This is a genomic window from Citrobacter sp. Cf116, from assembly GCF_030336505.1.
In the GTDB taxonomy this organism is placed as follows: Bacteria; Pseudomonadota; Gammaproteobacteria; order Enterobacterales; family Enterobacteriaceae; genus Citrobacter; species Citrobacter freundii.
On the sequence record NZ_JAOWEQ010000040.1, the window covers coordinates 749,474 to 864,816 of the forward strand.

Below are 115,343 nucleotides of genomic sequence, written 5' to 3' on the forward strand. Positions count from 1 at the left end.
TAACCTGCATCGGCCCACCGGTATGCACCGGATTAAGCGAACCAAATAACGTCTGCCCCATCGGTACCATATTGATAAAATCATCAAAGATCGCGCTAAGCTGTTTTTCGGTTTTCACCGTATCCAGCCGCTCGCTGTAGCTTTTCCCCGTTGGCGATTTAATCTTCAGCGCGGTATGCACCACAAATAGCGGGATGTGCATACGCTCGGCACGACGATCGATCTCTTTCCAGGCGATTTTACTTAAGTTCGGCACGGCTGGATCCGCCTGGTAATTTGACTCCTGTTGCGCGACCGCCAGCACCGAACAGATATTTTCAACCGTCGGCGCCAGCTTCTGGCTTTCAAAAGTCTTTGCCAAATCCTGCGCCCATGCGTCCCGGTCTTTCACGCTGGCGGGCATTTTCTGGCGCACCACGCTCGCCACATCGACGGCTTTCTCCCCCTTTTTTAGCGGCTGCGCGGGTTGGCTACTACATCCCACCAGCACCAGTGCTGCCAGACCAGACAAGGGGTAAAGACGGGAAACCGTCGACATAACATCTCCTTATTATTAACTCAGCGTATGGGTAACTTCCTGAATGTCCTGACCATCAAGCTCTCGTTCAAAGCTGCGCAGACGCTTATAAATAGACATCAGTTCCACTAACGTTGTCCAGGAGTTAATCAGATACTGGAACGAGCCGCGCACCTGGCCAAACACGTTGGTGATTTGCGTCATCAGGCCGAGCGTAATCGTACCGGCAACAATCGACGGAAACAGCAGGAACAAGCCGAAAACGTTATCAACCTGCAGGTAAAGAATACGGGCGATATTGAAGTACATATAGTGAAAATAGAGACGGAAGTAATTTTGGCGTACCGCATGAAACAGTTCACGCACCGTCGGTGGCGTCGCACGGTTGCCATCATCTTCGCCATAGACCAGTTCTTTACGATAGGCCGCTTCCACGCGCTGGTTTTTAAACTCCAGCCCAGGAAGTTTTATCCCGACCACGGCCAGCAAACCGGTTCCCATCAGCGACCAGACAATCGCGGCAATCACCAGGCCATAAGGCACATGTCCAACAATCGGCAGGTCAGGAACATGGGCAGAGAGCGTAACCAGTACAGGCAGGAAGGCAATCAGCGTCATAATCGCGTTGATAAAGCTGACGCCCATATCTTCCAGCGTAGAAGCAAAACGCATGGTGTCTTCCTGCACACGCTGCGCTGCGCCTTCGATGTGACGCAAATGCTGCCAGTGCGCCATATAGTGTTCGTTCATCGCGGTACGCCAGCGGAATACGTAGTGGCTGACGAAGAAGTTGTTCATCACGCCAATGACCACGGCTATCAGCGCAATGCCGAGAAAAATGCCAACTTCATGATAGAACTGCTCAATCTTCACCTTGTGTGGTGTGCTGAGCGCAGTTTGAATTAGGTCATAAAATGGCGCGTACCAGGCGTTGACAGCGACGCCGACTTCAACCAGAAACCAGGTCACAAAAATAATCAGCGATGTGCCCAGAATAGACCAGTACTGCCAGCGGTGTGGGCTGTAGAGAAACCAGAACAGCGCGAACACCCCGACACAAAGAATGTAGTACGCATAAAAAATCAGATAATCCAACGACCAGAAACGCGCTGCGCTAATAGGTACGTCTCCCGACGCGCCGGTAATATGTGCAACCCAGGCTCCCCCACCTGCTTGCCAGAATACAACGGCGACTAGTGCCCAAATAAATGCCGAAATAAAGAACGGCCCCGGCTTTGGGAAAAAAGACTTAAACATAGTGCTCTCCTGCTAACTTCTTATCGTTATGACGACTGCTGTGCATTTGCCACCGTGGAGTGCGGAGGCCAGACGGCTTACGCCCAAAAACACAAGCTGAAACCGACAATTGTGACCAAAACCGAGGCACTTAGTTCGCACCTCGGTTATGAAGAATTGTTTCTGTGGTTTTCACACTCGACAACGTTCCAGTATGTGCAGATTATCACAGCGTGAGATCACAAAAGCGAACATCCGCAATCCAGGAAACTCCTACGTTTACTCATCGTTACGTTTTTCCCACTATCATTGGTTGATAAGCGCTTTGCAATACGCCGATGAGTAGTATAAATACGCATACGCACGACATCCTTTTTCACTTTCTCTAACTCATGGACACCACCGTTGAAACGTAGTCTGCTTTTTTCTGCCGCGCTGTGTGCGGCGTCATTGACATCAGCCCAGGCGGCACAGCCTATAACCGATCCGGTTTTCGCCTCCGATATCGTCGATCGTTATGCCGACCATATATTTTACGGCAGTGGTGCTACGGGGATGGCGCTCGTGGTGATTGATGGTAATCAGCGCGTATTTCGCAGCTTTGGCGAAACGCGTCCCGGTAACAACGTCCATCCACAGCTTGATTCCGTGATTCGAATTGCCTCAATCACTAAATTAATGACCAGCGAAATGCTGGTGAAATTGCTCGATCAGGGCACGGTCAAACTCAACGATCCATTGAGTAAATATGCACCTCCAGGTGCACGCGTGCCGACTTATCAGGGCACGCCGATTACGCTGGTGAATCTGGCGACGCATACCAGCGCGCTGCCGCGCGAGCAGCCTGGCGGCGCGGCAAAGCGCCCGGTGTTTGTCTGGCCAACCCGCGAGCAGCGCTGGAGCTATCTCTCTACTGCCACGTTGAAAGCCGCACCGGGTTCACAGGCATCTTATTCCAACCTGGCATTTGACCTGCTGGCCGATGCGCTGGGAGCGGCCTCTGGTAAGCCTTATCCGCAGCTGTTTGAAGAAAAAATCACCCGTCCGCTGGGGATGAAAGACACCACCTTTACCCCGTCCCCCGATCAATGCCGACGCCTGATGGTCGCGGAAAAAGGTGCCAGCCCGTGCAATAATACGCTGGCGGCAATGGGCAGCGGCGGTGTCTATTCTACGCCCGGCGATATGATGCGCTGGATGCAGCAGTATCTCTCTTCTGACTTTTATCATCGTAGCCAGCAGGCCGACCGGATGCAGACGCTGATTTATCAGCGTACGCAGTTAACTAAAGTGGTGGGAATGGATGTTCCAGGCAGAGCCGATGCGCTTGGTTTGGGCTGGGTCTACATGGCGCCGAAGAATGGCCGACCGGGAATTATTCAAAAAACCGGCGGCGGTGGAGGTTTCATCACCTATATGGCGATGATCCCACAACAAAACGTCGGGGCGTTTATCGTGGTGACCCGTTCTCCGCTAACCCGTTTTACCAATATGAGTGACGGTATCAACGATCTGGTTGCAGAGTTGAGCGGGAACAAACCGCTGGTTATTCCCGCATCCTGAGTTAATACTCAAAAGGCAAACGGTTAATGCTCACCAGTTTGCCTTTATTCATTTCAATGTAACCACCTTTACGCAAAGCCGCGAGAACCTCAGCGACAACCGAGCGGGAAATTCGCGTGCGTTGGTGAATATAGTTCATGACGCCGATACGCGAACGCAGTACGTCGTCCCATTTCATCATGGATATCAGCGTCGCGCGAATCTGATCGTAGGAGTTATTGCCGATCAACTGCAGATCTCGCAATTCAAGCATGGAATTTTGCCATGCCAACCAACAAAAAGCTTCACGCCAAAGCTGGCACTCTTCAATTATATTAATTGTTTGTGAGGCAGGTAGATGGTATCCCGTACAATCGCTTTCCGTGATTAATCTGTATTGTATATCTGTTTTCATCACGCCATCTGAAAGCCCCATAATAAATGGCGCCTGTGCAATACCGACCAGCACATTCTCCCCTCGCCTCAGGGAAATTACACCATTTAAAATGATAAAGGTATCGTCACTGTTTATATCACTGGAATAAATTATTTCTTTATCGTTATCACACTCAAAGTGTTTGCCATATTTCGACAAACATTTATCAAGCTTACCAAATTCCACAAGCGGTTTATTTGCAGACAACATCTGGGCATTCCTTGCAATAAATGCCCGTCAAATCCGTGACGGGCATTTTTCTGAGTTAGATTATCTTTTCTTTAACAACGAGAGATGTCTTACCAGGTATATTTAACGCCAACATTTGCAGACCAGTCTTGATCTACATCACCACCACCGAGGTAGTTAGCATCGGTGTAGGCGCTGAAGTTTTTGGTAAAGCTGAACTGAGTACCCAGTCCAACACGTACCGCAGAACCTTCTACACCGTTGTCGATAGAATCGCCATTTACGTCAGAATCGTTGTTAGAGTCGTCGTAAACGTAGGCCAGTTTGAAGTACGGAGTCAGCGCCTGATCTTCGCTATAGGCGAAGGTATAACCTGCATCTACACCGAGTTCATAGCGCATGCTGTCATAAGACTGACCGTCAACTTTCATGTCATTGCTCAGCTTATAATCATCACCAGACTGGAACAGACCGGATACGCTGCCGTATGGCGTTACGTAGCCTGCGTCACCCAGCTTCAGGTCATAACCCAGTTTCAAGCCAAAGCCCCAGGCATCAGAAGAGGTGCTGCCATCAACATACTGACCGTTGCTCATGTTAGCAGACAGATCGTTGTTAAAGTGGGAGTAGCTTAAGTTACCGTCAACAAAGATGTTGTTGTCAAAGCGAGCAGAAGAGTAGATGTAGGCAGTCTGGCTATCCTGATCCACCTGACCGGTACGGTCGCTCATATCACCTTTCGCGAAGCCTGCTGCAGCACCGACAATCCACTTAGCGTTGTTACCATCAATTTTGGAATCAACACCAACCATGATGCCGTTAACATCCTGATCGTAGTTAATGGTGCCGTTATCTGCATCGAAGCTACCACCGAAGTAGCTTACCCATGCACCACCGTTATCAACCAGACCATGACGTGCGTTAGTCAGACGAGTACCAACGGTGTCTTGTTCCAGGTTCCAGATATTGGTGTTAGCAGACGGGATGCTCAGCGCCATGTTCGCGTAGTCTGTCAGTTCCATCTGCTGCAGAACAACGGTGTTACCCTGCTGCTGTGCCTGATAGGTGTAAGCACCGAGGTCAGCTTTGTTGGCTGCAGAGAAGGTCGCGTTGCTGTTCTTGTCGTTAACGTAGATCAGCTCGTTACCTTTGTAATCAGCAACAGAGCCTGCGCCAGTCGCGTTGTCGATACGCACTTTATAGTTACCGGTTGCTGCCGCGACATGGTCACCGTAGTTATCAACTTCAGACTGATCGCCTGAGGTGTCGGAATCGCCGTTACCGTTGATAGTCAGATGACCATCAGAGTTCATCGCGATCACGCCATAACCGTAGTTAGCCTGGGTCGTATCGTTGGTACGATCGTTGGTCAGGTCAGCATTCAGTACATAGTTAGTGCTGTTGATGTCGAAAACACCCGCATTAACATGGTTGTAAGCGTCGGTGTAGCTGGTCAGATTCAGCGTATCAACCTGCAGTGCATCACCTGTGCTGTTACCCACATCCAGAACACCGTTGTTGGTAACGTTGATGGTGTTGGCATACAGTGCAGCACTTCCTACACTCCAGCCAGCAGCAACATCATCAGCAATTGTGACGGTACTGTTATCAATAGACAGGGTATCAGTCGCAACATGACCATCTTCGTTGATGTTCAGTGCAGAACCACCGGTCAGGCCAATAGTGTCGGAGATCAGGGTAGAATCACCCACGTTGACGACGGAACCGCTGTTGATGCTCAGGGTATCAATCAGAGACGTTTTGGTGGTATCCCACTGTGAAGCGCCGTTCAGCGTGACGTTGAACAGACCGCTCTGGTAAACAGCGTTGCCAACCACATGACCATTTTCGTCATAAGAGGTCGTGTCGCTATCAATACCGTAGGTTGAATTTGGCCACAGGCTGTTGGCAGCGATGTCGATCAGCGTTGCAGTGGCTTCAGTACCTGCAGCATAGCTATCGTAAACGCCGTCACCATCAACATCAACCTGATGTACGGACATGGCCGCGCCAACCCACTTACTGCCGTTGTTCAGAGTCAGATCCAGACGGTCAGTACCATCCCATCCGTTGGTATCCAGATCGGCATCGGTATCACGGTAAGTATCTGCGCCGTTCGGGAAGAAGTTCTCGTCAAAGTTGCTGGAGAACAGCACATCGCCCATCAGCGTAGCGTTATCAAACGTGGCAGTGGTCTGCATCGCGTTATCAGCATTCGGATGAGCAATAACCGCTAATGCGACATCATTAGCGTTCCAGCCGTTACCGTTGTAGTCGCTCGCATTGCTGGTGTTGCCAAACCAACCGGAGGTACCTTCATCAGACCATGAGCCAGAGGTCAAGGTAGAATCGGTAACAACAATGGTGTTGTTAAACACTTCGCCGCTATTTACGCCAGTGCTGACGGTATTATCGTCAATATCTTCCCACTCATAACCCTGAGTCAGCGTAATACCCGCAACGTGAGAGTTGTTGGAGATAGACAGATCAACTTCTTGATCCAGCGTGATAGCCGTCCCCAGGTTATAAACGTCGACAACGTGCGTGTCAGCCGCGTCATTATACGTACCGTTGTAGGTATAATGTTCGTAGTTGTCATCAATCGTTGAGTTGATAACGTTCATCGCCAGGCGATCGTAGTAGTAGTCGGTACCTGTACGGTTAGAACAATCCGTGGTCATACATTCGGATGTCACCATACCATGAATGGTACTGTTTTTAATCGTCAGGCTGTTGTTATTGGTGTTAGTAGACAGCCCATCATCCAGATAATAAGTAGAAATAACGCCGTTGACAGTAGCGTTATTGATTACCGGATAAATATCACCGTTATAAATACTATCGGTGTCGTAATTGTTCCACCCGACATATCCATCGTAATAGACGCCATCAGCATAAGATACATCATTATAATGGGTAAACGTTGTGTAGGCGGTCCCAGAGATATCAGTAGAAGCATTCGCCTGAGAAGTGATTGCCAAAGTGCAGGCTAATGCTAATTGTGATACTACAAGTTTCTTTTTCCAAATGTGCATTTGTCATCCCTCCTCAGGGACGTAATATAGTTGATCCATCAATTATCAATGCAAAGAAAACATTTTATGTTTCGCAGGGACGATTATGCGGTTTCATTAAGGAAAGGTTCAATTATTCTTTGCCCATTGTCCGAAACCGGACAACATAATAAATTCAAGTCACGTCATTTAATAAATATAAAAACCAATAGTTTCAATCAATTAAAAGAGAGCCAACATTCAAAGCATATAATTCACTAATGAATCAGAACGCAAACAAATAAATAGACAATAAATAAACACAATCTATACACCACGCTATAAAAGCAAACGCATAGATATTTAAAATAATAAAAAAACAATAAACAAAATAATGAATATGAATAAATTGCTATGCTTGTGAATAAATTGCGCTAATGATTCATCCCTTCGTTACAGTAAATCCAGATATAACGCCAACTTTCGTAAACCACACGCCCTCAGGTTCGGGTATACTACGGCCTTCGATTCCACAAACATCAGGCATACCATGACAGACCTAATCCAACGCCCTCGCCGCCTGCGCAAATCTCCCGCGCTGCGCGCTATGTTTGAAGAGACAACACTCAGCTTAAATGACCTGGTGTTGCCGATCTTTGTTGAAGAAGAACTCGACGATTACAAAGCTATCGACGCCATGCCAGGCGTGATGCGTATTCCAGAGAAGCACCTGGCGCGCGAAATTGAACGCATTGCTAATGCTGGCATCCGCTCGGTGATGACTTTCGGCATTTCCCACCATACGGATGACACCGGTAGCGATGCCTGGAAAGAAGACGGCCTGGTGGCGCGCATGTCGCGTATCTGCAAACAGACCGTGCCGGAAATGATCGTCATGTCCGACACCTGCTTCTGCGAATACACCTCACACGGCCACTGCGGCGTGTTATGCGATCACGGCGTGGATAACGATTTAACCCTTACCAACCTCGGCAAGCAAGCGGTGGTTGCCGCCGCAGCGGGTGCGGACTTCATCGCGCCTTCCGCCGCAATGGATGGTCAGGTACAGGCGATTCGCCAGGCGCTGGACGCCGCGGGCTTCACCGATACCGCTATCATGTCCTACTCCACTAAGTTTGCCTCATCTTTTTACGGCCCATTCCGTGAAGCCGCGGGCACCGCGCTGAAAGGCGATCGTAAAACCTATCAGATGAACCCGATGAACCGTCGGGAAGCGATTCGCGAATCGCTGCTGGATGAAGCCCAGGGCGCAGACTGCCTGATGGTCAAACCGGCTGGCGCGTACCTCGATATTCTGCGCGATATCCGCGAACGCACCGAGCTGCCGATTGGCGCTTACCAGGTCAGCGGTGAATACGCGATGATCAAATTCGCGGCGCTGGCGGGGGCTATAGATGAAGAGAAAGTGGTGCTGGAAAGCTTAGGGTCGATCAAACGCGCTGGCGCGGATCTGATCTTCAGCTACTTCGCACTGGATCTGGCTGAGAAAAAAATTCTGCGTTAATAACGCCTAACCGGGCCTACAGGTCGTAGGCCCGGCAAGTGAAGCGTCTCCGGTAATCATCACGCCCGATAAAATGGCTTATCTCCCAGAATCGTTGCCCGATGCATAATGCGCCGCTGCGGCAGATAATCCGCATTCGCATAATGCTGCGTCACGCGATTATCCCAAATCGCCACATCGTTGGGCTGCCAGCGCCAGCGCACCTGAAACTCCGGTTTGGTGATATGCGCGAACAAAAAGCTCAGTAACGCCTCGCTCTCTTTTTCCGTGACATCAACAATTCGCGTGGTAAATCCTTCATTCACGAACAGCGCCTGCTTCCCGCTCACCGGATGCGTGCGCACCACCGGATGCAGCAACGGTGGATGTTTAGCGACGGCCTCCAGCCAGCGCAGGTGCTCCTCTGGGGTCTTGCGATATTTATATTCCTGAAATGATTTACGGAAATCATGCTCTGCCCGCAGGCCACTCAGCAACTGACGGAACGGCTCAGACAATGCTTCATAAGCGGCAATCCCACTGGTCCACAGAGTGTCGCCCCCGGTTGATGGCAGCTCTTTCGCCGCTAAAATCGCCCCGGCAGGCGGCGTGTCGATAAAGGTGACATCGGTGTGCCAGTTGTCGTTATCCGGCGGATTATCGTTATGGGTATCCAGCACGATAATTTCTTCTACTCCTTCGGCATGCGGATAGACCGGGTGAATATGCAGATCGCCAAAACGCAGCGCCAGCGCCCGCTGTTGTTGCGGCGTAATCACCTGCTCGCGCAGAAACACCACCTGGTGGCGCAATACCGCGTGATAAAGCTGTTCAAACTGATTATCGCTCAGCGGACGCGCCAAATCCGCACCAGAAATTTGTGCGCCAATATACGGCCCCAGCGGGGTTATGCTCAGACGTTCACTCATTGTACTTCTCCATGCCAGGGCGTCAGACGGCGCTGAAGCGCACGCAGACCCAGTTCTAAAATAAACGCGATAACGGCAATCACCGCGATCCCCGCCAGCACCACATCCGTTGCCAGAAACTCACCGGCAGACTGGACCATAAATCCTAAGCCTCGCGTGGCGGCAATCAGCTCTGCCGCCACCAGCGTCGACCAGCCCACCCCAAGTCCGATACGTAATCCGGTGAGGATCTCAGGTAATGCCCCCGGCAAAATAACAAACCACAGCACCTGCGCACGGCTGGCTCCCAGCGATTGCGCGGCGCGCACTCTCACCTGCTGCGCACTTTTCACTCCCGCCAGCGCCGACATCGCTACAGGGGCAAAAATCGCCAGATAGATAAGCAAGATCTTGGAGGTTTCACCGATGCCAAACCAAATGACCATCAGCGGTAGATAGGCCAGGGGCGGAACCGGACGATACAGCTCAATGATCGGATCGAGAATGCCGCGCATCGTCGGACTCAGCCCCATAGCGATTCCAACCGGAACGCCCAGCAGCACCGCCGCCAGCAGCGCGATAACAATACGTGTCAGACTCGCCGCCAGATGCTGCCACAGGGTGGCATCCATAAATCCCTGCGGACCGGCAATAACGATCAGCTTTTGTAAAACCTGTCCCGGTGGCGGTAAAAACAGCGGACTGATTAACTGCAGCGCCGCCACCGTCCACCACAACGCCAAAATGACGGCCAACGTACCAAGGCTTAAGGTAATCTGCCGCGAGAACGGCCAGCGCCAGTTGAGCGCGCGCTGGCGACGGGGTTTATCATTAATCACCACGCTCATGAAAATGCCTCCCGTTGTTCAAAGACTCGACCTAACACGTACTCGCGCATGGCGATAAACTGCGGATCGGACTTAATGCTGCGACTCGACTCTCCAGCCACAAAGCGACGGGCGAAATTCAGCGGCAGACGCTCCAGTACCCGGCCTGGGCCTGGCGACAGCAATACCAGCTCTGTCGCCATAAACACCGCTTCTTCAATATCGTGCGTAATCAACAGCACCTGTTTGCCAGTCTCATGCCACAGCTTCAGCAGCAGGGTTTGCATCTGCTCACGAGTAAAGGCGTCGAGCGCGCCAAAAGGTTCATCCAGCAACAACAACTGTGGATTGGCCGCCAGCGCCCGCGCAATGCCGACGCGCTGCCGCTGTCCACCGGAAAGCTGCCAGATAAAGCGTTTGCCCGCGTCCTCCAGCCCGACTTTCTGCAACATCTCCAGGGCAATACGCTGACGCTGTGGTTTATCCACCCCCGCCAGCTGCAGACCAAAAGCCACGTTGTCCTGCACGTTACGCCAGGGCAGCAGACCTTCATTCTGGAATACGACCCCGCGATCTGCCCCCGGACCGTCAACCCTGTTACCCGCCAGCGTGATGCTGCCATGCTGATACGGCACAAATCCGGCAATCAGATTTAACAATGTGGTTTTCCCGCAACCGGAAGGTCCGAGTACCACCAGCAGCTCACCGCTATCGAGCGTCAGGTTGATATCCTCCAGCGCCGGTTTTCCACCGTAGCTGGCGGCAAGATGAGAGATTTGCAGCATCAGCGCCTCCTTATTTATTGCACGAAGCGATCGGTCACGTACTGGCTGTAATCCGTCGCGACAGCGGGGACTTTGCCCTGCTCTTTGAGGAACTGCGCGGTGTCGATAATGGCTTTGTTCACCGGTCCGGTCAGTTCGGCAGTCTGCTGTTGCGGCGTCAGGTAAGTGTTACCTTTCACCAGTCCCGGCACATCCGCTTCCGGCACGCCGCTTAAACGCGACAATTTGCTGATATTCTCAGGCTGCTTCAGCCACTCATCGGGATTAGCGATATAAGGTTGCTGCGCATCGATAGCGCTTTTGGCAAAGGCTTTCACCACCTCAGGATGCTTCTCGGCAAAATCTTTGCGTACCACCCACACGTCCAGCGTCGGTGCGCCCCACTCACCAACCTGCGATGAGTCGGTTAACACCTTGCCGTCTTTTTCCAGCGCATTGACCGCAGGAGCCCAGACGTACGCGCCGTCAATATCCCCGCGCTGCCATGCGGCAATAATCGCAGGTGGTTGCAGGTTCACAATCTCCACCTGACCGGGTTTAATCCCCCAGTGTTTCAACGCCGCCAGCAGGCTGTAATGGGTGGTGGAGATAAACGGCACCGCAATGCGTTTGCCAATCAAATCTTCCGGTTTACTGATGTTTTTCTTCACCACTAGTGCCTCGGAGTTACCAAGCTTTGACGCCAGCAGAAAAACTTCAATGGGTACTTGCTGACTGGCGGCGACCGCCAGCGGGCTGGAGCCAAGATTACCGATCTGCACGTCGCCGGAGGCTAGCGCCCGGACGATGCTCGCGCCGCTGTCGAATTTGCGCCAGTCAACGGTAGCGCCGCTCTCTTTGGCAAAAGTATTATCCGCCTGCGCCACTTTGGCGGGTTCGGCGGAGGTCTGATAAGCGACGGTGACGTTCACCGCCTGCGCCTGAAATGCGATGAATGCCAGTGCACCGAGAAGTGCGTTACGCGATGAAATAGCCATGATTGTCTGCTCCCCTGTCTTGTTATGGAGGCAGTATTTCGTTGCGGCACAATTTGATAAAGGAATTAAAAATTCTGGCTAAGAACAAAGCGTTTTTAGAAAAAAAGCGGCAATAGTTAGCGATTTTGCTCATTACAGATGGAATTCGTAGGCCTGATAAGCGCAGCGCCATCAGGCACTGTTGCCGGATGGCGGCGCAAGCGCCTTATCCGGCCTACAACACCCGGCAAATTATTGCGATTTTGTTACATTCGTTACATAACTACACCTGGATGATTGCCAGCGCGGCGCTGACCGGCATCATAGACGCCATTATCAGGCAAGAGAGCAATATCATGATTCATGTTGTGCTGGTGGATGACCATGTGGTGGTGCGTTCCGGCTTTGCGCAATTACTCAGTCTCGAAGACGATCTCAACGTTACCGGTCAGTACAGCAGCGCAGCGGAGGCCTGGCCTGCACTTCTGCATGATGACGTCAACGTTGCGGTGATGGATATCGCCATGCCGGATGAAAATGGTCTGAGCCTGTTAAAACGACTGCGGGCACAGAAGCCCGGTTTTCGCGCCATCATTCTCAGCATCTATGACTCACCCACGTTTGTGCAAAGTGCGCTGGATGCCGGCGCCAGTGGCTACCTGACCAAACGCTGCGGACCAGAGGAGCTGGTGCAGGCGGTACGATCGGTCGGTATGGGCGGGCATTACCTGTGCGCCGATGCGCTGCGGGCGCTACGCGGCGGCGAACAGCCCGCGCAGGTACTGGAAGTACTGACCCCACGCGAGCGCGAAGTGTTTGAGCTGTTGGTCAAAGGCGACAGCGTAAAAGAGATCGCCTTCAAGCTCGACCTCAGCCACAAGACGGTACACGTTCATCGGGCGAACGTGCTGGGCAAACTGCAATGCCACAGCACCATCGATCTGGTGCATTTTGCCCTCGACCACCAGCTATTAACGGGGCATTAATGTCGCGTAGCCTTCGGCATTGGGTTATTTCTCTGTTTATTCTGCTGGCCTGGGGATCGGGCTGGTTGATGCTGTGGACGCTGGGGTTTTACCTGACCCACAACGGCCAGCAGGCGGCGCTGTTCCTGCCACACGGCGTCTATCTCGCGCTGCTCATCCTGCTTTCTCGCCGTTACTGGCCCGCGCTGGTATTGCCGCCGGTGCTGATGTTGTTCTGGCTGCACAGTGAGCAATTATTGAATGGCTATATCCTGCTGGCTGCGCCGTTAATTAGCCTGATTCCGGCGAGCATCGGCCAGTCATACTGGCACCGCTTCCCCCTTTACTGGCAGCGCTTAACGCTGCTGCTGGCCGGGGTGACGATCACCTCATTGCTCAATACCGCCCTGCTTTCACCGTTTATCCAAAGTCCGGCAACGTTAATTGGCCTGGCGTCGTTTACCGGCGGCGTGCTGCTGACGCCGTTTGTCTATCTGATCTATGAATTTTTGCGCCAGCAGCACCGCTATCATTTGCTCGGGCTGGATACCACCAATCCCCCGCTGCGCACCTCGCTTATCATCTGGTGCAGCCTGTTTTTTATTATTGGCATCGGCACCCAGATGGTGTTGTCGCCGGAGATCGAGCGCCTGTTGCTGATCGTGGTGTTTTTACCGAACGTGGTGATGGCGTGGAAATTTGGCTGGCAGGGCGGCGTGTTGTCCGGATTGCTCGGCAGTATGATGATCACCATCGCCCGGCAAATCGGCGTCGGGTTCAGTAATTTACTGGAGCTGGAGATTTTCCTCGCCACCCAGGCGCTGCTCGGCATAGGGCTGGGGATCGCCATCAGCCGCCAGCAGCATCTGGCGCAAAACCTGCACCATTATCGCCAGCGTCTGGAAACTGAACTGGCGGCGCGTCGCGCGCTGACCGAACAGCTGATCCGCACCGAAGAAAACACGCGCAAAAGCCTGGCGCGGGAACTGCACGACGAAATTGGTCAGAACATCACCGCCATTCAAATTCAATCACAACTGGTCAAACGCGCACCGGGTCGCGAACAAACGCTTGAAGCGGCAAATCAGATCAACGACCTGGCCCGGCGTATTCACCACTCCACCCGCCAGCTGCTGCGCCAGCTGCGTCCACCCGCGCTCGATGAACTGTCTTTTAAAGATGCACTACATCATCTGGTGAATGAATTTGCTTTTGCTGAACGGGGCATTCGCTGTCGCTTTGATTATCAGCTAGAGAATACGCCAGAAAACGAAACGGTGCGCTTCACGCTGTATCGCCTGTTGCAGGAGTTACTCAATAACGTCTGTAAACATGCCGATGCCAGCGATGTGTCGATTACGCTGCGCCAGCAGGAACATAGCTTGTTTCTGGACGTCGCTGACAATGGCGTGGGTATTCTGCCAGAAAAAATTCCCGGTTTCGGTATCCAGGGAATGCGTGAGCGGGTGAGCGCCCTTGGCGGTGAACTGACGCTCGAATCAAACAACGGCACACGGGTAATTGTTAACCTGCCCACAAATTTGCAACAAATCAGCCGCTAACCAGGAAAAAGTCTTAGCCACTCTGGACTTTCTCTCATCCTCTTTTGCTTTCACTTTCCTATAGTCAGCACAAACGGAGACTGCCATGCATACACGCTCAGCCAGCGAAACAGATCAACAATACCGGGCGCTACGCCCCCGACTGCTGATGTGTATGGTCATTGGCTATGCCGCGTTTTATCTGACGCGCAAAAGCGTTAACTACGTCCTCCCGGCGCTACAAACGGACCTGGGTCTGGATAAAGGCGATATCGGCCTGCTGGGGTCGCTGTTTTACCTGACCTATGGCCTGTCGAAATTTACCGCCGGGCTATGGCACGACAGCCACGGACAACGCGCATTTATGGGCATTGGCCTTTTCGCCACCGGTGTTTTGAATGTGCTGTTCGCCTTTGGTGAATCGCTGACGCTGCTGCTGGTGGTCTGGACGCTGAACGGTTTTTTCCAGGGGTGGGGCTGGCCGCCCTGCGCCCGACTACTGACCCACTGGTACTCGCGCAACGAACGCGGATTCTGGTGGGGCTGCTGGAATATGTCGATCAACATTGGTGGGGCAGTTATCCCGCTGATTAGCGCCTTTGCCGCCCACTGGTGGGGCTGGCAGGCAGCGATGCTGGCACCGGGGATTATCAGCATGGCGTTAGGCATTTGGCTCACTCTGCAACTGAAAGGCACGCCCCGGGAAGAGGGATTACCGACGGTTGGGGAATGGCGGCATGACCCGCTGGAGCTGCGTCAGGAACAGCAAAGTCCGCCGATGGGGCTGTGGCAAATGTTACGTACCACCATGCTGAAAAACCCGATGATCTGGCTGCTCGGCGTGTCGTATGTATTGGTCTATTTGATCCGCATTGCGCTCAACGACTGGGGCAACATCTGGCTGACGGAAAGCCACGGCGTGAATCTGCTCAGCGCCAATGCCACGGTGATGCTGTTTGAAGTTGGCGGTTTGCTGGGGGCGCTATTTGCCGGATGGGGATCGGATCTGCTGTTCAGCGGTCAGCGTGCGCCGATGATTTTGCTGTTCACGCTGGGGCTGATGGTATCCGTCGCCGCGCTGTGGCTGGCGCCGGTGCACCACTACGCGCTACTGGCAATGTGTTTCTTTACGGTGGGCTTTTTTGTGTTTGGCCCACAGATGCTGATTGGCCTCGCGGCAGTGGAGTGCGGACACAAAGCGGCAGCAGGTTCAATTACCGGTTTTCTCGGGCTGTTCGCCTATCTGGGGGCCGCGCTGGCGGGTTGGCCGCTGTCGCTGGTCATAGAACACTACGGCTGGTCGGGAATGTTCAGTTTGCTCTCGGTCGCCGCTGTCTTTATGGGTTTATTGCTGATGCCACTGCTCATTGCAGGCATTACCCCTTCTCTCAGTCAAAGGATAAAACAATGAAACTGACGCTTACCTCTACACTAATTGCCTCCGCTCTGACGCTGGCAGCCTTCAGCAATGCAGCTCAGGCGCAGGGCCGTCTGGTGGTGTATTGCAGCGCCACTAACGAGATGTGCGAAACCGAAACCAAAGCCTTCGGTGAAAAATATGATGTGAAAACCTCATTCATTCGCAACGGCTCGGGCAGTACGCTGGCGAAAGTGGATGCCGAGAAGAAAAATCCGCAGGCGGATGTCTGGTACGGCGGTACGCTGGATCCGCAGTCCCAGGCCGGGGAAATGGGCCTGCTGCAGCCGTATAAATCACCCAATCTCGAACAGATCATGGAGAAATTCCGCGATCCCGCGAAGGTGAAAGGCAACCTGTCCTCGGCGGTTTACGTCGGTATTCTGGGCTTTGGCGTCAATACCCAGCGCCTGAAAGAGAAAAACCTGCCGGTGCCAAAATGCTGGAAGGATCTGACCAAACCGGAATACAAAGGTGAAATCCAGATTGCTGACCCGCAAAGCTCCGGTACCGCCTATACCGCGCTGGCGACTTTTGCCCAGTTGTGGGGTGAAGATCAGGCCTTTGACTACCTGAAACAGCTCAACGCCAACGTCTCTCAATACACTAAATCAGGCATTGCCCCAGCGCGTAACGCCGCTCGTGGCGAAACGGCGATTGGCATTGGCTTCCTGCACGACTACTCGCTGGAAAAAGAACAGGGCGCACCGCTGGAGCTAATTTCACCGTGCGAAGGTACTGGCTATGAGATCGGCGGCGTTAGCATTCTGAAAGGCGCGCGCAACCTCGATAACGCCAAACTGTTCGTTGACTGGGTACTGTCAAAAGATGCCCAGGAACTGGCGTGGAAGAAAGGTAAGTCCTATCAGATCCTGACCAACACCACCGCCGAGACGTCTCCTAACTCGCTGAAGCTCGACGACCTGAAACTTATCAATTACGACATGGATAAGTACGGCTCGACCGACGTGCGTAAAGCGTTGATCAATAAGTGGGTCAGCGAAGTGAAGATGGGTAAATAAGCCTACATCGGCGATCATTTGCTGGGTGCGGCGTAAATACCGCATCCGGCCTGGAATACCGGAACCGCTATGTCACACACACTTGCACTCCATCCCGTGAAAAAACGGGATGCGATATTTCTTTGGGTTTTGCTTGGCTGGCTGGCGTTTACCCTGTTGCCAAGCTGGAGCCTGGACTATGGTCTGCTGGAGTCGACAGGCGAGGAAATACTCGCCGCCTACGGCTGGTCACAGTTCAATATCAGTTGGTTATGGTATCTGCTGCCGAGCCTGCTACTGGTGCGCCCGTTCCATGAGGCCAGGCGCGAACAGCGCGGCCGCCATTATCTTGATGCGGGCTGGGCTTTTTTCTGTATGGCGTTTATCGTCGCCAGCGCGACTCTTGAGGGGCGCGGCTTAGGCTATGCCACCATAGTGTTGTTTGTGGCACTTGGCGCGATCATGACCCTGGCGCTCACCCGTCTGGAATGGCTGGGCGGCGACCGTTTCGTCATCGGTTCGCTCACCGCGATTGTCGCCTTGATCGGTATTTTTATCGTCTGGCCAAGTATCGCTATTTTTATTCCGATGTTCACCAACGACGCCGGGGAATTTGCCCCGCTGGCGTTTATGAATGTGCTGTCGCAGGCACATATCATTCAGGTGATCCTCAACTCGATTATGCTGTCGATTGCCGTCGGCGTCGGCTGTACCTTCTTTGGTCTGGTACTGGCTATCTATACCACCCGTATCGCCAGACGCAGCGCTATTATCGGACGAATTTTCTCGATTCTGCCGATCGTCACCCCGCCGTTTGTCGTGGGTTTAGGCGTCACGCTGATGATGGGACGCTCCGGCTACATCACCGAATTTATGGTCGAATGGTTTGGCTTAACCAACACCAACTGGCTGTACGGTTTTACCGGCATCTGGCTGGCGCAGGTGCTGGCCTTCACTCCGATGGCGTTTATGATCCTCGACGGAGCAATCAAAACCATTCATCCATCGCTGGAAGAAGCGTCGTACACCCTGCGTGCCAGCCGCTGGCAGACCTTTAACGGCGTGTTTGTCCCGCTGCTGAAACCAGCGCTGGCGAACGCCTTTTTGATTGTGGTTGTGCAGTCGCTGGCTGACTTTAGTAACCCGCTGGTGCTCGGCGGTAACTTCGACGTGCTGGCAACGCAAATCTACTTCTACATCACCGGTTCGCAGCTCGACTACCAGGCCGCCAGTACGCTGGGTGCCTTCCTGCTGCTGTTCTCACTGCTGGTGTTCTGCGTGCAATATATGTGGATTGGTAAACGCTCATACGTCACCGTTTCCGGTAAATCCTACCGGGGCGACGTGCAACCGTTACCTGTGACGTTGGTATGGAGCGTGGTCGCGCTGCTGGCGGTGTGGATTGCCTTTAACGCCCTGTTGTACGGCAGCATTTTCTACGGCAGTTTCACCGTTAACTGGGGCGTGGACTACACCCTGACGTTAGCGAACTTTACCAAACTGTTCGGTCAGGGGATGAGCGACGGCGCATGGCCTTCACTGCTCGACACCCTGCTCTACGCCGGTATTGCCGCGCCGATCACCGCCATCTTCGGTCTGCTGATCGCCTGGGTAGTCGTGCGCCAACAGTTTAAGGGCAAGAAGACCATCGAGTTCACCACCATGCTGTGCTTTGCCGTTCCAGGCACCGTCGCGGGCGTATCGTACATTCTGGCCTTTAACAGCGCCCCGGTTTACCTCACTGGTACGGCGGCGATTGTCATTATCTCGATGGTAATGCGTAACGTCCCGGTCGGTATTCGGGCGGGTATCGCGGGCTTAGGCCAGATCGATAAATCACTGGATGAAGCCTCGCTCAGCCTGCGCGCCGGTTCGCTGCGTACCATTACGCATATCCTGCTGCCGCTGCTACGCCCGGCGATCCTTTCGGCGCTGATTTACAGCTTTGTGCGCGCCATTACCACCGTCAGCGCCATTGTGTTCCTCGTCACGCCGGATACCCGCGTAGCGACGGCCTACATCCTTAACCGAGTGGAAGACGGCGAATACGGTGTGGCGATTGCCTACGGTTCCATTCTGATCGTGGTGATGCTGGCGATTATTTTCATCTTTGACTGGCTGATCGGTGAATCACGTACCTCCCGTTCAAAAGCCAAAAACCAGGCGTAATGGAGCGCACTATGACTCAGAAAAATTTCGTTGAACTGCGCAACGTCACCAAACGATTTGGCAGTAATACGGTAATCGACAATATCAACCTCACCATCCCGCAGGGGCAAATGGTGACGCTGCTCGGCCCGTCCGGTTGTGGCAAAACCACCATTTTGCGCCTGGTCGCCGGGCTGGAAAAACCGAGCGAAGGGCAGATTTTCATTGATGGCGAAGACGTCACCCATCGCTCAATTCAGCAGCGTGATATCTGTATGGTGTTTCAGTCCTATGCCCTGTTCCCGCATATGTCGCTGGGAGAGAACGTTGGTTACGGCCTGAAGATGCTCGGCGTATCCCGCGCTGAGGTGAAAGCCCGTGTCAAAGAGGCACTGGCGATGGTCGATCTGGAAGGATTCGAAGAGCGCTATGTTGATCAGATCTCCGGCGGTCAGCAGCAGCGCGTAGCGCTGGCCCGCGCGTTGATCCTCAAGCCGAAAGTGCTGCTGTTTGATGAGCCGTTGAGTAACCTCGACGCCAACCTGCGTCGCAGCATGCGCGACAAGATCCGCGAACTGCAAAAGCAGTTTGATATCACCTCGCTGTACGTCACCCACGATCAGAGCGAAGCCTTTGCGGTTTCCGATACCGTGCTGGTGATGAACAAGGGGCACATCATGCAGATCGGTTCACCGCAGGATCTATACCGCCAGCCCGCCTCGCGCTTTATGGCAAGTTTTATGGGTGACGCCAACCTGTTCCCGGCCACCTTCGGTGACCAATACGTTGATATCTACGGCTACCACCTGCCGCGCCCGCTGCACTTTGATACGCAAGGCGAAGGCATGGTCGGCGTGCGCCCGGAAGCGATCACGCTTAGCGATCGCGGCGAAGAGAGTCAGCGCTGCGTGATCCGCCACGTGGCCTATATGGGCCCCCAGTATGAAGTCACGGTGGAATGGCACGGGCAGGAGATCTTATTGCAGGTCAACGCTACGCGTTTACAGCCGGACGTAGGCGAGCAGTATTATCTCGAAATCCATCCGTACGGCATGTTTGTTCTGGCGGATGCGGCATAACGTTTTGTGGCTTTGTAGGCCGGATAAGGCGCTTGTGCCACCATCCGGCAATGCCTGATGCGCTGCGCTTATCGGGCCTACATTGAACGATGTAAGCCCGATAAACTCTCAGCTTCGCGCTTTTAGCGCGGCAATATCCGCAGGCGTGGTGCGACAGCACCCGCCAATCAACCGTGCGCCAGTGGCCTGCCACTGCGGCAGATAATCCGCCAGATGCGCACAATGCTCACCGTGATGATGCCAGGTTTTGCTCACGGCATCATACTGCTCGCCCGAGTTCGGATACACTACCAGTGGCAGCGCCGTTAAACTGTGTAAATGCTGCAACGCAGCGGTGGTGTTTTCCAGCGCAATGCAGTTAATACCTAGCGCCACCACCTGCGGATAATCCGCCAGCAACGCAACCACGTCACGCAGCGGCGTACCGTCGCTCAGGTGCTCGCTGTCGCGCAGGGTAAATGAGAACCACGCCCGCGCACGCGGATATGCAGTCAATAACTCAGCCAGCGCGCTAATTTCGGCAAAATTTGGCAGGGTTTCACAGGCCAGCAGATCGGCCCCGGCATCCAGCAAGGCTTCCACGCGCGGGCGGTGAAACGCCTGAAACTCTTCAGCGCTACGTTGGTAATCACCACGGTATTCAGAACCATCCGCCAGATACGCGCCGTAAGGCCCGACCGATCCTGCTACCAGCAGCGTGCCCGCCTGCGGGTTCTCTGCCAGATACGCTTCACGGGCTTTACGCGCCAGCTCCACGCTTTTGCCAATCAGCGCTTTCGACTGCGCTTCATCCAGATCTCGCGCGGCAAAGCCCGCCGGCGTAGCCTGATAGCTAGCGGTGATCGCGCATTGCGCCCCCGCCCGGTAGTAATCGAGATGGACTTCGCGGATAAGCTCCGGATTTTCGACCAGCACTTTGGCTGACCACAGGCTATCGGCTAAGTTACAGCCACGCGCTTCCAGCTCCGTCGCCATCGCACCATCGAGCAGCAGGAAATCCTGTTTATCGAGGATGGCGCTTAACGGATTATTCTGCGACATGTTCGGGCTCCTGTTTGGCTTTACGCGGTTGAGTAAGGAAATAAGCACCATAACACACTGCCACAAACGGTAACCCGCACCACAGCGCAATTCTCTGCGCTGGATCGAATGCCAGCCCGACACAAGCCACCAGACACAGCACAAATCCCAGTACCGGCACCAGCGGATACCACGGCGCGCGATAATGCAATTCACTCAATGCCTTACCCTGCTGCAGATGACGGCGGCGAAAGACGAAGTGTGAAGCGCAAATGCTCAGCCACACCGCCACCACCGCAAATCCGGAGATTGCCGACAGCGCGACAAATACCGTATCCGGGGCCACCACGCTGGAAAACAGCGCCAGCACACCACCGAGCATACTGACCGACAGCGCCGTCAGCGGCACGCCATTTTTCGTTACTCGCGCAAAACAGGCCGGTAGCGTACGTTCATTTGACAGCGACCACAGCATGCGCCCGGAGGCATACAGCCCGGAGTTCGCCGCGGATAGAATAGCCGTCAGGATCACGAAGTTAAAAATATCGGCGGCGTAAGGAATCCCCACCTTCTCAAACACCAGCACAAACGGGCTTTTCTCCACGCCCGCCTGCTGCATCGGGATCAGCGCCGCCAGCACAAACACGGTGCCGATAAAGAAAATAATCAGTCGCGCGATAGTGGTACGAATCGCTACCGGAATGACCTTGCGCGGGTTTTCTGTTTCTCCGGCGGCAATACCGATAAGCTCGGTTCCCGAAAAAGCAAAATTCACCGCCACCATCGTCATCAGGATCGGTAAGCCACCGTGTGGGAACCAGCCTTCTGCCGTGATATTACTCAGTCCAGGCGCGGGTGAGCCATCCTGCATCGGGATAAAACCAAAAATCGCCGCCCCACCGAGGATGATAAAGGCGATGATAGTGACCACTTTTACCAGCGAGAACCAGAACTCCCCTTCGGCAAAAAAGCGCGTGGAGATGACGTTCAGGCCAAAAATAATCGCGCAGAACACCACACACCAGACCCAAACCGGCACCTGTGGAAACCAGTACTGCATACAGAATCCGGCGGCGGTAAAACTCGAACCCAGCGCTACAGTCCAGGTCAGCCAGTAGAGCCAGGCCACGGTATATCCCGTTGCGGGGCCGAGATAACGCGCAGCATAAACGTGAAACGCCCCGGTCTCCGGCATCGCGACCGACAGCTCGCCCAGACACTGCATAACCAACCAGACCACCAGCGCGCCAATCAGATAAGCCAGCAGCGTTCCCGCCGCCCCGGTAGTGGAGATGATGTACCCGGTATTGAAGAATAACCCTGTGCCAATCACGCCGCCTAAGGAGAGCATTATCAGGTGACGCGTTTTCATTGTGCGCTTCAGTGGCGCATTTTGTTGTGTTGTTTGCATATAACCTTCTAAACGTATGGACATCTAAACATCCAAAGAAGGTTTGTTATACCGCGTTTGTTAACAGAATGCAAAGTCAACCCTGCACCAGGCGCAGATGCCCGCGCCGGGCGCTTAATATCGGATGGGGATTAATAATCAAATACAAAAAGGGCCGCCAGCTCATAACGCCTCCGTTGCCAGGCTTTATGTAAACTCTGGCAACGTCCTCACCGACTGGCGTTCACCCGGAAGTGGGAACCGTATCTCCCAGCTCATACTACCGAATGAGCGCTTAAGCACCGCTGGCAGGGATCGGCATCTGCGATTTGCGGCTCATCAGAATAAATACCGCCAGCCCTGCCAGCAATATCCCCGGCGCAGAAGCCGCCATCACCCCTACCGTTCCGGTGCCGAGCGCTAACATTTTTCCTGCCAGCAACGGACCACTCATCGCGCCCAGACGACCGACGGCGACGGCGGTTCCCACGCCGGTGGCGCGGATCTGCGTGCTGTAAAACAACGGTGCCAGCGCATACAACACGCTTTGCCCACCGGTGGCAAACATCCCCGCCACAAATCCCGCCATCAGCATGCCGCTCAATGACGATACCGTGCCCAGCGCCAGCAGTGATGCCAGCATCCCGGTGTAGATCAAAAGTGACATCACCACCGGACGCAGTTTGTCCATCAACGCCCCGAGAATTAACGTCCCGCTGGCCGCGCCGATTTGCAGAGCAAACATCACTCCTGCTGCCTGCGAGGGCTGAAAGCCCTGCTCGACCAGCAGCATCGGCAGCCAGTTGATCAGCATATACACCACCAGCAGGGTGAAGAAATAGCACAGCCACAGCAGCAGCGTGGCTGTCGCGGTGGTTGGCGCAAACAGAGCGCGCAGCGGCGCGGCAGCCACCTGCGTTTGTTGGGTATAAACCTGTGATTCCGGCAGCCAGCGCATTAACAGCGGAACCAGCAGCAGCGGGATCACCCCGCCGACCCAGAACACGGTTTGCCAGGCAGAGGCCAGACCGCTAAACCCGAGCGCTGCCGCCAGCGCCGCGCCAATCGGCACACCGCAGTACATCAGGCTCACCGCCGTACCACGAAAACGCGTGCCCGCCGCCTCAGAAGTCAGCGCGATCAGATTCGGCAATGCCGCCCCCAACCCAACACCGGTCATCAGGCGAGCAAACACCAGCGATGAGAAATCCCAGGATATCGCTGTTGCCAGTGAGAACAGGCCGAACAGCGCCACGGAGGCAATAAGAATGCGTTTGCGGCCATAGCGATCGGCCAGCATGCCGCCCACCAGCGCGCCGGGCAGCAGCCCAAGAATGCCCGCGCTGAAGATCCAGCCCATCTGCATTTTATCCAATGCAAACGCATGGGCGATACCGACGGCAGCGATCCCGGCGGCCTGTAAATCCAGCCCTTCCATCAGGGCGACTAAAAAACACAGCCCGACGGTCAACGTCAGGCGGGATGAGGATGCGGGGGTACGGGTAGTCATAAGATGTACCTCTGAGGTCACGATGCAGGTGAATCGCGGCTGATACGTTGCCAGCCGCGTAATCATTTTTATTTTCTGTTGCGCAGATCCAACGCCACGTCGACGATCATATCTTCCTGGCCGCCCACCATCCGGCGTTTGCCCAGTTCAACCAGAATATCTACCGCGCTCAGGCCATAACGCGCCGCCGCCACTTCGCAGTGGCGCAGGAAGCTGGAGTACACGCCGGCATAGCCCAGCGCCAGCGTTTCGCGGTCCACCCTCACCGGGCGGTCCTGCAGCGGACGCACCAGATCGTCGGCGGCGTCCATCAGCGCATACAGATCGGTTCCGTGCTGCCAGCCAAGCTTATCCGCCGCGGCGATAAACACCTCCAGCGGCGCGTTGCCTGCGCCTGCGCCCATACCGGCCAGACTGGCATCGATACGATCACAACCCTCTTCTACCGCAGCAATCGAGTTCGCCACGCCAAGGCTCAGGTTGTGGTGGGCGTGCATCCCGGTTTCTGTTTCCGGCTTCAGCACCGCTTTCAGGGCGCGGAAGCGGTCACGGATATCAGACATGTTCATCGCCCCGCCTGAATCGACCACATAGATACAGGTCGCACCGTAGTTTTCCATCAGTTTCGCCTGCTGTGCGAGGTTTTCCGGCGTGGTCATATGACTCATCATCAGAAAGCCGACGGTGTCCATGCCCAGTTCACGCGCATACTGAATATGCTGGGCCGACACGTCCGCTTCGGTGCAGTGGGTCGCCACACGCACAACGCGCGCCCCAGCCTGATACGCATTTTTCAGGTCATGAATCGTGCCAATGCCCGGCAACAGCAGCGTGGCGATCTTGGCGTGCTTGACCACGTCCGCCGCCGCCTCAATCCACTCCAGGTCGCTGTGCGCACCAAAGCCATAGTTAAAACTGGAACCCTGCAGACCGTCGCCGTGCGCCACCTCAATGGAATCCACCCTCGCGTCGTCCAGCGCTTTGGCAATCTGGCGCACGTTTTCCAGCGAATATTGATGACGAATGGCGTGCATGCCGTCGCGCAGGGTCACGTCAGAGATATAGAGTTTTTTACCGTTCATGCTGCTTCTCCTGCCTGACGAGTGAGTGACTGCGCCATTTTCTCAGCGGTCGCCAGCGCGCTGGAGGTCATAATGTCGAGGTTGCCCGCATAGGCAGGTAAATAGTGCGCCGCGCCTTCCACTTCCAGATACACCGCGGTTTTCAGCCCGGAGAACTGACCGATGCCCGGCAGATTGACCGGTTTATCCTGCGGGATGACTTCAAACTGGACACGCTGTTTCAGACGATAGCCCGGCACGTAAGCCTGCACCGCCGCCGCCATCTCATTAATCGATGCTTCAACTTCAACCTCAGAGGCCGCTTCGCTCAGCACATACACCGTGTCGCGCATCATCAGCGGCGGCTCGGCCGGGTTAAGGACGATAATCGCTTTACCTTTTGCCGCCCCGCCAACCACTTCAATCGCCTTCGAGGTGGTTTCGGTAAACTCATCGATATTAGCGCGCGTGCCAGGACCCGCAGATTTACTGGCGATCGAGGCGATAATTTCGGCGTAATGGACTTTTGCCACGCGAGAAACTGCCGCCACCATCGGGATAGTCGCCTGCCCGCCGCAGGTCACCATATTAACGTTCTGCTGATCAACGTTGGCCTCCAGATTCACCACAGGCACGCAGTACGGGCCGATTGCCGCGGGGGTCAGGTCGATCAGGCGGATCGCTGGTTTAACGGCGCGCAGCGCGGCGTCGTTCTTCACATGCGCGCCTGCGCTGGTGGCATCAAAAACAATGTCGATGTCGGCGAATTCCGGCATGGCGATAAGCCCTGTCACCCCTTCATGGGTGGTGGCAACGCCCATGCGTCGGGCACGCGCCAGACCATCAGAATCTGGATCGATACCGACCATCACCGCCATTTCCAGATGTACGCCGTGACGCAGAATTTTTATCATCAAATCGGTACCGATGTTGCCGGAGCCGATAATGGCGACTTTACGCTTACTCATGACTGACTTCCTTTTGTAACCGCCGCTGAAAAGGTGGCGGCAACTGAACCAATACCATCGATATGGGCCTCGAAACGATCGCCCGCATTCACCGCCACCATCGGGCCTAACGCCCCGGTGAGAATGATATCTCCGGCACGTAGCGGCTCGCCGAGGCTGGCCATTTTGCGCGCCAGCCAGACGGCGGCGTTGATCGGATGTCCCAGGCATTCGCTGCCGCGTCCGCTGGAAACCTCTTCGTTGTTGCGCGTCATTTTCATCGCGCAGTTTTTCAGATCTAATCCTGCCGGACGCTGTGCCGGGCCGCCGACCACATACACCCCGCAGGAGGCGTTATCCGCCACGGTATCAACAAACTTGATTGACCAGTCACGGATACGGCTGCCGACCACTTCCAGCGCGGGCAGCACCCACTCGATGGCGTTATACAGCTCGTCAAAGGTAGTGTCGGCATTGGGCAGATCGCGGTTCAGCACCAGCGCGATTTCCGCTTCAATACGCGGTTGCAGCACGCGCTCAAACGCAATGTTGTCGTTATCGCCGTAGCACATGTCGGCAAACAGCGTACCGAAGTCCGGCTGATCGACGCCAAGCTGCTGCTGCACTTTCGGGTGTGTCAGCCCTACTTTGCGCCCGACCACGCGACGCCCGCGCGCCACTTCATACTGCACGTTGATGCGTTGAATGGCGTAGGCCGCTTCGCCGTTGTCCACACCAATCAATTCACGCAGTGGGGCGATAGCTTCCCCTTTTTCTTCAGCCTGACGTAAATCGGCGGCCAACTGCTCAAGATTATGATTCGTCATGTCCGTTCCTTAAGGGCGTGCGAGGAAGTTCAGCACCAGTTGGTTAAAGGCATCCGCATGCTCCCACTGCGCCCAGTGTCCGCAGTCGCGGTAGATATGCAGCTCAGAACCGGCAATTCCGGAGAGCAGGCGCAGACCGGCATCCATCGGCACAAAGCGGTCATTGCGTCCCCAGACAATCAGGGTCTGGGCTTTGATTTCACCCAGACGCGGGCTGAAATCCGGGAACTGTTTCGGGTTGGCCTCCAGACTCTGGACAAAGTTTTCCAGGTGATCGCGACGCGACAGCATGTTATTCAGGCGTGCCTCAAACAATGCCTCGGTCAGGTCGCTGGTGTCGAAGACAAAGATCTCCATCATCAGCTTCAGGTTCTCGATGGTCGGCTCGCGGTACAGCTGATTCAGGCGCTTGATACCTTCGGTCGGCATCGGGGTAAACAGACTCATGCCGCCCGTTCCGCCGCCCATTAACACCAGTTTGCCCACGCGCTCCGGCCAGCTCAGGGTAAACGCCACAGCACTGTGACCGCCCATCGAGTTACCCAGCAGGTGGACTGTTTGAATATCCAATTGATCGACCACGCTTTTCAGAATGCGAGCGTTGAGATCAGATCGCGAACCGCGGTTAACGATCCCATCGCTTTTGCCCCAGCCTGGACAATCCAGCAGGATCACCCGGTATCCGGCCTGTACCAGCGGATCAATATTGCGGCTGAAGTTTGCCCAGCCCGTCGCGCCAGGACCGGAGCCGTGCAGCAGCACGACGGTCTCTTCGCCCTGTCCACAGTCATTGAAATGCACGCGTAGTGTTTCGCCTGCTTCCTGCACCTCCAGAAAACGACTGGTAGCGGCTTCGGTTTGCGGTTGGTAAGTCATGATGTTCTCCTGCATATTCAGTTCTGTTTCAGTTCTGTGTGGTAGCGCTCAGGGAGCCGAATCCGGCGATCCACTCCGGGATCGGGCGGTAATAACGACCTTCGCTGCGCCAACTACCAAAGGCAGAAATGGCGGCAAAGGCGGCAACCCAGGTTTTCACTTCGTGCGTTGATTTGCCCGCCATCACGGACAGCTCTTCGTTACTGACCGCGTCCAACTCCTGCAAACGCCCCTGCTCAAGCAGGGTCATAAAGCGGTTATCCCAGACGGGGTTAAGCGGGTGCAGCGTGTTTTGATCGGCCACGAACTTCTCGGCGGCGCTGATCACCCGCTGCTGGCGCAGCTCGCGCTCGTTTTCAGGTAACTGTTTGCCGCTGCCGAGCAGGCGGTCACGCATATGGGCATCAGCCTTCGCCAGCTCCGGGACCGGCGGTTGATGCGATAGACCACCGGAGCCTAAAAACAGCACGCGCTTATTCAGCGAGCTGGCGAAACGGCCAATCGCTTCACCGAGCATGCGGGTACGCTGAAAGCCCGGCAGCGGCGTGGCGACGCCGTTAATAAACACCGGCAGCACCGGCACCTTATCCAGACCGCCGAGCAAAAACTCCAGCGGCTGCGCGAAGCCGTGATCGACCTGCATGTTGTAGGACACGGCAAGATCAATGCCGCTTTTCATCACCGCGTGGGCGCAGGCTTCAGCGAGATCTGTCGGCACTGGCAGTTCTCCCGCTGCGCTGCCGAAATCGCCGATCGCCGTAGCTCCCACGCCTAAGCAGAACGGCGGCATCACGTCGTAGAAAAAACCGTTGTAGTGATCGGGGGCAAACAGCACTACCAGTTCCGGGTCGAACGCCGCAATACGCGCCCGGGCGCTGGCGATCACGCCGTTAACCTCGTCGAGCACGGTCTGCGCCGGGTCGACATAGCCCACCAGCGGCGAGTGGGAAAGACAGTGAAGATAAGCGTGCATATCAGGCAACCTTTTCAACAGGAATATCGGCAGTAGCGCGGGTAAGTGTCATCACCGACGCCAGTTTATTCAGGGTGCTGCCCAGGGTTTGCGGAATGGCGATGGCGGCCACGAAGCGGTCCGGGCGCATTACCACCAGCGCGGCGTTGTGTTGGGCAAACCACGCGCGCAGGCGGTTTTGCGTATCACCAATGCGGGTAACGCCGTCGTGGTTATCCTGATCGGTATGTATCTGCGTATCCGGCACGACCTGGATAAAACGCGTCCCCAGCGCCTGCCACTGTTGGATCTGCGACTCGCTCATGCCCCATAGCGGGTTACAGCCCCAGCCAATCACCGCGAAATTCGGTCCAATAACGTTGTCGAGCAGCGTCACTTCGCCCGATTCCAGCGTCACCTTCGGCTGGATAAACATCTTGCCGACCGGAGACGTTCTCGCGTCACCCTCACGCACCAGTGCTCCAACATGGTATTGCGGCATCGGCTTAAAGCGCATTTCGAGGAAGTAGCGTTTGACCGGCGGAATATAATTCAGCAGCCAGGAAACCCCGTCGCGCACCGCGCCGTGCCAGCGTTTTGGCGGCGCCAGCACGTTGCCAGCGGTCACGGAGAGATCGATCATCGCTTTGGCGTGGTCGCGGCGTTCCTGCTGGTAGGTATCCAGCAGCTCATCACCGGCTTTGCCCTTAATGACCAGCGCCAGTTTCCACGCCAGATTGAAAGCATCGCGCATGCCGCTGTTGTACCCCTGCCCCTGCCAGACCGGCATAATGTGCGCCGCATCGCCCGCCAGCAGCACGCGGTCAATGCGAAAACGTTCGGCCAGACGGGCGTTATGGGTATACACGCGCTGGCGGATCAGTTCGACGTTGTCCGGGTTCGGCAGCACTTTGCTCAAGAGCTGACGCATATTCTGCGGTTCACTGAGCTGCGCTTCGGTTTCCCCCGGCATCACCATAAATTCGAAACGGCGCACTGCATGCGGCAGCGCGGCGGAGACGTATGGGCGCACCGGATCGCAGCACAGATACACATGCGGTGTGCTGAGCGGATCGTTGGCGATATCCACCACAACCCACTGATTCGGCGCGGTTTTGCCTTCAAACGGCACGTTCAGCGAGCGTCTGACGTTGCTGCCGCCGCCGTCGCAGGCCACCAGCCACTGGGCCTTCACCGTTTCACGTTGACCGTCCGGCGTTTTCAGATTCAGCGTCACTTCGCCGTTTTGCTGGCTGAGGGCCTCCAGTTCGCGGGAGAACAGGCAGCGCACATTGGGAAAACGCGACAGCCCTTCCAGCATCACTGCGTCCACCTGTGGCTGAATAAACGCGTTACGGCGCGACCAGCCAAATTCGTCAGTCATCGGCTGGATATCAGCAAAGCAGCGGCCTTTCGGCGTGAGAAAGCGCATCGCGTGCCACGGCGTGGTGTGCGGCAAAACGCGCTCGACCAGCCCCACAGACTGCATGGTGCGCAACGCTTCATCGTCAATGCCAATGGCTCGGGGATAGTCGATCAGCGTGTCGAGCTTCTCCACTACCAATACCTCAATGCCCATCTGGCCAAGATAGTTGGCCATCATTAGCCCCACCGGGCCGGCACCGGCAATCGCCACCTGCACGGTGTGCTGCACAGCGGGTTGGATATCCGGGTTTTTTGTTGTCATTTCAGAACCTCACGACTCGGACAAAACGCAATTGCGGACCCTGGTGAGGCGCAACTTGTTTTGTTAAAAATATGTGAATAATTTTTTGTTGTGCGGTCAGTATAGGAGTGAGTTTTTGCGCTACAATCAAAACATGCCTGGATGTGCACTAAGTGCACAACGTTGTTTTACCTGTAGATTTGTCAATGAATATGAAAAATGACGAGAGCACTGAGTACAAAACCGTACGCGGATTAACGCGCGGATTAATGTTATTAAATATGTTAAACCGGCTCGATGGTGGGGCCAGTGTTGGCTTACTTGCTGAGTTAAGCGGCCTGCATCGCACCACGGTCAGACGGCTGCTGGAAACCCTGCAAGATGAGGGTTACGTTCGGCGCAGCCTGTCCGATGACAGCTTTCGCTTAACCATTAAAGTCCGCCAGCTCAGCGAGGGGTTTCGTGACGAGCAGTGGATTTCCGCACTCGCCGCCCCGCTGCTGGGGGATTTGCTGCGCGAGGTCATCTGGCCGACCGACGTTTCCACGCTGGATGTGGACGCGATGGTGGTACGTGAAACAACCCACCGCTTCAGCCGCCTGTCGTTTCACCGGGCGATGATCGGGCGTCGTTTGCCATTGCTGAAAACCGCATCCGGCCTGACCTGGCTGGCATTCTGTCCGGAGAATGAACGTCAGGAACTGATTGAAATGCTGGCCTCCCGACCAGGAGAAGAGTTCCAGCTTGCGCGCGAACCGCTGAAGCTCAATGCCATTTTAACCCGCGCGCGAAAAGACGGTTTTGGCCAGAACTTTCGCGGCTGGGATCAGGAGGAGAAAATCGCTTCTATCGCCGTCCCCATCCGCAGCGAACAACGTGTCATCGGCTGCCTGAATCTGGTGTATATGGCCAGCGCCATGACCATCGAACAGGCCGCGGAAAAGCATCTTCCGGCCTTACAAAAGGTGGCGAAACAGATAGAGGACGGCGTCGAGTCGCAGGAGATTTTGGTGGCCGGGAGGTGAGATGGATCACAGTTGTTGGCGGTGAGAATCCGCGCAGGATATGGGTTGGTACGAAGATCAGCTTGAGGTCATTTCTGGTTCGTTTACGCTGCAATTGGTACATAAACGGCAATCATCGTTGAAACATTCGAGGATTGCCATTGGGATTAAAATCACAACGATACATTACACAGGCTGATTAAATTCGACATAAACCGTATAGTTTTCATCTTGCTCTCGATTGAGATCCACACTCGCGCCAGCTGAGCCTTTAAACCCATTCATGCCAAATCCTAAACGACTCTCTTTGTTTGAGGAAAATACACTCTTCTTTTTCAGTTCCAGTTCCGCACTTAAGCAGCCACCTATTTCTCTGGCAAATACAATGCTTTCCCATGATGGTTCATACGGTAACCAACTGAATTCTTTTCGTTCCAGAGTCATACCTTTTACCCATTCGCGCCCCGCTAAAGTAATTACTCGTTTATCACTACCGATATTCGTCGTAGCTGATTTTAAACTTATGTTAGCCTCAACTGAACTAACAGGAAGTTCCGCGTCTATTTCTGCTTTCGCAGCACTTAATAAATTCGACTTATTTTCCTTGCGAAACTCTATTTTCGTCGCCCCCAGATTTACAAAGACCCTGATCATCTCAGCTTCTCGTTCCTGAAGTAGGATATCATCTAAGCTATCACTGAGAATATAGAGATCCTTTTTAGACTCATTATCCTCTGACAGAGGGTGTCTGATGTAAGCCTGGTTTATCTGCGGATGGCCAGGTTGAAAACGATAATTTGCCCCGATGGCCGTTTCTATGGACATACTTATACGTTTTAAATATTTATCAAATGAACTCGCAGACTGTCTCAAGCTGGCAACGGAAACATCTTCTTCATCTTTTTTCGAAAATAATTGATATAAAGAATAGGCGGCAGGGGCTGCATTAACAAGAACTGCCACAGGCAAAGGCAGTAATCTTGCAGCCATCTCAAGAGCAATATTTGCCACCAGGGGATTTATCATTTTACGGTCACTATTTTCTGGTTCACCTCCACTCTTAGAAGACGAAAATGACTTACCCTTCTTCACTGTATTTTCAAGCGGTATTTCTTCCCCTTCGGAAATTAACGTCGTTATTATTTCCTCAGTCGAAGGTTCATCCTGAAGATCTTCATCCACAATAAATATTAAGTTTCCCATAATATCCCTAAGTATATAATCAGCTCTGGTTATATAGACAATCAAGCCTATATTCATGTCAAGTTTTTACAATAAATTTAATTATTTATATAATTTCTGCATTCATCAGATCTTGCAAACAAATCATCATCTCGACAAGCTATTCTAATAGCATCGACAAGATTATCATTACTGATGGGAGTCCAGAAATTATTAACAATTAGATATTTTTGACGTTTAACCCCATCTCTAACATTTAACTTTATTAATACAGATTCAAGCTTTTCCATATATTTATTATTTGATTTGGTTTTATATTCTGCAAATACCACAGCATATTCAGGTTCTGCATAATCTCTCGCTACCAATGGAGGAACAAGAAAATTCACTTCAGACCTGGCATCCAATATGTAGCCATTCATTTCCTTATACTCATATGCAGGCATAGAGGATGTATTTCCGCCGGGTATTGAAACACCATTTTTGGTGAACACTCCCGTGACGTCTTTAGTAATCCGATATATTACTTTTTGTGTCAGATCAGGGACTATTCTGAACTGTTCTATAACCTGATCGGTCGAACTTTTATTCGTTAAGTTAAATTCATAATTCCTACCCGAGGATTTAACATATTTAACTTGTACATCCCCTGTCAAAAAATCGAAAATATAGTTGCCAAGGAATGCAAGCAAACCAGTAGCTGCAAGCCATAAAATAAAACCATTAATTTTTTTGTGAAATGGTATACAAACAGTCTTATCCTTAGAATTCTTTTTGGATGTGTTGGAACGAGGAGGTCTTTGTTTGTTATTCCTTGCCATTTGTAATTATCACCCTAATATTCTGAACTTGATAGATGAATAGTTGTAATGTGAATTCTGTTTCAAGCTAAATATAACCATCCACGTAGATTGCTTCCTATGTTACTTTACTAGTATTTTTTTACAATAGCTTGTAGGGTCAAAGCGGCTATAAGTAACTACCAAATTTAGTTGATATTTGGAATTATTAAGAATTTTTAAGATGCTGAAGAAATTTTCTTACATATGTCGCAATGCATTCTTTCACACTTGCCAGACTATCTAAATCCTTAGGTGCTGGATGTCTATAGAGGGTTAAGAGGGAAGTTAAAGTAGCCGGATTTCAATGCCTCTTTCAGGAGCGCTGATGTTTAGCAGTGGGTTATCATAAGGCGCTATGTTAGTTTATACAGATTATTTTATCATTAAAGGAGATGTTATGGGTGTTGAGTTTCATATAACAAGAGCTGAATTTTGGGCAGATAATGATGATGCGCAGATAACATCTGATGAATGGCTTCACTACATTAATAGCGATAATGAATTAAGCAGATATATTATAAATGGCGATTATCACGCCTTGTGGTCAGGCCCCTCGTTATACGCAGAGCCATGGCTTGACTGGAGCGCAGGTAATATTTATACAAAATGGCCAGACACATATCTTTACAGAAAGATGTTGGGGATTGCAAAAAGTCTCAACGCCCAGGTAATGGATGATGATGGTACAATTTACAATGACGAATCACAGTGGGAATACGATCCTTTATCCTCGGGCTAATGACAGTTTAACAAAGAAGCCCAGACCAGCCGCATATCTACTCCAGACTCACAGCAATCACATACTGAATATAAAAAAACCGAAACCCCGTTCCTGAAAAGAGCAGCGTTCCGGTTTTTATTCAGTCTGAAGGGCTTCAGACCTTAAGCAGTTTCACCGTCTCGTCAATGTCGATTTCATCTTCAGAGAAAATCAGCGTCGTGCCCTGGAAGGTGGTGATAGCCAGCTTTTTCAGCGTGCGCATTTCACCAGGCTTCACGTCTGATTTTGGTCGGATGCTGTTCATCAGCACGCCGACAGACAGCACTGCATTTTCTTTGTCGATACGGGTCTCTACAGGGACTTCTTCACTGTAGACCAGGAATGACTTGATCGAGGTGAGCTTCAGACGCTCGCCTGCGATATAGATGTACTTGCTGTCTGGTATGACTTTTACCGCGTAGGCAGACAAGCCTTTGTTATTGGTGGTGGGCTCAAAAGTCACCGCCGCGTCTTTCTTGATCAGCTCAGGATTAGCAACCTTAATCACATGAAAATAGCGATTGTCGCCGTTTTCATCTTTGATAAATCCAAAGCCTTTATCTTTAAACCACGTTGTGATTGTTCCGTTCATTGCTGTTTCCGCCTGATTAAACCTATTACTCGTAGAGTATACCTACTCAATTTGCGCGCAGTGTAAAACACAGGCCATACCTTTGGCTACTCGTTACCCCAACGATTGAGGAACTCCGCGATATCATCGATACGCTGAGCGTCGACACCGGCCACGGTTGCCATCTCCTGCTGCGCTTCTTCGCTGATCTCTTCGTTGTTCATCAAACGGGTAATCAACTGCTGGAAGTAGTGCGCCAGCGCGTCACGTTCTGTGTCGCTCACCGGCTTTGCGGCCTCGGTCGCGTACTCGTCGGCAATATCATAATATTTAAGCGGAATGTCGTTGTTCATCAGTTGCTCCGGGGGGATATGCGTGTGCCAGCAGTTGCCTGCCGCGTCTGATGTGAATGATAGCATTCTTATTTCATGGTTCGCGATCTGTTTTATTGGTCACTATGCATTACATATATCAATAATGTTTTCTGGCACCACTTCGTATTTAATAAATTTTTCCGTATTTAAGTAACAGCACTCTTATTCATTTCGATATAATGGCTGCGAATTAAATAACGAGCTACAAAGGAAATATTAAATTACTTTAATTACATAATTGATATCTGTAATCCGCTATTGGCCCAATCCCATCGCTAGTCGCCCATTTGCCCACATTCATCTTCTGGACAACACTCTACGATGACACCACTGATCCAACACGTGGAGCAAACATCATGAACATCACGCAAATCCGTAACGCCACGCAGCACATCGCCTTTGGCGGTAAAACTTTTCTGATTGATCCGATGCTGGCGGATAAAGGTACTTATCCGGGCTTTGCCGGAACGGCTCGCGCCGAGATCCGCAACCCGACCGTTGATCTGCCTGTCGATATCGACACGCTGCTCAACGTTGATGCGCTGATCGTGACCCATCTGCATGAAGACCACTGGGATGAAGCAGCGGCTCGTGTCGTGCCGAAAGACAAACCGATTTATGTGCAAAACGATCGCGATGCGCAGGTACTGCGGGGACAAGGTTTCACGCAACTGACCGTACTGACGCAAAACACCGCGCTTGGTGATATCACCCTGCGTAAAACCGGCGGCCAGCACGGTTCGGATCGCGCTTACGCCATCCCGCAAATGGCTGAGCGTCTGGGTGATGCCTGCGGGGTTATCTTCCAGCATCCGGCGGAAAAAACACTGTATCTGGTCGGGGACACCATCTGGCGCGACGAGGTGGAAACCAACATGCGGACTTTTCAGCCAGGCGTGGTCATTCTGAATGCAGGCTTTGCCCACGTTATCGGGTTTGGCCCAATTATAATGGGCGCGGAAGATGTGCTAAAAACCCACTTCGTACTACCCGAGGCACAAATTTTGGCGACCCACATGGAGGCGATTAATCACTGTCTGTTGACCCGCGCGGCCTTGAAAGAGTACGCCCGCGACAACCAGATTGCGCAATTCGTTAACGTGCCGGAAGATGGCGAAACCCTGACGTTTTAAACTCCACAGAGGAATCGTATGCAACCGCTTAACGTCGCCATTGTTGCCGTGGAAGATTTCAGCCCGTTTCACTTCTCAGTGCCGTGCATTATTTTCAGTGACAAAGTGGCGGCGAAAAAGCGCTTTGAGGTGCAACTGTGCGCCGAACAGCCAGGCATCGTTTCCTCGCAGGATGGCTTCGCCATTACCGCAGCCTACGGCTATGAAGCGGTGGAGGCCGCCGACATCGTAGTGATCCCCTGGTGGGGCACCACGGCACATCGACCACCACAAAGCCTGCTTGATGCGCTCAACCGCGCACGACAAAACGGCGCGCAAATTGTTGGGTTATGTCTGGGCGCGTTTGTTCTCGGCTATGCCGGTCTGCTGGATGGCAAACGGGCGGCTACGCACTGGGAATTCGAACAGGATTTTCAGGCGCGCTTTCCGGCAGCCCATCTGGATATCAACGCGCTGTACGTGGATGACGACGGTATTATTACCTCGGCAGGGACCGCCGCCGCGCTGGATTGCTGCCTGTACGTCATCCGCCAGCGTTTTGGCAGCACGGTGGCGAATCAGATTGCCCGACGGATGATTGTGCCGCCACATCGCGAGGGCGGCCAGGCACAGTTTATCGAACAACCGGTAGCGAAAAATACCCAGGATCAGCGCATCAACGCCCTGCTCGACTATTTGCGCCAGCATCTCCACGAACCGCATAATCTCGACGAGCTGGCGCAGCGAGTGATGATGAGCCGTCGTACCCTCACTCGTCATTTTATGAAGGCCACCGGGTCAAGCGTAGCCGAATGGTTGATTGCCGAGCGCCTGCGCCGTAGCCAGACGTTGCTGGAGTCCAGCCAGTTACCCGTTGAACGCATTGCAGAACAGGTTGGTTTTCAGTCGCCCGTCACCTGGCGTCAGCATTTTAAATCCCACTTTGGTGTTAGCCCGGCTGAATGGCGTAAAACCTTTCGCGGCGATTAGCCTCTTTTTTGCGCCAGCCAGACGGTGTGCCCGGCGCAGTGCGGGTCTTCCATCACCATCTCGACTACCGCAAAACCATGCGCTGACAGCAATGCGCGGTATTCGTCCGGCGCGAGGCTGGCGTGAAACAGCGGCTCACCCTCAAATTGCCCCATCGCGATGCCATTGTCCGTACCGCTGGTAAACATCAGCGCGCTGCCGGGATGGCTGAGGCGGTCAAAAATCGGGAACATCTTTTGCTGGTCCTGCTGAGTTAAATGGAAAAAACTGTCCCAGGCGATCAGACCATCGAAAGTCTCATTGAGTGCCAGTTCGCGCATATCCTGCTCCAGCCAGCGCTGTACGGGAAAAGTGTTTCGGGCCCGCGCCAGCATCGCCGGGGAACCATCAACGCCGGTAAGCTGAAAACCTTGCTGGATAAAATAACCGGCAATCGGCTGACCGTTGCCGCAGCCAATATCCACAATGCTGCCCTGCCCGCCCATCACGGAAATGAATTTATCGAGCCAGCTTTTCTCGAACAAGGTGCGCGAGCGCTGGCTGGCAAAGGCATCCGCATGACGTCGGTAGATGGACAGAATATTATTTGCCGCAGAGTCGCTCACAATGTCCTCACTTTTTTCTTCTGTTAAGAAGAACGACGATAAATCCTCCAGCACACGATCCGCAACCCTGGAATGCGCCTCGCAGAACCTATGCGTAAATCCCCCAAAACCGTCCCGCTGTGGCATCATAGCGCGCAGATAACGTCATGACAGGGGTGAAAACGTGAAACCGGTAACGCTATACGATGTGGCAGACCATGCAGGTGTCTCTTACCAGACCGTCTCGCGCGTCGTTAATCAGGCCAGCCACGTTTCCGCAAAAACCCGACAAAAAGTTGAGGCCGCGATGGCGGAACTCAATTACATCCCTAACCGCGTCGCACAGCAGCTGGCGGGCAAACAGACGCCGCTGATTGGCGTTGTGACGGCGAACCTTGCCCTGCATGCCCCCTCACAAATCGTTGCCGCCATAAAATCCCGTGCCGACCAGTCCGGTGCCAGCGTGGTGATCGCCATGGTCGAGCGCAGCGGCGTTGAGGCATGTAAAGCCGCGGTCCACAACCTGCTTTCTCAGCGCGTAACCGGGCTTATCATCAACTATCCACTGGATGAAGAAGACGCCATTGCCGTGGCCGCCGCCTGCGGTACGGTGCCGGTGCTGTTTCTCGATGTCTCTGACCTGACGCCAATTAACAGCGTGATTTTCTCGCATGACGACGGCGCGCGCCTCGGCGTTGAACATCTGGTGCAGTACGGACATCAGCGTATCGCCCTGCTGAGCGGGCCGCACACTTCCGTTTCGGCAAGGCTTCGCCGTGCGGGCTGGCACAAGTATCTGGAACATTACCAGCTACAACCCGTTGTGGAGCTGGAAGGCGACTGGAGTGCGATGTCTGGTTTTCAGCAAACGATGCATATGCTGAATAACGGTAACCTCCCTACCGCCATGCTGGTCGCTAACGATCAAATGGCGCTGGGCGCGATGCGCGCAATCAGCGAGTTCGGTCTGCGGGTGGCGGTAGATATCTCGGTGATTGGCTACGATGATACCGAAGACAGCGCCTGCTACATTCCACCGCTGACCACCATCAGGCAAGATTTTCCGTTATTGGGTGAAACCAGCGTCGACAGGCTGCTGCAACTTCCCCGTGGCGAATCAACCGTGGGCAACCAACTGCTGCCCGTCACCCTGGTTAAGCGCAAAACGGTTCTGCCACCCAACACCCAAACCACCTCACCCCAGGCGCTGGCCGATTCATTGATCCAGCTCGCGCGGCAAGTTTCTCAGCTCGCACCCAAATTGTGAACGCACAACAATTGTGTGAGTCAGTTCACTCATTGAACGCCCCAGCCTTTACAGTTGGGATCGCTTATCCGTATTTTGATTGAAATTGTGAGCGTATAACAAATTCAAACAGGATACCGTTATGAACCTGAACACAGATTCACTCTCCGCTGTTCTGGCCCGCCGTGACTGGGAAAATCCCGGCGTCACGCAGCTCAACCGCCTGGAGGCGCATCCACCGTTCTGTAGCTGGCGTTCAGCAGATGACGCACGTACGAATCAGCGTTCGAGTCAGTTACGCTCGCTGAATGGCCAGTGGCAATTTGCCTGGTTTGCCGCGCCGGAGGCTGTGCCGGAAAGCTGGCTGACAAGCGATCTGCCACAAGCTGATACTGTCAACGTCCCCTCGAACTGGCAGATGGACGGTTACGATGCGCCAATTTATACCAACGTCACCTACCCAATCCCGGTTAACCCTCCGTACGTTCCGGCACAGAACCCGACAGGATGTTACTCGCTCACATTTTATATTGACGATATCTGGTTAGATGAGGGTCAGACGCGCATTATTTTTGACGGCGTGAACTCCGCATTTCATTTGTGGTGCAACGGCCGCTGGGTCGGCTACGGACAGGACAGCCGCCTGCCATCTGAATTCGATCTTAGCGATTATCTGCAGCACGGCGAAAACCGTCTGGCGGTGATGGTGCTGCGCTGGAGCGATGGTAGCTATCTGGAAGACCAGGATATGTGGCGCATGAGCGGTATTTTTCGCGACGTATCTTTGCTGCATAAGCCCACAACGCAAATTCGCGACCTGCGCATTAATACCCGGTTTAACGACGACTTCAGCCGCGCCACGCTGGCAGTGGAAATCAGAGTAGCGGGCAACGCGAGCGAAGATTTACGCGTAGCCCTGCAATTGTGGGAGGGGGAAACGCTCACAGCCGAAACGAATTCCCCACTCGGCAGTGAGATTATTGATGAACGCGGTGCTTATCATGACCGGGTGACTCTGTGTCTGAACGTCGAAAAACCGGCTCTGTGGAGTGCCGAAACGCCCAATCTGTACCGCGCCGTTGTGCAGTTACGCACCGCGGACGGAGCGCTGATAGAAGCGGAGGCCTGTGACGTCGGCTTTCGTCAGGTTTGCATTGAAAACGGACTGCTGTTACTCAATGGTAAGCCGCTGTTGATTCGCGGTACCAACCGCCATGAGCACCATCCGATTAACGGCCAGGTGATGGATGAGGCGACGATGGTACAAGACATCATCCTGATGAAGCAGAATAACTTCAACGCCGTGCGCTGCTCCCATTACCCAAATCACCCGCTGTGGTACACCCTGTGCGATCGCTACGGCTTGTATGTCGTCGACGAAGCCAACATTGAAACCCACGGCATGGTGCCGATGAATCGCCTCACCGACGATCCCGCATGGTTGCCTGCCATGAGCCAGCGCGTCACGCGCATGGTGCAGCGCGATCGCAACCATCCGAGCATTATCATCTGGTCTCTGGGCAATGAATCCGGCCATGGCGTCAATCACGACGCGCTCTACCGCTGGATAAAATCAGAAGACCCGTCACGCCCGGTACAATATGAAGGCGGCGGTGCAAATACCGCAGCGACCGATATTATTTGCCCGATGTACGCCCGCGTCGATCAGGATCAACCCTTCCCCGCCGTCCCCAAATGGTCGATTAAAAAGTGGCTGTCGATGCCCGGCGAGCAGCGTCCGCTGATCCTTTGTGAATATGCCCACGCCATGGGCAACAGTTTCGGTGGCTTTGCCAAATACTGGCAAGCGTTCCGTCAGTATCCGCGCCTGCAGGGCGGATTTGTCTGGGACTGGGTGGATCAGTCGCTGACCAAATATGATGAGAACGGTAAAGCATGGTCAGCCTACGGTGGCGATTTTGGCGACACACCTAACGATCGTCAGTTTTGCATGAACGGGCTGGTGTTCGCCGATCGCACCCCACACCCGGCGTTATACGAGGCCAAACATGAACAGCAGTTTTTCCAGTTCACGTTACTGCCGGGCGCTGAACGCCAGATTGAAGTGACCAGCGAATATCTGTTCCGCCGCAGCGATAACGAAGTTCTGCACTGGTCTATTGCCCAGGACGGCAACCCGCTGGCCGCCGGAGAAATCGTTCTGGATATCGCTCCACAGGGTCGCCAGGTGATTACCCTGCCAGATGTCCCGATGCCGGAAACCGCAGGTCAGCTGTGGCTGACGGTACGCGTAGAACAACCTCAGGCAACCGCGTGGTCAGACGCCGGGCACATCAGCGCCTGGCAGCAATGGAAGCTTCAAGAGAAGCTCAGCCTGACGCAACTGCCGTCTGCCCGCACCGCGCCACAGCTCAATGTGAGCGAAAACGTCTTTACTGTTGAGAACGACAACAAGCGCTGGCAATTCGACCGTCAGTCTGGCCTGCTGACACAGTACTGGATTGGCGATTCAGCCCAACTGTTAACTCCGCTTACTGACCAGTTCACCCGCGCCCCGCTGGACAACGACATCGGCGTGAGCGAGTCAACCCGCATCGACCCGAACGCCTGGGTCGAACGCTGGAAGGCCGCCGGTCACTATCAGGCTGAAGCAACGTTACTGCACTGTGCTGCCAATACGCTGAGCGATGCGGTACTGATCACCACTGAACATGCGTGGCAGTATCAGGGCGAAACGCTGTTCATCAGCCGAAAAAGCTACCGCATTGACGGCAAGGGTGAAATGCAGATAACGGTGGATGTCGACGTTGCCAGCGGTACGCCGCATCCGGCCCGCATCGGCCTGAGCTGTCAGTTAGTGCAGATCGCAGAGCGAGTGAACTGGTTAGGTCTCGGTCCACATGAGAACTACCCGGACCGTCTGGGCGCCGCCTGTTTTGATCGCTGGGATCTGTCGCTTGATGAGATGTACACCCCGTATGTTTTCCCAAGTGAAAACGGTCTGCGCTGCGGCACGCGCGAACTGCACTACGGCGCGCACCAGTGGCGTGGGGACTTCCTGTTCAACATCAGCCGCTTTAGCCAGCAGCAACTGATGGCAACCAGCCACCGCCATTTGCTGCAACCTGAGGCGGGCACCTGGCTCAATATTGATGGCTTCCATATGGGCATTGGCGGCGATGATTCGTGGAGCCCTTCCGTGTCGCCGGAATTTCTGCTGAGCGCCGGACGCTACCACTTCCAGTTCATCTGGGGCCAAAAATAATAATATAAGTTGGGCAGGCCCAAACCTGCCCGCATTTATAGGAAGTCTGTTATGTATTATTTAAAAAACACTAACTTTTGGATGTTCGGCTTTTTCTTCTTCTTTTACTTTTTTATTATGGGTGCGTATTTCCCCTTCTTCCCCATCTGGTTACACGAGGTAAACCATATCAGCAAAGGCGATACCGGCATCATCTTCGCCTGTATCTCACTGTTTTCTTTGTTATTCCAGCCAATTTTCGGACTGCTCTCCGACAAGCTTGGCCTGCGTAAACATCTGCTGTGGGTAATTACCGGCATGCTGGTAATGTTTGCCCCGTTCTTTATTTACGTTTTTGGTCCGTTATTACAAGTTAATATTTTACTGGGTTCAATTGTCGGTGGGATTTACCTTGGCTTTATTTACAATGCCGGCGCTCCGGCGATTGAAGCCTATATTGAAAAAGCCAGCCGCCGAAGCAACTTTGAATTTGGTCGCGCGCGCATGTTTGGGTGCGTGGGCTGGGCGCTGTGCGCCTCGATTGCCGGCATTATGTTCACCATCAATAACCAATTTGTCTTTTGGTTAGGCTCCGGCTGCGCGGTCATTTTGGCATTGCTGCTGTTATTTTCAAAATCAGATGCCCCCTCTTCTGCAAAAGTCGCGGATGCGGTAGGCGCCAATAACTCGGCATTCAGCCTGAAGCTGGCGCTGGAGTTATTTAAACAACCAAAACTTTGGTTCCTTTCCCTGTACGTAGTTGGCGTTTCCTGTACTTACGATGTGTTTGACCAGCAGTTCGCCAACTTCTTTACCTCGTTCTTTGCCACCGGCGAACAGGGCACCCGCGTGTTTGGCTACGTCACGACGATGGGAGAATTACTCAACGCCTCAATCATGTTCTTTGCGCCGCTGATTGTGAATCGCATCGGCGGGAAGAACGCCCTGCTGCTGGCAGGTACGATTATGTCGGTAAGGATTATTGGCTCCTCATTCGCCACTACTGCGCTGGAAGTCGTTATTCTCAAAACGTTGCATATGTTTGAGATACCGTTCCTGATCGTCGGTTGCTTCAAATACATCACCAGTCAGTTTGAAGTGCGTTTCTCGGCGACGATTTATCTGGTGTGTTTCTGCTTCTTCAAACAGTTAGCAATGATTTTCATGTCAGTTCTGGCCGGGAAAATGTATGAAAGTATTGGTTTCCAGGGAGCTTATCTGGTGCTGGGGATTATTGCGCTGAGCTTCACGTTGATTTCCGTATTTACCCTAAGTGGACCGGGGCCGTTTTCCCGCGTTTTCACCCCGGCAAGTAAACAAGTCTGAAGACAAATAACAAGAAGGAATATCTTCGATGAGCATGTCTATGAGAGACAGAATGAAAGCAGGCAAGCTGTTTACTGATATGTGCGAGGGGCTGCCGGAAGAGAGACTGCGCGGAAAGGAGTTAATGTATGAATTTAACCACACGCATCCATCGGAGATTAAAAAGAGGGAAAAACTGATTCGTGAAATGTTTGCCACCGTGGGAGAGAATGCGTGGATCGAGCCTCCCATTTATTTCTCTTACGGCAGCAATATTCACATTGGCAAAAACTTCTACGCCAATTTTAACTTTACCATTGTGGATGATTACACGGTCACCATTGGCGATAACGTATTAATTGCGCCAAACGTCACTATCTCGGTAACAGGTCACCCTGTTCATCATGAATTAAGGAAATCCGGAGAGATGTTTTCCTTTCCGGTCACCATCGGCAATAACGTATGGATTGGCAGTAATGTGGTCATCAATCCAGGCGTAACGATTGGCGATAATTCCGTGATTGGCGCAGGGAGTGTCGTCACAAAAGACATTCCGGCAAATGTCGTGGCCGTGGGGGTTCCCTGTCAGGTTATCCGCGAGATAAATGACAGAGATAAGCAATATTATTATAAAAACTATAAATTAGAAGATGCTCTTTGATACTGGGCATAACGCCGGATGGTGCCGCATTGCGGCTTATCCGGCGACCAGGCCCGGTGAGCATCGCGCCACCGGGCCTGGTTATAACCGCTATTCCTCGATCGCCTGACGGATTTGCTGCAGCGACGCGGGATCGTCAATGGTCGTCAGATCGCCGGGATCGCGGCCTTCGCAGATCGCCTGGATCGTCCGTCTGAGCATTTTACCGGAACGTGTTTTCGGCAACTGCGACACAAACCAGACGTGTGCCGGACGGCCAAAGTTGCCAATCTGGCTGTCCACCAGCGCCATAATCGCCTTCTCTTCCGAATGTGCGATGTCGCGATCTTCAAGGCTGTCGCTCTGTTTCGGAATAACAAACGCGACCGCTACCTGCCCCTTCAGCGCGTCCTTCACGCCGACTACCGCCACTTCCGCAACGTTCGGATAGCTGGAAATACTCTCCTCGATCTCGCGCGTCCCCAACCGGTGCCCTGCCACGTTTATCACATCATCCGTACGGCCAAGGATAAAGTAATAGCCGTCAGCGTCACGAATGCCCCAGTCAAAGGTGGCGTACACCTGGCGAGAAAACAGCGACCAGTAGGTATTCACAAACCGCGCGTCATCCCCCCAGATAGTCTGGATACAGCCCGGCGGCAGCGGGCCTTCAATCACCAACATGCCCTTTTCGTTCGCCGCACAGGGTTCACCAGTGACTTCATTGAGCAGTTGTACGTTGTAGCCGTACATCGGCACCCCGGGACTGCCCAGACGCGACGGCCTGTCGTCTAGGCCGCGGGCAATCGCCATAATTGGCCAGCCGGATTCGGTCTGCCAGTAGTTATCGATAACCGGGACATCCAGCGTTTCCGTTACCCAACTGGCGGTTGGTTCGTCCAGCGGTTCCCCCGCCAGATACAACACCTCCAGCGAGGAGAGATCGTGATTACGGATTTGCGCGGTCGGGAATTTCTTCAGCACGCGGATGGCGGTCGGGGCGGAGAACATCCGGCAGACCTGATACTTCTCAACAATTTTCCACCATACACCACAGTCCGGATACGTTGGCAGACCTTCGTAAACCACCGTCGCCATCCCCGCCAGCAGCGGGGCATACACGATATACGAATGCCCAACTACCCAGCCGATATCCGACGCGCAGAAGAACACGCCGCCCGCTTTACCGCCGAAAATGGTGTCCATCGAGGTCGCCAGCGCGACCGCATAGCCGCCAACGTCGCGCTGGACGCCTTTCGGTTTACCGGTTGTCCCGGAGGTGTAGAGAATGCAGGAGGTTTCGTTCGATTCCAGCCAGACAACTGGTACCCTCGTGCCGAGATGCTGTTGGCGCAGGGCGGCAAAGTCGAGGTCTCGCCCCTCGACCCGCGCCATTTTCGCCAGACCGCGGTCGACCAGCACCACATGACGCGGTCGGTGCTGCGCCTGTTCGATCGCATCATCAAGCAGCTTTTTATACGGCAGGATCTTGCCCCCGCGCGCCCCGGCATCCGCCGAGACGATAACCACCGGTCTGGCGTCGTCGATGCGCGCCGCCACGCTGTGCGAGGCGAAACCACCGAACACCACCGAATGAATTGCCCCAATGCGTGCGCAGGCCAGCAGCGTAATGTGCGCCTCGGCGATCATCGGCATATACACCAGCACCCGATCGCCACGCTGTACGCCCAGCGACAATAGCATCGCCGCCGCGACGTTCACTTCGTCATACAGCTGACGAAAGGTAAAAGTGCGTTCTTCTTCAGTTTCTGATGACACAGCAATCAGCGCCAGCGCGTCAGGTTGTTTCTCCAGCCAGCGGTCGATGGCGTTATGGCACAGATTGGTCGTGCCGCCGCAAAACCAGCGGGCAAACGGCGGGTTGCTGTGGTCCAGTGCCTGCGTATACGGCTGCTGCCAGTCAATACGCTGGGCCTGCTCGGCCCAGAACGACTCCGGTTGCGTTATGGAACGTTGATAAAACTCGCTATAAGACATAATGCTCTCCTGTTGAACTTACGCCTTGCTGCACGCTGGTTTAAATAATGAAGAGATCCATATACTCATTGACCGGCATCTGCTCCAGGCGAGTTCTGTCCAGGGAGACATCCAGGATGCGCTGCTGCTGACGGGTCGGGAACTGACGCGCCAGGTTGATTTTGAACTTCTCGACCAGCTTCGGCATGCCGTCAGCACGACGACGCGCATGGCCGATTGGGTATTCCACTACCACTTCTTCAAAGCGTGAGCCGTCGGTGAATTCCAGAGTGATGGCGTTGGCGATGGCGCGTTTCTCAGGGTCGTGGTAATCGGCGGTAAAGGCCGGATCTTCGAAGCAGTTGATCTTCTCGCGCAGCGCATCAATGCGTTTGTCCTGCGCCACACCGTCTTCGTAATCTGCCGCCGTTAACCGCCCGAACAGCAGCGGAATGGCCACCATATACTGGATACAGTGATCCCTGTCCGCCGGGTTATTCAGCGGGCCTTTTTTATCGATGATGCGGATACAGGCTTCGTGCGTACGAATGGTCACTTTTTCGATATCGGCAGCGGTCTTACCTGCGGCCTGTAACCGCTCGTACAGAGTCATGGCCGCTTCTACCGCGGTCTGCGAGTGGAACTCGGCAGGGAAGGAGATTTTAAACAGCACGTTTTCCATCACATAAGAGCCGTACGGGCGCTGGAAGCGGAACGATTCGCCTTTGAAAGAGACGTCGTAAAAGCCCCAGGTTTTCGCCGTCAGCGCAGACGGATACCCCATCTCACCGGTTTTAGCCATCAATGCCAGACGTACCGCGCGCGAGGTCGCATCGCCTGCGGCCCAGGATTTACGCGTGCCGGTATTTGGTGCATGGCGATAAGTACGCAGCGACTGGCCGTCGACCCACGCCAGCGACACGGCGTTGAGAATTTCATCCCGGTTCAGGCCAAGCATCTCAGCGACCACCGCCGTGGAGGCCACTTTTACCAGCAAGACGTGATCGAGACCAACACGGTTAAACGAGTTTTCCAGCGCGATACAGCCCTGAATCTCATGAGCTTTGATCATCCCGGTCAGCACCGTTTTCATGGTCAACGGCGCTTTCCCCACCGCCACCGCATTACGCGACAGCCAGTCAGCCGTGGCCAGAATACCGCCGAGGTTATCAGAAGGATGACCCCACTCAGCGGCAAGCCAGGTATCGTTGAAGTCCAGCCAGCGGATCATCGCACCGATGTTAAACGCCGCCTGCACCGGGTCGAGCTGGAACTGGGTGCCAGGTACGCGCACGCCGTTCGGTACCACTGTACCTGGGACGACCGGCCCCAGCAGTTTTTTACAGGCCGGATATTCCAGCGCTTCGAGGCCGCAGCCTAAGGTATCAAGCAGGCAATAATGCGCAGTGTCATACGCCACCTTCGAGGTGATCTCGTAGTTCATGACGTAATCAACGATATCAACGATTTCACGGTCAAATTCGGGGCGGACGTTCGAAATATGTGCGGACATAGGGTACATTTCCTGTTTTTATCTTTAGAGGTTTTTGAATTAGCAACGTTTTTCAATCGGGACAAATTCGCGATCTTCCGGGCCGGTATAGTTGGCGGAAGGACGGATAATTTTGTTGTCCTGACGCTGTTCGATAATGTGCGCCGCCCAGCCGGTGACGCGGGCGATGACAAACAGCGGGGTGAACATTTCGGTGGGAACGCCCATCATGTTGTAAGAGACCGCCGAGAACCAGTCGAGGTTGGGGAACATCTTTTTTGTTTCCCACATTACGTCTTCCAGACGGTCAGCGATGTTGTACATTTTCAGCGAACCACCTTCCTGAGAAAGCTGTTTCGCCACGCGCTTGATCACCTGATGGCGCGGATCAGCGATGGTGTAAACCGGATGACCAAAGCCAATCACCACTTCTTTGTTTTCCACGCGTTTACGGATATCCGCTTCGGCTTCGTCCGGCGTTTCGTAGCGCTGTTGGATCTCCAGCGACACTTCATTCGCTCCGCCGTGTTTCGGTCCACGCAGTGCGCCAATCGCGCCGATAATCGCGGAATACATATCGGAACCGGTCCCGGCAATCACGCGGCCGGTAAAGGTGGAGGCGTTAAATTCGTGCTCGGCGTACAGCACCAGCGAAATATGCATCGCTTTTTCCCAGCTTCGCGAAGGCTTTTCGCCATGCAGCAGGTGCAGGAAGTGACCGCCAATGGAATCATCGTCAGTTTCCGGCTGAATACGCTCGCCGTTATGGCTGTAGTGATACCAGTACAAAAGGATTGAACTGAGCGATGCCAGTAGCTTGTCGGCAATATCGCGCGCGCCAGAGACGGTATGACCTTCTTTTTCCGGCAGCGTACAGCCCAGCGCGGAGACGCCGGTGCGCATCACATCCATCGGATGCGAGGCAGCAGGCAAAGCTTCCAGCACGGTGCGTACGTTAGCGGGCAGTCCGCGCAGCGCTTTGAGTTTGCTTTTATAGGCGGTGAGTTCATCGCGGGTGGGTAATTTCCCGTGGATCAGCAGATGCGCGACTTCTTCAAATTCGCACTGCTGCGCCAGGTCGAGAATATCGTAGCCGCGATAGTGCAGGTCGTTACCGCTTTTGCCTACGGTACACAGCGCGGTATTTCCGGCGGCAACGCCTGACAGCGCAACCGATTTTTTAGGTTTAATGACATGGGTACTATTTTGCAGGATCGTTGTGTCGCTCATGTTGTCCTCGTCATTTTTATAATATGTAGGGTACAAATTTATTGCCGGATGGCGGCTGTGCCTTATCCGGCCTACGACGGTTACTTTTTGCTATACAGCGCGTCGAGTTTCTCTTCGAACTGGTAATAATTGATGCTTTCGTACAGTTCGTTGCGCGTCTGCATAATGTCGATCACGCTCTTTTGCGTTCCTTCCTGACGCAGCACGTTGTAAACCTTTTCCGCAGCGCGGTTCATAGCGCGGAAAGCCGACAGCGGATACAGCGCCATCGCGACGTTTGCGCTTCGCAGTTCATCGGTGGTGAACAGCGGCGTAGCGCCAAATTCGGTAATGTTGGCGAGGATCGGCACCTGCACCGCGTCGGCAAACTGGCGGTACATCGCAAGCTCGGTGATGGCTTCTGGAAACAGCATGTCCGCGCCTGCTTCGACGTACGCCTGGGCACGATCGATGGCTGCCTCTAACCCTTCCACCGCCAGCGCATCGGTCCGCGCCATGATGACAAAGTTGGGATCGGTACGTGCATCCACCGCGGCGCGGATCCTGTCGACCATCTCTTCTTTAGAGACGATCGCTTTGTTCGGGCGATGGCCGCAGCGCTTAGCGCCGATCTGATCTTCAATATGCAGCGCTGCAGCACCCGCTTTGGAAATCGACTTCACGGTACGCGCCACGTTGAACGCTGACGATCCAAACCCGATATCCGCATCCACCAGCAAGGGCAGCGGGCAAACATCAGTAATGCGACGAATATCGGTCAGCACATCATCAAGGGTAGAAATACCAAGATCCGGCAGACCCAGAGACCCTGCCGCGACGCCGCCGCCGGAGAGATAAATCGCCTGATACCCGGCACGTTGGGCCAGCAGAGCGTGATTGGCGTTGATGGTGCCCACGATTTGTAATGGATTTTCTTTGCTGAGCGCGGCGCGAAATGCCAGCCCTGGGGAGTGTAGAGACATATCCCGTCCTCTTGTTATCAACTTGTTAGCATTCGTTGATTTACTTAAAGCAAGGGGTATGCCAAAGACCTTAATTTTTAATCAATTTATATATTTCCCTTAAAAAACAATACATTAATATAAGTTACTGTATCTTTATTGCACAAAAGCGTGTCAGCTATCGTTTCATGAAACGTTCCTTCATGTTTCATTGCAACATTTATGAAACACAACTAAACCCTAATACTCGGTTCCTTACTTTTTGGGTTAGTTATGGCTGATACGCATCTTCCACCGCGGGTGAACGACGACAAACCGGTTATCTGGACGGTTTCTGTCACGCGCCTGTTCGAACTGTTTCGCGACATCAGCCTGGAGTTCGACCACCTGGCGACCATCACCCCCATTCAGCTTGGTTTCGAAAAAGCGGTGGCGTATATCCGCAAAAAACTGGCTACCGAGCGTTGTGATGCCATTATTGCGGCGGGCTCCAACGGGGCGTATCTGAAAAGCCGTTTATCGATCCCGGTGATCCTGATTAAACCCAGCGGATTTGACGTGCTACAGGCGCTGGCAAAAGCAGGAAAGCTCACCTCGTCGATTGGCGTCATTACCTATCAGGAAACCATTCCTGCGCTTCTCGCCTTTCAAAAAACCTTTAATTTGCAGCTTGAACAGCGCAGCTATATCACCGAGGAAGATGCCCGCGGGCAAATCAACGAGCTGAAGGCTGGCGGCACGCAGGCGGTAGTTGGTGCGGGATTGATTACCGATCTGGCAGAAGAAGCAGGTATGACCGGCATCTTTATCTATTCGGCGGCCACCGTGCGCCAGGCCTTTGTCGATGCGCTTGATATGACCCGCCTGACGCTGCGTAGAAACGGTCAGTATGCTTCTGGCGATACGTTGCGCACCCGCTACGCGCTCGGTGATATGCGCGGTCACTCTGCGCAGATGGAACAGGTGCGACACACCATTATGCTCTACGCCCGCTCGCGTGCGCCGGTGCTAATTCAGGGTGAAACCGGTACGGGCAAAGAGTTGGCGGCACAGGCCATTCACCGTGAGTTTTTCACTCGTCAGGAGAATCGGCGCGGTAAACCCTCGCCGCCGTTTGTTGCCGTCAACTGCGGAGCAATCACCGAATCATTGCTGGAAGCGGAGCTGTTCGGCTATGAAGATGGCGCCTTTACCGGCTCTCGTCGGGGAGGACGCGCGGGCCTGTTTGAAATTGCTCATGGCGGAACCCTTTTTCTTGATGAGATAGGCGAGATGCCGCTGCCGTTACAAACCCGGCTGCTGCGCGTACTGGAAGAAAAAGAGGTCACCCGAGTCGGTGGGCATCAGCCTATTCCGGTCGATGTCCGGGTGATTAGCGCCACACACTGTAATCTGGAGCAGGAGATGAAACAGGGGGAGTTTCGTACCGATCTGTTTTATCGCCTGAGCATTTTACGCCTCAAGCTGCCGCCGCTACGCGAGCGGTTGCCCGATATCCTGCCGCTGGCGGAAGGTTTTTTAAAACAGTCGCTGGCAGAACTGGATGTGCCGTTTTCTGAGCCAGTACGCAAGGGGCTGGGTTTAAGTCAGCCGACGTTACTGAATTATGGCTGGCCGGGGAATATCCGCGAACTGCGTAATATGATGGAGCGCCTGGCGCTATTTTTAAGCGTCGAGCCGCAGCCGGAGCTGAATGTGGATTTTTTACAACAGCTATTACCAGAACTGGCCATTGTTGCAAACTCACCACAATCATCGTCATTGCTGACGCCGCAGCAGGTGTTGGCACAATTCAATGGTGATAAAACCGCGGCGGCACGCTATCTCGGAATTAGCAGAACCACGTTCTGGCGCAGATTAAAAGAAAACCCGCCGGTACAATGACCGACGGGAATCGTGATTTTTACAGCAGCGTATTATTTTTTCTTGTAGATATTGGCTGTGCCATGGATTTTATTATCCGTTTGACCGGAAGTTAATACCACAACATCGGCACCTTTCTCTTCGGCTTTTTTCAGCAGTTCTTCTTTGGCATCTGCGACAGAAACTTCATTACTCGTTGAGATATCACCGATTTTTGTGTACTGCGACTCAACCTTTTCAAACTCAAGCTTTGTCATAAACTCCGCGGCATATGCGTTGGTCACGACAAAAGCTAACGCACCAATAAGTACTTTAATTCCAGTTTTCATATAAAAACTCCAGATTTTGTTATATATGCCATCATCGTATTCTCGGAACGGATAACTTGTTCAGATTGATTAAATAATTAGTTGATGTTCAGAAAAAAATCCAGTCGACCAGACTCAACAATTAAATTATTCAGGTCATACTTGACTTGGCAAAGCTATGTAAGCTGGTTCAGGTTTAAGGCGAACAGCAGGGTCCCCTAACACAATATAATTACGACAGTCATCGCGTTGCGTTCTCAGTGACAAGATCTGAGCATCACTGATTGCCATGCCACTATCAATTTTCAGTAGTGCCGTCACAAGCTCACTACTCCATACTCCCCACTGACTGTTAAACCGATCTACTGCCTGCCCCACCCGCTGTCCGGCTAATAATTGAGAGATAACATCCTTAAATCCCTGCGTCTGCGCAACACCTTCTGGAGTCTGAAAACTAGAAGACCACGCGCGATCAATATGACCCAACGTGGCTAAAACACCACCCTGAGGGAGACTCATTAACTTTTGCGGGAGGCGAGCACTCATCGCCTCTGGAGCAATAGCCCGGGAGGGGGATTCAAAATTAAAATCATCAAACTGTGGTGTACCAGCGCTATAACAAGCAAAGAAAAAATGTATTGCTCCATGTAAAACGGCCTGTTCAGGTACATCATCTGCTGAAAACCAATGCCGCTCATCAATTTCACCTAATCCCGGCCAATCCTGACAAACTATTGCCCCCTGACAGTGCAGTTGCCGCGGATCATCAGCATTAAAAGCCATTCCATGTGAGCCTGTGAAAATCAGCGAAGGTGCACCGAAAGCATTGCACATGGATTGCTTAAGTTTATCTTTCGTAGCATTGGCCCCCATCAGAGCATTGATCTGATATCCATATTTTTCCCCCAGAGGAGGATATTTTTCCGTTCCTGAAGCAAATGGAGAAGCAACCTTGTTAGTAAACAATTGAGTTGCCCGGTCAAAATTATGACACGTTGCAAATAAATCAATACTTCGCCGCGTATAGCGGCTGGCATCACGTTCCCAGTTAACCACGCTTGAAGCATAGGATTGATACTCAGTAATACTCTGAAAATCAATTCTGCCGACAGCAGCCACAATATCCAGCGAATATTGAAAACTAAATGGCACCTGCGTGGGAGGCCCGACTATCGTAAGGTAATAAGGTACCCCCTGTGCAGGGTCAATCATCATTAACGCTGCACCATGTCTATTCAACCAGGCGCTGGCACTTTCGCCTTTACGGTAACCGTTTGAACCAGAAAAGAGTCGAAACCGATCGCTGGCCTCAATACGGCGTTGCATAATAAGTGGCTCCAGAGCATCTAACCACGGTTGAGGATCAACATCAGCAGCAAAGATAATCCCCCAACCCGCTTCGCTCAGATCCTGATGATTGACATCATAAGGTACCCCCCAAACATTCATGCCTGGTAAAATTTCAGTACCGATAGCCTGCCTAAGTGTTTTTTCCTGGGTCAACATTTGGGAGATAAACTCTGTGCCAGGTTTCAATTCCAGGGTTTTTCCGGTTGTCGCATGAACGCCAAACGTTAGCGGTAGCTCTTCGTTTTCACTCATTATTAGCCTCCGGAAAAGCAGTTTGCCAAATCAGATGGGCAACCTCAGGTCCGCCAATATCACTGTGAGCTCCTGAAATTCCATCGATTTTGCAGATGTATTTTCCACCATCAATATTGTAGATAGCGGAAGAGTTTTCCCATACGTATCTTGTTGTTATTTCCAGCATCGGACTCGGTTTATCGTTAGTAACGCCCTGAATCCCCCAAGTACCAATCCCTGCATAGCGAGGCATTTCTCTTGGTTGATCAAATGCAATTTGATTCGCAACCCCCGCCGCCCAGGGATATAGACGCCCTACCGCGTAGTCAAAAGCAGAAAACGTGCAGACTAATGGGCCAGACACCTTTTTGTCCGCAATGATGGAATAAAAGTAACCTGGTGTATTTGGGGTATACTCGTTGGTAGGTGCAAAAGCCCAAATCGACATAGCTCCCTGCACCAACGCACAAGATTGTATGCTACGGATCAGCGGGGCATTACCTTCCGGCCCAGCAATTCCAGCACTAGCGACGATACAGCCAAAGCTATGCCCCATCAGATGAATACGTAGCTCAGGAGCTGAACGTTGAAGGGCAACAATGAACGGATACAATCCATTTTCACCAACCACCTTCGCTCGTTTTTTCATCGCCCAGAATGTCAGTTGCCTTAGCGGCAGCAGAATAGCATCTCCTAAACCACCGATTGCAAAGTTATCAAACCCAGGCACCGATTCGACTATTGCTCGTGGATCAAAAGCATGGCGATCCGCAGCACCATCTCCGTCGCAACCATTTTCTCCCAAGGTTAACGCCTCATTAAGAGCAAGATACGCACGGCAAACATCATCTGGTAAGGTATCCATCCACATATTGATACTAATGGCGTCAAACAGGTTTTCAATTGCCTGACGAATACCCGGCTCATTTCCCAGTATTAGCGTATATTGCTCGACCCACATCGCTCTGGACAGCCGTTCTGCACCACCAAAAGGGACTGCTTTTAGCGATTCATTAGCCCATGCCAGACTGGGCCAATGGAACCCAATATGCAGTGATCGAAAGTGTGGAACTGAGGCTTCTACTCGTAGTCGATCATATGTGCAATTCTTGAATGCCCCAATCCACGAGTCAAATTGGCTACTTGCCCGCTCAGGATCTTGCTGCCAACCATGTACCCACAGAAAAAGATCTGTGATCGCCTCATGCTTAACGACATTGATAACTTGTGAAGAAACATATTCTCCTTTGTTGTTCACATCAGATAGGGTTTCCTTACCCTGTTTATCCACCGAAAGCAGAAAATAACCTGTTTGCGAATCATCAATATTTTGCCAGGGCATGGTAGTTCTCCTGCTGAAACTTAGTCATCTTTTCACCATGTTCTTCACAGGGCGATACCGTTTTTTTAAGTTCCGGAAAATAGATGCTATTTTGAGCATCTGAAAACCTTCTTTCTGGTACAAAATCGCATGCACGTTGAATCCAGGTGTCTATTCGAAGGTCCCATAATGCAATACCTTCTTGCGAACCCGATGCCATCCAGCGACCATCAGATGAAATGGCAAGAGCGGTAATCGCTGAATGATGAAATTGCTGTTTGATTTCAATAGGGAGCATAGTATTGGATGAATAAAGCCAGAGCCGCCCTTTACGATCCCCCATCGCAACAGTTTTATTCTGCAAGACTGCCAGCGTATTGGAGATGGAAGTGGAGTCGTCCTTGATTAATTCGCGACGCTGTGTTCCATCTTTAATTGCTATAGGGTAAATCTGCCCAAGATAATTCCCCTGATAAAATTGTTCTCCAGAAGGGCTAAAAGCAAAGTTAAGCGTATATTTTGGTAAAGGGAAAGAAGAGGCAGAATTCTGCAATGAAGTATTCGCCACATATATTGGACATCCTTGATCATCAGTTGCTGTTTCTTGCCAAAACGTTATTTTATCATTCAAGGTATCTATAGAGAGAAAATCCTTGCTATGTGGACGAAATCCAGAAAATTGTTCTTTAGCACGAAATCCAATAGGAATAGAATGCAAACACTCCACCGCACTCATCGTATCAGTAGATAAAATCCATAAGCGCGGTGGTTTATTCCTGACTTGACGATCGATCATTAAAAGAGATGCTGTATCATTCACTTTCATCCAGAGAACTTTTTCATCAGGCGAAAAGTAAACCCCTTTAACAACCTGAGGTGTACTGCTGTCATGTCGCAAAGCCATTAATGTTTCACCACGACGGATTAAAATAATGCCTGCCCGATCGGCACTAGCAAAATGTTCAACATCAGTTAGCTCTGCTCGCACCTGAGGTTTAGAGCCATTTGCCTGTGCGTACTCAGGCTGGATGGATTCCAGTCGTCCATTCGTAATCCAGTTAAGCTGAGTACCGTTTCTCGTCTCCTCAAATCCAACTAAGCGGCCACTATTTGGATAAAATATCCCGAAAGGATGATGCTCATCTGCAAGTGTAACTTTTAACACACTACCTTTCTCTGTGGTAATAAAGGCTTCCCGCTTATCAGCACGAATGGCAATACTGGTAATCTGGTGCGGCAATCCCAGTAGTGTTTCCGCCTGAGGTAATAATGTAGATTTATCTGCTAATGACAACCCTGACCAGCGCTTCAATTGGCCATCCCATCCCGCAGAGAGAAGCGAGCCATCTTGCAGAAACTTAATTTGCGAGACTACATCCTCATGCGCATTTTTTATAGTAAAAATATATTTTGGTTGCGATAATGTAGTAATATCCCACAGATGAATATTTCCTGCACGATTCCCAGCAGCGATAAATCTACCATCAGGACTAACTGCAACAGAATAAATTATCTCTCCCCAAGATGTCATACTTATTGCTTGGCGCTGAGGAGGCGGTAATATCTGGACGTTAACTCCTCCACTGCTTATATTAAGAATTTTAATACTCTGCGAGGAATGCCCAGCATCCAAAAATGCCGACCGGCCAGGAATAAAGGTTAATGCGTTAATTATCGATTTCGCTTCAGGTTTATTGTCTTTACGATCAATGGATACCGACAACAAATTATTAAGCGTATCAAAACGCCATGCGGAAATGGTAGTGTCTGCATAACTGACAATAAGAAAATCATTGGCGAAGGACATCCCACGAATCGTTTCATTAATGGATTGCTGCCCTGGCCCGGCCAAGATCAATGCAATACACTCTCTGCGACGAATATCACATAGCGCAACCTTCCCTTGCGAATCGCCAATTGCCAGATAATATTTCCGTACCAAAGTGATAACTCGCGCATCGCTCACAGGAAATTTTGAAAATGCTAACGAATCAATATCCCACAATAGATTGTCAGTTTTATCAAAAACCTGAATATTTTTCCTTGCTTCGCCAACTTGGGCGATAACACGGTAATCTTCATTTATAGCTACCACTTTACTTTTATCATTATCTGGAGATTCGACAGATAAAATATAGCGATTCTCAAATAATATGTTAGCTAAAAGTCCACGATACTCAGTGCGTACTCCGCCATTTGATGCTTCCTGGAATTGAGCCCCTGTAGCCGCAGCCAGAGCCCGGAGTTCAAGACTGGTTCGCCCACCTAATATGTTTAGCAAGCCCGTTTGCAACGTATCGTTTTCTCTTTGCAAAACGATTTTTTGTTGTTTATTAAGAAGATCCCGTTGAGCTATCAATCTATCTTCTGCTGCTGATAACTGACTATTATGTTTATCAATTGCAAACCACATCGTAAATCCCAGCACCATGAATAAAGCGGCTATTTTTGACCACCAGGAATATGAGTAATCCTGATAAGCATCAATAAATGCACTCTCTATTTCCGATGGTTTTTCTGTATTATCAGAATCTAATAATAAAATTCTCGCTCGTCTCGGAAATAATCGCACCCGCCCAGGTAAAGATGCAAAAAAATCCTTACGCCGGCCCTTTATATGCCATTGAGATGCAAGACGTTGCCACTCAGCAAGATGCTCATTTTGCCATTTTTCAATACTGTTTTTGATCGGCAAACTAAGGCTATCATGGGATAATTCATACCAGTCGCCATCTTCTCTAATTTGCCGTCGAATTAAGTGGTGAGATATTAAACGTTCCAACTCATCAGGTTGCGGGGCATTTATATCACTGGATTCAATCATTGCAGGCGTACGTAGACCTCCTGGTGTTAACAGTTTATTTTCGATCCACTCACGCAAACATCTACCGCGAGTTAGATTACTAGCGGCATATTCCAAAACCTCTTCACAATAGTTTTGTAAGATAGCATCCAATTGAATCTGGCGTACGTCAGCGATTCGTATTTCCTGAACCGACTGCCCTCCAACGCTTAGGTCATTCCAGATCTCAGTGCACACAACCTGAAGTAATACTGGCTCAATTGTTCCCTGGTAAACCGCTATCTCTCCGGCCATACGTTTACGAAACTTACTAAGCTCCTCGACAATATATTCTGCGGCATCTCTTCCATCATCTCTAGGCAACATAATGTTGCTCATCTTAGCTGGTTCTCGTATTGCATCAATAGCCTGTTCAATGGATAAAAGTGATAATCGAACTCTACATTCAAGTCCTGTCGGAATTAAATCACGATAATCATCCAGCCAGGGAAAATACTCTTCACGCATACTAAAAACAATCCACACACTTTTACTATAGCGACTTAAAACATTACCTAAATCGGTAAAAAATACCTCACGTTCTTTTGCTGATATCTCAGATAAAAATATCTCTTCAAATTGGTCAATGACCATTAAGACGCGCTTAAAGACATTACCTTCACTGTACAGCAACCGTTCAAAATAGGTTTCAAGCGTGTCACCATCACTACATTTACCATATCCGCTAGCACTAAGTTGTTCCAGAATTCCCTTTACCGGAGAATTATGAGCGCCACCGGAAATCCGCAAAATGGGGAGGAGATGAAAGCGTTCCTTAAAACGCTGAAGCAATCCATTCTTGGCTTGTAAAAGTGAGGTCTTACCCGCACCTGAGGGTGAATACAAAATAATGATACGATCTGCAATCAGCCGATTATGTAACTCCTCGATTTCATTATCACGGCCAAACAGTATTTGTTCTGGTCCGAAAGGTCCTGGCCCCACGAACGGTGATATCATGATGGCCTCCTGTAATTTTTATTTAATTCATGGATAAATGTTTCAGTATCCCCCCAATACAATCGTAATGATGCTTTTGTCTGAAGATATTTTTCAATATATCGTCGAGCACTTGCGGCATCTAATAGACTATTAGGATCAAGCTGAACTGAGAAGTGCTGGTAATCGTCACGTAAATCTTTACCTTCCTGTTGTAACAGGCTACGAAACAGGACGCGGAATTCCCATGAATCAACCTGCAAACCAATAAACAACAAGGCGCTATCGTTTAATCTACTGCGAATAATTGAAGGTAAACTAACATTACTGGTCGATGCTTTTGCAAGATGATCGAAATAATGATCCTCCGTCATTACCAACGTTCCGGGAACATCTAAAGTACCGAATAGTTTCAACACGATAGGTGCATCAACTGTAGCTTTATTTGCAGCAACCCGACCGTCTCTTTTTTCATTATTTTTATCCCATACTTCAGCAGCATGATTCCAGCGAAATAACCTCACTTTAGGCGCTTTACCCTCCTCCCTCAGCGCATCTATCAGCAAATCGCTGGGATCTGTCGTGATATAAACGGGAAGTGGATAACCGGCCAGCACACGATGTGGATCGTCCGGATTACGTTGTCGAAAGCGCTTACCAACAAGCGAGATAATACTGTTCAGTTTTTCCAATATCTGAGCATCACTCAACTGCCTCAGTTGGTCAGGAAGTTCAGATGCATGTTGTTTGAGAATAAAACGGTAGACAGACTTATAAAATTCATGCTGAGGAAATTTTCCCTGTCGCGTCACCGCCAGAAACTGTGCAACCTGAGGTAAGTCTTCAAGATCGTGGTCGTCTAGCGGGTAGCCATATGTTTCTCCCCAGCTACGTGCAAGCTCTCTACGAGAGCCAAATAATGCTTCATTCAGCGTTGACCCAAGAATCGGTGTACATTTCTCATCCCTTAAATTATCAATAATAGGATCCCATGCCTGTTGGTTTTTATCATCACCGCCAAACCCGGGTGGATACCATATTCTCGCATTGTCTAGTCGGGTAAATACCACTGGCATCCACCAGTCAGGTTCATTAATAATTTCAGCGCGAGCAAACGCCACAGCCCGATCAACCTCACCGTGTTTCTTGAGCTGAGAAAAGAATGTCGGCATAAATTTTGCCGCTGTGTTTAACAGAAAATTACCTTGCATAGCCAGCACTGCTGGGATTCCTTTACTGGCTAATAAAGGGCCTACTGCCATCAATACATCACTTTCTGCAGAACCGCTACCCGCACTCAGACATGAACAGAGCACAACCAGCGTCGGTGGTTTTTCCAGTCCAGCAATACAGTGTGCAAAAGTTTCTCCTGTAACCCTCGCCGCATTTCCCTGTTCATCCTCAAGCCATAAAATAGCTTCTCCCTGGCTGCGAGAGCCGTGGCACGCCAGATAAAGAATATCAACGGCATGCGTCTCAATCATATTAGCCAGGGCATTCAGAGTCGCGGGTTGATCTGCAGGCAAAGTGTGAACTTTGAGTGGGCTCATCGCATCCCGAGCTACATCTATGATGGCGTTGGCTGCTATAGGAGCAAATTTTTCGTTTAGCCCTGCAGGATTTGCAGCAACAACCAGGGCATTTGTTCCCTGTTGGTTACGTAGCTTCGGTAAACGAAAATCACGACTAAAAAGGTAACGTGAAAAAACACATTCACTTTCCCCTAACAGTGCATGTTCTTCGGTGCCAAATGGCGTATCTGGGTCGGTCAATGTTTCCCATGCGATTCCATGTAATCGTTCCGCTGATGGCTCAATACGAAGACGAATTCTTAACGGTAGTCCTCGCTCTTTAGAAAGTTCCCGTGCTTTAATGAACTCGCTACGTAATTCAACGGGGGAAAACAATGCCTGGCATAGAAGTGGCCCACACTTGCAAGGATCCCTGAACCTTGGATCCGTTGGTTCCAAAGCAATGGAAACAATTGGTGTGATGCTATCACCTTCTTTTAGGCGCCTTCTTGCATGAGCAAGAAAACTCCCATTGAAGGCCTGCTGAATAACTAATTCTAGTTCTGAGTAATCAGCCATTATCCACCTTTAACAATGCTTTATAAGTGTCAGTACGGATGTAATAAATTGTATCCGTATTAATTTGGACTGATGTTTATTTTAATTATGATGCTGCTGAGTGTTCTCTCAATCAAATAACAAACTTACTAGTAACAACATAAAATCATACTAAAGCATTAAGACATAGATAATTTAACAATCTTTATTTGGCAATAAGAAACATTGCCCTTACTAATTATTTAGCTGTTGCATGATTTTTTGTCTACTCTTTTGAAAAATATTTTGTAAAAACAAGTAGTCGTTTGAATCTACAGCATTTATTATTTCAGACTATTGGAATAGGTAATTTATTTTTAATAACAGCATAAAAAAATTCAACACTTATTCTTTGTGAGCAATATCTCATCTTTATAAAATAAGTATAAATATTATAATGTTAAACAATAGAACCCAGGATACGTTGTCTATGGAACCTTTGCACGCCGTTGCACTCACCGTCAGCCTGTTTGTTTTAACCTTTTTTAACCCCGGCGCAAATCTGTTCGTAGTGGTACAAACTAGCCTGGCATCCGGACGACGCGCAGGTGTGATGACCGGTCTGGGGGTCGCCTTAGGTGATGCGTTTTACTCCGGCCTTGGGCTTTTTGGTATGGCAACGCTAATCACCCAGTGTGAAGAGATATTTTCATTGATTAAGATTGTCGGCGGCGCCTATCTGCTGTGGTTTGCCTGGAACAGCATCCGCCATCAGGCCACGCCGCAAATGCCCACGCTACAGCAGCCGATTTCCGCCCCCTGGTATGTATTTTTCCGCCGAGGATTACTAACGGATTTATCGAACCCGCAAACCGTACTGTTTTTTATTAGTATCTTCTCGGTCACCTTAAGCGCAGACACACCTACGTGGGCCAGACTGATGGCCTGGGCAGGTATTGTGTTGTCTTCCGTTATCTGGCGTATTTTTCTCAGCCAGGCATTTTCTTTGCCTGCTGTGCGACGGGCGTATGGTCGCATCCAATGCGTTGCCAGCCGAGTCATTGGCGCAATAATAGGTGTCTTCGCGCTCAGGCTTATTTATGAGGGTATTAGCCATCGATAAGAGAGTTTAACTTGACCATCGTGAGGTAATTGTCCGTAATACTGCCTGAATTTTTAATCGCATGTTGAGTGACAGCGAGATGGAACAGATTGAACCGGTAAACGACACATTACTCCTTACAGAATGGCAGGCGCTGATACGACAAACATCGCCTGACGTTCACACGCTCCTCACATCGTTAAGCGATGAAGAGATCCGCCATTTAGTGACCGTTTTTTATGACTATATGCTCTCCCATGCCCAGAGTGCATTGTTCCTCAATACAGAACAGGTCAGTACCCGCCTCAGCGGCAGTATGTTTGACTGGTTACGCAGCGTGCTCGGCAGCGCGCACGAAGATCTCTCACAGCTGCTGGCCAAACAACGCAAAATTGGCGTAGTGCATGCCCGTATCGGTCTGCCCATCGATCTGGTGAACCGCGGCGCGCGTAAGCTCAAAGATGAGCTGTATCGGGTATTGAAAACCAAAGCTGACGACTCGTCTTCCCTGCTGAGCAATGCTATCTGTTTCAGCAGTCTGGCAATGGATACTGCGCTGGAGGCCATGACCGTCTCCTATTCCCCAAGCCACCAAAACTCCCTGCATACACAGGAGCAGTATCGTCTGCAGACTATTTACGATGACGTTAACGTCGAGCGCGAACGGCAAATCCGTTCGTTTACCGACTGGGAAAACCAGTTTATCTATAACATTGCCACCGGAATGCCTTTCGGTGAAATGGTGTTTCTGGCGAACTCTGATTTTGGTATGTGGTTCTCGCATAAGGGAAAACATATTCTTGGCAACAGCAATTTGCTCAAAGAAATGGAATCACTGATTGCAGAGATCGACACCCGTCTGACAACAACCCTGTCGCCTCAGCATCAGCCGACAGAACCCGAGCGGATGAGCTTATTACAGGATGTCCGCCAGCTGTCGGCAAAAATCCATTTCCTGCTCGCTTCAATGTTTGAGGCGCTGGTTAAGCAGGAAAATGGTAAAGATTCGCTGACCCAGTTGCTTAATCGCCGCTTTATTCCGACCATCATGCGACGTGAAATCTCGCTGGCGTTACATGCGCGTAAGCCTTTTAGCCTGGCGATGCTGGATATCGACTACTTCAAGCAAATTAACGATAACTTCGGGCATAATATCGGCGATCTGACGCTCAAAAATGTCGCAGCGGTCATTTATGATCATATCCGTAGCAGCGATTACGTGTTCCGCTACGGTGGTGAAGAATTTATGATTCTGCTCGTCGAGTCAGATGAATCGCAGGCCAGTATTATTCTGGAAACGCTGCGCATGAAAATTGCAGGGATGCGCATGGCAGCCTCTGCGACAGAAACGTTTTCTATTACCGTCAGTATCGGTATTGCCGAATATGATTATCATCCCGACTACAAACAGCTGGTTGATAAAGCCGATCGCGCACTTTATCTGGCAAAAAGTAATGGTCGCGACCGCGTTGAGATTTATCAGGAATAACCATTGCCTTGCAGAGAAATAAATACCCCGTTCAGGGTATTTATCTGGCTTGCGATAAATATCGAGCTGTTATTTTTATTCAAGTATATTTGCATGATGAAAATAACAGCCACGTAATAAGATGTAAATCAAATACACCAAATCTAAATGGCGCTAGCATATCCCGGTGATAACGCCTTCTGAATGCAGAAGGGGAAATATGAGGGATAGTATAAAATCATGAATGGGAAGAAGAGAACGCGCTGGCAGCGCCGTCCTGGCACGATCGGAGGCAAACTGCCGTGGAATGACTGGCGCAATGCCAGCAGCTGGCGAAAAGCCACCCAGTTTCTCCTGCTGACTATTAATATTTATATTGGCGTAACGTTCTATTACTGGGTCCGCTATTTCGAAACCGCCGGCACCAGCGTCTATATTCCAAGGCCTGGTGGTATTGAGGGATGGCTACCGATCGCGGGTTTGATGAATATCCGCTATACGCTGGAAACTGGTTTTCTTCCTCCCATCCATGCCGCCTCCATGCTGCTGTTAGTTGCGTTTATCCTGATTAGTCTGTTGTTAAAAAAAGCCTTCTGTTCGTGGTTATGTCCGGTGGGCACACTGTCCGAACTGCTCGGCAATCTGGGTAAAAAAGTCTTTGGTCGCAACTTCACGCTGCCGCGCTGGCTGGATATCCCGCTGCTCAGTCTGAAGTATCTGTTGCTGAGTTTCTTTTTATATATTGCCCTGTCGATGCCTGCACAGGGGATTCAGTATTTTCTAATGTCGGCCTATGGCATGATTATCGACGTGAAGATGCTCGATTTCTTTCGCCATATTGGCCCCGCTACGCTCATCTTTGTTGTCGTTATCAGCGTCCTGAGCCTGTTTATTCGCAATGCCTGGTGCCGCTATCTGTGCCCTTATGGCGCGCTGCTCGGCCTGTTCTCGCTATTCTCGCCGTTTAAAATCCGCCGTAACGCAGACAGTTGCATCGACTGCGGAAAATGCGCGAAAAACTGCCCGTCGAATATCCCGGTCGACAGACTGATTAAGGTGCGTACCGTGGAATGCACTGGCTGCATGACCTGCGTTGAATCCTGCCCGGTAGCCTCAACGCTGAGCTTTTCACTGCAGACTCCGCCTGGCGCACAAGGCAACGGTGGTAAATCGTTATGGCGTCAGAGGACGATGTCAGGTGTTGCCATGGCGCTACTGGTGCTTGGTATTCTGTTTGCCGCCGTAGGTTATGCGGTGTACGCCAACGTCTGGCAGACGCCGGTGCCGGATCATATGTATTTCCAGTTGATCCCGAAGGCCAGAATGATCGGCCATTAATGGTTTGAACTGTCTGCATTTATGCCGGGTGGCGACAACACCCTACCCGGCCTACACAGCGGATATCACCGGTTTATTTCTTCGCCCCGGATTTACCAATGCCCCGATACAGTTCGTTAATCCGCTTCACGGATTTAATTGATCGCTGCGGCGCAGTGGAAGCGACAGACAGCACAATCATTTCCAGACACACCAGCACCGTACCGTGGAGCGGCATTTTCCCATTCTCGCCGCCGCGCGGCACGTTAATCACCACATCCGCTTCTTTACTAAAACGGGAGTCCAGCGCGTTCGTCAGTAAAATAACCGGGACACCCAACCGCCTGGCCTCGCGAATGGTCGTCAGCCCTTCCCGGTGCGGAGATTTCTGCGCCATCATGATCAGCACATCTCCACGCTGCAATGCGATCAGTTGCTCCGCGAGGTTAATCCCGGTGCGATTAAATGCTACCGCAGGCAGGCCAATACGGCTGAGCAGACGAACGGTATAATCCGCCAATACGCCGGATGCGCCAATACCAAAAATTCCCACCTGACGGGCTTCTACCAGTAATGCCACCGCCTGGGCAATTGCATAGCGGTTTTGCGGTGTAGAAAGCGCTTCACAGGTACGCTGATGCCCCTGCAAGACAAAATCAATACTGGAATTAACATCGCAAGAGAGCGTATTCACCGTGGTGGTCATCTTCTCTTCTGAGGTCACGCCAGGGCCAAACCAGTGTTCAATGGTCTGCTTTAAATCGCGCAACCCGGCAAACCCCAGCGCCTGAATTGCCCTGACCACCGTCGCGTCAGATGTTTGCGTGGCGGCAGCGATTTCTATCGCTGTAAACTCCAGCACCACTTCGCGGTTTTCGTTGATATAACGCGCCACGGCCTGCATACGTGGCGAGAGTAAATGCGCCCGGGCGCGAAAACGGTCACCATAGACATCAATACGGTTTTTGGCTTTTTTCGCCGTCAGCATGGTTATTTAGCCTCCGGTAGCCATCGTCCGGCGATGTGCGTTTGCACCTGCGCCACCATCAGACTGAGCGAGGCATAGGAATTAGATATCGCCTCTTCACGGGAGAGTAAAACGTAATGTCCGCGCTGGCAGGCGGTCAGGAACTCACACCAGCCAGGCATCACCGCATCCATCGCCGCGATTTCATCCTGCGGTTTACCGCCGGTATCGCCACGCCAGGTCGCGAAGACAAAATCGGCATCCAGTTCAGGCAGACGTTCCGCACTGACATCAATGCGCCCACCCGGCGGAATACTGTCGATAATCTTCGGGAAAGCGAAACCAGCATCGCGTAAAACTCGCCCCAGGGAATGATAGGTGTGCAACGCATTGATTTTGCCCTGATTGGCCTGTATTACCGCCACAGAGATGTGCTGCGTATCGACCGTCCGCTTGAGCTGGGCTATTTCTTCACGGTAGCGCCGTTCCAGCAATGCCAGCCGGTTCTGCGTACCGGTAAGCTGCGCCAGCTTGCGGTAGATTTCCGGCGCACCGCCATCAAGATGATCGATGCTGACCGTCGGCGCTATTTTTTCCAGTTGCTCAATCGGCGTGTTACGGCTGGGTTCGGTGATAATTAAATCCGGTTTTGCCGCCACAATGGCTTCAATATCAATGTCTGCCGTACCGATATACGTCATGTTCGAATTATCAAAATCCACGCCGGTCAGCAGCACGCCGGAGCGTAAAAAATGGCTGCCATCCGGGCGCGTTCGGCCATGACTGGCCACCGGAGGCACGCCAAGTTCGATCAGCGGAATAGTGATGTCGAGATCGTGCAATGACACAATACGCTGCGGATGCAGCGGCACGTTCACCACTCGCCCGAGATCGTCAGTAAATGACTGAACAGGCTCCGCCGCCTGGACGGTGCAGCCGACCAGCAGCAGCAATGAAAAGATTAAACGCATATACCCTCTTAACAATTACAAACGATCCCGGCGACGCCAGAGCAACAGCAAAAAGAACGGTCCACCGACCAGGGCAATGACGATCCCGGCGGGGATTTGCAGTGGTGCAAACGCCAGACGACCCACGGTATCGGTGACCAGCACCAGCAACGCACCGATCAACGCACTTCCCCACAGCAGCGCTGTTTGTCCGCCACGCAGCCAGAATCGTGCCATGTGTGGCGCCATCAACCCGACAAAACCGAGGCTGCCCACGCAGGCAACACTGGCGGCGGTGAGTACAACCGGCGCGAGAAAACGCAACAACGCCAGTCGGGGTAAATGGACTCCTAGCCCCGTTGCCGTCGCATTGCCAAGTAGCGCCACATCCGAAGCGCGCGCCGTGGCAAATAAGATGATGGCCGCAGGCAACGTCCAGACCAGTGCCACCAGCAGCAGTGGCCAGGTGGCGGCATGAAGGCTCCCCGCCAGCCAGACCAGTGCAGTCTGTACGTCACGGACATCGGCGGTGGTCATAAATACGCCCATTCCCGCGGCAAAGAACCACGACACGCCAATGCCTATCAACACAAAGCGAGGCCGGGAGAAATCACGGGCCAGCAGCATCACCAGTGTGGCGACCAGTGCGCCGCCGGCCATTCCCGCCAGGGGCCGCCAAACCAGACTTGCTGACGGGAAAAGCAGCACCAGGGCCAGTACCACCACGCAACTCCCTTCTTTGACACCGATGAGCCCGGGATCGGCCAACCCGTTGCGGGTGATAGATTGCATCGCCGCCCCTGCCAATCCGAGCATCGCCCCGCACAGAAGCGCCATCAGCAGTCGAGGCAGCCGTACATCCCAAACGACATACTGTTGCTGAGCCGTCAACGCCTGAGGGTCAAACACCGCCCGTCCGATAGCGGAAGCCGGAACCGGGAGCGACCCCTGCATCACGCCAAACAGCAGTAATGCGATTGCCAGCACCGTCAGGCTGAGGCTGTACAGCACGGTTTTGGGACGAATGACACGAGAAAATCCACCCACCCGCCATGCACGAAGCCCTGCACGTTGCAGCATATCGTTCATTTCAAAAACCTCGACGCAATGAAAATAAACGCCGGTGCGCCCACCAGGGCGGTCATGATCCCTGTAGCCAGCTCCTGCGGAGCCAGCACCGTGCGGGCGGCAATATCCGCCAGCAGCAGCAGCGCCGCGCCCAGCAATGCCGACGTCGGTAGCATCTGACGAATATCTTTTGTTACCAGACGGCGGGTAACGTTAGGCACTAACAGGCCGATAAATCCCAGCGGCCCCACGACAGAAACTGCCGCACCGCACAACAGCGCAATGGCGATCATCGCCAGCAAGCGTATGCGCAGAATGTTCACCCCTAACCCACAGGCCATACGGTCGCCGAGAGCCAGAATATTCAGGCCCGGCGCGATAGCGATCGCCAGCACCATACCGGCAAGCGACGGGGGAACGGCACTTTTGACACTTTCCCAACGCAGACCCGCGAGATCACCCACCAGCCAGGTGCGCATTGCCAACAGGGTTTGTTCATCCAGAATCAGGATGGCCGCAGTAAGCGATGACACCATGGCCGACAGCGCCACGCCGCACAGCGTGACCTTCAGCGGCGTTAAGCCACCGCGCCCGGCAGATGCAAGCGCCATCACCAACGAAAAGAGTGCCGCAGCACCGCCTGCCGCCAGCAATGGCTGGCTTACCCCCGTCACGCCAAGCGCGGTGCACAACACAACGACAAACGCCGCACCGGCATTCAACCCCAGAATATGCGGTTCTCCCAGCGGATTACGAATCAACGCCTGCAACAGAACCCCCGCAACACCTAACGCCGCGCCGACCAGCATCGCCGCAGTCATGCGCAGCAGACGTAAGGAGACAATAATCCGGTGGTCGAAATTTTTCGCGTCAAAGTGGAACAGCGCCTGCACGACGGTCTGCGGGCTGATAGTGCGTGCGCCCACACCCAGATGCACCACTGCCAGAACACACAACAGCAGCGTTAACACGGGGAACGCCAGCATAATCCGGCCACGGCGACGAGCCAGTGTGCTTGCCATGACCGTCATTGCTCTTGCCCGCCCGGCGCGCGGAACGGCATAAAGAACGGTTTGCCGGTGAGAGGATTCACCGACATCTGCACGTCGACGTCAAACACGTGCTTAATCAACTCGGGCGTGCAGTTTTCGCCATCATGCACGACGCCCTGCAACGTCCCCTGTTTGAGGAACACCAGCATGTCCCCGTAATTCACGGCAAAATTCAGGTCATGCAGGACCACAACCACAGTACGGCCATGATGGCGAGTCAGTGAATGCAACAGTTCGAGGATCTCCACCTGATAGCGCAGATCGAGAAACGTAGTCGGCTCATCCAACAAGATGACCGGCGTTTGCTGTGCCAGCGCCATCGCAATCCAGCAGCGCTGACGTTGCCCACCGGAAAGGCTCTCTACCGGCAAATGCGCAAAATCAGCAGTTCCGGTTAACTGGAGTGCCTGCTCCACGGCGCGTTCGTCATCGTCCGTCCATTGCGAAAGCATGTTCTGCCAGGGAAAACGCCCACGCGATACCAGTTCGAAAACGGTAAGTCCTTCGGGCACCAATGGGGATTGCGGCAGGATGCCGAGCTGGCGTGAAACCGCTTTGGTAGGCTGTTGATAAATGGCTTTGCCATCCAGCAATACGCTGCCGCCGTGCGGTTTCAACATACGGGCGATAGTGCTTAACAACGTTGATTTACCCGAGCCGTTCGCCCCCACCAGTACCGTCATTTTGCCTTGCGGAATAGTGAGACAGATATCGTGGACAATGGTGTTATGGCGATAACCCGCAGAAAGCTGTTGTAGTTCAATGCCCGTTCTGTGGGCGGTATTTTCCACATGCTGTGGCATGTTCACTCCTGCGCCGCCGCATGGCAAAGCCTGCATGCGTAACTCTCTAAATAAAAATAAAACTCATTCTCTTTGTGATCTTGCTGGCTTGCACTGTAGTAGTCAAGCAATTACACCCTGTAGTTACATCACCTGTCGCCAACAACTAAAGCACAAATAAAAAACGCTAAAAAATCAATAAAAACCATTCTTTTTCAATACATTGAAAATTAAATACCCTTAAAAAAACGACGGTTAAATTGCGTCAAATCGCTTGTAGTTTCTTTTTCATTTTTACGTTTACTACTACAAACACCCATGATTGAATGATTCTCAATTACACGTCTGACGCCAGTAACGCTGGCTTACAGATGGATAAATGCAGGGCTGGCAAGCCGGGCAATGAATTGAATCAACTTGTTTCCCTGCCCATTTTTGGCAGGGTCTTTTGCGGAATAAATAAAATAATGGCTGAGTTAACGACTTACTTTTCGGGGATGAAAGGGCGGGCATTGTGCTCTGCTCTCTTTCTGGGCATGACAACAACACCTGCGGTATTTGCAGCGGAGAAAGAGACGACTCCGCCTAAAGGAGAAGATACCATCACCGTTCGGGCAGATGCATCGTCTGCCGATCAGGCCGTAACATCGGGTTATCAACCGCTGAGTTCGTCCACCGCGACGCTGACATCCATGCCATTGTTGGATATCCCACAAGTGGTGAACACTGTCAGCGATAAAGTTCTGGAAGATCAGCATGTCACGACGCTGGACGAAGCGCTGTATAACGTTAGTAACGTCGTGCAAACCAACACATTAGGTGGCACACAGGATGCGTTTGTCCGCCGTGGCTTCGGCGCAAACCGTGACGGCTCGGTGATGACCAATGGTCTGAAAACCGTGTTGCCGCGCAGCTTTAACGCCGCCACCTCACGCGTGGAGGTGCTGAAAGGCCCGGCCTCAACCCTGTATGGGATTCTCGATCCCGGCGGCCTGATTAATGTCGTCACCAAACGTCCGGAAACGCAGTTTGGCGGGTCGATTTCAGTAACCTCCAGCAGCTTTGGCGGCGGCACAGGGCAGTTTGACGTGACCGGGCCGATTGAAGGCACTCAGTTAGCCTATCGCCTGATTGGCGAATATCAGCATGAGGATTACTGGCGTAACTTCGGCACCTATCAGAGCAGCTTCATCTCCCCGTCCCTTACCTGGTTTGGCGACAAGGCCACCGTCAACGTGCTCTATTCACATCGCGACTATAAAGCCCCGTTCGATCGCGGCACCATTTTCGATCTCAACACCAAACACGCGGTGAATGTGGATCGCAAAACCCGTTTTGATGAGCCGTTTAATATCACCGATGGCGAATCGGATCTGGCGCAGCTGAATGCCGAATACCGTTTCAACAGCGAATGGACAGCGAAATTCGACTACAGCTTTAGTCAGGATAAATACAGCGATAATCAGGCTCGCGTGATGGCTTATGATTCTGCAAGCGGAAATCTGACCCGCCGTGTTGATGCCACTCAAGGTTCCACCCAGCGCATGCACGCCACACGTGCCGATTTACAGGGCAACGTCGATATCGCTGGCTTTTATAACGAGATCCTCACCGGCATCTCTTATGAGAACTACGATCTGCTACGCACCGACATGATCCGCTGCAAGAACGTAAAAGGGTTCAATATTTATAATCCTGTCTACGGTACGTTGGGTAAATGTACTAACGTTTCTGCCGCTGATAGCGATCAGACTATTCAACAAGAGAGCTATTCTGCGTATGTGCAGGACGCGCTGTACCTGACCGATAAATGGATCGCCGTCGCCGGGATGCGTTATCAGTACTACACCGAATACGCTGGCAAAGGCCGTCCGTTCAACGTCAACACCGACAGTACCGACCAACAGTGGGTGCCCAAATTCGGTATGGTGTACAAACTGACGCCGTCGGTATCGCTGTTCGGTAACGTGTCGCGATCCTTCATGCCGCAATATTCTATCGCCAGTTATATTGGCGAATTGCCACCTGAAACCTCAACGGCTTATGAAGTGGGGGCAAAATTCGATATCTTTGACGGTATCACCGCCAATATTGCCCTGTTTGATATTGATAAACGCAATGTGCTGTACAACGAAATGATCAATGGCGAAACTGTGGCGAAAACTGCGGGTCGCGTGCGTTCACAAGGTGTGGAAGTGGATGTCGCCGGTTCGTTGACCACCAACACCAATATCATCGCCAGTTACGGTTATACCGCCGCGAAAGTGACGGAAGATCCTGATTACAAAGGTAAGTCGCTGCCTAATGTACCGAAGCATACCGGCTCATTATTCCTCACCTACGATATTCAGAATGCCTTTATGGGCAATATCCTGACGATTGGCGGTGGGGGTCATGGGGTGAGCCGCCGTTCCGCAACCAATGGCGCAGACTATTATCTGCCGGGCTATTTTGTCGCCGATGCCTTTGCCGCTTATAAAATGAAGCTGCAGTATCCGGTCACATTGCAGCTCAATGTGAAAAACCTGTTTGATAAGACCTATTACACTTCATCCATTGCCACCAATAATCTGGGTAATCAGATTGGCGACCCACGAGAAGTGCAGTTCACGGTGAAAATGGAATTCTGATCCTCTTCATCCATTAACCCTGCCAATTCTGGCAGGGTTTCCCGTCTGTCCTGCCATTTTAAGACAATTGAACTTGTGCCATCGTGCTCTCGTTTATACAACCTTAAATATCATCCGTAATAATTTTTCTATTTTATTATGGGCGACTGGGATCAAAATAATGAACGGGATAACATCATGACTAAAATAAAACTGGCACTGCTATTACCTCTGTTTCTGGCAGGTTGTACGATGAGTGACGGGGAATTAAGAAACGCTTACGCTCAGCATTATCAGCAACCTACCGCCTATGTAGATGCTTATAAACAGAAAATAGCCAGTATGGATATTCATGCGCTGGCCCAATACGCCGCCGCAGAAGATAAGAAAAAAATGCGTGGGCAGCCAAGGCTGAAAATCGACGAATTTATTACCATTGAGAACGTGCAGGCGAAAGGAAATCGGGTGGTCTACGATTACTCACTGTCCGAAAACTGGCTGGCGCTTTCCGCAGATAAACAGCGCGAGAAGCAGACCAATATGAATAAAGACCTGATCTACCGTACCTGCTCGCTGGAAACGGTACGTCTGGCGCAGGCAAAAGGGCTGGAAGAAGAGCATAACTATTACAGTCAGTACCCAGACAAAGTCGCCTTTACTCTGAGAACCAGCGCGCAGATTTGTATGCAAAACGGTTTTACACAATAACCGCAATCCACTATGCCTGATGCGCTACGCTCATCAGGCATACAATTTGCACGCTGCACCAGGCCGGATAAGGCGCCAGCGCTGCATCCGGCTAAAACATCAGAATTTCCAGGACACACTGCCGACAATGCTGCGCTCGGCGCCAAAGTAGCAGTATGAGAGAGAGTTACAGGCCGCAACGTAGCGCTTGTCGGTCAGGTTGTTAACGTTCAGCTGCGCGCTCAACCCATTAATACCGATATTCGTTAAGTCGTAACCAATCACCATATCCACCAGTGTGTATGACGGCAGGGTGTGAGTATTCAAGCGATCGCTGGTAATACCGTTAACGTAGCGCACGCCTGAACCCAACGTCAGACCGTCCAGCGGACCACTTTTTACATCGTAGCTCAGCCAGGCACTGGCCTGGTTACGCGGGGCGTACACTGCGCGCTTGCCCTGCTCTTCCGGGCTGCTTTTCTTATAGCGAATGTCGGTATAGGTATACGCCGCCTGCAAACGGAAGCTATCCGTCAGTTGGCTAATTGCCTCCAGCTCCACCCCTTCAGATTCAATTTCCCCAATCGAGCGGTATGGATCGGTCGGCTCTTCTTTAGTGGCTATATTCGTCTGATTGATACGGAACACCGACGCGCTGAACTGACTGTTAAGTCCTTCCGGCTCATATTTCAGCCCGGCTTCCCACTGCTTGCCTTTCATCGGGTCCAGCAGATTACCGTTCTCATCGGCAAAACTGGTGGGCGTAAAGGCAGTGGAGTAACTCACGTACGGCGCAAAGCCGTTATCGAACAAATAGAGCAACGCGGCGCGGGTGCTGAAGTTGTTTTTATCCAGATCGCTGCGAGTATCCTTGATCTTATCAATGTTAGAAACGCTGACCTGATCGTAGCGACCACCGAGCGTAATACGCCAGCGATCCCATGACATCTGATCCTGCAAATAGTAACCCGTCTGTCGCAGCTTGTGTTTCTCACGCGCATACATGTCGATGTAATCAGGCTTCGCGCCGTACACCGGATTAAAGGCGTCAATCGGCGGGAAAGCGCCGTAGTAACCGGTAGTATTGTTGCTACGATCCTGATAGTCGATCCCCACCAGCAAACGGTGGTTTACCTGCCAGGTATCAAAGCTGCCGTCGAGCTGGTTATCCAGCGTAATCGCCGACATTTTTTCATCGGAGCCGGAGTAGCCGCGATTAAGCTCGGTTTCATTCAACCAGCCCGCCGCATACACCTGGTTCAGCTCAACGTCGGTATGCAGATAGCGCAGCTTTTGCCGCACCGACCAACCGCTATCAAACATATGCTCAATGTTGTAGCCCACCATGTTCTCACGGCGATCGTATTTGTCATAATCATCCTCGCCTTCGTAAAAGGTATTGGAGATCTTTTGCCCGTAATGCGGAACCACGGTGCCGTCATACGGCAGACCGGAGTGGCTTCCGCCTTCCGGGTCACGGTGCAGATAGGCCATCAGATCCAGACGCGTCTGGTCGGTGATACGCCAGGTCAGGCTGGGCATCAGCGCGTAACGTTCTTCCTTCAATGGACCAAACTGCGAGTCCGCGTAACGCGTCATCCCGCTCAATCGCGCCGCCACTCGATCGTTATCATCCAGCGCCCCGGTGACGTCAAACGCCGCGCCGCGCTGGTTATTGTTGCCGGCAAACAGCTTCACTTCACCGCCCGCATCAAACGACGGCTTGCGTGAGGTCAGCGCCACAATACCGCCCGGGGAGGAACGGCCATACAGTACGGAAGCCGGGCCACGTACGACTTCGATATCTTCGAGGAACCACGGATCAACCACCAGCGAGCTGTGTGAGTTGGTGTCGCCCATCATCTTCAGACCATCGAGATAGACGTTATCCAGGCTACCGTCAGAAAATCCACGCAGCACGATGTAGTCAAAGCGGTTGGAGGCGCCAATCTGATTGCTGTACACCCCCGGCGTATAGCTGACAGCCTGGCGCACGCTGGTTGCGCCTTGCTCTTCAAACTGTTCACGGGTAACGATCGATACCGACTGCGGTGTTTCAATATCCGGCGTGGCAAGCTTCGTGGCCCCGCTCTGCATCTGCGAGGTGACAACCACCGTATCGTTTTTTGTTGTTTCCTGCGCCAGCAGAGGAAAAGCCACGCTGCCGGTCACCCATCCCACCAGCAGCGCCAAGCGAGTCTTCGCGAACATGAATATCTCCAAAGGCATGTCTAATTGTAAGTGAGAATTATTACCTTTTTGCTGACGGAGATAGCTATGCCGGATGCCAGGTTGCCTATGCGCAGTGCCAAATTGTCAGGAAATCACGTGCGTAAAACGCAAATATGGATTAGCAAGGTTTGAGTAAATCGCCGGGCGAAAAGCCGTAACGGCGACGAAAAGCGGTAGAAAAGTTGGTGGCGTGCTGATAACCCGACATCCAGGCCGCCTGCTGTACGCTATATCCTTCCAGTAGATAGCCGCGCGCATGTTCCAGACGGCAATCGCGCAGGTAGTCGAATACCGAACAGCCATAGGCTGCACGGAACTTACTGCGCAGGCTGCTTGGGCTCATCGCCGCGCGTTGGGCCAGTTCATTAAGGGTGTAGTCATTTTCGGGACTCTCCTCCAGCAGTCGGCGAACGACCTCCAGCCGCTGCTGCTCACCGCTCGCCGCAAGACGTTTACCGCTCTCGACCTGACACATGCTGAGGCCATGACCGAACAGTTGTAATATCAGCCCTTCCAGCATCAGCTGACGAGAAACATGGCTAATCGTACTCTGCTGCGCGTACTGCAGTCCGCTGAGTAAAAACCCCGGTACCTGCCAGATAAGCGTCGGCGTCTGGCACCTTTCCCACTCGCGCATCAACGATTCGAGCAACCCCGTGCGATACGCGCCGTCGGGATATAAACCGAGCGATAATGTCCGGAGTTTACAATCAGCATGATGACGGGCACGCATCGTCTGGTGCTCACTCAGACGTGAGCTAAACGCCATGCCGGAGCGCACCACATGCTCCTGTCCGTTAAGCGTCAGGATCACGCAGCCTTCCAGAACCACCAGCATATACAGAGGACTGTCGTGGCGAGAGGTGGTTTCGTAGGGTTGCAATACCTGTACGTCGGAGTGCGTCACGCACATCCCGCAGGGGAGAGTCATCTCCTCAATTTCACCTTGCAGAACAGGGCTGCCAGACGGCAAATCCGGTCTTTGTGCCAACAGGGGAAAGCGGTAATCGATCCCGTAGCGCTCACCAAAATCCATAAACTCGCTTACGGAGAAAGTGCGAGCGACGCGTCCGGAGGCATTCAGGGCGGTGGTGTTGTTCATGCTGTCTTCTGCACAGGAAATGGGATTAACGGTTTATAACTGAAGCAACATTACCATTACCTGCACAATACGACAATAATAATGAGAACCATTATCAATATAGGTAATCAGCTAAATAAACAGCTTAATCCAGCCAGTTTAGATCTGCCGAGGAGGCACACGGCGCAGCCTCTTTTAACCAGCGATACAGCAGCTCAATATTTCTGAGCCGTGTTGAAGCCTTTGGCCAGACAAGGTAATACCCCTCGCCAGTCGCCACAGCATCTTTAAACGGTAACGCCAACATCCCTGCCTGAATGGCCGCCAGGCTTAGCAGCAGGTCGGCAACAGACACGCCATGACCACTCATCGCGGCAAGACTACCCTGCTCCAGGGTGTCGAACACTTTGCCTCGCGCAAGATTCAACGTCGGAAACTTCCCAGTGCGTTGCAGCCACCGACGCCAGTCTCGGCGATCCGCTGAGGGATGAATCAGTTCACAGGCAGAAAGATCGCGCTGCGCCTGCACCAGCAGTGCGGGTGAACACACTGGGATAAGCCACTCCTGAAACAGCAACCGGCTGTCGGTATCGTCGCCAAAATGGCCATTCCCTAACAGGATCGCACAGTCATACGGTTCACGACTGAAGGATACCGAATCGGTATCCATCCAGACGCTGGAAATTTCGATCACCGGGGTCGGATGCGCTTCACGGAAAAGACGCAGCACATCCAGAAGCCAGCGCATTGTCAACGTAGACGGCGCTTTCAGCCGTAGCTCATGACTACTGCTGCGAAAGGCATGACACGCGTGTTCCAGACTCTGAAACCCAGCCGTCAACTGCTGCGCTAACCCTTGGCCAGAAGGTGTTATCTCGATACGCGGGCCGCTGCGGATAAATAGCTCACAGCCAAACCATGCCTCCAGCGTGCGAATATGACGGCTTACCGCGCCCGGCGTCACGTTAAGTTGAATAGCGGCTTTGCTGAACGATCCCAGACGGGCTGCGGCTTCAAAAGCCCTCAGGGCATACAACGGAGGTAGCGTCATCGTGAGTTTCTATGTTGAGTTTTACTCACAGTAGAGCGCAGTTTTATTCGTTTTTCAATGCGCTACGTAAACGGAATACTGGTGGAAAATATCATCAGGATAATCAGGTATGAATTTCACTTTACTGGCTGCCTATAGCCTCAGCGTAGTAACCCTGCTGTTAACACCGGGTCCTGTCGTGGCGCTGATTACCACCACCGCGGCGCAGCACGGCTATCGCCGGGCTTTTCTCACGCTGATTGGCACTAACGGCGCTTCTTTAGTACTGATTGCTCTGGCTGCACTGATGCTAGCTGGCGTGGTTTCAATCTCTGCGATATGGCTTGGCGTACTGGGTCTTGTGGGATCGTTGTACATCGGAGTGATGGCGATTAACGGCCTGCGGGCCAGGGCCTCAAACCCCGGACTGGGTGCGCGAAAACGCGATAACAGCGGGCTTATCCACGGATTTCTGACCGGGGTCGCCAACCCAAAAGACATTTTGTTTTTCGTAGCGTTTTTCCCCCAGTTCATTGCCATTACGCAAGATTTCACCACCAGCATTCTGACGCTAACGCTGGTGTGGGTTATTTTTGATGTGACGGTGTTGTCTTTTTACATCGTGGTTTTCAAACGCTGGATACCAGAGCGCTTTGCCAGATGCAGCGGTTTTATCTCCTCTCTTTTTCTGCTCGCGGTGGCGGTGTTTGGCATTATTTATAATGTACACGCACTACAAATGCTCTCACCCGTGATGAGATCCTCAACAAATTGTTCAGCCAGACATCTCATCTTGCACCGGGAAGGATAAAATAAGAACAAATCGACATTAATATTATTAATGGATTAATAAGCCCGGATTCAGAAAATATAGACGATAACATTTTCATGGCGTTCAACTGGCACCCTCACCCATGATAACGCATCAACGACGATAGGTGCCATGTCATTTTCTAAACGAAGTAGAGGTGTATTGTCATCTGGCACAACTGTGCTTTCACCGATCTCAAGAACGCCCCGAAAAGAAATGGACATATTGTCTGACGTATCCGACAACCTTATCCATTCGGTTGTAATCACTAACTTTCGAGTAAACATTCGCTATCCTTTGCGCGTGGTATATATCCGATACTTTCACAAGTAGATCACTACTCTTTGAACAAACAGAAATTTTTCCTCTATATCAATTAAGCATTACTTAACAGAAAGAAAATTGAAATAATGAAACTCATTCGAAATGTGTTTCACAAATTCAACCGGCAGGTTATGTTTGATGAACGTTAACTTTGCAAACTCAACATCGCCGTACACTCGAATACAGAAAGGTTTGACAATCTCGCCCTGCACGCCAAAGCACTCCTGAAGCCGGGCATCATCCATAAAGATAAAGTCACCTTTTCTGACCTTAATACTTTCATGAAGTCCTTGCCACTTCTCTGGAGTGAGCAGAAAGCTCTCCCATCCATTATTTCTCAATACTTCAATCGTATGAGTAAATTTAAAATAGTCGTTTTGCATTATCACGTCACCACTCGACGTGGCGTACAAATATTCTATTTTAAATTTAAGTTGTGCATTGATGCTTTTTTTCTTCCCCTCATCAATTAGCCACTGAAGCTCACTGACAATGCTCTTCGAAAATATTTTTCTTTTTTTTGCAATAGCCAGCCAATGCATAATGAATAGATGCTCTGACATTTTGGAGTAGATCTTATGATCCTTTATTGCGATACCAATTGCAACTAACGCACTCCAGGTAAATGTTTCCAGATCATCCTGATAATGATGTCGTAACGTACTAACTCTTCCAGAATCCCTTACCACTTAAACCTGCCCAAATAAATCGTCATTGTTATTCCACGTTATTCTTGTATTACTCTATTAAAAAATTACTACAACTAAAATCGCCAAAATATGATCCAGGTTAACTTATTCCTATGTAATAAACGTGCAAATACAATACATCATACTTATTAATCATTAATCCAGAATAGCTCAACAATGTCCAATAAGAATAATGCGATAAAGATAAAAGTTAATAATAATCACCAGTAATCAATATCATCTGCGGTGATGAGAGCTGTAATCAGAAAAAGCAAACTACCGGACATTTAGCAGGCCGGAAGTTTGCTTGTTACAAACGAAGTTAATAGAAAATACCGATGATCAGGGTATGAGTTACAAAGCCCACAATCAGCGGTACGGCGGTACGTTTAACCACATCAAATGGCGTTATTTTCGCCCCACTGGAAACGGCAATCACCACGCCGGAAACCGGTGAAATTGCCCGCCCCATATGTGATGCCTGCTGCATCGGCAGGATCATGGCAACAGCGTTAGCGCCCATACTTGCCGCGATTTGCGGGATCAGCTCAACGAAAGCAAGGAATGGCGCATTACCCGATCCCATAATAATTGCTGCCGCCAGCGTCACCAGCGCAAACACCACCGCCATAGCAAATGGGGGTAATCCCACGTGCTCCGCCATCAGGATTAATTGATCAATGGCACCAATAACTTTAATCCCGTGGGCAAAAACACCTGCCGCAACCAGCAGCCCAACTACCCCGGTAAAGGCGGTGCCCATGCCTTTAAGGAAATGGCTGAATCCTTCGCATACTGACTTTAAATCACGCACCCGCAGCCATTCAATCAACATACAGACAGCCATCGAAATGAGCACAATGGTGATAATATTCAGGTTAATACCACTGACAAACATTTCCGATGATCCCACCGCCATCAGTATCGGAAGCATCGGGAGCAGCGCATAAAAAGCCGGGGCTTTTCCTGAGTCAGTCACCTCAGCGCTACCGATTTCTCTTGGAAGCGTCCCCGCTTTACGGTCGCAATGCCGCTGCCAGAAGAAATGGCAGACGCCGACGACCAGCACGGTTGCCAGCGCTGCGGGTCCCTGGTGGTAAACAACGTATTCCACCACATCCATATTGACCGCTTTAGATCCCCTGATAGCATCGATGGCCGTCGGGGTATATGCCACACCAAGCGAGGTGGCAATAACCCCAGCGGCTGAGGCCGCAGAAAGCCCTAACCCCAGCATAATGGGGAACATCGTCCCCATCAGCAACACGGCTAGCCCGGTGGCGGATGGAATGGCCAACTGCAGGAGGCTGGCGAGCAGATAGGAGAAAAATAGAAGCACATAGGGCGAACGCAGCGCGCGCAAAGGTTTCGTCACAACCCGCACAACCGCTTCATTTGCCCCGATATGATCCATGTAATGCGCAAATCCCATGAGCGCCATGATCATCAGGCCGAGATCGGCGGCACGCGTACTAAAGAGATCGCGCATCACCTCGAAAGGATCGAGAAATGAAATCCCCGTACTGGCAACACCCTTCGGTAATACAGAACCCCATCCGGTTAACGCCGTACAAATCATCAACACCAGGCCAGCAATGAACAACACGGGTTCAGCGCGATAACCTTTCAGGATCAGACGCGCGACCACCACGATCACCAGTAGGGCAATTAACACCTGAATCATGACTGAGCTCTCCCCTGCGCGAACTCAGCAAAGGTTTCCTCAATGACCGCTACCACGACATCGCTGGCGGCCCGCAGTGAACGCACCGGCAGGTATTCATAAATCGAATGAAAGTTATGGGCACCGGTAAAAATATTCGGGCAAGGTAGTCCTTTCTGCGATAACACTGCGCCATCATATCCACCACGCATGGCGACAGGTTGCGGGGTAATGCCACACTTCTGATACGCGCGTAACGCAATATCAATCGGATAGTGAGCATCGCCCTGCAAGCTATTGAACACATTGGCATAGCGATCGGTTAAATGGCAGACCACGCTGTTTTCTCCCCACAGCGCGCAGGTGCTGACGGCCAGCTGGCGGATATATGCCATACGCGCCTTATACCCCTCTTCGGTAAAATCCCGGATATCCAGCTTAAGTACCGTACGGGCACTGTTACCCTGAAGTTGTTTTACCCAGTAATACCCTTCGCGTCCTTCCGTATACTCAGGCGCCTCTCCTCCGGGCAGCATCGCAATAAACTTATGCGCCATCAGCAGAGAGTTCTTCAGCTTACCTTTGGCCGACATAGGGTGTGCGGACTGGCCGGTAAAGATGATTTCAGCATCACCCGCGTTCCAGTTCTCATAGACAAATTCTCCAATGCCGCAGCAGTCCAGGGTATAGCCAAAATCAGCCCCAAACGCCGCAACATCAAATGCTTTTGCACCTCGTAATCCCTGCTCTTCATCAGGAACAAAACCGACCTTCACCGGCCCATGCTTAATCTCCGGATGTGCGACAAGGTACTCCAGGGCATTCATAATCGCGGCGATGGCGGCTTTATCATCTGCCCCCAACAGACTGGTACCATCCGTCACCAGCAGGTCATCACCGATATAATTTTTCAGTTCTGGAAATTCACTTTCGCGCAGATAAATTTTTAGCTCCTGGTTCAGACACAAATCCCCACCGCTGTAGTGAAGACGTTGTGCTTTTGTGTCCGCAGTCTGTTCCGCACTGGTATCGAGATGACCAAAAAAGGAAACGACAGGGATCGCGTCGTCCGTATTTGCAGGTAATGTCGCTGTCACAATAGCGGTATCCCTGACCTCAATGTTTTCCATTCCTAATGCTTCAAGTTCTACTGCCAGCAGTTTTGCCAGTTCCATTTGACCAGGTGAAGAAGGCATTATCCCATTAGCACCATTTTCCCTTGAGGTCGTGGTATTGATTTTCGTGTAGTTAATAAAGCGTTCAACAATATCCATTCCAGGAGATCCTTTAATGTATCATTTACGAGGTACTGCAAGAGAAGACCTGCATACAGCGTGGGTTGAATAATCTGAGAACAAAATAAAATCAGCACTCATCCCAGAATGCTGACTTTATGGGCATTACGACAACGATTTATAAAAAGGAAGATAAAAAGCCAGTAATTATGCCAGTGATTAAAAGCTCCGTTCTGATTGATAAAATCATATTCCCTGTCTGTTTTTACTGCATTTTCCATGGTGTTAAGCTAACAGAAGTCATAAACGGTATTCGTATATCTAAGAGATAATAAAAATCATTTAGATTCTTGCACCCAATACCGACACAAGATATACCATCGCTATATTTTTTAATGAACGAATGCTGTAACAGCAAAATGCAACCGTTTGCACCTCTCTACAAATAGCCACTTAACGCACTAAAATCCGTGAACAAAATCACAATTATTTCAAAAGCGAGAATTAACATAACGCTGAAAAACAGGCAGTTATAAGAAAAATTATATAATACCGCTATAAATAAATATAAAATTACACTATTCACTATAAAATAGATTCATAGCGATACTATTTCAATAGTAACGTATGATTCAGAGAAAAAAATCTGTCGTCATCACTAATGTAAAACAACAAGAACAATAATATTAAATTATCTATTTATGACGACTATCAAAATAATATACAGAAAAAAAACCTCTCCCCTGAGAAGAGATACAGGGCAGAGGTAATACGGGTGTTAAGGACATTTTTATAGTTTTGATGATAACAGAAGAGCTTCTTGCAGGATTGAGTATACACACTTCATGACGTTAAGAAAATTCCTAAATAGAATTAAACACAAACACCATTAAAAATTCTTTTTATAATAAAGACCTGTTTATCAAATAAAACAAAATTAAGATAAGAAAAGATTAAATATCACTAATCTATAGTGTGACGCAAGTGAGACCAACTACACATCATTACGACCAATACCGCTACTGACGATGTCTGAAAATTCAATAAATTTAATACATTCATACACCGCTCAGCTAGCTGAGAGTTAAAAAATTATAAAATAAGCTAAACGCAATTTTTAGTCATAGATCACATTTTCCCAACAGGACGATTCCCCTACTTGTCCAGGCTGGTATGATTCAGCAGGTAAATATCTATCAACTCAACCCGAGGCTTTGATGCTGGAGAATGTAATCATCAGATAATCAGCTTACCGACCTTTTCAGGCCGGACTGGTTATCAATGCGCCGAAATCGAATGCGGACACCACTGTGTGTTTGCACGTTTTGCACATGATGATTAAACAGGTTTTCCAGTATGAATTTATCCCGTCAGGAACAACGTACCTTACACGTACTCGCCAAAGGTGGCCGTATTGCTCACGTCCGTGATGCATCAGGTCGTGTCACTTCCGTCGAATGCTATAGCCGCGAAGGGTTACTGCTCTGCGACTGCACGCTCGATGTATTCAAAAAGCTCAGAACGAAAAAACTGATCAAATCCGTCAATGGTCAGCCCTACCGCATCAATACCACTGGGCTGAACAACGTTCGCGCCCAACTGGATAATCGCTAAGGAGAGAGAGATGGATATCCCGAAGATTTTTACAATCAGCGAAAGCGCACATCGCATTCATAATCCGTTCACCGCGCAGAAATATGCAACGTTAGGTCAGGTTTTACGGATGACTCCAGGAACCCGCATCCTGGATCTCGGCAGCGGCTCTGGCGAGATGTTGTGCACCTGGGCACGCGATCATGGAATTTCCGGCGTTGGTATCGATATGAGCCAGTTATTCAGCGAGCAAGCCACCCTGCGGGCAAGTGAATTGGGCGTCACTGAGCACGTGCGTTTTATTCATGCCGATGCAACAGGTTATATCGCCGAAGAAAAATTCGATATTGCCGCCTGCATTGGTGCAACCTGGATTGCCGGCGGCGTTGCCGGAACGGTCAAACAGCTGGAACAAAGTCTCAAATCAGGCGGGATGCTGCTCATCGGCGAACCATACTGGCGCCAGATACCCGCAACGGAGGAGATCGCTAAGTCTTGCGGCGCGACTTCAGTGACTGATTTTCTCTCTCTGCCAGAACGCGTTTCGTCTTTCGACCAGCTCGGTTATGACGTGGTTGAAATGGTACTGGCGGACCAGGAGGGTTGGGACAGATACGAGGCGGCAAAATGGTTGACGATGCGCCGGTGGCTTGAGGCAAATCCGGACGATGAGTTTGCCGTCGAAGTCAGAGAGCAACTGAGAAGTTCACCAGCACGCCACGTTACCTTCACCCGGGAATATATCGGGTGGGGCGTGTTCGCACTCATGCGGAGGTAATATCTCCTGTCGGTATAGCCAGGCTGGTTATACCGACTTTTTCATCTCATCGTCGCTTACTTCATTAATACTTCAACAAATTTAGCTAACCATTGCGGATGCGCGGGCCATGCTGGTGCCGTCACCAGATTGCCATCAACGTGGGCCTGATCAATGCCAATATCGGCATAATGTCCACCGCTCAGACGGACCTCAGGCGCACAGGCCGGATAAGCGCTACAGGTCCGGTTTTCTAACACTCCCGCCGCCGCTAATAGTTGGGGCCCATGACAAACCGCAGCGATAGGTTTATCGGCAGTGTTGAAATCTTGCACCAGCTTAATGACATCTGGATTCAGTCGAAGATATTCCGGAGCACGCCCGCCGGGGATCAACAGAGCGTCGTAATCGGCGGCCCGCGCCTCGGCAAAATTCGCATTCAACGTAAAACGATGCCCCGGCTTTTCACTGTATGTCTGCGCCCCATCAAAATCGTGAATGGCGGTTTGAACGTAGTCACCCTGACTTTTCTCCGGACAGACGGCATCCACACGATGCCCAAGCATTTGCAAAGCCTGAAAAGGCACCATTGTTTCATAATCTTCGACATAATCTCCGACCAGCATCAGTATCTTCTTCATTCACATCCCCCACTCACGGTTATTAATGATGAGAAATAACGGCCATCTTTACTATAGTCCACACGGTTCATGGCATTAATAAATACAACAGAACAATCGGCCAGATCACAATCCGCGGCAAGGCCCGTCAGACGGGGCTTCAGAGCCAACGGTGTGACACATGTTCATGCTGATAAATATAAATTATATATAAATATATAGTTGAGAAATTTTAATAGTAGTCAATTTCACTCATAATATAAAACGAAGAGATTGCAACGAATATCTCCTATGATATATTCCGCATGAAACTTATCCGCAATCAATTCATTTGTTATTCAATATTTAAAATACGCAGAACATTAATTATCTATTATTATTTTATTCATCCAATATCAGATAAATATACGCAAAGGTTAATCCTATGATGACAAGACGTTCGTTCGTCTGGCAAGGTCTGGTGACTTCAACGAGTATGCTACTCGCCGGTATGACAGGCATCAGTTTTAGCCAATTTGCCCGCGCAACAGAGGACCGCCGCTGGCAAATGCCGGATGAAGGCGCACCGCATGCGGCAACCTGGATGGCGTTTGGTGCCAGTGCGGAGATCTGGGAGCCTCATCTGCTACCAGTGGTGCAGGAAAACCTGGCGCTAGTTGCTAAAACCATCGCCGCATTTGAACCCGTAAATATGTTGGTACGCGAAGAAGACGGCGAACTCGCCGCGCGTCTGTGCGGACCGTCGGTCAATCTTCTGGTTCACCCGATAGACGATCTGTGGATCCGCGACACCGGGCCGGTGTTTGTGAAAAGCGCCAGCGGTGCGCTCGGCGGTGTGGGATTTAATTTTAACGGCTGGGGCAATAAGCAAGAGCACGAACGTGATGCCGATGTGGCTGAATTCGTTACTGATTACGTTCATACCGAGTTCATCCGCTCGGCGCTGACTCTGGAAGGTGGCGGTATTGAGGTAGACGGCGAAGGCTCGGCGATTATTACCGAGAGCTGCGTGCTTAACTCCAACCGTAATCCCGGCGTCAGCAAAGCCGAATGCGAAGAAGAACTTAAGCGACTGCTAGGTCTGGAGAAAATCATCTGGTTGCCGGGTATTGCCGGCAAGGATATTACCGACGGCCATACAGATTTTTATGCCAGGTTCACGCATCCGGGTACGGTGGTGACAGGTCTTGAGCAGGATCCGTCGTCCTTTGATTACGCGATCACCCGACGTCATCTGGACATATTACGAGCCGCCACGGATGCCAAAGGCCGACGGTTGAAGGTCGTCACGCTGGAAGGACCTTCTACCATCCGCCAGACTTATGCGAGTGATGATTTTGCCGCAGGGTATATCAATTTTTATCTGTGTAATGATGCCGTCATTGCACCACAATTTGGCGATAAGCGCACCGATCGTAATACCCATGCTATTTTGCAGGAGCTGTTTATCGATCGTGAAATTATACAACTGAATATTGATGGCATTGCGGCTGGCGGCGGCGGCATTCACTGCGCGACACAGCAGCAACCTCGTTAATGATTAACAATTGAGTGTATTGTGGGAAGGTGGGGAAACTCACTTTCCCGCCAATATCATAATAATTCCTTTAGAAGGATGCCTGCATAGGTTAATTTTTAATAAACAAAGTGCTCAATTAACATTTATGAAATAAACACCATTAAAAAATAACATTTTAATAGCTTTTATCGATCTTTCGTGGTATTTATGATCTGCCAAACCTATCGATAAAATCTATCAAAAGATTTATATTGATCGTTTTTATCGATCGTCTATTCTGTCTTAAATAATGGCTACTGACGGAATTTTTATTATCAGCACAGCCATAAAGATTGTTCTTCCCTGCGTTGTGAAACACACGGAAATTATCGAGGGTTACCTTTAAAAAATTTACATAACATATTTTAGAATGGTTTTCAATTAGCGAAAACATCCAAAAATACACATTTCAAACCTCCAGTCTAACCTGTTTTAAGTAGATGACTTAAATCGAGAACGGTGATAACTCACTGAGAATTGCGAATGATGATATTGCTAAGAAAAACTGAAAATATAAATTTTATTAATACATTTAGAGACTATTTTTGTGTAGGCATCGCGTTTTTTGCATTACAGCTGATCGCTGGTCATCTCAGTAAGCAAGAGGATGTTGCGGGTATAACCCTGCATTTTTACGATCTCACTTTACCTCTTATTTCTGCACTGCTGGTTTTATACCGGCAAAAGGCGCTGCCAATTTTGGGTGCCTTTTTCTTGTATGCCCTTTACTCTTACTCTTTATCTTCGGTATTCACGCTAACGGCTCAGCTACTGGCTGCTCTCATTAGCCAGACACTCTACTTTTTCTCGACAGGTAAACGAGGCGCGGTTAGCTTTGGTCGTAGCCAGCTTACAACCCTGCGTATTGTCTGGCTCGTGTGTTGCAACGCCTTACTATTCATCTCGATTGATCACTGGCTCCAGTCGAACACTGCCTCTGTACCGATCACAAACCTTTTTACACTACAAACACTAATTAACTTACAGTGGTTGATGAACTCTTGCCTGACTGGCATCCCTTTTTGTTATCTGTTGCTTAGAAGCGTTCAAAACCCTGCATGGTGCATTTTATACATCAGACAAGTGAAGACGCTGATAAAATCCGGCCCTCCTATTCTGTATCAAGTATTATGGCTGGTGCTGTTACTCTGCATTATGTCCGCTTTGATCGTCATCAGAGAAGATATTCTTATATTTACAGACTATTCATTACTGTGGTTACTTCCAGTAATGCTGTGGGGAGTGATCTGCATTGGCCATGCTTTTATATCCCCTGTATGGGTAACAATGCTCATCCTGTTGGGATATTATATAAACAGTTATATTTCACCGGATAACTATAATAATTATTTACATAGTCTCGTGATTTCCTCCACGATAGTGTTTGTCTTTTCTCTTACGATTGTTGTTACCGGTGTACTTGTGGTCCGTAACCGAAAATATCTCCGCCGCCTCAAACAACTTTTTAGATCAGAGCCTAATACCGGACTGCCTAACTTTCAGGCCCTGCAAATGGACATCCGTAAACACGCAACAGAGTGCTTGTGTTACATCCGTTGTACAGAGTTGAATACGCTGGAGCAAACTCATGGAATAGAATTCCGTTTTGAATTTGTAAAAGCGCTAAGCGCATATGTACGTAAATTGATTAAGGATACAGGTAACATTTATTACGCACCAGGTCATGGAATAATTCTTCGCCTTAATACTGTCCCTGACATTCCTGCTCTTTACAAAGACCTAAACTCTTTTCGTTTTATCTGGAAGGATTACCAATTGGGACTATCTTGTGGTGTGGCATATACCACCGAGAAAAACCTGATTAAAAATTTATCACAAGCAATTAAACATCTTAATACCCAAAGCTACATCTCGTTAATGCAGGGACAACCGTTGTTACTCAGCCCGCAGGTGCCAGGTGATAAAATTGTCAGTCAGGCTGTCATTCGTCATATGTTGCAAAAAGCAATTGACAGAAAATCGTTTGAGCTTATGGCTCAACCCATCGTATCAACGATGCTGGTTGTTCAGCCTATCGTTTCAACTACGGGACTGACACGTTATCACGAGATACTTATTCGGATAAAAATGGTTGATGGTAAGTTAATCTTTCCAGACACCATCCTACCGGTTGCTCGCGAGGCAGGATTACTTCCTGCACTGGATATCACTGTTATTGAGCAAACATTTCGTTTTATACAGTCACGGCAGAAATCTGACCCGAACAGTCATTTCTCCATTAATCTGACACCTGACTCGCTTAATAAAATTGATTTTCTTGATAATGTTTTCACATTGTTTAGAAAATATTCCATCGCACCTAAACGTATAATTTTTGAAGTCATTGAATCAGATATCATTGACAACGCTAATGTCACTGATGTTCTGAGAGCATTACGTAAAGCCGGTTCTAAAATTGCTATTGATGATTTTGGCACAGGGGCGTCAAGCTATTCACGACTCAGAACATTAGACGCAGATATTCTGAAAATTGATGGCTCCTTCATCCGTAATATACTGACCGATGAATTTAGTCGATGCGCCGTCAGATCCTTCTGCGAAGTAGCAAAACTCAAAAACATGGAAGTAGTAGCTGAGTTTGTTGAAAATGAGGAAATTGAAAAGATGCTAATTACCATGGGTATTGGTTGGTTACAGGGATACCATATAGGGAAACCCGTTCCTATTGAGTTGGCTGAATTATAATAATAATTATATTCCTACATTGTTCCACTTACCGGCTCCCGTGCCGGTTTTTTTATTCCCTAAAGCAAGTGGTACATCATTTAAATCAGGTATGCCGCGACCGTTTGCCGCGACATACCGTATTTCATTTTTAACCCAACTCAACCAAACACATCGATCGATTCCGTTTCCATCACTCCCAAGCGCGCTCAGATTTCGCGGCGTCAAACTGCGGCGGCGGTTTACGAAAGCGTCCGGTCAGGTACGCGAGATACACCAGCCCGACGCCGGCCCATACCAGTCCCAGCGTCAGCGATGTCACTTCCAGATTCACCCACAGTACGGCTACCGTGGCGGCACCGACCATTGGCAATACCAGATAGTGCAACTTTTCCTGCCAGGTATGCTTACGTCCTTCACGACGCCAGAAGTGGTTAAACACGGACAGATTAACGAAGGTAAAGGCCACCAGCGCGCCAAAGTTAATCAGCGCCGTGGCGGTCACCAGATCAAAAAACAGGGCCGACAGCGCCACAATCCCGACCATGATGACGTTCAACGCGGGAGTACGCCATTTTGGATGGACATAACCAAAGTACTTCTCCGGGAAGACGTTATCGCGGCCCATCACATACAGCAGGCGAGAAACGCTGGCATGCGACGCCAGACCTGACGCCAGCGTATTCACAAAGGTGGTGCACAGAAAAATAGACTGGAACAACTTGCCGCCGACGTACAGCGCAATCTCCGGCAGCGCCGCATCCGGGTCTTTGAATCGGCTAATGTCCGGGAAGAACAGTTGCATAAAGAACGAGGCGGCAATGAAGATCAGTCCACCGTACAGCGCGGTAAGAAAAATGGCTTTTGGAATGGTGCGCGCAGCATCTGGCGTCTCTTCAGACAGAGTCGTTACCGCGTCAAAGCCGAGAAACGAGAAGCAGACTATGGTCGCCCCGGTGATAATCGGAATCAAATGCGCATTCTGACTGATAAACGGTTGCAACGACCAGACGGTCCCGACCCCTTCGCCTTTGTGCAGCCCCTGCACCACGAGGAAAATAAACACCACGATGATCGCCACCTGCACCAGGACAAACAGGGCATTGAAGTTCGCCACCAGGTTAACGCTTTTCAAATTGGCCGCGGTAAGGATCGCCACGAACAGCACCACCCAAATCCATGGCGCAACCCCCGGGAATAACGCGGAAAGGTAAATTTTCGCCAATAGTACGTTAATCATCGGCAGGAAAAGGTAGTCAAGCAGTGACGACCAGCCGACCATAAACCCCACATGCGGATTAATCGCTTTTTGCGCATAGGTATAGGCCGAACCGGCCTGCGGAAACTGGCGCACCAGCTTTCCGTAACTGATGGCGGTAAACAGTACGCCCGCCAGGGCCAGCAGGTAGGAGGCTGGAACATGGCCATTGCTGATACCCGAAACAATGCCAAAGGTGTCAAACACTGTCATCGGCGTGAGATAGGCCAGCCCCATCACCACTACCTGCCACAGCTTGAGAGATTTACGCAGCTGTGCTTTGCCCGGCTGGGCTGCAAGATCCACAGAAGAATTAGTCGACATAGCTTTCCTCCCCGCGACGAGCCCAGATCTGCGTTCGAAATGTGGGAACAGCAGACCTGGGTCGTATCGGGGTAGAAAGCCATAAGAAAGGCGTCAATGTTGCACGGCACAGATGCGGTCCGTACTTACTGCGGGAGCCATGGATGCTCACGCGGGGCTGGTTTTTAAACATTGGCATCATCACATTTCCTCGTCACAAACTCTGTCGGTTATCTGAAGACCCGTTGTCGCCCGCGCTCCATTACGCGACATCCGGGAAATGGCAGGTATTCCTGCAATTTTGACGGGCTGGCTCCGCTCAGCCCGCATGATGCGACTTCTTTTTAAATGACCTGTACGACTGTCAGGCGTTTTTCAACATCCACTCAATTTCAGTGTCGGTGATAAGACGTTCAAACTGGATTAATTCATCGTTTTTACAGGCGTGATACACGTGGCTAAAACGCTCACCCAATAATTCACGCAGATTGTCGTTTTGCATAAACTCCCACAGCGCATCGCTCTGGCGGATAGGAAACGGTAGCCCTTCCTGCTCCAGTCCGTTGCCTTCCACTTCTTCCTGCAGCGGCAGATCGTTATCCAGACCGTGAAGGATCCCCGCCAGGATGGTCGACATCACCAGATACGGGTTGGCATCCGCCCCTGCCACGCGATATTCAACCCGATGGTTATCACGATCGCCGCAGGGAATACGCAGCGCCACCGTACGGTTGTTATGCCCCCAGGAAGCCTGAGTCGGCACATACATACCCGGCTGGAAGCGGCGATAAGAGTTCACATTCGGCGCCAGCAGCGCCATTGATGCGGGCATCAGATCAATCATCCCGGCAAGCGCACGCTTAAGTAACATGGAATCATCGCCATTCGCATCGGCCAGCACGTTCTCGCCTTTATTATTCATAATGCTGATGTGGATATGCATCCCGCTACCGGCATGCTCCTCATAAGGCTTTGCCATAAACGTGGCATGCATCTTATGTTTCTCCGCCACCAGCCGTACCAGACGTTTCAACGCCAGCGCGTCATCGCAGGCGTCGAGCACGTTATCGGTATGGTAGAGGTTGATTTCAAACTGCCCAGGGGAGGCTTCAGCCACTGCGCCGTCAGCCGGGATCAGCTGTAAACGGGCCAGTTCATCGATATCGTTTAACACATCAGCAAAATGGTTCAGGTTATCAACCGAGTAAACCTGACTTTGGGTATTGCGATCGTCCGTACCCGGCGCGCACGGCGGCTGCAGATAACCTTCGGGATCGCGCTTACGATCGAGTAAATAGAACTCCAGCTCTACCGCTACGACGGGGAACAGACCGCGCTGGCGAAGTTTCTGCCAGAGTCGGTTCAGTACGTTCCGCGGCTCAACGTCAAAGGGAGCGCCATCTTCATCCAGCATCGTCAGCATCATCTGTGCAATAAATTCAGGATCGGCGGCCGAAGGGGTTAACGTGCCTGCCACCGGTACACAAGTCCGATCCGGTTCGCCAAGCTCCTGGCCTAATCCCGCCTCTTCGACCACATTGCCAAGAATATCCATCGCGAAAACAGATGCCGGGAAATAGCAGCCTTTCTCTAACTTATGCAATCCAGCAACCGGAAGGCGCTTACCGCGAAAACAACCATTAAGGTCGGTTAACAGCACATCCACATACTGCGTATTAGGATAGCGTTCCAGATACTGCTTAACTTCGCGCGCAAACGCGCTACTTCGTCTCTCTTCAGAATGCTGAACAAAATTCTCAACTTCTACGATATTGGTTTCCATGATTCACCGCCGTTGGCCTGGTAAGCTGCTCTGTGATTTGACTGTTAAATATAATGTCCACCATTCGACTCTGGATGCAAACAAATTGTTTGTCAAATGTTAAATTAAGTTTGCTAGAAGGTTATTCCGCTGCTAGATTGAGAAAATAATGAACGGAATTGCACAACAAGGAACCGTTTGGCAATAATTTATTCCAAAACGTGAGGTCGATCATGGGCAATATATTTGACAAGCCAGTTATTGGTGTAGTGATGTGTAGGAACAGGCTTAAGGGTCATGAGACCCAGACTCTGCAAGAAAAGTACCTGAATGCGGTATTAAATGCCGGTGGATTACCGATAGCGCTGCCCCATGCGCTCGCGGAACCAGAATTGCTGAACGCGCTGTTACCGAAACTGGATGGTATCTTCCTGCCAGGAAGCCCAAGCAATGTGCAGCCGCACCTCTATGGTGAAAATGGCGATGAGTCTGACGCCGATCCCGGGCGTGATCTTCTGAGCATGGCGCTAATTACCGCCGGGCTCGAAAGGCGCATTCCCATTTTCGCCATCTGCCGGGGCTTACAGGAATTAGTTGTCGCCACTGGCGGGACTCTGTATCGTCGCCTGTGCGATCACTCACAGTTCCTGGAACATCGTGAAGATGCGGAACTCCCGGTGGAGCAGCAATATGCGCCATCTCATGAAGTCCAGGTTCAACAGGGAGGATTGCTATCTCAGTTAATACCAGGTTGCAGCACGTTTTGGGTTAACTCCTTGCATGGTCAGGGCGCAAAAACCCTTGGCCCGCAGCTGCGCGTGGAAGCACGCTCGCAGGATGGATTAGTGGAAGCGGCCAGCGTCCATGACCATCCTTTCGCGCTCGGCGTGCAGTGGCACCCGGAATGGAACAGTAGCGAATACGCCCTGTCGCGTTTGTTACTTGAAGGTTTTATCACCGCTTGTCAGAACCACCTCGCTGAAAAACAGCGACTCTGACCACTACAGTTAAGGAAATGCAATTATGAGCGATGACGGCCTGGCGCCGGGTAAACGTTTGTCAGAGATCCGCCAGCAATTGGGTCTTTCGCAGCGTCGTGCCGCCGAACTGTCTGGGTTAACGCATAGCGCCATCAGCACCATAGAGCAGGATAAAGTCAGTCCTGCCATCAGTACGCTGCAAAAGCTATTGAAAGTATATGGGCTGTCGCTCTCCGAGTTCTTCGCGGAACCGGAAAAGCCTGACGAACCGCAGGTGGTTATCAATCAGGATGATTTGATTGAGATCGGGAGTCAGGGAGTATCCATGAAGCTGGTACACAACGGAAATCCGAATCGTACGCTGGCAATGATGTTTGAAACCTATCAGCCAGGCACGACAACCGGGGAGAGAATTAAACATCAGGGTGAAGAGATTGGCACAATACTGGAAGGTGAAGTGATACTGACCATCAACGGTCAAACGTATCCTCTTGTTGCAGGGCAAAGCTATGCCATTAACACCGGCATACCACACAGCTTCAGCAACACTTCGGCGGGGATCTGCCGCATCATCAGTGCCCACACTCCCACCACGTTCTAATAAGTAGCGGCCTGAGTTTCTCAGGCCTTCTTAAATAACGCGCATTAACAGGGTACATCCCTGGGGTATCGTGCAGCCTGATTTTGCCTGAAAAAGATCAGCAACGAACTTTATCTTATTGATATAAAAGGAGTAGCTATGAACTTTCAGAATCTTAAATATTGGCGTGAGAAAGCCAGCCATTATTCACCGGAAACCCGTTTATTTATTAACGGCGAATATTGTGCCGCCGCCGATAACGAAACCTTTATTACCCAGGATCCGGCAGGACAACGCCCGCTCGCCAAAGTCGCCCGCGGCAAAAAAGCGGATGTTGACCGCGCGGTCACCGCAGCCCGCACCGTGTTTGAACGCGGGGACTGGTCGCAGGCATCACCCGCAGAGCGCAAAGCGGTGCTGCACAAACTCGCCGATTTAATGGAGCAGCATCACGAGGAGCTGGCGCTACTGGAAACGCTCGACACCGGTAAACCGATTCGCCATAGCCTGCGTGATGATATTCCCGGCGCGGCACGCGCCATCCGTTGGTACGCCGAGGCGATAGATAAAGTCTATGGTGAAGTTGCCACTACCTCGGTGAACGATTTAGCGCTGATTGTCCGCGAACCGGTGGGCGTGATTGCGGCCATCGTGCCGTGGAATTTTCCCCTGCTGCTGGCCTGCTGGAAACTCGGCCCGGCTCTGGCTGCGGGTAACAGCGTGATCCTCAAGCCTTCCGAAAAATCACCGCTGACCGCGATTCGCCTGGCCGCACTGGCTAAAAAAGCAGGTTTGCCCGATGGCGTGCTCAGCGTTGTGAGCGGGTACGGTCACGAGGCGGGCCAGGCACTGTCGCTGCATCCGGATGTTGATGTGATCACCTTTACCGGCTCGACCCGCACCGGCAAGCAACTGCTCAAAGATGCTGGCGACAGCAACATGAAACGCGTCTGGCTGGAGGCCGGCGGTAAAAGTGCCAACATCGTATTTGCCGACTGCCCGGATCTGCCGAAAGCCGCCGCTAATGCAGCGGCAGGTATTTTCTATAACCAGGGCCAGGTTTGTATCGCCGGTACGCGTCTGCTGCTGGAAGAAAATATTGCCGACGAGTTTATCGCGCTTTTAAAAGAGCAGGCGAAAAACTGGCAGCCGGGCAACCCGCTGGATCCGGAAACCACGATGGGCACGCTTATCGACAACACGCATGCCGACACCGTACACAGTTTTATTCGCGACGGTGAAGCGCAAGGCACGCTGGCGCTGGATGGCCGCAGCCACGTACACCCGGCGGCCATCGGCCCGACTATTTTTGTCGACACCGCGCCGCAAGCCCACGTCAGCCGCGATGAGATTTTCGGGCCAGTACTGGTCATCACCCGTTTTAGCAGTGAAGCCGAAGCTCTGGCGCTGGCCAACGACAGCGACTACGGTCTGGGCGCCGCGGTCTGGACCCGCGATTTGTCGCGCGCGCACCGCATGAGTCGCCGCCTGAAGGCCGGTTCGGTCTTCGTGAATAACTACAACGACGGTGATATGACCGTGCCATTCGGCGGCTATAAGCAAAGCGGTAACGGACGCGATAAATCCCTGCATGCGCTGGAAAAATTTAGCGAATTAAAAACCATCTGGATCTCCCTGGAGTCTTAATCATGACTGAACATACCAGCAGTTATTACGCCGCAAGCGCCAATCAGTACGAACCGTTCCCGACCCTTAGCGAATCGGTAAGCTGTGATGTTTGCGTCGTGGGCGGTGGTTATACCGGACTCTCCTCCGCCCTGCATTTATCAGAAATGGGTTACGACGTGGTGCTACTGGAATCCGCACGAATTGGCTTCGGAGCCAGCGGGCGCAACGGTGGCCAGTTGGTGAACTCCTACAGTCGCGATATCGACGTCATTGAACGCACCTACGGCCCGGACGCCGCTAAAATGCTTGGCAGTATGATGTTTGAAGGCGGCAATATCATTCGCGAACGTATCAAACGTTATCAGATCGACTGCGACTATCGTCCTGGCGGGCTGTTTGTGGCCCTGAACCACAAACAGATGGAAACGCTGGAGGAGCAGAAATCGAACTGGGAACGCTACGGCAATACGCAGCTTGAACTGTTGGATAGCAGCGAAATTCGCCGCGAAGTCAGCAGCGATCGTTATGTCGGCGCGCTACTCGACCACAGCGGTGGTCATATTCATCCGCTAAACCTGGCGATTGGCGAGGCTAACGCCATTCGTCTGAACGGCGGGCGCGTGTTCGAACAGTCGCCAGTCACCCGTATTCAGCACACCAGCCCGGCAGTGGTCAGCACCGAAAAAGGTCAGGTTACGGCACGTTTTGTGATTGTCGCGGGCAACGCCTACCTCGGCGACAAACTGGAACCTGCGCTGGCAAAAAGCAGCATGCCGTGTGGCACGCAGGTGTTAACCACCGAACCGCTGTCGGCGGAGATGGCGCGCTCGCTGATCCCGAAAAACTACTGCGTTGAAGATTGTAACTACCTGCTGGATTACTACCGTCTGACCGGCGATAACCGCCTGCTGTACGGCGGCGGTGTAGTCTACGGCGCTCGCGATCCGGACGATATTGAGCGTCTGGTGATGCCGAAACTGCTGAAGACCTTCCCGCAATTGCAGGGGGTAAAAATTGATTACCGCTGGACCGGTAATTTCCTGTTAACGCTGTCGCGCATGCCGCAGTTCGGCCGTCTTGATACCAACATTTACTATATGCAGGGCTACAGCGGCCACGGCGTGACTTGTACCCACCTGGCAGGACGGCTGATTTCGGAACTGCTGCGCGGGGATGCCGAGCGTTTTGACGCTTTCGCCAAACTGCCGCATTACCCGTTCCCGGGAGGCCGCAGCCTGCGCATTCCGTTTACCGCCATGGGCGCGGCCTATTACAGCTTACGTGATCGCCTTGGGGTTTAAGTTCTTCCGCGATAAACCCGACGCACAGGGCGGTCCCCCCTGTGCGTTTTTTTATTGCCGAATAAGCGAAAAACAGATAACAGGCACGAAAATATCGCAATAGGACATAACCACACACTTTGCATTGTTTCTCCCCGCTAATCGGATAGGCTTTTTTAGATTATCGCTGGCGGCGTGCGCCAGAACTCAACGGGGGAAGAAACGCGTGTTATGAATACGAATAACGAGGAGACCTTTTATCAGGCGATGCGCCGCAAGGGCGTGAGCAGACGCAGTTTTCTTAAATATTGTAGCCTCGCGGCAACATCGCTAGGGTTGGGAGCCGGAATGACGCCCAGAATCGCCTGGGCGCTGGAAAACAAACCCCGGATCCCGGTCGTCTGGATCCACGGTCTGGAATGCACCTGCTGTACCGAATCATTTATCCGCTCCTCTCACCCACTCGCCAAAGACGTCATCCTCTCTCTGATTTCCCTTGATTACGACGACACACTGATGGCCGCCGCCGGAACACAGGCCGAAGAGGTCTTTGAAGACATTCTAAGCCGCTACCACGGCCGATACATTCTGGCCGTCGAAGGTAATCCTCCGCTGGGAGAGCAAGGGATGTTCTGCATTAGTGGCGGGCGACCGTTTATTGAAAAGCTTAAAAGAGCCGCCGCCGGTGCCAGCGCGATTATCGCCTGGGGCACCTGCGCCTCCTGGGGCTGCGTGCAGGCTGCCCGGCCTAACCCAACTCAGGCAACACCGATCGATAAAGTGATTACCGATAAGCCTATCGTGAAAGTGCCCGGTTGCCCGCCGATTCCAGACGTCATGAGCGCCATCATTACCTACATGGTGACCTTTGGAAGGCTGCCGGAACTCGATCGTCTGGGGCGTCCGCTGATGTTTTATGGTCAGCGTATTCATGACAAATGCTACCGCCGCGCCCACTTTGACGCCGGGGAGTTCGTTGAAAGTTGGGACGATGACGCTGCCCGCAAAGGCTATTGCCTGTACAAAATGGGCTGCAAGGGGCCAACCACCTATAACGCCTGTTCCACCACCCGCTGGAATGGCGGAGTTTCCTTCCCCATCCAGTCCGGCCACGGTTGTCTGGGATGTTCGGAGAACGGCTTCTGGGATCGCGGTTCGTTCTACAGCCGCGTGGTCGATATTCCACAGATGGGAACGCATTCTACCGCTGACACCGTGGGCCTCACCGCGCTTGGCGTAGTGGCGGCTGGTGTCGGCGTCCACGCAGTCGCCAGCGCCGTCAATCAACATAACCGCCACAAACAGCAGTTAACTAAAGCCGAACAACCGCAGCCGGACAAAGAGGATAACCAGGCATGAGCAACTCGTATCAAACCCAGGGATATACGTTAAACAATGCGGGTCGCCGCCTGGTTGTGGACCCCATAACCCGCATTGAAGGCCATATGCGTTGTGAAGTGAACATTGATGAGCAGAATATCATCACCAACGCGGTTTCCTGCGGCACCATGTTCCGCGGACTGGAGATCATTCTGCAGGGGCGCGACCCTCGCGATGCCTGGGCCTTTGTCGAACGTATTTGCGGAGTATGCACCGGCGTACATGCCCTGGCATCGGTGTATGCCATTGAAGATGCCATTGGCATCAAGGTGCCCGACAACGCCAACATCATTCGCAATATTATGCTGGCGACGCTGTGGTGCCACGACCATCTGGTGCACTTTTACCAGTTAGCCGGAATGGATTGGATTGACGTGCTGAATGCCCTGAAAGCAGATCCGCGCGCCACATCACAGCTGGCGCAAAGCCTTTCTGCCTGGCCGAAGTCCTCCCCTGGTTACTTTTTTGACGTCCAAAATCGCCTGAAGAAATTTGTCGACGGCGGTCAACTGGGGATTTTCCGCAACGGTTATTGGGGTCACCCGCAGTACAAACTGTCGCCTGAGGCTAACCTGATGGGCTTTGCCCATTATCTGGAAGCTCTCGATTTTCAGCGCGAGATCATCAAAATCCATACAGTGTTTGGCGGTAAGAACCCGCATCCTAACTGGATTGTCGGCGGTATGCCGTGCGCGATTAATATCGATCAGCGCGGCGCGGTTGGCGCAGTCGATATGGAACGCCTGAACCTGGTGCAGTCGATCATCACCCGCACCGCTGATTTCATCAACAACGTCATGGTGCCTGACGCGCTGGCTATCGGTCAGTTCAATAAGTCCTGGAGCCAGATTGGCACCGGGCTTTCTGATAAGTGCGTCTTGAGCTACGGCGCGTTCCCGGATATCGCCAATGACTTCAGCGCGAAGAGCCTGTTGATGCCAGGCGGCGCGGTGATTAACGGTGATTTTAAAAACGTGCTGCCAGTGGATCTGGCCGATCAGCAACAAATTCAGGAGTTTGTCGATCATGCCTGGTACCGTTATCCGGACGATCAATTAGGTCGTCACCCGTTCGAAGGGATTACTGAACCCTGGTATAACCCGGGCGATGTCAAAGGCAGCGATATTGATATCAAACAGCTCAACGAACAGGAACGCTATTCGTGGATTAAAGCCCCGCGCTGGCGCGGACACGCCATGGAAGTTGGACCACTGGCGCGCACGCTGATTGCCTATCACAAAGGGGATGCCGCCACGATTGAATCCGTCGATCGCATGATGTCTGCCCTCAAGCTGCCGCTTTCGGGTATGCAGTCGACGCTGGGGCGTATTCTGTGCCGCGCGCACGAAGCCCAGTGGGCCGTGAGCAAACTGCAATATTTCTTCGACAAGCTAATGACCAACCTGAAAAACGGTAATCTGGCGACCGCAAACACCGAAAAATGGGAGCCTGAAAGCTGGCCACAGCAGTGCCGCGGGATCGGTTTTACCGAAGCACCGCGCGGCGCGTTAGGTCACTGGGCATCGATTCGCGACGGGAAAATCGATCTCTATCAGTGTGTGGTGCCGACCACCTGGAATGCCAGCCCGCGCGATCCGAAGGGACAAATTGGTGCTTACGAGGCGGCGCTGATGGGCACCCAAATGGCGATACCGGATCAACCGCTGGAGATCCTACGCACCTTGCACAGCTTCGACCCCTGCCTGGCATGTTCAACCCACGTACTCGGCGACGACGGCAGCGAACTTATCGCCGTCCAGGTTCGCTAAGCGTTAAGGAACGGAACGATGACTGGAAAAACATCCCCACGCGTCGGGGAGGCGCGTGATACCGCTATCAGCCACTATGTGTTTGAAGCGCCTGTGCGCTTGTGGCACTGGCTGACGGTCGGCTGCATGTTGGTGTTGATGGTGACCGGATACTTCATTGGCCGACCGCTGCCGTCGGTCAGCGGTGAGGCCACTTATCTGTTCTATATGGGCGACATCCGGCTGATACATTTCTCCGCCGCCATGGTGTTCACGGTGATCCTGCTGATGCGCATTTACTGGGCCTTCGTCGGTAATCGCTATTCACGAGAACTTTTTATCGTGCCGGTCTGGCGGCGCAGCTGGTGGCGAGGCGCGTTTTCGGTCGTGCGCTGGTATCTGTTTCTGGAAAAAAAACCGGGAGATGATATCGGTCATAACCCCATCGCGCAGGTGGCGATGTGCGGTTATTTCCTGCTCTCCGTTTTTATGATCCTCACCGGTTTTGCCTTATACAGCGAACATAGCCAGTACGCCATTTTTACCCCTTTCCGCTATGTGACGGAGTTTTTCTACTGGACCGGCGGGAACTCTCTCGATATCCACAGCTGGCATCGGTTGGGGATGTGGTTCATCGCCGCCTTCATCGTAGGCCATGTGTATATGGCGATTCGTGAGGACATCATGTCTGACGATACCGTCATCTCCACCATGGTCAATGGCTACCGTAGCCACAAATTTACCCGACGTCAGCACGACAAGGAGGCGTCATGAGCGAACCACACGTCATCGTGATGGGTCTAGGCAACCTGCTGTGGGCAGACGAAGGCTTTGGTATTCGCGTCGCCGAACGCCTGTACGCCCATTATCACTGGCCGGAATACGTTGAGATCGTCGACGGCGGCACGCAGGGGCTGAATCTGCTGGGCTACGTTGAGCAGGCCAGTCATCTGCTGCTGTTGGACGCCATCGACTACGGTCTCGCGCCGGGCACCCTGCAAACCTACGCCGGTGAAAAAGTCCCCAGTTACCTCAGCGCCAAAAAAATGAGTCTGCATCAGAACAGCTTCTCCGAAGTGCTGGCGCTGGCGGACATTCGCGGCCATCTGCCCCCGCACATCGCCCTTGTAGGACTTCAACCGGTACAGCTGGACGACTATGGCGGCAGCCTGACCGACATCGCGCGTGCTCAGCTTCCGGCGGCGGAGCAGGCCGCACTTACGCAACTGGCTGCGTGGGGGATTGTGCCACAGACCAACGATGAAACGCGTTGCCTGAACTATGAATGCCTGTCGATGGAAAACTATGAAGGCGTGCATATTCGCCAGTATCGCGTAACGCTGGAGAGATAAGCAACATGTTGAATGACAACCCTTTTCCTGCTCTATGGCAACGTATGCTGGCACGAGGCTGGCAGCCGCTAACCGCGCCCGAACTGGATGACTGGATAACCCACGTTCGCGACGGTGTGGTGTTACTCAGTAGCGATCCCCGCCGTACACCGGAAGTCAGCGATAATCCGGTGATGATTGCCGAGTTGCTCCGCGAGTTTCCTCAGTTTGACTGGCACATCGCCATGGCGGATCTCGAGCATAGCGAGGCGATTGGCGATCGTTATGGCGTATTCCGCTTCCCGGCCACACTGGTGTTTATCCACGGCGAACTGAGCGGCATTCTCAGCGGCATCCACCCGTGGGCCGATCTGCTCAACCTGATGCGCCCCTTAGTTGAACCACGCACGCCGCCGGAGTCTGAACGATGAGCGACACTTTTTTTCATCTGCTGGGGCCGGGAACGCAGCCGGACGATGACAGCTTCAGCATGAATCCCTTACCCCTCACCTGCCAGGTCAACAGCGACCCCAGCATGGCATCACTGGAAAACTGCCCGCACAGTCCGGCGGTGATGGCATTGTTAGCCGATGTGCGCCAGCAGCTCAGGAGGCGCATTCCCGCCAAACAGGACGTGCTGGGATGGGATCTATCCGCGCTCAACGCAGACGATCTCACGTTTTTGAATACGCTGCTCGGCGAAGGCGAAGTTTCAGTGCGCATCCAGCATGCTGACGGCAGAGCATGCGAGATCCAGGAGTCGATTTTCTGCGGTATCTGGCGGGTGCGTTGTCAGAATGACAACGGGCAGTGGGAGGAGCATCTGGAAGCAGGCAGCGCGCCGCGGGCACTGTGGCTGGCGGCAACGTTCAATACACTGCCGGACGACAGCCTGTTGCCCCCGCCGGTGGACGGGCTAATGAATGGCCTGACACTGGCTCAGGAACTGCTGGCGCACGTGCGCGATCCGGCCTTGCAACCCCATAGCATTAACCTCACACAACTGCCAATTAGCGATGCGGATCGCCTGTTTCTTGCTCGGTTATGTGGCGAAGGACACATCCAGATCCGCACTATCGGCTACGGCGAGAGCCAAATCGACGCCACGGCGCTGCGCCATGTCTGGCATGTGCGCTGTCTGGATACCCTGAAAGGGCTTCTGCTCGAAAGTTATGAGATCTGTCCATTACCGGAACTGGTGCAGGCTGCGCCGGAAGATCTTCGCGACTCGCTCCAGCGTCTGGATGAAGTCTGCGGCTGGCTGACATCTGGTCCACCGGTCTGACCCTCTCTCCCGGCCCGCATGCTTTTATGCTGCGGGTCTGGCGTTTTCTACCTTATCTATTCACTCTCTAATGCCTGATGGAGTTCGCATGTGGGACGTCATTGACTTATCGCGTTGGCAGTTTGCGCTGACCGCGCTGTACCATTTTCTGTTTGTTCCCCTGACGCTGGGGCTAATTTTTATGCTGGCCATCATGGAAACCATTTATGTGGTGACCGGCAAAACAGTCTACCGCGACATGACGCGTTTCTGGGGCAAGTTATTCGGGATTAACTTTGCGCTCGGCGTGGCAACCGGCCTGACCATGGAGTTTCAGTTCGGTACTAACTGGTCGCTCTATTCTAACTATGTGGGAGATATTTTTGGCGCGCCTCTGGCAATGGAAGCCCTGCTGGCCTTCTTCCTCGAATCCACGTTCGTTGGTCTGTTCTTCTTCGGCTGGCAACGCTTAACCAAATACCAACACCTGATGGTCACCTGGCTGGTCGCGTTTGGTTCCAATATCTCGGCCCTGTGGATCCTCAACGCCAACGGCTGGATGCAATATCCAACCGGCGCTCACTTTAATATTGATACCCTACGTATGGAGATGAGCAGCTTTAGCGAGCTGGTCTTTAACCCCATCAGCCAGGTGAAATTTGTGCATACCGTGATGTCCGGTTATGTCACCGGCGCCATGTTTGTTATGTCCATCAGCGCCTGGTATTTGCTGCGCGGTCGCAATCGCGAGTTCGCCCGGCGTTCCTTCGCGGTGGGTTCCGTTTTTGGCACGCTGGCTATCCTCGGCACTCTACAACTGGGTGACAGCTCAGCCTATGAGGTTGCCCAACGCCAGCCGGTAAAACTGGCGGCAATGGAAGGCGAATGGCAAACCGAACCGGCACCCGCGCCCTTTCATGTCATCGCCTGGCCGCAGCAGGAGCAAGAACGTAACGCCTTTGCTGTGAAGATACCGGCTCTGCTGGGCATCCTGGCCACGCACTCTTTAGACACGCCGGTTCCGGGGCTGAAAAATCTGATGGAGGATGCTCTCCCCCGCCTGCAACGAGGTCGGGAAGCGTGGCTGCTGATGCAGGAAATCGCCAAAGGTAACCGCACGCCTCAGGTACTGAACGCTTTTCACGCTGTGGAGAAAGATCTGGGTTACGGCATCCTGCTGGCGAACTACGCGCCTGATATGAACCATGTCACTCCGGAGCAATATCAGGCCGCACAACGCGGTGCGATCCCGCAAGTAGCACCGGTATTCTGGAGTTTTCGCATCATGATTGCATGCGGTTCACTTCTGCTGCTGGTGATGGCGATTGCCCTGATACAGACCTTACGCTGGCGTATCGACCAGCATCGCTGGGTACTGCACATGACGCTGTGGAGCCTGCCGCTACCGTGGATTGCCATTGAAGCCGGCTGGTTTATGACGGAGTTTGGCCGCCAGCCGTGGGCGATTCAGGATATTTTGCCGACCTGGTACGCCCACTCCGCGTTAAGCGCAGGCCAACTGGCCTTCTCCATGGGGCTAATTCTCACGCTTTACACCTTGTTTTTAATTGCCGAAGTCTACCTGATGCAGAAATACGCGCGCCTTGGCCCGGATGCAATGCATAACCAACAACCAGCGCAACAACAGGGATAAAGGAGATAATCATGTTGGATTATGAAACGTTACGGCTCATCTGGTGGCTGCTGATTGGCATCATCCTGGTGGCATTTATGGTCACCGACGGGTTTGATATGGGGGTTGGCTGCCTGTTGCCGCTGATCGCGCGTAACGATGATGAGCGTCGGGTACTAATCAATAGCGTCGGAGCGCACTGGGAAGGTAACCAGGTGTGGCTCATTCTGGCGGGCGGTGCATTATTCGCGGCCTGGCCGCGGGTCTATGCCGCGGCATTTTCAGGGTTTTATGTGGCGATGATTCTGGTGCTGTGCGCCCTTTTCTTTCGCCCGTTGGCCTTTGATTATCGTGGAAAAATAGCCAATGCACGCTGGCGCGCCATGTGGGATACCGGGTTGGTGATTGGCAGTCTGGTCCCTCCAGTTATCTTCGGTGTCGCGTTCGGCAACCTTTTTTTGGGCGTGCCTTTTATCTTCACACCACAGCTTCATGTGCAATACCTGGGCACCTTCTGGCAGTTACTCTCACCCTTTGCCCTGCTGTGCGGCGCATTAAGCCTGATGCTGGTTATTCTGCAAGGAGGCGTGTGGCTCCAGTTGAAGACCGACGGCATTCTTCACCAACGTGCGCTGTCTGCTACCCGCCGCAGCGCGATGCTGGTCGTGCTCTGCTTTCTGTTAGCCGGTTACTGGCTATGGACGGGGATCGATGGCTATGTGTTGCTAAGCCAGGATCCTAATGGTCCTTCCAACCCGCTATTAAAAGCAGTAACTACCTCGCCGGGCGCGTGGATGGCGCACTTTTATCAGTCACCACTGCTGTTAATTATTCCGCTGCTTGGCATGATTTTCCCGATGCTCGCGATCTATGCCTGCGGACAGCGTCGGGCCGTATGGGGATTTTTGTTTGCTTCACTGGGCCAGGCCTGCGTGATCTTCACCGCTGGAATCACCCTGTTTCCGTTTGTGATGCCTTCAAGCGCGTATCCGCTCTCCAGCCTGACGGTGTGGGACAGCACCTCCAGCCAGATGACTCTCAGTATCATGCTGGTTATTGTGCTGATTTTTCTACCGATCGTTCTGCTTTATACCGTGTGGAGTTATTACAAAATGCTCGGGCGCATCAATGTAGAAACGATCCGCCGCCACAACCACGAACTTTATTAAGGAGGACTGTACGATGTGGTATCTGTTTTGGTTTGTCGGCATTCTGCTGATGTGCGGACTCTCCACGCTGGCGCTGGTCTGGCTTGAGTCGCGGCAGAGATAATTCTACACGGGCGCTACGCTTTCTGGCTCCCCGGTTTATTCGGGGAGCTTTTTTATCCCCTTTCCATCAGCTCGCCAAGACGCCTAATCTGCCGTCCCTGATTATTGAAATTACGCTCATCGAGCCACATATCGTAGGCCGGTCGAAGTGACGGGTACTCACCGTCAATGATTGAGTACCATGCGGTATCTCGATTACGCCCCCGCGTGACGACAGCCTGACGAAATATGCCTTCAAAACTGAAGCCAAAGCGCTCCGCCGCCCCACGGGAAGGAGCATTGAGAGCATCGCATTTCCATTCAAAACGGCGATAGCCCAGATCCTCAAAAACGTACTTTAAAAGCAATGAGATGACTTCTGTTGAGATTCGCGAACGTTTCATGCGTACGGAGTAGGAAACATGGCCAACCTCGATCACGCCATTTGAGGTATCAATCCGCATCAGTGCAAACGTACCAACAGGTTTCATACTGGTTAAATCGATCACAGCAAAATGCATCGGATCGGTCTGTTCTTCCATCTTTTTTACATAATCCAGGAAGGTATCGAAGGTCTCAAAAGGCCCGACCGCCAGATATGTCCAGTCACGACAATCGTTTGCTTCGCAGTACGCTTCATACAACTCTTTTGCATGGCGTTCGGCGTTAATACGTTCAAGCTTACAATAGCGACCTGTAATTTGCTGAGCCTGTGGAAAGGGTGCGCCTTTCCAGTCAGACAAAGTCATACCAACGGGTTGATGAAATTGATTAAAGATGCCCGACATATCCATACCTCTTACAAAACAGGGCTAAACCAGCGCAGAGTATGATCAAACTGGGCAGTCCAAAAGAACCACAATGCGTGTTTTTAACAGATCCACACTATTTAATTGTACAAAAAACAGACACAACATTTTTACACGTAGCAAAAGAAACGTATTTACTGCATTAATGCTAAGAGCTGAATAAATTATAAGTTAAATAACCTGAGCCAGACGGCGAATCCCATCAACAATTGCCTCTACCGGATGATTTGCAAAACCAATCAAAATCCCCTGTCGTGAGACATCGCTCTGGTAATAACGACTTAGTGATAGTATTCCCATCCCTAGTAATCTGGCTTTCTCTTCAACTTCACTCCCAGTCATCCCATTTTGCAACCAACATACGATATGAACGCCAGAGTCTGAAGGTTGAATAATCATTTTATCAGCAAGATAGTATTGAATAGCATTGACCAACGCAGTTCTTCTTTCATAGCATGCTTTGCGAATTCGACGCACATGACTGGCATAGTGCCCCTCCTCAATAAAATTTGCCATCACTGCTTGTTCAAGATAGCTGGTACCGAGATCGGAATAATATTTGGTTACCATAATCTGTTCTTGTAAACTTGGCGGAACAACTAAAAAACCTAAACGGAATTCCGGGTACATCATTTTAGAAAATGTTCCGGCATAGATTACGCGTTGATTCTGATCTAATCCTTGCAGAGCTTGTAAAGAACGGTCGGCATAACGGAACTCACTATTATAATCATCTTCAAATATCCATGCCTGATTCGACTTCGCCCATTCCAGCAACTCAAAACGCCGGGATAAACTCAACGTTCCACTTAATGGATATTGATCCGACGGGACGACATAGGCCAGCCTGGCGTCAGGAAAATGATCAATACCATAGCGGACGTTCATTCCTTCGCTATCTACCGGTACCGGCCTCACCATAGCACCAACAGACATGAAGGTTCCGCGGGCGCCTTTGTAACCCGGGTCGTCCAGCCAAACGTCATTTCCTGCCGACAGCAATGCTCGTGCAGTAATGTTCAATGCCTGCTGAATACCATTTACGATGATTATTTGATCTTCGTTACAGTTCACTCCACGCGTTGTTTTAATGTAGCGGCAAACCGCTTTTCTCAAAGGAAGGTACCCGCAAGGATGAGTGTGAGCTCCCAGTTGATGCCGGGATTGTCTCCAGACTCGTTGCAGTAGCTTTCCCCATAACGCATGCGGGAAGAGATCCGTACACCCGACACCAACCGCAAATAGACGGTTCATGCAGCGCCCTTCATACTCATTTGACCATAAATCGCGAGCAGGATTATTTCGGCTGTGAACCTGATCATCAGGTGATACGACGTCCCCCAACGCCATCTCTGGATAGCTATTGCTGATACTCCGATCCGGAATATTATGTGAGACATATGTTCCAGACCCTTTACGAGTCAGGATATACCCTTCATCTAATAGCCGGTCATAACCGGCGATCGCTGAGTTTCGTGAAATTGACATCATTTCGGACAACGCCCTGGTTGACGGCATTTTTGTTCCTGGCGGCAATCGCCCTTCGAGGATGTGATCGCGGAGGATTTGGTAAACCTGCTCCTTAACCGCACCTTTTCCTAAAACAAATCCTTGAAATAAAGGCGCATTGTTTTTCTTCATTGTATTAACCTTTATACTAAAGTGGATCCTATCAATATATCGAAAGTGTCTCTTTACGAGAGTTTATAAAATTCTTAGTATCATCATACTAACACATTACTCGTATAAAATATCAGGATATATATGACTAACATGCATGCCGTTACTATTGAAAGTGCAGAACAAAAAGACTACGCCAGCTGGCTTCCTTTATGGATAAACTATCAAACATTTTACCGCACTATAATTTCAGATGAAGTAACAAAATTAACGTGGGAGCGTTTCTTTACCCCGAGCGAACCTGTTTATTGTGCTGTTGCAAAATATGATGGGAAAATAGTGGGACTGGTTCATTATCTCTTTCACCGCTCAACCTGGGCAAAATCAAACTATTGCTATCTCGAAGATTTATTTGTTAGCGAAGATGTACGCGGCCAACACATCGGTAAACAACTTATCGAATATGTCCAACAACAAGCCAAAAAACATCACGCGTCAAGATTATACTGGCATACGCATGAAACCAACCTCCGTGGGCAACGTCTGTATGACTGGGTGGCCAAAAAGAGCGGAATGATCGAATATCGTATGTAAGTGTAATAATACTCAGGATAGTATTGAATAATTAAACACTAAAAATAAGCCTCTGAGTATATCTACTCAGAGGATGTATCGGTGACAAATCCCCCCAACCTGAATAAGATAAGGAAAAAAACCAGCGATAAGCAAATTCTTAAGAATTAAAAAGGTAAAGAGCCAGCATGGCAACGATAAAGGATGTTGCAGAGTTAGCGGGAGTGTCCACCGCAACAGTTTCACGTGTTATTAATCAAACCGCATGGGTTGAACCCGTGACGCGTGAGCGTGTTGAAAAAGCCATGCGCGAACTGAACTATCATCGCAATGCCGCCGCTATTGCATTAGCGAAACGCAGCGGTGACATGCTCGGGTTATTGACCGGCAATCTTGCCGATCCCTTTTTTGCCAGGCTTGCACGAGGCGTAGAAGAAGTATCACGCCAGCAGCAATTTCGGCTGATGGTATGCAGCGGTGGCCACGATGAAGGAATGGAAAAATCAGGACTCGATTTCCTGATAAACCAGGGCTGTGAAGCTATTGTGGTCCATGCCAGTAGACTGTCTGAAAAGGAACTGTTGCGATATGCCGCTCATTTTCCTGCCATGGTGGTCGTAAATCGCTATATTGCCGGGATGGCCAATCGCTGCGTGTGGCTGGAAAATAGTCAAGCAGCTAAAACAGCCACGCTACACCTCCTGGAGCAAGGACACCGTTGTATTGCCTGCGTGACAAGTGACTTACCGATTATCGATCGCCGTGAGCGGCTGGAAGGTTATCGCCAGGCGCTGGCTGAATATGGTATTACGCCAGATAAAAATTGGGTGATTAGCGTGCCCTTTAATGAAGAAGGTGGCGAACGCGCTGCACATCAGCTGCTTAATTGCGGCATTCCTTTCACCGCAGCGGTGACGTTTAATGATGTGATGGCCGCCGGGATTATGCGCATCCTCCATCAGCAGGGAATTACACTTCCGCAACAGCTTTCGATCGTTGGATTTGATGATGTGGTGATGGCCCGCTATCTCTACCCTGCACTCACAACAATGCATTATCCCGTTGAGCGCATGGCTCGCTGCGCTTCGCAGCTGGCGATACAGCTTTTTAAGGGCGCAACTCAGCGTCCCAGCGTGAATAGTTTCACTGCAGAGCTGGTGATCCGCGATTCTGTTCTTCCCCCCTCTCTCTGAAATCAATGCGTAAATCGTCAAGCCCCTGAGTTGTGATCAACTTCAAATTTAGCGCCCTCATGTAATCGCTTACATGAGGGCCAATGAACGATCACAGTCAGACAAAAGAGTGTTCTCTACTCTTGAGCGACCTTACAGACTGGAGATTCATGAATGAATGCCTCTCAAAATCAGAAAAAAGCACTCTCATTTGGACTGGCAGTGATCCCTATTTTAGCCATGCTACTGCTGTTAATTATTGGCTACGGCATCATGGGGCTACGTATTGAGCCTTTATTGCTTTGTTCTGCTGCAGTCGCCGCGGGCATGGCCTGGTGGCAAGGGTATTGCTGGGAAGACATCATTAATTCGGTGGTGGATAAACTCGCCAAAGCAATGCCGGTTATCATGATTCTTATCTGTGTTGGCGGCCTGATTGGTACATGGATGTTCAGCGGCACCATCCCTTACATGGTGTACTGGGGACTTAAACTCATCAGCCCCGAATACATTCTCATCACCGCGTTCTTTTTGACCAGCGTCGTATCGGTGTGTACCGGAACCTCCTGGGGTTCCGCCGGAACGGTTGGCGTAGCGCTGATGGGGGTTGCCGCCGGACTGGATGTCTCATTGGCAGCAGCGGCAGGTGCCGTTGTTTCTGGCGCTTACTTCGGTGACAAGATATCGCAGCTGTCAGACTCCACCAACTTTGCGGCCATTGTCGCAGATACCACCCTTTTCGAGCATATCCAGCACTTATTGTGGACCACTATTCCCAGCTTTCTGCTTGCCGCTGTGGTTTATCTTATTGCGGGCCACAGCAATATGCTCGGCGAGGTCGCCACGCCGCAACGGGTTACCGATATTGTCAACGCTCTGGAGTCGCTATACCACTTCAATATCATTCTGATTTTGCCGCCGGTTATTGTGTTGTGGGGCGCGATTCGTAAAAAGCCGGTCATTCCTTTAATGCTGAGCGCATGCGTATTAGCCCTGATTCTGGGCGTTGTCATGCAAGGACTCAGCATCAAGCAGGGGCTGGATGCCTTTATAGATGGGTTCAACATTACTATGTTCCCGCAAGGGAGTGAGGGCATTATTGCTGATGTTCCGCGCCTGCTGAACCGTGGCGGAATGTTCTCAATGATGAGCACTATTCTTCTGGTATTTTGCGCATTTTCTTTTGCCGGTGCCTTAACGTTAACGGGCGCACTCAACATTATCATTAACCGCTTACTGACGGTCATTCACAGCGTCGGTCAGTTAATTGCGGCAACCATTGGTACCACCCTTCTTGTTACCGGAGCGACAAGCGACGGCAAGCTGGCTCTTCTGGTTCCAGCTGAATTATTTAAAGACGCATACCGCCGCATGGGACTGGATACCAAAAATCTGTCCCGCACAATTGAAGACGCTGGCACCGTCATTGAGCCGTTGTTGCCATGGACCGCCGCCGGAGTTTATATGGCCACAACATTAGGAGTGAGCACACTGGATTTATTGCCATGGGCGATTCAGTGCTATGCCGCAATCTTCTTCGCCTTGATTTACGGCTTCACGGGAATCGGTATTGCGAAGGCGCCATCAGTGACAGAAACAGAAAAAAATATTACGGCAACAGAATAGGGAGAGCATGTAATGGATTTTAATAAGATTATCGATCGCCACGATACCGCATCGCTGAAATGGGACTTTATGGCGCGATATTTCAGCGAGGATACACATCAACTGTTGCCAATGTGGGTGTCTGATTTTGACTTTACTTGCCCGCCCGCTGTTCAGGAGGCTTTAACTCACCGCGTCGGGCACGGTATTTTTGGTTACAGCGAACGGCCACAAAGCTACTTTGATTCATTAATCTCATGGCTCTCAACCCGGCATCAGCTGGAAATCAAGCAAGAGTGGATCTGCAGTATTGAAGGTGTTGTTCCGGGATTATCGCTACTCGTACAAATGCTGAGCCAACCCGGTGAAGGCGTAGTCGTTCAGGGGCCTTATTATGGCTCATTCGCTAAAATTATCTCTTTGAACGGCAGACAGTTGCTGGAAAATCCGTTGTATGAGGACCCGGCTACCGGTTATCAAATGGATTTTGCTCACCTGGAAATGTTATTCCGGACTGAACGTCCACCGTTGATGATTTTATGTAATCCGCATAACCCAACCGGCCGTTGTTGGTCTGCACAGGAGCTGGAACAGCTACTTACGCTGTGCGAAACCTATGATGTGACGTTGCTGTCTGATGAAATATGGGCAGATTTATTGCTTCCTGGAGAACAATTTACTTCAGTTCTGCATCTGGGAGAACGCTGGCATTCGCGTGTAATTTCAGCCACTTCAGCCAGTAAAACGTTTGGTTTGTCGACATTGCGTATTGCTAATTTTCTGATACCGGCACCGGCATTGCGTGAACACTTTTTACGCCGTCTGGATGCACATGGGCTGGATGTATTCAATGCGCTATCCGTCGAAGCGAGTACGGCAGCATGGCAACATGGTGCACCATGGTTAGACGAGTTACTTGGCTATCTGGCTGAAAATCGACGCTGGTTTATTCAACAAATTGATGAACATCTCCCGTGGGCTCGGGTTGTTCCTTCCCAGGCAACTTATCTACTGTGGATAGATTGCAAAGCGCTTGGACTGGATGATGAGCAGCTCAAATGGGTAATGCTTGATGTTGCCGGTATTGCGCCTTCAATGGGAAATAGCTTTGGTCCTGCTGGAAAAGGTTTTATCCGCCTGAACATGGGATGTCCACGCGCCTACCTCGAAAAAGCGGTAGAGGGGTTGAAGCGTATTGCATTTACATCTTGCTAAATCTGCTCAGTAAACGAATCGGCCCTGGCGCAGGGCCGCTCGATATTATCAGCCATTTTAATGAAAAACCAAGTGATATAGTACCAGTTAGCCACCAACAGACAGGGGCGTCTAAGCGCGTTTTTGCTATTACAAGCTAAAACGAGGATTCAGGCACTATTATTTTCATTCACTATCCTCTTGTTTCATTTTCATTAAAAAATGCAACACATTAGGATTATTATCCACAATATTTGTGAATTTTCTCAATAACCTTGAAGCATCTTTTTTTCGATTATGATTAACATACCAGGTATGGCATACACCGTATAACAATGCGCTTTTTAACTCAATGAATTCATCATCCATGCCAGGATGTTGATAAAGAAAATTATCCGTATAATCTTCTATTTCTTTAATTTCATGAATTTGTTTAACTGGTATATCAAGCAGTGAATTACTGGTTTTGATCATTTCTAACATTGAATAAAAAATCGTAGGCGATTGGTTTTGAAGAAAAACCTGATTTTTAAAGTCATCAATGATCTTTTCTTTTTCCTTAGTATCTTCGATAAAATATGTCAACTGCGCCAGGTGGCTCAATAAAGTCACATCATTTTCAGCGTCATTAGTTAGTTTCCATTTATCATAACTATTTTTGACATAAGCGCGTTGAAAACTCTCCTTATCTGGATAAGGATAATAAGGATGAAAGCTGAGTGCCTGCACTAAAAACCCAGCAGCGACGTCATCAGATAGTTCTGCACTATAAACATCTACGAAAGAAGCTGTAAGACCAGCCATCAAAAAGTTGAGCTCATCGTCTATAAAATGATATCTCCCTTTTAAATCAATGACCTCACTTCTTATCTTAACGACCAGGTTAGCCATGCCAATAGCATCCATTTCATCTTTTCGGGCACTTAGTGTACGGGCATTTATATCAATGAAGAGGATCTTAGCTATTATCTCTCGCTTTTGAGCATCAGTTAACTGTGATTGCGAAATAATTTTATCAAAAATCTGATTAAACCATCCACTCTCTAAATTAATGCTATGCGCATTGGGTGATAACAACTTCCCGTTCAAACTATAGTGGATTTTCTCTATTTTATTATCACGTGTAAACCCTACCAACGTTACGACTGAGCGAGAATTCGCTTCAGCCAAATTAATTATTTGCTGTTTAGAACGATGAGTCAAAAACAATGTCGGAAATTGCCAGTTCTCAACCGCAAACGGGGGCACAAATTGGAATGAAGGATTCTCTTTAGATGTGGCCCTTTTCCATGTCTCCTCCATCTGGTGAGTGATGTCATAAGCATTTTCATCTGTATTACTACTGTTCCACCCCCCATCTTTTTCATTATAGAAGCCAGAAATGCTTATCTGTGCAAATTCAGGATATGGTTGGTAGAAAATCGCACAACCCATTGCAAAAAACAACACAAGCAATGAGAAACAACTCGACTTGTTGGGATAACGTCTTTTTTTTCGATGATAAATTAATGTAGTTACTAGAATGACAACAGAACCACATATGAAAGGAATCTTCCATTCATTCAGAAAAAACAAAAAAGAGGAAAATTTAAAAAAAATCAGTGCTGGCAATCCCAAAAAGGTGAGAATATTTCCGGAAAAAGTAGCAACGTCCTGGAATTTCATGAGGGGCCTATCTTCTGGTAGATATTGAAGATAGATTAAAAAATACAGTGCAAGATGACAAGGATTTCTGCCAATAAGTTTATGTTAGTCGATTGTTTTTTCTAGGTAAATGTTCTTATTCATGTAAAATCACCCCATCCCTAAGTAAAATTGTGGTTTTCATGTAATTCGGAGATAAAACCTCCGTTCGCAGAATGGCGAGGACCAGCGATTACACGTCTTACAAAACTCTCACTCTGCATTGTTCAACTCATTGAAACAAATATATTGATCATCAGTTGCTACAATTTCGTCACATCCACAACGCGCAAAATTGCACATTAGTGTTGAACAAAGCAAAACACTGCAATAGTAACTTAATGATTTTACGAAAAAAGATGGTGCGATAATAGGAATGGAACCAAACTCACAAACTACTGATAAAGATGAATATTTCACATTTCGAATAATCACATGCCCCCAATAATGCCCCCACTATCACCGAAGCTCAAAAACACGCATAACATATGCACCAATGCCCCTATCATCCCGAATCTGGTTTTGGGCGAGCTTGTAGCTAATGGTATGCCATTTAGTAGAAGCATCTGGTCCGTTTAGAATTGAAGCACTTCAAGCTATAGCTATACCTCTACACTTCAAAGAAGATGAAATACGCCAGCGCTCTTCAAGTCCTATAGATTCTTCTTGCGATATCGCTCTATGTACGTATGTCCTCTGATTGCCGAGGCAAGATACTTCAATAGTTTTCTGGCAACTCAAAAGCGAGCACTCAAAATCCCCTGCAAAAGCTTTTTGCCATTACCTTGATGATTTAATGAAGGTAAGAACCTTATAGCTTCAAAAGGGATAAAGAGGTTGAAATCGCTTAAAAAATGATCAATTTTGTTGGGGGTTTGTTCGCTTTTGACTGGTCGGAGAAAGTGTAATGGGTGATGAAAGTCAGAAAAATCATAAAATTAGAGTCGCTCAGTATCTGAGGATGTCCACAGACCATCAACAATTCTCAATCGACAATCAGGCTCTTTATCTAAAAAAATATGCAGAAGATCACAATATGGTGATTGTAGAAACTTATGATGATGAAGGTAAAAGCGGAGTCTCCGCTTCAGGTAGAAAAAACTTCAACAGACTAATAGAAGATGTCGTTACAGGAAGAGTAAAAATAGAAGCTGTTCTTGTTTATGATGTCAGTCGGTTTGGTCGATGGCAAGATAATGATGAGGCAGGGCATTATAGTTATCTACTAAAATATCATGGGGTTAGGATTATTTATTGTGCTGAGAACTTACCAGATGAATCGCCTGAAATCCAAATGCTTACACTTCCTGCTCTTAGATATGCTGCTGGAGCTTTCAGTAGGAATCTTTCAGTAAA

General features: G+C 51.2%; 94 protein-coding genes (2 of these 94 running past the window's edge). 45 read left to right on the forward strand and 49 right to left on the reverse strand.

What is annotated here, in order from left to right; all coding sequences use genetic code 11:
* On the reverse strand, window positions 1-538 hold the 5' end (the start) of the coding sequence (locus OGV74_RS20280; RefSeq protein ID WP_086503758.1) for a DUF1615 domain-containing protein. Its footprint begins 566 nt before the window's first position; only the first 538 of its 1,104 coding nucleotides appear in the window; it begins with the start codon at window positions 536-538; its stop codon lies off the left edge, out of view.
* A 15-nt stretch (window positions 539-553) separates the two neighbouring features.
* Entirely contained in the window at window positions 554-1,774 is a 1,221-nt protein-coding gene (gene sbmA, locus OGV74_RS20285; protein ID WP_003836023.1) for a peptide antibiotic transporter SbmA, read from the reverse strand.
* A 384-nt stretch (window positions 1,775-2,158) separates the two neighbouring features.
* Here sbmA and ampH point away from each other — a divergent pair, with 384 nt between their 5' ends.
* Entirely contained in the window at window positions 2,159-3,316 is a 1,158-nt protein-coding gene (gene ampH, locus OGV74_RS20290; protein WP_286521441.1) for a D-alanyl-D-alanine-carboxypeptidase/endopeptidase AmpH, read from the forward strand.
* 1 nt (window position 3,317) lies between these two features.
* Here ampH and iprA read toward each other — a convergent pair whose 3' ends face one another.
* Both iprA and ehaB read right to left on the reverse strand, forming a co-directional pair.
* A complete protein-coding gene (gene iprA / locus OGV74_RS20295) occupies window positions 3,318-3,941 on the reverse strand; it encodes a hydrogen peroxide resistance inhibitor IprA (RefSeq protein ID WP_003847633.1) in 624 nt (207 codons plus the stop codon).
* Window positions 3,942-4,030: 89 nt separating this feature from the next.
* Entirely contained in the window at window positions 4,031-6,955 is a 2,925-nt protein-coding gene (gene ehaB, locus OGV74_RS20300; protein WP_048219516.1) for an autotransporter adhesin EhaB, read from the reverse strand.
* A 508-nt stretch (window positions 6,956-7,463) separates the two neighbouring features.
* Here ehaB and hemB point away from each other — a divergent pair.
* Window positions 7,464-8,438 carry a porphobilinogen synthase gene (gene hemB / locus OGV74_RS20305; RefSeq protein ID WP_003021420.1) on the forward strand — a complete coding sequence of 325 codons (975 nt, stop codon included), beginning with the start codon at window positions 7,464-7,466 and terminating at the stop codon, window positions 8,436-8,438.
* A gap of 59 nt (window positions 8,439-8,497) precedes the next feature.
* On the opposite strand, the gene tauD is transcribed toward hemB, so the two are convergent.
* The 4 genes from tauD to tauA are packed head-to-tail and all read right to left on the reverse strand — an operon-like array spanning window position 8,498 to window position 11,914.
* The gene (gene tauD, locus OGV74_RS20310; RefSeq protein ID WP_003021417.1) at window positions 8,498-9,346 is read right to left on the reverse strand and encodes a taurine dioxygenase; all 849 of its coding nucleotides are present in this window, start codon (window positions 9,344-9,346) and stop codon (window positions 8,498-8,500) included.
* Window positions 9,343-10,173, reverse strand: coding sequence for a taurine ABC transporter permease TauC (gene tauC, locus OGV74_RS20315; protein WP_048212475.1), 831 nt, complete (start codon window positions 10,171-10,173; stop codon window positions 9,343-9,345). Before tauC ends, tauD begins: the two co-directional genes overlap by 4 nt.
* Window positions 10,170-10,937: a taurine ABC transporter ATP-binding subunit gene (gene tauB, locus OGV74_RS20320; RefSeq protein WP_003838608.1), complete on the reverse strand. Its 768-nt coding sequence runs from the start codon at window positions 10,935-10,937 to the stop codon at window positions 10,170-10,172. The genes tauC and tauB overlap by 4 nt, the downstream gene beginning before the upstream one ends.
* 14 nt (window positions 10,938-10,951) lie before the next feature.
* The gene (gene tauA / locus OGV74_RS20325; RefSeq protein WP_003021410.1) at window positions 10,952-11,914 is read right to left on the reverse strand and encodes a taurine ABC transporter substrate-binding protein; all 963 of its coding nucleotides are present in this window, start codon (window positions 11,912-11,914) and stop codon (window positions 10,952-10,954) included.
* 335 nt (window positions 11,915-12,249) lie between these two features.
* Between tauA and OGV74_RS20330 the strand changes: the two genes are divergently transcribed.
* The 6 genes from OGV74_RS20330 (at window position 12,250) to fbpC (ending at window position 20,044) form a co-directional block, all read left to right on the forward strand.
* Complete coding sequence (locus OGV74_RS20330; protein ID WP_003021406.1) at window positions 12,250-12,879, forward strand: response regulator transcription factor; 630 nt, start codon at window positions 12,250-12,252, stop codon at window positions 12,877-12,879.
* A complete protein-coding gene (locus OGV74_RS20335; RefSeq protein WP_086503756.1) occupies window positions 12,879-14,420 on the forward strand; it encodes an MASE1 domain-containing sensor histidine kinase in 1,542 nt (513 codons plus the stop codon). The genes OGV74_RS20330 and OGV74_RS20335 overlap by 1 nt, the downstream gene beginning before the upstream one ends.
* An 85-nt stretch (window positions 14,421-14,505) precedes the next feature.
* Window positions 14,506-15,810, forward strand: a complete 1,305-nt coding sequence (gene uhpC / locus OGV74_RS20340; protein ID WP_003021400.1) for an MFS transporter family glucose-6-phosphate receptor UhpC — start codon at window positions 14,506-14,508, stop codon at window positions 15,808-15,810.
* The gene (locus tag OGV74_RS20345; RefSeq protein WP_003021397.1) at window positions 15,807-16,838 is read left to right on the forward strand and encodes an ABC transporter substrate-binding protein; all 1,032 of its coding nucleotides are present in this window, start codon (window positions 15,807-15,809) and stop codon (window positions 16,836-16,838) included. The genes uhpC and OGV74_RS20345 overlap by 4 nt, the downstream gene beginning before the upstream one ends.
* 69 nt (window positions 16,839-16,907) lie before the next feature.
* Window positions 16,908-18,986, forward strand: coding sequence for an ABC transporter permease (locus OGV74_RS20350; protein ID WP_086503755.1), 2,079 nt, complete (start codon window positions 16,908-16,910; stop codon window positions 18,984-18,986).
* Between the two features lie 11 nt (window positions 18,987-18,997).
* On the forward strand, window positions 18,998-20,044 hold the full coding sequence (fbpC, locus tag OGV74_RS20355) for a ferric ABC transporter ATP-binding protein (RefSeq protein ID WP_003847645.1): 1,047 nt from the start codon (window positions 18,998-19,000) through the stop codon (window positions 20,042-20,044).
* 108 nt (window positions 20,045-20,152) lie between these two features.
* Here fbpC and mmuM read toward each other — a convergent pair whose 3' ends face one another.
* The 9 genes from mmuM to OGV74_RS20400 all read right to left on the reverse strand — a co-directional run bounded on the left by mmuM (window position 20,153) and on the right by OGV74_RS20400 (window position 30,314).
* Window positions 20,153-21,085, reverse strand: a complete 933-nt coding sequence (gene mmuM, locus OGV74_RS20360; protein ID WP_061548193.1) for a homocysteine S-methyltransferase — start codon at window positions 21,083-21,085, stop codon at window positions 20,153-20,155.
* Window positions 21,072-22,475 (reverse strand): S-methylmethionine permease, encoded by a 1,404-nt coding sequence (gene mmuP, locus OGV74_RS20365; protein WP_044714461.1) that lies wholly within the window; start codon window positions 22,473-22,475, stop codon window positions 21,072-21,074. Before mmuP ends, mmuM begins: the two co-directional genes overlap by 14 nt.
* Before the next feature lie 274 nt (window positions 22,476-22,749).
* Entirely contained in the window at window positions 22,750-23,964 is a 1,215-nt protein-coding gene (mhpT, locus tag OGV74_RS20370) for a 3-(3-hydroxy-phenyl)propionate transporter MhpT (protein ID WP_086504939.1), read from the reverse strand.
* 68 nt (window positions 23,965-24,032) lie between these two features.
* Window positions 24,033-25,046 (reverse strand): 4-hydroxy-2-oxovalerate aldolase, encoded by a 1,014-nt coding sequence (gene mhpE, locus OGV74_RS20375; protein ID WP_003021379.1) that lies wholly within the window; start codon window positions 25,044-25,046, stop codon window positions 24,033-24,035.
* Window positions 25,043-25,993 carry an acetaldehyde dehydrogenase gene (gene mhpF / locus OGV74_RS20380; protein WP_071667383.1) on the reverse strand — a complete coding sequence of 317 codons (951 nt, stop codon included), beginning with the start codon at window positions 25,991-25,993 and terminating at the stop codon, window positions 25,043-25,045. Before mhpF ends, mhpE begins: the two co-directional genes overlap by 4 nt.
* A complete protein-coding gene (gene mhpD, locus OGV74_RS20385) occupies window positions 25,990-26,799 on the reverse strand; it encodes a 2-keto-4-pentenoate hydratase (RefSeq protein WP_086503754.1) in 810 nt (269 codons plus the stop codon). Before mhpD ends, mhpF begins: the two co-directional genes overlap by 4 nt.
* 9 nt (window positions 26,800-26,808) lie before the next feature.
* Window positions 26,809-27,675: a 2-hydroxy-6-oxonona-2,4-dienedioate hydrolase gene (gene mhpC / locus OGV74_RS20390; protein WP_016149676.1), complete on the reverse strand. Its 867-nt coding sequence runs from the start codon at window positions 27,673-27,675 to the stop codon at window positions 26,809-26,811.
* 28 nt (window positions 27,676-27,703) lie between these two features.
* Window positions 27,704-28,648: a 2,3-dihydroxyphenylpropionate/2,3-dihydroxicinnamic acid 1,2-dioxygenase gene (gene mhpB, locus OGV74_RS20395; protein ID WP_003021366.1), complete on the reverse strand. Its 945-nt coding sequence runs from the start codon at window positions 28,646-28,648 to the stop codon at window positions 27,704-27,706.
* Window position 28,649: 1 nt separating this feature from the next.
* Complete coding sequence (locus OGV74_RS20400; protein WP_286521447.1) at window positions 28,650-30,314, reverse strand: bifunctional 3-(3-hydroxy-phenyl)propionate/3-hydroxycinnamic acid hydroxylase; 1,665 nt, start codon at window positions 30,312-30,314, stop codon at window positions 28,650-28,652.
* Window positions 30,315-30,505: 191 nt separating this feature from the next.
* Here OGV74_RS20400 and OGV74_RS20405 point away from each other — a divergent pair, with 191 nt between their 5' ends.
* Complete coding sequence (locus OGV74_RS20405; RefSeq protein ID WP_286521491.1) at window positions 30,506-31,318, forward strand: DNA-binding transcriptional regulator; 813 nt, start codon at window positions 30,506-30,508, stop codon at window positions 31,316-31,318.
* A 165-nt stretch (window positions 31,319-31,483) separates the two neighbouring features.
* Here the strand turns inward: OGV74_RS20405 and OGV74_RS20410 are convergent, their stop codons facing one another.
* Both OGV74_RS20410 and OGV74_RS20415 read right to left on the reverse strand, forming a co-directional pair.
* Window positions 31,484-32,500, reverse strand: coding sequence for a hypothetical protein (locus OGV74_RS20410; RefSeq protein ID WP_071684509.1), 1,017 nt, complete (start codon window positions 32,498-32,500; stop codon window positions 31,484-31,486).
* 77 nt (window positions 32,501-32,577) lie between these two features.
* Window positions 32,578-33,300 (reverse strand): hypothetical protein, encoded by a 723-nt coding sequence (locus tag OGV74_RS20415; protein ID WP_086503752.1) that lies wholly within the window; start codon window positions 33,298-33,300, stop codon window positions 32,578-32,580.
* A gap of 418 nt (window positions 33,301-33,718) precedes the next feature.
* On the opposite strand from OGV74_RS20415, the gene OGV74_RS20420 reads away from it, so the two are divergent.
* Complete coding sequence (locus tag OGV74_RS20420; RefSeq protein WP_054528128.1) at window positions 33,719-34,060, forward strand: hypothetical protein; 342 nt, start codon at window positions 33,719-33,721, stop codon at window positions 34,058-34,060.
* Between the two features lie 136 nt (window positions 34,061-34,196).
* Here the strand turns inward: OGV74_RS20420 and OGV74_RS20425 are convergent, their stop codons facing one another.
* Together OGV74_RS20425 and OGV74_RS20430 are read right to left on the reverse strand one after the other, a co-directional pair.
* Entirely contained in the window at window positions 34,197-34,673 is a 477-nt protein-coding gene (locus OGV74_RS20425) for a cold-shock protein (RefSeq protein ID WP_003021353.1), read from the reverse strand.
* 86 nt (window positions 34,674-34,759) lie between these two features.
* Window positions 34,760-35,005 carry a YmjA family protein gene (locus OGV74_RS20430; protein ID WP_003021350.1) on the reverse strand — a complete coding sequence of 82 codons (246 nt, stop codon included), beginning with the start codon at window positions 35,003-35,005 and terminating at the stop codon, window positions 34,760-34,762.
* A 377-nt stretch (window positions 35,006-35,382) separates the two neighbouring features.
* Between OGV74_RS20430 and OGV74_RS20435 the strand changes: the two genes are divergently transcribed.
* Window positions 35,383-36,159 (forward strand): MBL fold metallo-hydrolase, encoded by a 777-nt coding sequence (locus OGV74_RS20435; RefSeq protein WP_086503751.1) that lies wholly within the window; start codon window positions 35,383-35,385, stop codon window positions 36,157-36,159.
* 18 nt (window positions 36,160-36,177) lie between these two features.
* Window positions 36,178-37,128, forward strand: coding sequence for a GlxA family transcriptional regulator (locus OGV74_RS20440; protein WP_071667375.1), 951 nt, complete (start codon window positions 36,178-36,180; stop codon window positions 37,126-37,128).
* Here OGV74_RS20440 and OGV74_RS20445 read toward each other — a convergent pair.
* Window positions 37,125-37,787 (reverse strand): class I SAM-dependent DNA methyltransferase, encoded by a 663-nt coding sequence (locus tag OGV74_RS20445; RefSeq protein ID WP_003847664.1) that lies wholly within the window; start codon window positions 37,785-37,787, stop codon window positions 37,125-37,127. The genes OGV74_RS20440 and OGV74_RS20445 overlap by 4 nt on opposite strands.
* Window positions 37,788-37,896: 109 nt before the next feature.
* Between OGV74_RS20445 and OGV74_RS20450 the strand changes: the two genes are divergently transcribed.
* The 4 genes from OGV74_RS20450 to lacA all read left to right on the forward strand — a co-directional run bounded on the left by OGV74_RS20450 (window position 37,897) and on the right by lacA (window position 44,129).
* A complete protein-coding gene (locus tag OGV74_RS20450) occupies window positions 37,897-38,979 on the forward strand; it encodes a LacI family DNA-binding transcriptional regulator (protein ID WP_032948644.1) in 1,083 nt (360 codons plus the stop codon).
* Window positions 38,980-39,100: 121 nt separating this feature from the next.
* Window positions 39,101-42,184, forward strand: coding sequence for a beta-galactosidase (locus OGV74_RS20455; protein ID WP_086503750.1), 3,084 nt, complete (start codon window positions 39,101-39,103; stop codon window positions 42,182-42,184).
* 51 nt (window positions 42,185-42,235) lie between these two features.
* Window positions 42,236-43,489 carry an MFS transporter gene (locus OGV74_RS20460; protein ID WP_086503749.1) on the forward strand — a complete coding sequence of 418 codons (1,254 nt, stop codon included), beginning with the start codon at window positions 42,236-42,238 and terminating at the stop codon, window positions 43,487-43,489.
* A 28-nt stretch (window positions 43,490-43,517) separates the two neighbouring features.
* The gene (gene lacA / locus OGV74_RS20465) at window positions 43,518-44,129 is read left to right on the forward strand and encodes a galactoside O-acetyltransferase (RefSeq protein WP_086503748.1); all 612 of its coding nucleotides are present in this window, start codon (window positions 43,518-43,520) and stop codon (window positions 44,127-44,129) included.
* A gap of 90 nt (window positions 44,130-44,219) precedes the next feature.
* Here lacA and prpE read toward each other — a convergent pair whose 3' ends face one another.
* The 4 genes from prpE to prpB all read right to left on the reverse strand — a co-directional run bounded on the left by prpE (window position 44,220) and on the right by prpB (window position 49,769).
* Window positions 44,220-46,106, reverse strand: a complete 1,887-nt coding sequence (prpE, locus tag OGV74_RS20470) for a propionate--CoA ligase (protein ID WP_086503747.1) — start codon at window positions 46,104-46,106, stop codon at window positions 44,220-44,222.
* Window positions 46,107-46,146: 40 nt separating this feature from the next.
* Window positions 46,147-47,598 carry a bifunctional 2-methylcitrate dehydratase/aconitate hydratase gene (locus tag OGV74_RS20475; protein WP_048219551.1) on the reverse strand — a complete coding sequence of 484 codons (1,452 nt, stop codon included), beginning with the start codon at window positions 47,596-47,598 and terminating at the stop codon, window positions 46,147-46,149.
* Window positions 47,599-47,637: 39 nt separating this feature from the next.
* Window positions 47,638-48,807 (reverse strand): bifunctional 2-methylcitrate synthase/citrate synthase, encoded by a 1,170-nt coding sequence (prpC, locus tag OGV74_RS20480; protein ID WP_016149667.1) that lies wholly within the window; start codon window positions 48,805-48,807, stop codon window positions 47,638-47,640.
* An 80-nt stretch (window positions 48,808-48,887) separates the two neighbouring features.
* Window positions 48,888-49,769 (reverse strand): methylisocitrate lyase, encoded by an 882-nt coding sequence (prpB, locus tag OGV74_RS20485; protein ID WP_003021316.1) that lies wholly within the window; start codon window positions 49,767-49,769, stop codon window positions 48,888-48,890.
* Between the two features lie 252 nt (window positions 49,770-50,021).
* Here prpB and prpR point away from each other — a divergent pair, with 252 nt between their 5' ends.
* Window positions 50,022-51,632, forward strand: a complete 1,611-nt coding sequence (gene prpR / locus OGV74_RS20490) for a propionate catabolism operon regulatory protein PrpR (protein WP_086503746.1) — start codon at window positions 50,022-50,024, stop codon at window positions 51,630-51,632.
* A 32-nt stretch (window positions 51,633-51,664) separates the two neighbouring features.
* On the opposite strand, the gene yahO is transcribed toward prpR, so the two are convergent.
* The 5 genes from yahO to OGV74_RS20515 form a co-directional block, all read right to left on the reverse strand.
* A complete protein-coding gene (gene yahO / locus OGV74_RS20495; RefSeq protein WP_003021310.1) occupies window positions 51,665-51,940 on the reverse strand; it encodes a DUF1471 family periplasmic protein YahO in 276 nt (91 codons plus the stop codon).
* A 135-nt stretch (window positions 51,941-52,075) separates the two neighbouring features.
* Complete coding sequence (locus OGV74_RS20500; protein WP_086503745.1) at window positions 52,076-53,521, reverse strand: C25 family cysteine peptidase; 1,446 nt, start codon at window positions 53,519-53,521, stop codon at window positions 52,076-52,078.
* The gene (locus tag OGV74_RS20505) at window positions 53,514-54,845 is read right to left on the reverse strand and encodes a hypothetical protein (protein ID WP_086503744.1); all 1,332 of its coding nucleotides are present in this window, start codon (window positions 54,843-54,845) and stop codon (window positions 53,514-53,516) included. The genes OGV74_RS20500 and OGV74_RS20505 overlap by 8 nt, the downstream gene beginning before the upstream one ends.
* A complete protein-coding gene (locus OGV74_RS20510; protein ID WP_086503743.1) occupies window positions 54,826-58,626 on the reverse strand; it encodes an nSTAND1 domain-containing NTPase in 3,801 nt (1,266 codons plus the stop codon). The genes OGV74_RS20505 and OGV74_RS20510 overlap by 20 nt, the downstream gene beginning before the upstream one ends.
* Window positions 58,623-60,695: a CHAT domain-containing protein gene (locus OGV74_RS20515; protein WP_199880159.1), complete on the reverse strand. Its 2,073-nt coding sequence runs from the start codon at window positions 60,693-60,695 to the stop codon at window positions 58,623-58,625. Before OGV74_RS20515 ends, OGV74_RS20510 begins: the two co-directional genes overlap by 4 nt.
* A gap of 448 nt (window positions 60,696-61,143) precedes the next feature.
* On the opposite strand from OGV74_RS20515, the gene OGV74_RS20520 reads away from it, so the two are divergent.
* The 3 genes from OGV74_RS20520 (at window position 61,144) to OGV74_RS20530 (ending at window position 64,561) form a co-directional block, all read left to right on the forward strand.
* Entirely contained in the window at window positions 61,144-61,776 is a 633-nt protein-coding gene (locus OGV74_RS20520; RefSeq protein WP_071696909.1) for a LysE family transporter, read from the forward strand.
* Window positions 61,777-61,855: 79 nt separating this feature from the next.
* The gene (locus tag OGV74_RS20525; RefSeq protein ID WP_086504937.1) at window positions 61,856-63,244 is read left to right on the forward strand and encodes a diguanylate cyclase; all 1,389 of its coding nucleotides are present in this window, start codon (window positions 61,856-61,858) and stop codon (window positions 63,242-63,244) included.
* 219 nt (window positions 63,245-63,463) lie between these two features.
* Entirely contained in the window at window positions 63,464-64,561 is a 1,098-nt protein-coding gene (locus OGV74_RS20530) for a 4Fe-4S binding protein (RefSeq protein ID WP_032948632.1), read from the forward strand.
* 73 nt (window positions 64,562-64,634) lie between these two features.
* Here the strand turns inward: OGV74_RS20530 and OGV74_RS20535 are convergent, their stop codons facing one another.
* Genes OGV74_RS20535 through OGV74_RS20555 form a run of 5 tightly spaced genes read right to left on the reverse strand, consistent with a single transcriptional unit; the run spans window position 64,635 to window position 69,380 of the window.
* Window positions 64,635-65,528, reverse strand: a complete 894-nt coding sequence (locus OGV74_RS20535) for a MurR/RpiR family transcriptional regulator (RefSeq protein WP_003021298.1) — start codon at window positions 65,526-65,528, stop codon at window positions 64,635-64,637.
* A 2-nt stretch (window positions 65,529-65,530) separates the two neighbouring features.
* The gene (locus OGV74_RS20540) at window positions 65,531-66,478 is read right to left on the reverse strand and encodes an ABC transporter substrate-binding protein (protein ID WP_086503741.1); all 948 of its coding nucleotides are present in this window, start codon (window positions 66,476-66,478) and stop codon (window positions 65,531-65,533) included.
* Between the two features lie 15 nt (window positions 66,479-66,493).
* Window positions 66,494-67,546, reverse strand: a complete 1,053-nt coding sequence (locus OGV74_RS20545) for a FecCD family ABC transporter permease (protein ID WP_032948629.1) — start codon at window positions 67,544-67,546, stop codon at window positions 66,494-66,496.
* Entirely contained in the window at window positions 67,543-68,556 is a 1,014-nt protein-coding gene (locus OGV74_RS20550; RefSeq protein ID WP_003021289.1) for a FecCD family ABC transporter permease, read from the reverse strand. The genes OGV74_RS20545 and OGV74_RS20550 overlap by 4 nt, the downstream gene beginning before the upstream one ends.
* Window positions 68,553-69,380, reverse strand: coding sequence for an ABC transporter ATP-binding protein (locus OGV74_RS20555; protein WP_003021286.1), 828 nt, complete (start codon window positions 69,378-69,380; stop codon window positions 68,553-68,555). Before OGV74_RS20555 ends, OGV74_RS20550 begins: the two co-directional genes overlap by 4 nt.
* A gap of 446 nt (window positions 69,381-69,826) precedes the next feature.
* On the opposite strand from OGV74_RS20555, the gene OGV74_RS20560 reads away from it, so the two are divergent.
* Window positions 69,827-71,989: a TonB-dependent siderophore receptor gene (locus tag OGV74_RS20560; protein ID WP_003021283.1), complete on the forward strand. Its 2,163-nt coding sequence runs from the start codon at window positions 69,827-69,829 to the stop codon at window positions 71,987-71,989.
* A gap of 177 nt (window positions 71,990-72,166) precedes the next feature.
* The gene (locus OGV74_RS20565; RefSeq protein WP_003021281.1) at window positions 72,167-72,676 is read left to right on the forward strand and encodes a hypothetical protein; all 510 of its coding nucleotides are present in this window, start codon (window positions 72,167-72,169) and stop codon (window positions 72,674-72,676) included.
* A 99-nt stretch (window positions 72,677-72,775) separates the two neighbouring features.
* Here OGV74_RS20565 and foxA read toward each other — a convergent pair whose 3' ends face one another.
* The 3 genes from foxA to OGV74_RS20580 all read right to left on the reverse strand — a co-directional run bounded on the left by foxA (window position 72,776) and on the right by OGV74_RS20580 (window position 77,019).
* Complete coding sequence (gene foxA, locus OGV74_RS20570; protein ID WP_085952509.1) at window positions 72,776-74,884, reverse strand: ferrioxamine B receptor FoxA; 2,109 nt, start codon at window positions 74,882-74,884, stop codon at window positions 72,776-72,778.
* A gap of 121 nt (window positions 74,885-75,005) precedes the next feature.
* Window positions 75,006-75,989, reverse strand: coding sequence for a helix-turn-helix transcriptional regulator (locus tag OGV74_RS20575; RefSeq protein ID WP_044714399.1), 984 nt, complete (start codon window positions 75,987-75,989; stop codon window positions 75,006-75,008).
* A gap of 124 nt (window positions 75,990-76,113) precedes the next feature.
* The gene (locus OGV74_RS20580) at window positions 76,114-77,019 is read right to left on the reverse strand and encodes a LysR substrate-binding domain-containing protein (RefSeq protein WP_032937022.1); all 906 of its coding nucleotides are present in this window, start codon (window positions 77,017-77,019) and stop codon (window positions 76,114-76,116) included.
* Window positions 77,020-77,128: 109 nt separating this feature from the next.
* On the opposite strand from OGV74_RS20580, the gene OGV74_RS20585 reads away from it, so the two are divergent.
* A complete protein-coding gene (locus tag OGV74_RS20585) occupies window positions 77,129-77,809 on the forward strand; it encodes a LysE family translocator (RefSeq protein ID WP_286521457.1) in 681 nt (226 codons plus the stop codon).
* Between the two features lie 50 nt (window positions 77,810-77,859).
* Here OGV74_RS20585 and OGV74_RS20590 read toward each other — a convergent pair whose 3' ends face one another.
* From OGV74_RS20590 to pepT, 4 genes are all read right to left on the reverse strand, one after another.
* Window positions 77,860-78,096 carry a hypothetical protein gene (locus OGV74_RS20590; RefSeq protein WP_086503740.1) on the reverse strand — a complete coding sequence of 79 codons (237 nt, stop codon included), beginning with the start codon at window positions 78,094-78,096 and terminating at the stop codon, window positions 77,860-77,862.
* Between the two features lie 96 nt (window positions 78,097-78,192).
* Entirely contained in the window at window positions 78,193-78,822 is a 630-nt protein-coding gene (locus OGV74_RS20595; RefSeq protein WP_086503739.1) for a DUF2913 family protein, read from the reverse strand.
* 322 nt (window positions 78,823-79,144) lie between these two features.
* On the reverse strand, window positions 79,145-80,506 hold the full coding sequence (gene dcuC, locus OGV74_RS20600) for a C4-dicarboxylate transporter DcuC (protein WP_003830889.1): 1,362 nt from the start codon (window positions 80,504-80,506) through the stop codon (window positions 79,145-79,147).
* Window positions 80,503-81,759 carry a peptidase T gene (gene pepT / locus OGV74_RS20605; protein WP_003021259.1) on the reverse strand — a complete coding sequence of 419 codons (1,257 nt, stop codon included), beginning with the start codon at window positions 81,757-81,759 and terminating at the stop codon, window positions 80,503-80,505. The genes dcuC and pepT overlap by 4 nt, the downstream gene beginning before the upstream one ends.
* A gap of 1,317 nt (window positions 81,760-83,076) precedes the next feature.
* Between pepT and OGV74_RS20610 the strand changes: the two genes are divergently transcribed.
* Together OGV74_RS20610 and OGV74_RS20615 are read left to right on the forward strand one after the other, a co-directional pair.
* Window positions 83,077-83,334 (forward strand): YjhX family toxin, encoded by a 258-nt coding sequence (locus tag OGV74_RS20610; RefSeq protein WP_003021255.1) that lies wholly within the window; start codon window positions 83,077-83,079, stop codon window positions 83,332-83,334.
* A gap of 10 nt (window positions 83,335-83,344) precedes the next feature.
* The gene (locus tag OGV74_RS20615; protein WP_086503738.1) at window positions 83,345-84,091 is read left to right on the forward strand and encodes an SAM-dependent methyltransferase; all 747 of its coding nucleotides are present in this window, start codon (window positions 83,345-83,347) and stop codon (window positions 84,089-84,091) included.
* Between the two features lie 56 nt (window positions 84,092-84,147).
* On the opposite strand, the gene OGV74_RS20620 is transcribed toward OGV74_RS20615, so the two are convergent.
* Window positions 84,148-84,711: a DJ-1/PfpI family protein gene (locus OGV74_RS20620; RefSeq protein ID WP_008320993.1), complete on the reverse strand. Its 564-nt coding sequence runs from the start codon at window positions 84,709-84,711 to the stop codon at window positions 84,148-84,150.
* A gap of 403 nt (window positions 84,712-85,114) precedes the next feature.
* Here OGV74_RS20620 and OGV74_RS20625 point away from each other — a divergent pair, with 403 nt between their 5' ends.
* Window positions 85,115-86,227 (forward strand): agmatine deiminase family protein, encoded by a 1,113-nt coding sequence (locus tag OGV74_RS20625; protein ID WP_086503737.1) that lies wholly within the window; start codon window positions 85,115-85,117, stop codon window positions 86,225-86,227.
* Between the two features lie 504 nt (window positions 86,228-86,731).
* Window positions 86,732-88,954 (forward strand): EAL domain-containing protein, encoded by a 2,223-nt coding sequence (locus tag OGV74_RS20630; protein ID WP_048219570.1) that lies wholly within the window; start codon window positions 86,732-86,734, stop codon window positions 88,952-88,954.
* Between the two features lie 172 nt (window positions 88,955-89,126).
* On the opposite strand, the gene OGV74_RS20635 is transcribed toward OGV74_RS20630, so the two are convergent.
* Window positions 89,127-90,515, reverse strand: a complete 1,389-nt coding sequence (locus OGV74_RS20635) for an APC family permease (protein WP_003838705.1) — start codon at window positions 90,513-90,515, stop codon at window positions 89,127-89,129.
* Between the two features lie 343 nt (window positions 90,516-90,858).
* Window positions 90,859-92,277 (reverse strand): glutamine synthetase family protein, encoded by a 1,419-nt coding sequence (locus OGV74_RS20640; RefSeq protein ID WP_086503736.1) that lies wholly within the window; start codon window positions 92,275-92,277, stop codon window positions 90,859-90,861.
* Between the two features lie 212 nt (window positions 92,278-92,489).
* On the opposite strand from OGV74_RS20640, the gene puuD reads away from it, so the two are divergent.
* From puuD to cbdX, 13 genes are all read left to right on the forward strand, one after another.
* Window positions 92,490-93,254: a gamma-glutamyl-gamma-aminobutyrate hydrolase gene (gene puuD / locus OGV74_RS20645; RefSeq protein WP_003838709.1), complete on the forward strand. Its 765-nt coding sequence runs from the start codon at window positions 92,490-92,492 to the stop codon at window positions 93,252-93,254.
* Between the two features lie 25 nt (window positions 93,255-93,279).
* The gene (gene puuR / locus OGV74_RS20650; protein ID WP_003830877.1) at window positions 93,280-93,837 is read left to right on the forward strand and encodes an HTH-type transcriptional regulator PuuR; all 558 of its coding nucleotides are present in this window, start codon (window positions 93,280-93,282) and stop codon (window positions 93,835-93,837) included.
* 138 nt (window positions 93,838-93,975) lie between these two features.
* The gene (gene puuC, locus OGV74_RS20655; protein ID WP_086503735.1) at window positions 93,976-95,463 is read left to right on the forward strand and encodes an aldehyde dehydrogenase PuuC; all 1,488 of its coding nucleotides are present in this window, start codon (window positions 93,976-93,978) and stop codon (window positions 95,461-95,463) included.
* 2 nt (window positions 95,464-95,465) lie between these two features.
* Window positions 95,466-96,746, forward strand: coding sequence for an NAD(P)/FAD-dependent oxidoreductase (locus tag OGV74_RS20660; protein ID WP_046669776.1), 1,281 nt, complete (start codon window positions 95,466-95,468; stop codon window positions 96,744-96,746).
* A 210-nt stretch (window positions 96,747-96,956) separates the two neighbouring features.
* Window positions 96,957-98,084: a hydrogenase 1 small subunit gene (gene hyaA / locus OGV74_RS20665; protein ID WP_071524462.1), complete on the forward strand. Its 1,128-nt coding sequence runs from the start codon at window positions 96,957-96,959 to the stop codon at window positions 98,082-98,084.
* Window positions 98,081-99,874, forward strand: coding sequence for a Ni/Fe-hydrogenase large subunit (gene hyaB, locus OGV74_RS20670; RefSeq protein WP_008321012.1), 1,794 nt, complete (start codon window positions 98,081-98,083; stop codon window positions 99,872-99,874). Before hyaA ends, hyaB begins: the two co-directional genes overlap by 4 nt.
* A gap of 18 nt (window positions 99,875-99,892) precedes the next feature.
* Window positions 99,893-100,627 (forward strand): Ni/Fe-hydrogenase b-type cytochrome subunit, encoded by a 735-nt coding sequence (hyaC, locus tag OGV74_RS20675; RefSeq protein WP_008321013.1) that lies wholly within the window; start codon window positions 99,893-99,895, stop codon window positions 100,625-100,627.
* Window positions 100,624-101,205 carry a hydrogenase 1 maturation protease gene (hyaD, locus tag OGV74_RS20680; RefSeq protein WP_003838722.1) on the forward strand — a complete coding sequence of 194 codons (582 nt, stop codon included), beginning with the start codon at window positions 100,624-100,626 and terminating at the stop codon, window positions 101,203-101,205. The genes hyaC and hyaD overlap by 4 nt, the downstream gene beginning before the upstream one ends.
* 5 nt (window positions 101,206-101,210) lie before the next feature.
* Window positions 101,211-101,615: a hydrogenase-1 operon protein HyaE gene (hyaE, locus tag OGV74_RS20685; RefSeq protein WP_008321015.1), complete on the forward strand. Its 405-nt coding sequence runs from the start codon at window positions 101,211-101,213 to the stop codon at window positions 101,613-101,615.
* Window positions 101,612-102,469 (forward strand): hydrogenase expression/formation protein, encoded by an 858-nt coding sequence (locus OGV74_RS20690; RefSeq protein ID WP_048219580.1) that lies wholly within the window; start codon window positions 101,612-101,614, stop codon window positions 102,467-102,469. The genes hyaE and OGV74_RS20690 overlap by 4 nt, the downstream gene beginning before the upstream one ends.
* Before the next feature lie 88 nt (window positions 102,470-102,557).
* Complete coding sequence (appC, locus tag OGV74_RS20695; protein ID WP_008321019.1) at window positions 102,558-104,102, forward strand: cytochrome bd-II oxidase subunit 1; 1,545 nt, start codon at window positions 102,558-102,560, stop codon at window positions 104,100-104,102.
* A gap of 11 nt (window positions 104,103-104,113) precedes the next feature.
* Complete coding sequence (gene appB / locus OGV74_RS20700) at window positions 104,114-105,250, forward strand: cytochrome d ubiquinol oxidase subunit II (protein WP_003838730.1); 1,137 nt, start codon at window positions 104,114-104,116, stop codon at window positions 105,248-105,250.
* 13 nt (window positions 105,251-105,263) lie between these two features.
* Window positions 105,264-105,353: a cytochrome bd-II oxidase subunit CbdX gene (gene cbdX / locus OGV74_RS20705; protein ID WP_003838732.1), complete on the forward strand. Its 90-nt coding sequence runs from the start codon at window positions 105,264-105,266 to the stop codon at window positions 105,351-105,353.
* Between the two features lie 52 nt (window positions 105,354-105,405).
* Here the strand turns inward: cbdX and OGV74_RS20710 are convergent, their stop codons facing one another.
* Window positions 105,406-106,119 (reverse strand): GNAT family N-acetyltransferase, encoded by a 714-nt coding sequence (locus tag OGV74_RS20710; RefSeq protein ID WP_286521464.1) that lies wholly within the window; start codon window positions 106,117-106,119, stop codon window positions 105,406-105,408.
* A 192-nt stretch (window positions 106,120-106,311) separates the two neighbouring features.
* Entirely contained in the window at window positions 106,312-107,781 is a 1,470-nt protein-coding gene (pdxR, locus tag OGV74_RS20715; RefSeq protein WP_086503734.1) for a MocR-like pyridoxine biosynthesis transcription factor PdxR, read from the reverse strand.
* A gap of 123 nt (window positions 107,782-107,904) precedes the next feature.
* Between pdxR and OGV74_RS20720 the strand changes: the two genes are divergently transcribed.
* The 4 genes from OGV74_RS20720 to OGV74_RS20735 all read left to right on the forward strand — a co-directional run bounded on the left by OGV74_RS20720 (window position 107,905) and on the right by OGV74_RS20735 (window position 112,325).
* A complete protein-coding gene (locus OGV74_RS20720) occupies window positions 107,905-108,354 on the forward strand; it encodes a GNAT family N-acetyltransferase (protein WP_032948602.1) in 450 nt (149 codons plus the stop codon).
* Between the two features lie 167 nt (window positions 108,355-108,521).
* Entirely contained in the window at window positions 108,522-109,526 is a 1,005-nt protein-coding gene (locus tag OGV74_RS20725) for a LacI family DNA-binding transcriptional regulator (protein WP_003838740.1), read from the forward strand.
* A gap of 153 nt (window positions 109,527-109,679) precedes the next feature.
* Entirely contained in the window at window positions 109,680-111,131 is a 1,452-nt protein-coding gene (nhaC, locus tag OGV74_RS20730) for a Na+/H+ antiporter NhaC (protein WP_086503733.1), read from the forward strand.
* A gap of 12 nt (window positions 111,132-111,143) precedes the next feature.
* Window positions 111,144-112,325 (forward strand): MalY/PatB family protein, encoded by a 1,182-nt coding sequence (locus tag OGV74_RS20735; RefSeq protein WP_286521468.1) that lies wholly within the window; start codon window positions 111,144-111,146, stop codon window positions 112,323-112,325.
* Window positions 112,326-112,490: 165 nt separating this feature from the next.
* Here OGV74_RS20735 and OGV74_RS20740 read toward each other — a convergent pair whose 3' ends face one another.
* The gene (locus OGV74_RS20740; protein WP_086503732.1) at window positions 112,491-113,969 is read right to left on the reverse strand and encodes a hypothetical protein; all 1,479 of its coding nucleotides are present in this window, start codon (window positions 113,967-113,969) and stop codon (window positions 112,491-112,493) included.
* A 925-nt stretch (window positions 113,970-114,894) separates the two neighbouring features.
* Between OGV74_RS20740 and OGV74_RS20745 the strand changes: the two genes are divergently transcribed.
* Window positions 114,895-115,343 carry the 5' end (the start) of a recombinase family protein gene (locus OGV74_RS20745; protein WP_286521471.1) on the forward strand. It continues 1,087 nt past the right edge of the window, so 449 of the gene's 1,536 nt are visible here — the first part of the coding sequence; it begins with the start codon at window positions 114,895-114,897; its stop codon lies off the right edge, out of view.

Excerpts from the sequence above, each read along its gene's own strand:
- OGV74_RS20430 (WP_003021350.1), bottom strand. The coding sequence starts at position 35,005 with ATGAACAACGACATTCCGCTTAAATATTATGATATTGCCGACGAGTAC.
- OGV74_RS20330 (WP_003021406.1), top strand. The coding sequence starts at position 12,250 with ATGATTCATGTTGTGCTGGTGGATGACCATGTGGTGGTGCGTTCCGGC.
- OGV74_RS20575 (WP_044714399.1), bottom strand. The coding sequence starts at position 75,989 with ATGAACAACACCACCGCCCTGAATGCCTCCGGACGCGTCGCTCGCACT.
- OGV74_RS20510 (WP_086503743.1), bottom strand. The coding sequence starts at position 58,626 with ATGATATCACCGTTCGTGGGGCCAGGACCTTTCGGACCAGAACAAATA.
- OGV74_RS20725 (WP_003838740.1), top strand. The coding sequence starts at position 108,522 with ATGGCAACGATAAAGGATGTTGCAGAGTTAGCGGGAGTGTCCACCGCA.
- pdxR (WP_086503734.1), bottom strand. The coding sequence starts at position 107,781 with ATGAAGAAAAACAATGCGCCTTTATTTCAAGGATTTGTTTTAGGAAAA.
- OGV74_RS20540 (WP_086503741.1), bottom strand. The coding sequence starts at position 66,478 with ATGCGTTTAATCTTTTCATTGCTGCTGCTGGTCGGCTGCACCGTCCAG.
- OGV74_RS20550 (WP_003021289.1), bottom strand. The coding sequence starts at position 68,556 with ATGACGGTCATGGCAAGCACACTGGCTCGTCGCCGTGGCCGGATTATG.
- OGV74_RS20560 (WP_003021283.1), top strand. The coding sequence starts at position 69,827 with ATGGCTGAGTTAACGACTTACTTTTCGGGGATGAAAGGGCGGGCATTG.
- prpR (WP_086503746.1), top strand. The coding sequence starts at position 50,022 with ATGGCTGATACGCATCTTCCACCGCGGGTGAACGACGACAAACCGGTT.
- dcuC (WP_003830889.1), bottom strand. The coding sequence starts at position 80,506 with ATGATTCAGGTGTTAATTGCCCTACTGGTGATCGTGGTGGTCGCGCGT.
- OGV74_RS20350 (WP_086503755.1), top strand. The coding sequence starts at position 16,908 with ATGTCACACACACTTGCACTCCATCCCGTGAAAAAACGGGATGCGATA.
- tauD (WP_003021417.1), bottom strand. The coding sequence starts at position 9,346 with ATGAGTGAACGTCTGAGCATAACCCCGCTGGGGCCGTATATTGGCGCA.
- appC (WP_008321019.1), top strand. The coding sequence starts at position 102,558 with ATGTGGGACGTCATTGACTTATCGCGTTGGCAGTTTGCGCTGACCGCG.
- mhpT (WP_086504939.1), bottom strand. The coding sequence starts at position 23,964 with ATGACTACCCGTACCCCCGCATCCTCATCCCGCCTGACGTTGACCGTC.
- hyaA (WP_071524462.1), top strand. The coding sequence starts at position 96,957 with ATGAATACGAATAACGAGGAGACCTTTTATCAGGCGATGCGCCGCAAG.
- prpC (WP_016149667.1), bottom strand. The coding sequence starts at position 48,807 with ATGAGCGACACAACGATCCTGCAAAATAGTACCCATGTCATTAAACCT.
- lacA (WP_086503748.1), top strand. The coding sequence starts at position 43,518 with ATGAGCATGTCTATGAGAGACAGAATGAAAGCAGGCAAGCTGTTTACT.
- OGV74_RS20525 (WP_086504937.1), top strand. The coding sequence starts at position 61,856 with ATGGAACAGATTGAACCGGTAAACGACACATTACTCCTTACAGAATGG.
- fbpC (WP_003847645.1), top strand. The coding sequence starts at position 18,998 with ATGACTCAGAAAAATTTCGTTGAACTGCGCAACGTCACCAAACGATTT.
- appB (WP_003838730.1), top strand. The coding sequence starts at position 104,114 with ATGTTGGATTATGAAACGTTACGGCTCATCTGGTGGCTGCTGATTGGC.
- prpB (WP_003021316.1), bottom strand. The coding sequence starts at position 49,769 with ATGTCTCTACACTCCCCAGGGCTGGCATTTCGCGCCGCGCTCAGCAAA.
- yahO (WP_003021310.1), bottom strand. The coding sequence starts at position 51,940 with ATGAAAACTGGAATTAAAGTACTTATTGGTGCGTTAGCTTTTGTCGTG.
- pepT (WP_003021259.1), bottom strand. The coding sequence starts at position 81,759 with ATGGATATTGTTGAACGCTTTATTAACTACACGAAAATCAATACCACG.
- OGV74_RS20460 (WP_086503749.1), top strand. The coding sequence starts at position 42,236 with ATGTATTATTTAAAAAACACTAACTTTTGGATGTTCGGCTTTTTCTTC.
- OGV74_RS20410 (WP_071684509.1), bottom strand. The coding sequence starts at position 32,500 with ATGGGAAACTTAATATTTATTGTGGATGAAGATCTTCAGGATGAACCT.
- OGV74_RS20435 (WP_086503751.1), top strand. The coding sequence starts at position 35,383 with ATGAACATCACGCAAATCCGTAACGCCACGCAGCACATCGCCTTTGGC.
- mmuP (WP_044714461.1), bottom strand. The coding sequence starts at position 22,475 with ATGCAAACAACACAACAAAATGCGCCACTGAAGCGCACAATGAAAACG.
- puuC (WP_086503735.1), top strand. The coding sequence starts at position 93,976 with ATGAACTTTCAGAATCTTAAATATTGGCGTGAGAAAGCCAGCCATTAT.
- hyaB (WP_008321012.1), top strand. The coding sequence starts at position 98,081 with ATGAGCAACTCGTATCAAACCCAGGGATATACGTTAAACAATGCGGGT.
- OGV74_RS20565 (WP_003021281.1), top strand. The coding sequence starts at position 72,167 with ATGACTAAAATAAAACTGGCACTGCTATTACCTCTGTTTCTGGCAGGT.
- OGV74_RS20455 (WP_086503750.1), top strand. The coding sequence starts at position 39,101 with ATGAACCTGAACACAGATTCACTCTCCGCTGTTCTGGCCCGCCGTGAC.
- tauA (WP_003021410.1), bottom strand. The coding sequence starts at position 11,914 with ATGGCTATTTCATCGCGTAACGCACTTCTCGGTGCACTGGCATTCATC.
- OGV74_RS20535 (WP_003021298.1), bottom strand. The coding sequence starts at position 65,528 with ATGCTGACGGCGAAAAAAGCCAAAAACCGTATTGATGTCTATGGTGAC.
- OGV74_RS20405 (WP_286521491.1), top strand. The coding sequence starts at position 30,506 with ATGAAAAATGACGAGAGCACTGAGTACAAAACCGTACGCGGATTAACG.
- OGV74_RS20500 (WP_086503745.1), bottom strand. The coding sequence starts at position 53,521 with ATGAGTGAAAACGAAGAGCTACCGCTAACGTTTGGCGTTCATGCGACA.
- OGV74_RS20735 (WP_286521468.1), top strand. The coding sequence starts at position 111,144 with ATGGATTTTAATAAGATTATCGATCGCCACGATACCGCATCGCTGAAA.
- sbmA (WP_003836023.1), bottom strand. The coding sequence starts at position 1,774 with ATGTTTAAGTCTTTTTTCCCAAAGCCGGGGCCGTTCTTTATTTCGGCA.
- OGV74_RS20660 (WP_046669776.1), top strand. The coding sequence starts at position 95,466 with ATGACTGAACATACCAGCAGTTATTACGCCGCAAGCGCCAATCAGTAC.
- OGV74_RS20590 (WP_086503740.1), bottom strand. The coding sequence starts at position 78,096 with ATGTTTACTCGAAAGTTAGTGATTACAACCGAATGGATAAGGTTGTCG.
- mmuM (WP_061548193.1), bottom strand. The coding sequence starts at position 21,085 with ATGTCGCAGAATAATCCGTTAAGCGCCATCCTCGATAAACAGGATTTC.
- OGV74_RS20520 (WP_071696909.1), top strand. The coding sequence starts at position 61,144 with ATGGAACCTTTGCACGCCGTTGCACTCACCGTCAGCCTGTTTGTTTTA.
- OGV74_RS20580 (WP_032937022.1), bottom strand. The coding sequence starts at position 77,019 with ATGACGCTACCTCCGTTGTATGCCCTGAGGGCTTTTGAAGCCGCAGCC.
- iprA (WP_003847633.1), bottom strand. The coding sequence starts at position 3,941 with ATGTTGTCTGCAAATAAACCGCTTGTGGAATTTGGTAAGCTTGATAAA.
- mhpC (WP_016149676.1), bottom strand. The coding sequence starts at position 27,675 with ATGACTTACCAACCGCAAACCGAAGCCGCTACCAGTCGTTTTCTGGAG.
- mhpF (WP_071667383.1), bottom strand. The coding sequence starts at position 25,993 with ATGAGTAAGCGTAAAGTCGCCATTATCGGCTCCGGCAACATCGGTACC.
- OGV74_RS20425 (WP_003021353.1), bottom strand. The coding sequence starts at position 34,673 with ATGAACGGAACAATCACAACGTGGTTTAAAGATAAAGGCTTTGGATTT.
- hyaC (WP_008321013.1), top strand. The coding sequence starts at position 99,893 with ATGACTGGAAAAACATCCCCACGCGTCGGGGAGGCGCGTGATACCGCT.
- OGV74_RS20630 (WP_048219570.1), top strand. The coding sequence starts at position 86,732 with ATGATGATATTGCTAAGAAAAACTGAAAATATAAATTTTATTAATACA.
- OGV74_RS20530 (WP_032948632.1), top strand. The coding sequence starts at position 63,464 with ATGAATGGGAAGAAGAGAACGCGCTGGCAGCGCCGTCCTGGCACGATC.
- OGV74_RS20620 (WP_008320993.1), bottom strand. The coding sequence starts at position 84,711 with ATGAAGAAGATACTGATGCTGGTCGGAGATTATGTCGAAGATTATGAA.
- OGV74_RS20610 (WP_003021255.1), top strand. The coding sequence starts at position 83,077 with ATGAATTTATCCCGTCAGGAACAACGTACCTTACACGTACTCGCCAAA.
- OGV74_RS20335 (WP_086503756.1), top strand. The coding sequence starts at position 12,879 with ATGTCGCGTAGCCTTCGGCATTGGGTTATTTCTCTGTTTATTCTGCTG.
- hemB (WP_003021420.1), top strand. The coding sequence starts at position 7,464 with ATGACAGACCTAATCCAACGCCCTCGCCGCCTGCGCAAATCTCCCGCG.
- OGV74_RS20440 (WP_071667375.1), top strand. The coding sequence starts at position 36,178 with ATGCAACCGCTTAACGTCGCCATTGTTGCCGTGGAAGATTTCAGCCCG.
- OGV74_RS20505 (WP_086503744.1), bottom strand. The coding sequence starts at position 54,845 with ATGCCCTGGCAAAATATTGATGATTCGCAAACAGGTTATTTTCTGCTT.
- tauC (WP_048212475.1), bottom strand. The coding sequence starts at position 10,173 with ATGAGCGTGGTGATTAATGATAAACCCCGTCGCCAGCGCGCGCTCAAC.
- puuD (WP_003838709.1), top strand. The coding sequence starts at position 92,490 with ATGGGCAATATATTTGACAAGCCAGTTATTGGTGTAGTGATGTGTAGG.
- OGV74_RS20740 (WP_086503732.1), bottom strand. The coding sequence starts at position 113,969 with ATGAAATTCCAGGACGTTGCTACTTTTTCCGGAAATATTCTCACCTTT.
- nhaC (WP_086503733.1), top strand. The coding sequence starts at position 109,680 with ATGAATGCCTCTCAAAATCAGAAAAAAGCACTCTCATTTGGACTGGCA.
- OGV74_RS20415 (WP_086503752.1), bottom strand. The coding sequence starts at position 33,300 with ATGGCAAGGAATAACAAACAAAGACCTCCTCGTTCCAACACATCCAAA.
- OGV74_RS20585 (WP_286521457.1), top strand. The coding sequence starts at position 77,129 with ATGAATTTCACTTTACTGGCTGCCTATAGCCTCAGCGTAGTAACCCTG.
- OGV74_RS20555 (WP_003021286.1), bottom strand. The coding sequence starts at position 69,380 with ATGCCACAGCATGTGGAAAATACCGCCCACAGAACGGGCATTGAACTA.
- OGV74_RS20710 (WP_286521464.1), bottom strand. The coding sequence starts at position 106,119 with ATGTCGGGCATCTTTAATCAATTTCATCAACCCGTTGGTATGACTTTG.
- prpE (WP_086503747.1), bottom strand. The coding sequence starts at position 46,106 with ATGTCTTATAGCGAGTTTTATCAACGTTCCATAACGCAACCGGAGTCG.
- hyaE (WP_008321015.1), top strand. The coding sequence starts at position 101,211 with ATGTTGAATGACAACCCTTTTCCTGCTCTATGGCAACGTATGCTGGCA.
- OGV74_RS20420 (WP_054528128.1), top strand. The coding sequence starts at position 33,719 with ATGGGTGTTGAGTTTCATATAACAAGAGCTGAATTTTGGGCAGATAAT.
- OGV74_RS20400 (WP_286521447.1), bottom strand. The coding sequence starts at position 30,314 with ATGACAACAAAAAACCCGGATATCCAACCCGCTGTGCAGCACACCGTG.
- mhpD (WP_086503754.1), bottom strand. The coding sequence starts at position 26,799 with ATGACGAATCATAATCTTGAGCAGTTGGCCGCCGATTTACGTCAGGCT.
- mhpB (WP_003021366.1), bottom strand. The coding sequence starts at position 28,648 with ATGCACGCTTATCTTCACTGTCTTTCCCACTCGCCGCTGGTGGGCTAT.
- OGV74_RS20720 (WP_032948602.1), top strand. The coding sequence starts at position 107,905 with ATGACTAACATGCATGCCGTTACTATTGAAAGTGCAGAACAAAAAGAC.
- cbdX (WP_003838732.1), top strand. The coding sequence starts at position 105,264 with ATGTGGTATCTGTTTTGGTTTGTCGGCATTCTGCTGATGTGCGGACTC.
- OGV74_RS20625 (WP_086503737.1), top strand. The coding sequence starts at position 85,115 with ATGATGACAAGACGTTCGTTCGTCTGGCAAGGTCTGGTGACTTCAACG.
- ehaB (WP_048219516.1), bottom strand. The coding sequence starts at position 6,955 with ATGCACATTTGGAAAAAGAAACTTGTAGTATCACAATTAGCATTAGCC.
- puuR (WP_003830877.1), top strand. The coding sequence starts at position 93,280 with ATGAGCGATGACGGCCTGGCGCCGGGTAAACGTTTGTCAGAGATCCGC.
- tauB (WP_003838608.1), bottom strand. The coding sequence starts at position 10,937 with ATGCTGCAAATCTCTCATCTTGCCGCCAGCTACGGTGGAAAACCGGCG.
- mhpE (WP_003021379.1), bottom strand. The coding sequence starts at position 25,046 with ATGAACGGTAAAAAACTCTATATCTCTGACGTGACCCTGCGCGACGGC.
- OGV74_RS20640 (WP_086503736.1), bottom strand. The coding sequence starts at position 92,277 with ATGGAAACCAATATCGTAGAAGTTGAGAATTTTGTTCAGCATTCTGAA.
- foxA (WP_085952509.1), bottom strand. The coding sequence starts at position 74,884 with ATGCCTTTGGAGATATTCATGTTCGCGAAGACTCGCTTGGCGCTGCTG.
- OGV74_RS20345 (WP_003021397.1), top strand. The coding sequence starts at position 15,807 with ATGAAACTGACGCTTACCTCTACACTAATTGCCTCCGCTCTGACGCTG.
- OGV74_RS20475 (WP_048219551.1), bottom strand. The coding sequence starts at position 47,598 with ATGTCCGCACATATTTCGAACGTCCGCCCCGAATTTGACCGTGAAATC.
- hyaD (WP_003838722.1), top strand. The coding sequence starts at position 100,624 with ATGAGCGAACCACACGTCATCGTGATGGGTCTAGGCAACCTGCTGTGG.
- OGV74_RS20545 (WP_032948629.1), bottom strand. The coding sequence starts at position 67,546 with ATGAACGATATGCTGCAACGTGCAGGGCTTCGTGCATGGCGGGTGGGT.
- OGV74_RS20515 (WP_199880159.1), bottom strand. The coding sequence starts at position 60,695 with ATGGCTGATTACTCAGAACTAGAATTAGTTATTCAGCAGGCCTTCAAT.
- OGV74_RS20690 (WP_048219580.1), top strand. The coding sequence starts at position 101,612 with ATGAGCGACACTTTTTTTCATCTGCTGGGGCCGGGAACGCAGCCGGAC.
- OGV74_RS20615 (WP_086503738.1), top strand. The coding sequence starts at position 83,345 with ATGGATATCCCGAAGATTTTTACAATCAGCGAAAGCGCACATCGCATT.
- OGV74_RS20635 (WP_003838705.1), bottom strand. The coding sequence starts at position 90,515 with ATGTCGACTAATTCTTCTGTGGATCTTGCAGCCCAGCCGGGCAAAGCA.
- uhpC (WP_003021400.1), top strand. The coding sequence starts at position 14,506 with ATGCATACACGCTCAGCCAGCGAAACAGATCAACAATACCGGGCGCTA.